The following is a 115,343-nucleotide window of genomic DNA, read 5'->3' as shown; positions in this document are numbered from 1 at the left end:
CATCCTATGGTTCTATCAATTCAGTAATTTTTCTGAAGATTGAATAAGTGCCTTAAGGGGATGCGGCAGTCAGAGAACGCCTTTAGCATAACTTGAAATGACACGCAGCACTTAAGATTCGGTCCGGAGTTGAGCGTGTCACTGTCGTAAGCTGGTGAAACCTGAAATCGTTTGCTTTATTATTAAACTGTCCGGGCAGCCTGTGGTGTTATTTCCGGTCGGTTTTCTCCTTTAATTATAGATAGTCACGCCGTTTGCCGCTCTGCGGCCGCATTACTCTGTACGGTGGCACAAAAGGTGCTGACCCGATACCCAGCCGAAGAACGTTTCGATATTGAAAATGGCGGCCTGCCGGGCAAAAGCCAGATCAGCCTGACAGGTCGCGTCCTCCAGTACGATGCCGAAATATTCAAGGAAAAAACCGTCGCGCAGGGTAGATTCCACGCAAACATTTGTGGCGATCCTGGTGAAAATAAGGTGGCGAATGCCGCGGCTGTGCAACATGCTGTCGAGCGGGGTATTGTAAAAGCCGCTGTAGCGCGATTTTTCCAGAACTATATCACCGATTCTGGGCGCAGCCTGTCAACCAGCTGGTAATCCCCTTACCTTTGGCAAGCAGTTTTCCTTCCTGCACCGGTCGGGCGTGCATTGCTTTCAGCGCGTTAGATTTGTGCCAGTTGGGTGAGCCAGGGCCACCCGCTTCAACATATTTCGAGTCCAAACCATTTTGAAACCAGACGATTTGAATTCCTGCTTCACGTGCTGCGTTGACGGCGATAGTGATTTTTTCGATGACTGGTTGGGTAGCTGAAACATCAAATCCCGCCAGATCGAGGTAGCCCCGGGAGTAGCATAGGCATTCTGCATGTCGACAACAATGAGCGCGGTTTGCTCAAGTGGAAATGTGATCGCTTCCGGTCTGGCGACTATTTTTTGTCGAGGCAGTGGTGCAAACAACAGTCTCTTTCATGCTCATAATGCCACCTCTTTTGCCATATCAATAATATCGGCACGGCACTTCATCAGCGGTTGAATACGTTTGCCAAAATGCTCAATTCCCTGCAGGAAATCGTCAAAGGTCAATAAGACGCCCTCGGTGCCCTCAACGGTGGCGACCTCATCCAGCATCCGGGCTATGCTGGCGTAAGATCCCACCAGCGTACCCATATTAATATTCACCGCTGACGTCGGATCAGCCATCTGACGAACGTTGGTGTCGCTACCGGAACGGGTGTCCTGTTGACTTTGCGTGGTCAGCCAGGCCAGCGCATCTTCATCTGCACCGGCTTTATAGTGTTCCCACTTAGCACGGGCGGCATCATCCGTTTCGTCGGCAATAATCATAAACAGGACATAGGAGCCGACGTTGCGCCCGGTCTGGTCGGCGGCATTTTTCATGCGGGCAGCGGTAGGCGCGAACGTGGTGGGGGTGTTAATACCTGCACCAAAGCAAAAGTTGTAATCTGCATGTTTTGCCGAAAAAGCAATGCCTGCATCACTTTGCCCGGCGCAAATGACCTTCATGGGTTTGTGCGGTTGCAGGCTGAGGCGGCAATCGTTCATAGTAAAAAATTCACCCTTTAGATCGGATTTACCGGTGCCCCACAAGTCGCGCAGCACGGTAACGTACTCTGCCAGATAGTCGTAACGGCAGGAAAAATAGTCATCCCCAGGCCACATGCCCATCTGATCGTATTCCGGCTTTTGCCAGCCGGTGACCAGATTGACGCCAAAGCGACCGCCAGAAATAGAATCTACCGTTGAGGCCATCCGTGCGACTATAGCCGGTGGTAAGGTGAGCGTCGCGGCTGTAGCGTATATCTCAATACGCGAGGTTACCGCCGCCAGGCCGACCATAAGGGTGAAAGATTACAGGTTATGGTCCCAGAATTCAGTTTTACCGACAAAACCGCGCAGTTTGATCATCGACAGGGCAAAATCGAAATGATAATGCTCGGCCTTAAGCACGATTGCTTTGTTCAGTTCGAACGTGGGCATATATTGCGGGGCATGGGTTGAAATCAACCAGCCGTTATTACCGATCGGGATAAATACGCCAATTTTCATAAAAGGGCCTTATTTGAAGTCAGGGTTATTATTCCCGCGCTGCGATACATACTGTCATTCCTTTGAGGCAGCGTTCATGGTGGTTTTAACAATTACCGTACCACACCAAAAAATTACTTATATTCAGTTAGTTGGGATAGCGAGGTTAAAATAATGTAGAGTGAATGGTCTGAAATAGACTGTTTGGTAAAAAATGCGTGCACAATAATCAGTCAATCGTGGCCGATTTAAGTGCGCGGCCTGAGCAGCAGTGTGAAAGAAACGGTCTGCCACTATATGGCTTCTGGCTAAACTCTCAGAAAAAACCCTGACAACCTCCACCCAACGCTCAAAGACCGTTGCTGCAACGCGAGCCGCGATTATTCAGGCTTGCACTCGCGCTGTTCTCCCTTTACGGCATGTATGGCAGCAGTCTTGATAAGGTCGCCGAAGGTCCGACGTTTCAAAAACAAATTTGCTCTATTACTTTCCGTCTAAAGAAGCGCTTTATATTGCCGTGCTGAAAGATATTTTGGATATCTGGCTACCCGCCATTATATCCGTCTGAAACTGGAAGTTTCATGAGACCATACGCAGGCTTCACGATGGTTTTGCTTGGAAATGCTGCAGGGGGCACCACTACTGAAAGGTGAACCGGAAGGCGATTTGTGTAATCTGGTTGATGAAAAGCCAGCCGCCATTGAAAGCTGGATTGCCGCAGGGAAACTGGTTGCCGTTGAACACCACCATCTGATATTTCTGCTGTGGGCGACCACACAGCATTATGCTGATTTTGCCAGCCAGGTCGAAGCGGTTACTGGGCAAATGCCCGATGATGAAGGTTTCTTTCAACAAAAGGTGGAAAATGTGCAGCGTATGGTGATTTAAGGGATCCGCATACGTGACGAAATAGCTGAAGAAAAAACGGGCCTGTAAGGCCCGTTTATGCGGTTAGAGTCCGATTTTGCGATGGCGCAGCCACCAGCCAATGCCCAGCATGATAAACCATAATGGCGTAACGATGAGTGCCTTACGGGTATCTTCTTCCAGTGAGAGCAGAACCAGTACAAAAGCAAAAAAGGCGATGCAGACCCAGCACATAAGTTTACCTAACGGCATTTTGTATTGAGATGCCTGATGTAGCTGAGGATGTTTCTTGCGGTATGCCAGATAAGAACAAACAATGATTGTCCAGACGAACATAAACAGGATCGCTGAAACGGTGGTGACCAGCGTAAACACCTCCATGACGTTTGGGATCAGATAAATCAGTGCGACACCACTCAGCAGACACAGGCAGGAAAAAAACAGGCCCGTTGTCGGGACGGCACGGGGTGACAATTTTCCAAAGCGTTTATGGGCAACACCTTGTTGAGCCATGCAGTACAACATCCGGCTGGTGGAGAAAATACCGCTATTGGCTGAAGATGCCGCCGAGGTGAGAACAACAAAATTGACGATACTGGCGGCAGCGGGCAGACCAATCAACACAAACATTTCTACGAAAGGGCTGCGACTGGCGACAACCTGGTCCCAGGGTGTTACGGCCATAATCACCAGCAGGGCAAAGACGTAAAACATGATAATGCGTAGAGGAATGGCATTGATTGCGCGGGGCAAAACGTTTTTAGGATCGTGTGTTTCAGCCGCCGTGGTGCCTACCAACTCAATGCCAACAAAAGCGAATACGGCAATCTGAAACCCTGCGAAAAAACCGCTCAGGCCTTTAGGAAACATACCGCCATGATTCCAGATATTACTCACTGCCGCTGTACTACCATCAGTTGACGGATAGTGTATGGCAACCAGCACGATGCCGGTCGCGATCAGTGCCACGATGGCAACAATTTTGATGATGGCAAACCAAAACTCCATCTCGCCAAATAGTTTAACTGTGGCAATATTCAGCGCCAGGAACACCACGATACAGAGCAGCGCACTCATCCAGATGGAGAAATCCGGGAACCACAACTGAAAATAGGAGCTTATTGCCACCACGTCCGCAATGCCGGTCGCCACCCAGCAGAACCAGTAAGTCCAGCCTGTGAAATAACCTGCCCACGGGCCAAGCAGGTCGGCGGCAAAGTCACTGAACGACTTGTACTCGAGATTGGACAGCAGTAACTCACCCATTGCCCGCATTACAAAAAAAAGCATAAAGCCAATAATCATATAAACAAAAATAATCGAAGGCCCGGCAAGACTAATGGTTTTTCCTGAACCCATAAAAAGTCCAGTGCCAATGGCTCCGCCCAGGGCAATTAGCTGAATATGTCGATTATGAAGATGACGACGCAGCTCACCTGGTGCCTCATTGCTTGACGATGTCTTGTTTAATTGGTCAATCATAACGGAATTCCTGTCCTCAAATAATATTGTTTCAGCTCTAAAGGCTGTTATTTGATCGGGTTTAAAAGATGTTTGCAGGTATAAGATAATGTAATTCAACGGTAAACAGCCAACGCTTTTTAAGGAATAAATCGATATTTTTGGTAACTTCATGAATGCTTTGCTTGATTTTGCTATTAATCACACCAGGTGAAGAGGGTGGCAAACCAATGACGAAGATTAATAGAATTGATAGAGGTACTCTCGGTTTCTGCGATATTGAGGTAATCGGCGGTACTGATGTCGATCAGCTATTTTTCCCGTATAGATCCCCTTAATTCATTGACAGATTACATCCGTTACCATTTGCATGGCACGGGTGATTTTAAACACGGGAAGCCGCCTGTGTGATTGTTTGCTATTGGGGGCATACGCAACAGTTGGGAGCATGTCAGATAGCCAGTTAATATTTTAAGTTTTTGAAAAAAATGGTTTTTATGCGTTGTTTCGCCCGTCTTTCCTGACAATTAGTCTGATAATATTTATTGATCGTGGGGTATCGTCACGAGCGATAAACTTAACGGTTTGCAGGATTGATTGCGTGCGCCATCAGGTGTGCAAAAAGTATGTTCCACTATCTTGAAAGATAAATGAGGGAACATACTCTATGCCAGAGGTACAAAACGTTCTGCTAAGGTGGCAATTATATGAAGGTTCACTCTCATAAGAAGCATGACCTTCAGACATTTATGACTGGGAATTCTGATTCGAAATGAGCAGTAATTCCTTGTTGTAAAAGGTATCTTTTTAGCGGCAATACAGCCAGATTGATGGTTTTAGTTTCATTACAGGTTTAAAGCAAATAGCTAACGATTCTGTCTGATTATTGAAAATGAAGCGCAAGGAAAATCTTAAATAACACATCAACCTTGAAAAACTTTCCTTGAACATAATAACGTTTTATCTGGTAATGAGGGCGTAAGAAAAATCATTAATAATATGCTTTCCATTTAAAGCCTTGTTAAAAATAACGGGCAATGAATTTTCTAAAAAATCTGATACAGAATAGTAGGGGAAATTTAATAATATGATAATTCCATGAATAAATAATTTCTGTAGTGATAATATCATATCTATATAACCTAACCGTTAAAATATCGTGTTAGTTAAAAGTCGATACTTTTAAAAAAGAAGTTGCACAGGAGATGGCGGTAGTTTACTGAGAAACCCGCTCGGCCATTTAACCCGCTAACGAGTTGAATATCCGTACCGAGTACCGATTGGATTTAATCATTTACACATGTGGTTAATGTCGCATGCGGTTCTTCAAAGAAAAGTAATGAGTCTGGAATAATAGCTTTACGTTTGCAGCTGCCGTGTTTCGTCAAGAAAAAATCGCTGTAATCCTCGGAATACAGTCCCCTAAGCGCTGTCAGCAAGCTGCCAGCACTAAGTCCCCGATACATCGCGGCTACGCCGCGCTAACGGGGTTAAAAGGGCTTATATCAGCATAATCATCACTATAAGCCCGCATGGCTGTTCAGGGCGGGAGGGGGATACCACTCTCTGACAGTCCTCCACCGGCCTGCGCCGGGCTTCGGCGGGTTAACTACAGAGTCATATAAAACAACGTTATGCCGCCTTACATGCGCTACGCGCATCTGAAGACAGGTATTCAGCATCGAACGGCTTTTGTGTTTTCAGAACGCCATAGCACCAGTGGACGAGTTTCCGCATCAGTGCGCCAATGGCACACATTTTTGCCTTGCCACGCAGGCATAACCGCTCATACATCGCTTTCATCACCGGGTTAAATCTCAGGCCACACAACGAAGCCAGATACAGTTTCGCGCGGATTTCCGGCGGGCCGATTTTGGATAATTTCGGTTTCCCTCTGACCGATGTGCCGGAGTATTTTTCAACACGGACCACGCCCAGAAATGCAGCAACCTGCTCTGCTGTATCGAAATGATGACCCCGCAGGATAACCAGCATATTCAGACCTAACTGATAACCCACGGATTTTATTGATGTCAGCAGGTCAAAATCCTTTTTTAATTCAGGATGCTGGTCGAGGTGGGTCAGGATCAGAGCGTCCAGATGCTCAGGCTCTGCGCTCAGGTTACGAAGCACATTTTCGATGGATTCAGTGACAGCAAGAGGTGTGTCCGTTGCCCGACATTTTTCCAGCCTGTTTTTTTCGCGGGTGCTGTCGGTGACAGGTGCATCACGTCGGCGGAGAAGTGCGCTGAGATGGCGGACATTCTCAGGCGGGGGGACCCACGGTTCCGGCACCTTAAGTGCACCGTAGCAGGCGAGCATATAAGCATCAACCTGGTCGTTTTTTGTCAGAATGTCCATGCCACGCGCAAATTCTCTGCTGCGATGTGGGTTGGCGAGCGAAACTTGAGCTCCGGCCTTGTAGAGGGCGTATGCAAGCGATTCATGATAAACCCCGGTGGCCTCCATGATGATATGGACATTGGCAGGTTCACAGTGCTGTTTACTGAGCCAGCCGATCACGGCATCGGCTGCATTGAAATCGTTTTTAAGCTTGCGGGTTTTTACCTTGCCTTTGACACCTTCCCGCAGCAGACATAAATCCAGGGTTTTCTTGCTGACATCGATACCGAACTGAAACATAGATGTTTTCTCCTTTCACTGAACCATCACGCCTATTACCCTTGTACATGCAGAGTCATCGCTCCTGGCAACCGTTGAATGTTAATGCTGGCGTGAAAGGTGAAGCGGAGGGCTTTTTCTGCCAATCAAGGTTCTCGCCATTCCGGGAGGGGACAAGCTCACTCCGCTTCATGTGATGGTAGCTAACCACCATATGTCTATTACATACAAGAGAGGAGCGATGCTGACACTGACGTGTGGCGACGAAAATTCAAATATTGATATGCAAGGCTACTGAGTCAGAGCAAGATTCTTTCAGAAACGGCCAGCATTTCCTTATGGCCCAACTCACTTTCACACTCCAATACTAAAATAGTTAAGTACGTGACTAATTTCTTCATGCTTATCAGATCAGAACAGGTTCTTAGCAAAGATAAAGGTTATAAGCATCAGGAATGGATAAGTTGACACAGGATGTTTGCCAGTGGCAAAGTAGTTTATGTTCAGATGTACTTTATCAAAAAATCAATCATTACACATAAAATAAAATTCATGAGAAAATACAACACATTGAAATATAATAAGTTATCCATTATGGACTGGCTTAATATTTTTTGCGACCTGTAATAATCAAAGTGTAAAAAATCCCCTGATTAACTTCTTAACATCCTGTAATCTCAAATTGACTATATCTCTATAAGATAATTCTTATTTTCAATGTTTTCTTTCTACCGCATTTATTATATGTATTGTCAAAGACGCTGCCTGTTGTTGATTGCGACGTTTAGTGTGGCATAGAATGATACAATATTTGACCACAACCTGAGGTTGAATATCAAAACCGTGGTGTTTTTTCTCCTGAACGTTTAGCAAGTCAGGGCATTTTGTTATGAGACCTGAACGAACGTGGAGAACTATTTTAATTGGTGTAATGAGATAAAATCGACTTTTTGTTTAGTAAAAAACTACGGATGTTATTCGTCTCTTGGAACTGCAATCCCTTGATATGGGTCTGGATTTCTATGCTCTATATATTCGTCATCTTCTTCCTTTTACTCAACCGCGAATATTCTTATACAGCAATTATCCTGACCGATGGGTGAAAATCTGGCAAAAAAGAAACTTTGCCGAACTCGATCCCGTTATCAAACACTGTATGGTTCCCGACACGCTACTGACATGGAATGATGTTGTCATCAGTAAAGGACTTCAGGTGTGCGAAGCAGCGAAAGAATATGGCATTTGTTCCGGTTTTTCCTGTTCAAAAATGATAAAAAGTTGTTCCATTTGCATATTGCCAATGGCATCAGTAAAATTCTTTGAAAATATTGTGTTAACGCAGGATGGTCAGCTTAAATATACAATATATAGCGGTTATGGTTGTGGATGCCTTACAACAAATTAAGGATATTGCCATGTCGGTGATGGACATAGCGCTGTGTCAGCGAGAACAAGAAATCCTCAAATGGATAGCTGAAGGAAAAACGTCATCAGAAATACCCTTAATCCTGTCTATTTCTGAGCACACGGTTAATTTTATACCAGAAAAATATGCAAAAAAAGTTCAATGCACCTAACAAAACGCAGGTGGCTGCCTATGCAGCCGCCATTGGATTAATTTAGTTAAGCGACTGCCAGATTTGGTAGTTTCAGATTGACAGTTAGTTGTCTGTCCTGCTTCGGGCTGGTCAATCTTCAATAAATTAAAGGATTAAATTAACGACGGAATGCTCCTGGGGACAAATAATAATGAAGATTATCTATACCAAGTTGAGAGATATGCCATCCTCTCTGTTGGCGGAGTTGGGCAGTTACCGTTATAGCGTCTTCGCTCGAGGGGATGGGTGGCCTTTGCCAGCTCGCCTGAGCACTCCCGGGCAGGAGTATGATCGTTACGATCATTCTGATGTGGTCTGGATTATCGCCTGGAATGCACAAATGGGGATCTGCGGTTGTGCGCGTTTGATGCCCTGGTCTATTCCGGTGGACACGGGATTGATGGAAGGCACCGTTCGTCCGGTAAATGAGATGGAAGGTCGCGTCTGGGAAATGTCGCGTTTCTCAGCGCGTCTCGATATTGATGCAGATTTACCGCCAGCCATTCTTTGGCACAGTGTTCAACTGGCAGAACAGGCCGGGATTGATTGCCTTTACAGCGCGGCAACGCCAATGTTGGAGCAGATGTTTGCCATGCACCACGTTGATTATCAACCGTTATCGGCAGGTTTTATTCAGTCCGAAGAAAACCTTTTTGCAGTAAAGATATCGACAAATCAGCCTCGTCTGGCTTCCCGGTTTTGTGGTGCGCGTCGTTTCAGTCCTGAAGAAGTGTTGCCAACTTTTGGTGTTTCCCCAACATGGACCGGAGGCAACCGTTGAATATGCTTCATGCATGATTTCGCTATGAGATAAATGTACCGGAAGGGAATTCCTTACCCATTAAGATTAAATGCAATAAATAAACATCAGGCAAGGTTGGAGTATTGATATAATAAATTATCTTCGTTTCATCATAAATGCCGCTGTAGCGCGTCGCGTAAAATGAGAAATTGCGCCACTTAAATTGATAAATCTGTAACAGTGTTTTTTTCTCATTATACGCGATTTTTTGATTGAAATTTAAACTGCCCGGACTGGCCAGGTGATATCCGGCACCGTCGATGTATCCACTGTCTGCACTGCTTTAATGTATTTCAGCCACACAACCAGACGTGCCTTGCCTTCGTCTCTGATAATGCCTAACTGGGGTTCAGTCTGCCACAAGCCAATTGTGACCTGCGCTTCAGCCAGTGACACCGCTTTCTGCTGCTTTCACGACCGGATTTCTTTACTGGTAGAGAAATCAGTATCACTCATGTTTTTTTCCTCTCAATGTTGATTGTTAAAGCAGATATATCTTTTGCTAAAAGTATACTATATTCCATTTTTTTAAATGAGGGATCTTCCCTGCGAGTGAGGTGGCTCTGTATTCCAGCACTATGGCGTTTTTTTCAGTGCTAAGAGGGAGGGAAAAGAGGTAGAATGACTTATTCAGATATCATCTTGAAGGTAGATGGTATCCCCCTTCTGGAGAGACCTGTTTGATAAGTGTTCTTCTTGTTGATGACCATGAACTGGTACGCGCGGGTATTCGCCGTATACTGGAAGACATTAAAGGCTTTCAGGTGGTCGGTGAAGTAAACTGTGGTGAAGATGCTGTGAAATGGTGTCGGACTAACCCTGTGAGTGTGGTGTTGATGGATATGAACATGCCTGGTATTGGCGGACTTGAAGCAACACGAAAGATTGTTCGTTACAATCCTGATGTGAAAATTATTATGTTGACTATCCATACTGAAAACCCACTGCCAGCGCGCGTTATGCAGGCTGGGGCCGCGGGCTATTTGAGTAAGGGGGCTGCGCCTCAAGAGATGGTTAACGCCATCCGTCAGGTTAATGCAGGCCAGCGTTATATTGCCACTGATATCGCGCAGCAGATGGCACTCAGTCAGATTGAACCACAAAAAGCAGATTCGCCCTTCGACAGTTTGTCAGATCGTGAATTGCAAATTATGCTGATGATAACCAAGGGGCAAAAAGTAGCGGATATCTCTGAGCAACTTAGCCTTAGTCCCAAAACAGTCAATAGTTATCGTTACAGAATGTTTAGTAAGCTCAATATCAGTGGTGACGTTGAGTTAACACACCTGGCTATCCGACATGGTCTTTTGAACGCGGAGTCGTTAATCAGCAGTGAATGACGTTTTTGATGCCAAATCCTTCCTTCAGTCCGTAACCAGTCAGCCTGGCGTTTATCGAATGTATGATGCCGAAGGTACGGTAATTTACGTTGGTAAAGCTAAAGATCTCAAAAAGCGTCTTTCAAGCTATTTTCGTGGCACTCAGGGCAGCCGTAAAACTGAAGCGCTGGTGGGCAGCATCTATCAGATTGACGTAACTGTCACACATACTGAAACAGAAGCATTGCTACTTGAGCACAATTACATCAAGCTTTACCAGCCACGCTACAACGTATTGTTGCGGGATGACAAATCCTACCCCTCTATTTTTCTTAGTGCTGATAAACATCCTCGGCTGGCCAGCCATCGCGGTGCAAAACATGCCAAAGGGGACTATTTCGGCCCCTTTCCTAACGGCTATGCGGTTCGGGAAACGCTCTCTTTACTTCAGAAAATTTTCCCTGTCCGTCAATGTGAAAACAGTGTTTACCACAATCGCTCCCGGCCCTGCTTACAGTACCAGATTGGACGGTGTCTGGGGCCTTGTGTCAAAGGTTTGGTCAGTGAGGAAGAATATGCACAGCAAACCGAATATGTCCGGTTGTTTCTTTCGGGAAAAGATGATCAGGTTTTAAAACAGTTAGTCAGGAGAATGGAAGCAGCCAGCCAGGCGTTAAAATTTGAGGAGGCGGCACGTCTGCGCGATCAAATTCAGGCCGTCAGGCGCGTAACGGAACGCCAGTTTGTATCCAACAATGGAGACGATTTGGATGTTATTGGTGTGGCTTTTGACGCCGGGATGGCTTGTATGCACGTGCTTTTCATTCGTCAGGGAAAAGTACTTGGCAGCCGCAGTTACTTTCCCAAAGTGCCAGGGGGAACTGAACTTTCAGAAGTCGTGCAGACTTTTCTGGGGCAATTTTATCTGCAAGGTAGCCAGACGCGCACTTTGCCCGGCGACATTTTGCTCGACTTTTTCCTCCCTGAGAAAGAGTTGTTGGCAGCGTCATTGACAGAAATGGTCGGACGGCGCGTCTCCATTCAGAGTAACCCCCGTGGTGACAGAGCACGTTATCTTAAACTTGCCTGCACCAATGCCAGCACGGCTTTACTCAGCCGACTCTCGCAACAATCAACTATTCATCAAAGATTACAGGCGCTGGCAGAGTTGTTGGATTTACCGACGATAAATCGCATGGAATGTTTTGATATTAGTCATACTATGGGTGAACAAACGGTAGCATCTTGTGTGGTGTTTGATAATAACGGCCCGTTGCGTTCAGAATATCGCCGCTACAACATTACTGGAATAACGCCTGGTGACGATTATGCTGCGATGAATCAGGTACTTTGCCGTCGTTATGGTAAAGATCTTATCGACAGTAAGATCCCCGATGTGATTCTGATTGATGGTGGAAAAGGGCAATTAGGTCAGGCTAAAAACGTTTTTGCTGATCTCAATGTTAACTGGGATAAAGAGCGGCCGATATTGTTAGGCTTGGCAAAGGGTACAGCTCGTAAGGCGGGTTTAGAAACGCTGTTTTTTGAGCCTGAAGGTGAGGGTTTTTCACTGCCACCAGATTCGCCAGCTTTGCATGTCATTCAGCATATTCGTGATGATTCTCACAATTATGCAATAACCGGACATCGCAACAAACGCGCTAAAGTCAAGAACACCAGCGCACTCGAATCTATTGAAGGAATTGGCCCCAAACGGCGTCAGATGCTGCTTAAATACATGGGGGGCCTGCAGCCGCTAATGAACGCTACCGTTGATGAAATTGAAAAAGTTCCTGGAATCTCAAAGCTTCTTGCGGAGAAAATATTCTATTCGCTAAAACACTAAGGATTGCAACACTGCTGGCATTGTAGGAACATAAGGACAAATTCTACTCTGCCCAGACAGTTAGCATAATTATGCATTTTAACATTCCAACGTTACTCACCCTGTTTCGTGTCGTTTTGATTCCCTTCTTTGTGCTGGCATTTTATTTGCCGTTTCAATGGGCTCCGATGGCGTGTGCCCTCATTTTTATATCAGCCGCAATAACCGACTGGTTTGATGGCTATCTGGCGCGTCGCTGGAAGCAGACGACGCGTTTTGGTGCATTTCTCGATCCTGTTGCTGACAAAGTTATGGTTGCTACAGCGTTGGTACTGGTTGCAGAATATTTTCATTCATGGTGGATTACCTTACCTGCTGCGACAATGATTGCCCGTGAAATTATCATTTCCGCTTTGCGTGAGTGGATGGCGGAGATTGGTAAACGAAGCAGTGTGGCGGTATCCTGGATTGGTAAGGTTAAAACGACAGCACAAATGCTGGCGTTGTTTGCCTTGCTCTGGCGTCCAGACAACGCTGTTCAGGGCATGGGTGTGATTGCTTTGTATATTGCGGCAGTGCTTACTTTTTGGTCAATGTTTCAGTATTTAATGGCGGCTCGCGGCGATCTGTTTGAACGGTGATCAATACGACTTAAAAAGCAGCAAACAGAAAGAAAGTGAGGATAATTGTGTTGACTCATTCATTCAGGTCAGTAGAATGCAACACATCGGAAGCAACTTGGTTGCCAGAATATAAGTAAAATCAGCATGTTCTGAAAGATTGGCTAAAGCGGGAATAGCTCAGTTGGTAGAGCACGACCTTGCCAAGGTCGGGGTCGCGAGTTCGAGTCTCGTTTCCCGCTCCAGATTTTGTTATCAGATGCACTCTGATAAGACCTGAACGTTAAGGCGCGTTGGCAGAGTGGCTATGCAGCGGATTGCAAATCCGTGGACCTCGGTTCGACTCCGGGACGCGCCTCCACTTTACACCCATGCCCGGGTGGTGAAATCGGTAGACACAAGGGATTTAAAATCCCTCGGCTTATGGTTGTGCGGGTTCAAGTCCCGCCCCGGGCACCATTAACACTTCTTCTGACGTTTTTTGAAGTCTACAAATCCAGAAAAAATCCTTTAAAAAAAGCAAGTTACCTTATTTCTTGGTCTCTTGTGGGCTACCCTCTTTTGGGGGCATAATCGGGGGCATGTCAATTCGACCAGGATTTGTGCGCCCAAAATGAAACTCAACGCTCGCCAGATAGAGACCGCAAAGCCGAAAGAGAAAGCCTATAAAATGGCTGATGGAGGCGGCTTGTATCTTGAAGTCTCCCCTAAAGGTTCCAAGTACTGGCGTATGAAATATCGTCGCCCATCCGACAAAAAGGAAGATCGGCTCGCTTTTGGTGTATACCCGACGATCACTTTGGCTGAAGCTCGGGGTAAGCGCGATGCAGCAAAGAAATTGTTGTCTCAGGGCATTGACCCCAAAGCTGAGCAAAAGGGGGCACAAGCTGAAATTGAGGGGGCATATTTATTTGAAACTATCGCAAGGCAATGGCACGCACGTAACCTAACTTGGAGCGAAGATCATAGCCGTCGCGTTCTGCTGACGCTTGAACAGTATATTTTCCCCTCGATAGGTCAAATTGATGCCAGAACGTTGAGAACCAGCCAGCTTCTTAATCCGATCAAATCTGTCGATACGGCAGGTAAACATGATGTTGCGCAGCGACTGATGCAGCGTGTAACCGCAATTATGCGTTTCGGTGTGCAGAATGACCTTCTTGAATCAAATCCTGCCAGTGATATGGCTGGAGCGCTTTTAAGCGTTAAGGCGACCCATCACCCAGAGCTACCCCCAAAAAGAATCCCTGAGTTCCTTGAAAGACTATCACGCTATAAAGGGCGACTAATGACACGGCTTGCCGTTGAATTAACGCTACTGACATTTATTCGTTCAAGTGAGATGCGTTTTGCTCGCTGGAGTGAGGTTAACTTTGAACGAAGCGAGTGGACGATACCCGGAATTCGTACACCTATTCCTGGCGTAAAACACTCTGAGCGTGGGATGAAGATGAAAACTGAACATATTTTTCCGCTTAGCAAACAGGCATTTGATATTTTTAAACGTTTACATGCATTGAGCGGTAAAGGCGAGGTTATATTTCCCAGCGATCATGATCCAAAAAAAGTAATGAGTGAAAATACAGTAAATAGGGTCTTGACGCAGATTTATTGATAATGATGAAGAGTAAGATACCAACCGATGATCTTATCATGCATTTCCTCTGACTTCGAAAAGCAAATTGTTCTGCGGGTCAGTCGTTTGATATGTGTGCGAAGATTAAGATTATGTCGTTCTGTCCGTTGGGTATATTTCTTGCTCACCATGTGGCCTGTTGCACTTAACAGAACTTTATAAACCGGCCAGGCATCTGTCATATAAAAGGCAAGGTTAAATTTGCTTAACAAGGCCAGCAATCGTCGCAGGGTCGGGGCATTTCTCGGGCCGAAGACGTGGGCCAGAGCACGTTTGCGGATACGGTCATAAGCATAGAACAACCACCGGGGATTGCTTTTACACCGCACGTAAGACCATTGTTCACCGGCTTCACAGCAGATAACAACCTCCGTTTCGGGGTCGATATTCTCAGCTACCTGCTTTGGCGAAATTTTTTTACGTGCCGCAGAACCGTATTGAGGCTGATACCGAGAACCCGTGCGGTATCGCGACATCCGTAACCATTCATGGCCATATTAACAATGGTCTGGTGTGTGTCTGGTTTGGCGCCGGAGTAGCTAAAGTTGAGCAGAAAGGTCTTTGAACAATGCTTGCAGATGTAACGTTGGGCACCGGATGCTGAATGTCCGTTACATCGTACAGCATGAGTTTCATTGCACTGAGGGCAGACGACATCAACTTTAGCCATATGTTACATCCAAAGCGCAAAGCATACGTGATCAGCAAGTCTGCGTCACGACCGTAAAACTGGTCAAATTTCGCATCAAGCGTGTCCAGCAACTGAAATGCTCGCCGCCGATATAACTGCCTCTGAAATTGGTCACGCTGACATACTGGCCTGCCGTACAACTATTTTTGAAAAAACCCCGGGCGGTTCCGTCAGTATCATACTGTCCGTAAATTTCCAGATTAATGATTTCTGTCTGGCCTGAACAGTAAAAGCGACAGAACCGGCATCACCTGTCAAAATCAGCCTGGTGGGGTTATTGTAGCCATATGCGTGATTGCCCGCGCCAGCAAGGCGAAAAAAGGCGCTTGTATGTACCACCCGAATCCCAGGATGAAACAGCAAAATTTCCTGAGGGAAACTGGACACCTGTCTTTGCCCTGTTATCTGTCTGCGTTCTGCTCCATGCCTCCATCAGTTTGATGGCCTCAATGCAGTCCGTTTCCCCGTCCGGTATTGCACCGAACATCGTTACATCAAACGTCGATGGTTCTCCAATCCGCTCCCAGTGCCAGTCTGTATTCACTACGCATGTTATGCCGCCATCCTCCGTGCCGGTAAAATTGCGGGCAACAAACTTTCCACCGCCGTATCCGGTGCCGGATGCATACTCACGCAGGGTGATCCGTTGTCCTTCGCAAGCAGGGGTGATCCCGGACAGGGTGGCATAGTTGGAACACTGGCCAATGTATTTTTCACCGTCGAATGACTGTAGATCGAGAACGTCAGGATTGACGATGTTTGCCGGAACAATCGGGTTAGGTTGCCCGGTCTGATCGTCAAAATACAGGAGACGCCCGCGCAGGCTGGCAGGTGCAGGCAGCTGATTAAACTGAAGGCCCGGGGCAAGGCGAAGCGCTCGCGTGATATCCACGCCGATGGCCTCCTCCCTCGCTGCCGCTTCCCGCGCCACCAGCAGATCAACATAGTTTTTATTCGCAGCGTCTGTCCCGTTGGTCGGCGTGGCCAGATTTTTTATGCTGTAGTTCTGCACATCATAATAGTTGTAATTGAACCACGGACGACAAAGAGCCAGTGAGTTATAAAGCGACTGACCCTGCAATGCCATCCAGATGCGGTCAAAATCAAGGTTAATGGTCTGAGCCAGCAGGTCGCCGTTGTCCTGATAGTTGGTGTCTCTGTACAGTGACATTGCCCGCAACAGCAAAACGGTGGTCCCACTCGCTGGCGGTGTCAGAAAAGTCACCTGTCCGCCGGCTGCATTACCCACCCCGCTTACCGTGTAACCTGAAGTCACCTCACCATCCACTGACACCTGCAAACCACCTGCCGCCAGGATATAAAACTGGAATGCAAAAACCGTTGTTACCCCGTTACCCTGATGCGTGTTGTAGGGTGTCTGGCTGGGTACTGACATGCAGGCGGCCTCCGTTAATAATTCACGGCGACCTCATAATTACCGTCGCCCGGTTGCCAATTCTGATGCCCGCCTCCGGTCGAAATCCTGACTATTTTTCCGATACGCACGGGCGTTTGCGATATGCCACCGGCCCCGGGGTCTATGTAGTCGTCAGGCTGGTTTTTCAGTAACGGATTAAAGTCCTGCATCTGCTCGTACATCGGGCCATCGAGCGCCTCCGTATGCGCCCACAAAAATCGGGTAGACAGTGGCGCTTCAAACGCGTCCAGGATGCGCTTTTATTTGTTCACTACGGAAAATTCTTCGGTAACGCCACAGTCGGTCCCCTTCAGCGCCTGGCGTAACAATTTCGGTGCAAATCCGCCCTGGCCGTTGACCTCGACAATGACGCGGGGGATCTGGTATTTCAGCACCAGCTCTTTAATCTCAATAACCTGCCCGCCGCTGATTTTGTCGTCGCCGTCGAACTCTGCAAGTTCTCCGGACAATTCCCGGCAGACGTGCCAGTATAAATGGCCTCGTGCGTCGGTGAGTATCAGCGAAAACGCGCTGGCGTCGCTTTTGATTTTACCCAGCGCCACGTCCCAGTAAGCCACTGCGCCCACAATCTGCACGTTGTCCAGCCACATCGTACAGACGCCGTTACCAAAGCGGATTTCAGGTTCAACGGCGTATTCCCGGATGCGTTCCGGGTTAAGTCTTGTCTGGCCAACGGGTTTACTGTGCAGCTGGTACTGCCTGTCCCAGGCATTGAACGTGCGCGTTTCCTGCCTGCGTTTCAGCAGCTCTGCGCGGTCGAATCTGTCCAGCCATGCGCAGCCTGCATAACAGTCCACCAGCGTATCCGGTGGCTCTGCAAACACGATCACATCGCCGCTTAACCGATAGTCAACGTCCTGTTGCAGTAACCTTGCGCCCTTATGGACCCCGATGAAAACGAATTCAGGGGTAAACGGCAATTCGTAGTGGGTACACGTGGCAGCGTCTTCTTCGATGCGGTGCGCTTGCGCAAACAGGGGAATGGTCAGGCAGTCCGCGCCCATACTTTCCTGCTCGTCATAAAGACTGTCCTGCGTGTGCGGCGTGCCGATAAAGAGTTTTCGCCCGCCGGGTACAAGGATATGAGTCTGTTCCTCCAGGCGATAGCGCAACTTCTCGCGAGCCTCCGGTGTGGTGATATCTTTCGGCACTTCAACGTCGTCATTCTGGCACTCATCTGCACGCGCTGACGTGACGTTAGACAGAATGCCTTTGGCGTACATGCCTGCATTTCGGAAATCTTCCGCTCCCTCCACCACTGCTCAATCGTTCCCTGTCGGTCCGGCAACATGCCCCGAGTAAGCGGGTGATTACGTATAACATTCTGCGTGTCGCGGCTGGTTTTATAAGCGGTACCGTCAGACTCTGACTGGAGCAGAATGCGGTAATCGCGGTTCTGGTGATAACGCCAGGCGTTATAAACGGCAAGAATAGTTGATTTTCCGAAGCCACGAAAGCAGCGTAGCACGGCCAGATCGCCACGGTTGGCCAGCCAGTGACAGTCTGGCACGTCCCAGCGCATACGCTCTGCCCACATATGGAAAAAGGCGGGAAAAGAGACATTCATTTTTTGCCTTTTTTCATAATCCTTTCAATAATTTCCGCCGATTCCTTCTCTGCTTTATTCACCTACTGGCCAAGCAGGAACGTTTCCTCTGAGGGGTTTTTGGCATCGACGGGCGCACCGCTGCGGCTATGCATACCGATCAGCGAATGAACTTTGATTAACAGCGTCAGCGTACCCGCCGCGTTTTTTTGCTCCAGTAGCGATCGCCACGCTCGTCCTTTGAAAGTTGTTTAACGGGTTTTTCGGCTCCGGGCCAGTTATCCGGATTGGCTTCGTTGATAACTACCTCTGTGAGTTTGTCGCTCAGCTCTGTAAGCCGGTTTTTATAATCGTCATGCATAAAAAAACCTCTTCGAATGAAGAGGCTATTTCCTGCGACCGGCAGGCTGAAATCCTGACCGTTGATTGTAGTGAGACACATTAATTATGTATATTATTGCTCACTTGAGCTACAATTTACTTTTGGTGATTTAAGGAGCTTTATTATGGCCGCAAATGCATTAGTCCGTGCGCGTATAGACGAAACATTAAAAAAAGAAGCTGCTGATGTTCTTGCAGGAATGGGCTTAACCGTGTCCGATCTGGTTCGCATCACTTTAACTAAGGTGGCCAGAGAGAAGGCGTTACCGTTTGATCTGCGCATCCCTAACGAAGTCACAGCAAACACCATCACGGCCAGTGAAAAAGGCGTTGATGTGCATCAAGCTAAAAATGCAGACGATCTCTTTGACAAACTGGGCATCTGATTATTTATGAGTCTAAAAAGGGAAATTGAATACTCGGGCTAGTTCCAAAAGGATGTTAAAAAAGCTCAGAAACGCCATAAAGATATCAGTAAGCTCAAAACTCTGATGACACTCCTGATTAATGGCAGCTTACCGCTTCCGGCAGAATACAAAGACCATCCGTTACAGGGTAATTACAAAGGTTACAGGGACGCTCATATTGAGCCTGACTGGTTACTGATTTATAAAATCACTGACAATCTGCTTCGCTTTGAACGAACAGGAACGCATTCTGACCTGTTTTAATGGTCTTTCGGCGGGTAAGAGGCTAACATCTGAATTGCCAGGTTCATGCGTTGGCCTCGGTTGATATATCAGTCAATTGGGGCTTTCGTCTTCCTGTACTCCTGCTAATGATAATCCCGGTTGTTATCTGATTCGGGAAAGTCCGATCTTAAGCAGCCTCATAGCCAGCATGTAAATCACTATCGTGATGGAAAAAACTGTGATAACTGAGACATAAAAATAGATGTCATAAATATTCTCTGCGCCTGTTTCGCCTGTACCATAAATCCAATGCCCAATACGAATTGCCAGATTATGGTTAAACCATACTTCCGGATTTCCTAAAAAGCGCCCTACCACCACAGAAAGAAGGATATAAAAGATGACTTTGCAAATCTTAGGGGCAAGCGTTCGGTTCATTAGCTACCACCTCTACCCAGCCACGCGACATCAGTGATTTCATACATGGGATCTGCATGGGTGTTGTTCTCATTAATGCGTTTCTGATCATTGCATAATCAGAGTTATGCGCGATCGTTATGCATCCTTCGGAAATCCGGCTAGGATAAAGCCTGAACAAACCACGCTGCACCCCACTAATCCAGGTATGATCATCAATACTCAAATCATCCCTGTACAAGGCAAACCATTCATCCCGACCAAATTCAGCACCGTAATAAATCTTATTGAATAAATCCTGAGATTTAGCTTTAACCCAGGAATCTAAACCGCCCGATCCCCGCTCCAGTATTTACCTGGCGGTAAAGGCCCGTCGCCAAGGATAGCCCCGCACCCACCTTTATTTCGGTAAACCTCATTACCAGAGAAAGCCATAAAAACGCCCACCCCGTAAGCTCAAAAGGCGAGTAATCTGCACCGTTAAGGCTTAACTTTTCAGACAATGCCATGAATTTTCAAACTTTTGTGTAATACATCTGATTCACGGTACCTGTTTTTTATTGGTTTCACCATATTAAATTTCTTAATATTTCCAGTTGAATACCTGGTTATTTAAGTTGCTCCTAAATCATGTTGAGGGATGGCGCGACAAAAAACAGGTTCTGGAACGGCAGCATTTTCCGTACCGCGTGTGTCTGTTTGTCGTCAAACTCGCCATTCAGCACACCATTTGCGATAGTGGCCATATCAAAGCAGGTAAGGGTTTCTTCAGCTGATGGTGTGATTGTGCTCTCCGGCTCCGCTGCAGTTGATATTGTTGTTTCTGCGGTGGTGGTTTCCGTGCTGGCGTCAGCCGGTTCAGCAGCAGGCGTGCTGCATGCTTTCTCCTGCCCGGGAACTTCTACAGGGTTTTTACGTGGTCTGCCTATTGTGTTGCCCTCGCGGTTGATGTGCTGCAAGGGTGGATGATTACAGGGTCGAAATCCTGACTATCTGGCGGGACAAACGTGCGCGTGCGAGAGGAAAAGGGGGGATGATGCATGATGCCCACAGGCAAAAACGGCAGCACTGTAGCCACCGTTTATTAGTTGTTTTTGTTTTATCTCACTGTTTTCATTTGAAACGGTTCGAATAAGCTAGGGGGAATTTATCTTTATTCAAACTGATAGTTTGCGTAATAGTTAATTCTTTCACTATAACCCTTTATCGTGCAGGCATTTTTATCAGTGTGAAAAGCAAAACTATCATATTCGTCTAAATATGCCTCCGTTATACACTCTTCACCTATAAAAGAATCCCATTGGTCTTTGGATTTTCTAAGATGCTGAACAAAATCCTTGTAGTTGTGAAAATCATCTTTGCGCAGCTCAACTTTTTTTAACAGGGATTTAAATTGATTTTCGTATTCTGTTTTTTTCTGGTCAGCAAGGTATATCATACAGTTGGGTACGGCTGCTGTTACCGGCTTACTGTAACAGCTCTCAAGAATTTCATTTTTAAAATAATCATCATCTTCAGCTGCTACAGACGAAAACAGCAGCAGGACAGGTAATGTCAAAATAATTTTCATTTTATTTATCTTTTCGAAAAAATAAACCTACCCCAACTTTTTTTGTTGGGGCGTATTTTCTAAAATTTATTTTCTCTGTAGTATTTTATTCGTTCTTCGTAATGTTTTATCAGGCAATAATTATAACTAAAAATATAAGGAGAATTACCCTCTTCATAAACAGATGCTTCAGCAAGGCATTCTTTTTCAATATACACTTCCCAATTTTCCCTTGCCTCTTTCACCAGTTTTGCTATAACCTTTTTATCGAAAGGTCTTTCTTCTTCTGTTGTAACTGTTTCGAGATAGTTTTCGTATTCTTTTTTATAATTTATCTTTTTACTTTCAGCCAGGTTAATCATGCACTCTGAAATTTCAACAGAATGTGATAACCCCATACATGGGGTTTTGTTAACTGCATCCTTACTACTAGCATACGAAGTCTCAGCCAGAGATAATAATATTATAATAAAAGAAGTTGTTTTTTTCATTTCATGTACTCCTGAATATACCTGACTCTCCTCCTGGCAGATTCATAATTCGCAAGAAACGCATTTCCGTTTATAAGCTTTATAACGTCTTGCTTTTTTTTTACCAAAAACAGAAATCATTTCATGCCTCAATGCTCCCTGAAATCTCATGTCAATAAGCACTTCCTTCAACACTTTATGTAGTTCACCCCATGAAACCGAATCCTGTTTTTTATATTTATTATAAAACCGGATGGAATCTTTAACATACCCGGCATAGACTTTTTCAAATAGCCTCAACTGTTGTTGCTCAGTTAATTCAATCGTTGAGCCTCTGTTATTCTTAACAAAGTCACTGGCGGCACAATGGCTTTTATGAGCACCGCCGGCTATTTTTTTCGCCTCATTAATGGGAACGCCTGCCAGCGTTAAATGAGAGATTATTTCTCCGGTGCTTCTGTGCTTCATGTCATAACCACGTCCGATGGTAACACCCGATCCATATGAGTTGCAGTCAGATTCCATTCCGGGCCAGTGCAGTTTTCTTGAATAATAACGACTCCCGGTAATGTTATTCCCTTCGGCTCTGAACGTCAGTAGTCCTTCTTTTGGTTCCAGCATGATAAAAACTCCTTCCCTGTTTTTTCCGCCCATCACTGGCGTGGAAAACATAGTAGCAATCTGCATGTTTCTCCACAACCGGGCCAGACAGGATTAAGACGACTGGCCTGCGTCTTACTTTTTCATCTCCTGCGGTATCGGACCGCTTCCCACCGGGTAAACGGCAGTTCATCCTGATTTTTTTTGGTGACCAGCTCCCATAGTCGAATCAGTCGCTCCCCGTCGCTGTATCGTGGCTCACTGCCGTTTTTCCAGTACATGACCGTCGATTTAGCGGCGACAAGGTGACGTGCTATGCGCTGGTGTGTGAATCCGGCGCGTTCCGGTCAGTTATGACGCGAAACCAGTCAACCTGCATTTCTGCCCCCCCAACGCGCGCGTACGCGAGGATAACGGCAAGCGGTATGGTTGGTCCACGTCGTAAAAAAATAACAAATATGAAGTCATAAATTAAAAAAAGGGCCATTTTTTCTCTCAAAACGGCACGATGATACACAGTCAGGTTGTTCAGACTTCAACGCTGATTATAGTCTGTTTCCCTTACCGTCAACAATATAGAGGCCCATCTGCCTGAGAGCCTCTATTAATTTTTACGCTGTCCTGGCCCGGTGTCCAGGGGGTATCGAATTCGTGACCTGACCCGAGGAACGTCTGGGCCATCTGAACAAATTTTGTGCCCACCAGCCGTTCAGCGACGCAGAGCGCCGCGTAGCGCCGTACAGCATCAAGCATGGTCTGGTGCGGCGTTCCCTGTCGGATATGAACCTGCTAGGCCTTGAACGCGGCGGCCTTGCCGGTGGTTCCCTGACGTTTGGGGTATTCCTGCCAGAGAGTTTCGAAATCCTCCGGGTATTTCTGGGGCTTAATGTTTCTGACCGGCGGCGGTTTTTTATCCACAGGCGATTTTTCAAAACCAGACGTATGTTTTTTGTTTTTTTCTTTTAGATCTTTATCTTGGTCGTGACGCAGATTTATTGATAATGATGAAGAGTAAGATACCAACCGATGATCTTATCATGCATTTCCCCTGACTTCGAAAAGCAAATTGTTCTGCGGGTCAGTCGTTTGATATGTGTGCGAAGATTAAGATTATGTCGTTCTGTCCGTTGGGTATATTTCTTGCTCACCATGTGGCCTGTTGCACTTAACAGAACTTTATAAACCGGCCAGGCATCTGTCATATAAAAGGCAATGTTAAATTTGCTTAACAGGGCCAGCAATCGTCGCAGGGTCGGGGCATTTCTCGGGCCGAAGACGTGGGCCAGAGCACGTTTGCGGATACGGTCATAAGCATAGAACAACCACCGGGGATTGCTTTTACACCGCACGTAAGACCATTGTTCACCGGCTTCACAGCAGATAACAACCTCCGTTTCGGGGTCGATATTCTCAGCTACCTGCTTTGGCGAAATTTTTTTACGTGCCGCAGAACCGTATTGAGGCTGATACCGAGAACCCGTGCGGTATCGCGACATCCGTAACCATTCATGGCCATATTAACAATGGTCTGGTGTGTGTCTGGTTTGGCACCGGAGTAGCTAAAGTTGAGCAGAAAGGTCTTTGAACAATGCTTGCAGATGTAACGTTGGGCACCGGATGCTGAATGTCCGTTACATCGTACAGCATGAGTTTCATTGCACTGAGGGCGCTGCTTCCGGCAACGAGCAAACCATGACCGTAATGGCCACGCCGAACAATGAGTTTAATCCGGGTGGTGATCGGCTGGCGCCCGCCTACCTCGATGGGCAAATTGCCAATGGTGGACGCATGGGAATGCTGGGCGAGCAGAGCGCCCGTGCTGTCCCTTTCAGTGTTATCGGCTATACCAGCAAAATGATTCAGGACCGACAGGCCAATACCATTAAAGATGTGGTGGCCAATGATGCCTCCGTACAGAACGTTCAGGGCTACGGCAATTTTGCGGAAACTTACCGTATACGTGGTTTTGACCTCTACGGCGATGATATGACGCTGGGGGGATTGTCCGGTGTTATGCCTCGCCAGGTGGTTTCCACGCAGATGATTGAGCGGGTTGAAGTCTTTAAAGGGGCGAATGCGCTGATCAATGGTGCGGCTTCCAGCGGCGTGGGTGGCATGATTAACCTTGAACCAAAACATGCTGATGATATTCCGCTGACGCGCATTGACCTTGATTACAGCCCGGCTTCGCAGGTGGGTATGTCGCTGGATACGGGGTGCCGTTTTGGCGATGACAACCAGTGGGGCGTGCGCGTTAACGTTCTGCATCGCGAAGGTGAGACTGCTGTGGATAACGAAAAGCGGCGGGCGACGCTGGCCTCACTGGGTCTGGATTATCGTGGTGATAAACTGCGTACTTCGCTCGATCTGGGCTACCAGAAGCAGGCATACGATGGTGGCCGCACTGGCGTTAATATTGGCAGCGTCGATTTCATTCCTACGGTGCCGCGTACCACCAGCAACTACAGCCAGAAGTGGGTTTACAGCGATCTGGAAAGCAAGTTTGGCATGGCGCGTGCTGAGTATGATTTTATTCCAGGCTGGACCGTCTGGGGTGCGTTAGGTGGGCAGCATTCCCATGAGGCCGGTGCTTATGCAGCACCCAAACTGATCGATGAGGACGGTTCTGCGACTATTAGCCGTATGGACACCGCTAAGTATGTAGATGTGTTCAGCGGAATGGGGGGTATTCGCGGCAAGTTTGCGACTGGCGTGGTGAGCCATAGCATCAATGTTAGCTATGCTGCGCAAACCCGTCGTGAAAAAACCGCTTATGGTATGGCGCTGACGTCAGAAGCGACCAATATTTATGACACCGTGGCCGTACCCGAACCGGTTAATACTTATTTTGGTGGCGATTTGAACGCCCCCCGGCCAACCAGCCGCGTGCGTACCGAAGGTGTATTGCTTGCCGATACGCTGGGTTTCCTTGATGACAAGGTGTTATTAACCGTCGGCGCGCGCCATCAAAAAGTGACGGTGCGTAACTATGCTTATGGTACGGTGGTAGAGGACACCGCTTCCCGCTTTGATCGCTCTCGCTGGACGCCGGGCTATGGACTGGTGGTGAAAGCGACGGATGCGCTGTCGGTCTATGCTAATCATATTGAAGCGCTGCAGCCGGGTTCAACGGCGTCCAGTATGGCTCTCAATGCGGGGCAGGTAACAGGTATTTTACTGTCAAAACAAAATGAAGTCGGTTTGAAGCTGGATGGTGGTCGTCTGGGCGGCATGCTTGCGCTTTTCGAAATCAAAAAGCCCATCGGCATTATCGATCCACAAACCAATATTTATGGCTTATACGGTGAGCAGCGTAACCGTGGTGTTGAGCTGAATGTCTTTGGTGAGCCGATCTACGGTGTGCGTCTGAACGGTAGCGCGACTTGGCTTGATCCGACGATGAAGCAAACGCAAAACGGCACCTATGACGGTAAACAGGCGATCGGCGTGGCGAACTTCTACACCGTATTGAGTGCCGAGTATGATATCAAACCCGTCGAGGGGCTGACGGCGGTGGTCAGGGTGACTCACTCTGGCTCGCAATATGCTGACCAGGATAACACTAAAAAGCTCGATCAGTATAGCGTGTTGGATATCGGTATGCGTTATCGGATAAGAGTTCAACAGAGTGACCTGACCTGGCGCCTGGGACTGGATAACGTGACTAACAAGAAATACTGATCGGGCGTTGAGAGCTACGGCACCTATATCACCCAGGGTGATCCGCGTACGCTAAAATTATCAATGAGTTACGATTTTTAACCTTAAGGGCTGTTTTAGCAGCCCTTAACATTTCCCACTCACAACTTGCTCACGATTTATTAGTATAATATCCTGATATTTATTACATAATTAACAAAAATTAGACGAAAAAAAGTGCTATTTTAGTCGAAAATTGCGTTTAATAATGGACTGTAACAGGTTTTTTCTCTGGTACTATGTTAGACTCCGGCCTTCTGAAATTTAATGGCATGGAGCCAGGTGACACCAGGATGATCAAATCATAATTTATTCTTGTGCTATGGTTCTGGCAGATTTCAGATTTGCTATGTTCCGTCCGGATTGGCACGGGGTTGAGTTAACTGAATAAGACTGGCAATGCTTACAGGATGTTCAGCCAGCCGATGATGGCTATCATGAGCGATTTTCCTGAAAATAAGCCCCCAGAAGAAACAGAGCATCCGCTGAATGATGCACAGTTTGCTATTATGGTATTGGCCGTTACCTCATTCACGTTAATAGCGTTTGTCCTCATCATTACCTTACTGATTACCTAGCACGCTCTTTGGGATTGTTTAGCATCAAATGGAGAAGTAAAAAGTATGGACACGAAAGACGATCGCCTTTTGGCCCTGGTGGGGCTGCTGGCTGGTGTACTGTTTACTATTGTTGTGTTGTTTCTTCTCACCTGGCTTTCCGATGTCCGACGTATGCCTGCTGATTATACCAGTCCCGAACCCTGCCAGGCGGTGAAAGCGCCGTACCCCTGACGGATATCTGTGATACGAAGCATGCAATTAAGTATGGATTAGCTATCTCGGTATAACGCCTGCGGCGGCAAGGCGGTGTACAAAAATTATTTATTGGCAATTACGCCCTTTGTTTTTCCTCCGGGCTATCAAAATTGCCGTTCCGAACCAGGTAATATTATCCTTACTCACTGAAAACGGTGATTTGCGTTGATGATGGGGGACTGTGCCTGCATAACGGACATTATTAGATTATTCAGACATTACTTAATCATGTCGGCGTTACTGAATGTAGGCCTGTCCAGAAGTCAGAATTGCCAAACTGTTCGGTACGTTTTGAGTCTTTTTGCCGCGCCAGTGTTCATCATCGGCAGAGACGCTGGCTGCATTAATAGCGATAGCTGCAGCGATAATCTATTTTTCATGTTATTGCCGTTAAGTCACTTTTCTGAAAGTATGGAATGATGACAGTTGATTGTGGCATTTAAGCAGCGGAATACTCGTGGCAGAGGCCTTTACACCGGAAACGGATGGAACGACATTAACGAGGGGGCGACTGGTGCGTGCTGTTTCTTCTCTGACTGTTCCCCACCCTGAGCACAGCGGGATTCATTCCCTGGAATAGGGGCTGGACGCTTTTGCAGCCCGCTATCTGTTGCTGCCAATGGCGGAATACTCCCTTGATATTCAATATGATATCTGGAAAAATGATCTGTCTGGTCGCCTGTTATTCAGTGCCGTCCGGGTGTTCACAGGCCAGTAATCCGTTCTGCCAGAAACGCCCGAAGACACCTGCGTCTCTCCGTTTCCGGAAGCGCCGGGGCGCAGAACCTGATGAACCTATCCCTGTGGCATTGAGTGCATTCCACTGACAGGCTGTGCTGAGGACGAAGAAAATGGCGTTCATTGCGGCCCGATTATCAGCACGTTTTCGGCGCGTACCCGGAGGATGGCGGGTTTTGTGTTCCGGGATAAGCGGAGCGATTTTGTCCCGGAGTTCATCGCTAATCTGCCCTTTACCGCCTGCCATACTTTGCCCTCAGATATGACCGGAATGCATTATACGATAACCCCTTTTGGGACAGAGTCTTAATGCTGAAATGGACTTTGTCATCGAAAGTACTCTGCTGGTCATCCGCATTCATCAGCGCTTTGTTCAGCGTCTGCTGGTGCGGCTTGTCTGGCGTCTGCCTGTTGAATGGCTGCTGTGTAATTCGACTTTGCCACCAGCGATTAGGCGGGCGGCACCGTTGAAGTGAAGATTAACGCTGGGGTTTACCTGAGAAGAGAAAGCGTAGTAGTGGTATGCGCAAATGAATTTCATAAAGAATAAACGCAATGCCAAACACAAAAAGCAGGCCCGCAAAAAAACCAAGGGCATTGTTGCTGATGTCAGGTACGAGAAAAATGCCGTACAAAATGGTCAGCGGGTGGTGCACAAGGTAGATAAACAGGGATGCATTCACCAGATAAGTCACGCGCGGTGAGTGCGTGTTAAGCAAGCGATGCCCAAGAGAGAAGACCACGTTCACCATCCACAGCCCCATCATCATCGACACCACAGCATCAATTTCGTAGAGCCAGCTTTCGTCTTTATTCCAGGTCTGGTTAGCAACATAGGCGGCGAAAGCTACGGCGGACCCGATAAATGTCCAGGGGATCGGCTTAATAAAATGCGTTTTTATTGCAGGGTACTTCCACGTCATTGCCCCAAGCACGAAGAAGGGCAGAAAAAATAGCGACTGCATGACGCCATAGTTAAAAAGTCCATTTCCCAGAAGATGAGGTGTAAATAGCACCAGCAGACGACGAAGGGCACCCCAGACAACGCTGTACACCAGAACAGCAAAGCTAAGTTTTATCCAGCCAGGGCTTGCGAAGTAGTTCTCTGAACTCTGCCGGTTATTGAGCCATTTAAAGATCCAGACTCCGGCAACGGTCAGCACCATCAGCACCAATAAAAACCATAAATGAGAAATCAGATCCCAACTAAGCGCATTTAATTTGTCGTAAAGGGACAGGCTGTGCCAGTCACCAATTTTGGTGGTCCAGGCTTGAATCATAAAAAACTGAGGCAGCGTCAGCAGAGGTATTGCAGCTAGCATGGGGATGCCTACACGCTCCAGCCGTACCTTCAGCCAGTGCCGGTGACTATAGCGTTGAAACAACATGTAAGAAAAATAACCGGAAATAACGAAGAATACCTGCATGCGAAAGGCATGAATAAAATCATTTAAAATAGTTAGCCATTCTGAAGGCGCAGGGCTGTTAACTGACCAGGATTGCGTGGAATAAATTAGCGATACGTGAAAAGGCACGCCTAAAAGCATCAGATAAGCTCTTATTGAGTCAAAAAAATACTCTCGTTGCTGTGTTTTTCTGGTCATATTTATCCAGTAATTAACATGTTACGGCACGGGCTCACCCTGAGCCGCGCGAAAGCTTAACGCTCACTGTAGTTGAGAAATCGTACTTATACTATCAGGGGAATCTGTATCCACTAATTACTTGAGAACAGAGCGCTAAAAGCCGCTCTTGTACTGAACAAAAGTGTACTTGATCTGTCCGAAAGCTAATTTATCCATTAAGATGAGTGGGTTCAATGCAGGCACGCGAAAGGGGGGGATGTGCTGATTAAAATTAAAAACAAGCCACAACTAAAGAAATTAAGCTGGCTTGGTGTTTCCATTATGTTGTCAATGCATGTCGGTTCGGTTTGGGCTTTCGGTATTGATGATGTTGCAAAACAGGCGAAAGAGTTAGCAGCTAAAGGGTACGAAGCACCCAAAGGCAATTTACCTGCCCCGCTGCGTGATATGAAATATGCTGATTATCAGCAAATTCAGTTTAATCATGATAAAGCCTGGTGGAATAAACTGAAAACCCCATTTAAGCTGGAGTTTTATCACCAGGGAATGTATTTCGACCTGCCGGTGAAAATTAATGAGGTCACGGCGTCGACCTCGCGGGAGATTAAATACTCGCCGGACTATTTTAACTTTGGCAATGTTAAGCATGACCCGGAAACGGTCAAAAACCTTGGTTTTGCCGGTTTTAAAGTGCTTTTTCCGCTGAACAACAAAAATAAAAAAGACGATGAAATCACCAGCTTTCTCGGTGCCAGCTATTTTCGCGTAATTGGTGCGGGACAGGTGTACGGTCTTTCCGCACGAGGTCTTGCTATTGATACGGCCCTGCCGTCGGGTGAAGAATTTCCGCGTTTTAAGGAATTTTGGGTTGAGCGGCCAAAACCGTCCGATAAGCATCTGGTCATCTATGCGCTGCTGGATTCTCCGCGCGCCTCGGGAGCCTACCGTTTCCTGATTACCCCGGGCAAAGAAACCACCGTAGACGTTCAGTCTAAAGTCTATCTGCGTGACAAAGTCGGTAAGCTTGGCGTGGCACCGTTAACCAGTATGTTCCTGTTCGGTGCAAACCAGCCTTCGCCCCAGGTTAATTATCGTCCGGCGCTGCATGATTCCAGCGGTCTGTCGATTCATGCTGGAAATGGCGAGTGGATCTGGCGTCCGCTGAATAATCCAAAACATCTGGCGGTCAGTACTTTTACCGTAGAGAGCCCAAAAGGCTTTGGCCTGTTGCAGCGCGGCAGAGATTTTGCGCAATATCAGGATCTGGATGACCGTTACGATTTGCGCCCCAGTGCGTGGATCGAACCTCAGGGGGACTGGGGTAAAGGTCATATCGAGCTGGTTGAAATCCCAACCACGGATGAAACCAATGACAACATTGTTGCCTTCTGGACGCCTGAAAGCCTGCCTGATGCAGGTAAAGAGATGTATTTCATCTATCGTCTGCATTTCACTCGTGATGAGAATCAACTGCATTTGCCAGAAATGGCCTATGTTAAGGATACGCTGCGTTCAACGGGTGATATTAAGCAGTCTAATCTGGTGCGTCAGTCGGATGGCACAGTCGCTTTTATTGTTGATTTCACCGGCGAGCAGATGAGCCAGCTACCCGACAATACTCCGGTTACACCACAGGTTAGCATTGGTAATAACGGAGAGCTGGTGGAAAGCAGCGTGCGTTATAATCCGGTCACTAAAGGCTGGCGATTAGTTATGCGCCTGCGCGTGAAAGACAGCAAACAGCCCACAGAAATGCGTGCTGCACTGCTTAACGGTGACAAGACGCTGACAGAAACATGGAGCTATCAGTTGCCTGCCAATGAATAAATCTACTGCAATACCCACAGAATATATTGATGCGCTTCCTCTTTCTGCCGGGCGGAAAGAGGCGCTCAACACCCAGTTGCCTGCTGAATCTGAAAACAGCTTCAGCCAGTTGCACCAGTCACTGAGCGGAGAGGAATCGCCTCTCTCCGGGCGTGTGGATGACGCACCCATGAGTTCAGTGAAAGCGCGTGTCGGGATGACCTGGCCTGACTCCATCGGCGAGGGAAAACAGTTTGGTAAAGATGCCCTGGAGCGTACCACGCTTAAAGCGATGCCCTGTCACACTCGCTCATCCATGTACCCGGAGGCCTGGCGTACTAATCCCGTGTCCCGCGCGTGGGACTCTCTGCGCGGTCGTAAGAGCAAGCCTCGATACAGCAGCAATGCTGAGGTGCAGCGTTCCGAAGAGAAGTGGCGTCATGTTGGCTCCATTCGCCGCTATATTCTGTTGCTGCTGACCATTGCCCAGACCGTTGTGGCGACCTGGTACATGAAAACCATTCTGCCTTATCAGGGCTGGGCGCTGATCGATCCGGTTGAAATGATCAATCAGAACTGGCAGCAATCGCTGCTGCAAATCCTGCCTTATGTGCTGCAAACCGGCATTCTGTTCCTTTTTGCCGTGCTGTTTTGCTGGGTATCGGCAGGGTTCTGGACTGCACTAATGGGATTCCTGCAGCTGCTGATTGGAAAGGATAAATACAGTATTTCCTATGCCTCACACGGTGATGAGCCTGTTAATCCTGAGCATCGTACTGCGCTTATCATGCCGATTTGTAACGAGGATGTGGACAGAGTGTTTGCTGGCCTGCGGGCAACCTGGGAATCGGTGGTAAGAACCGGTGAACAGCAGCACTTCGATGTTTACATTCTCAGCGACAGTTACAATCCGGACATTGCTGTTTCTGAGCAGAAGGCGTGGATGGAGCTGGTACGTGATGTCGGGGGTGAAGGCCGTATTTTCTATCGTCGTCGTCGTCGTCGTGTCAAGCGTAAGAGCGGCAACATAGATGATTTCTGCCGACGCTGGGGAAGCCAGTATAGCTATATGGTGGTGCTGGATGCCGACAGCGTGATGAGTGGTTATTGCCTCACCAGTCTGGTGCGCATGATGGAAGCTAATCCGAAAGCCGGAATTATTCAGTCGTCACCGAAAGCCTCCGGCATGGACACGCTTTATGCCCGCTGCCAGCAATTTGCTACCCGCGTGTATGGTCCACTATTTACCGCAGGCCTGCATTTCTGGCAGCTTGGCGAGTCGCATTATTGGGGACATAATGCGATTATTCGTGTTAAACCCTTTATTGAGCACTGTGCACTTGCGCCGTTGCCGGGTGAAGGTTCTTTCGCTGGCTCTATTCTCTCCCATGACTTCGTGGAAGCTGCGCTGATGCGTCGTGCGGGGTGGGGCGTGTGGATAGCCTATGATTTACCCGGTTCTTATGAGGAACTGCCGCCAAATCTGCTCGATGAACTTAAACGCGACCGCCGCTGGTGCCACGGTAACCTGATGAACTTCCGGCTGTTTTTGGTGAAGGGAATGCATCCGGTTCACCGTGCAGTGTTTCTGACCGGGGTGATGTCCTATCTGTCTGCGCCGCTGTGGTTTATGTTCCTCGCGCTTTCTACCGCGCTGCAGGTGGTGCATACGTTGATGGAGCCATCCTATTTCCTACAGCCGCGGCAGCTGTTTCCCGTCTGGCCGCAGTGGCGTCCTGAACTGGCTATCGCGCTGTTCTCCACGACGCTGGTGCTGCTGTTCCTGCCAAAGCTGCTGAGTGTGATCCTGATTTGGTGCAAAGGCGCAAAACCCTATGGTGGTGCTTTCCGTATCTTTATCTCACTCTTTTTGGAAATGCTGTTTTCAGTGTTACTGGCACCGGTCAGAATGCTGTTCCACACCGTGTTTGTGGTGAGTGCATTTCTGGGCTGGGAAGTGGTCTGGAACTCACCGCAGCGTGATGACGATGCCACGCCGTGGAGTGAGGCATTCAAACGCCATGGCTTACAGATGTTGTTAGGGATTGTCTGGGCGGCAGGAATGGGCTGGCTCGATCTGAACTTTCTCTGGTGGCTGGCACCTATCGTATTCTCGCTGATTCTGTCGCCGTTCGTCTCGGTATTCTCCAGTCGTGCCACTACGGGAATGGCCTCAAAAAGGGCGAAGTTGTTCCTGATCCCGGAAGAGTATGATCCGCCTAAGGAGCTGCTGGATACTGACAGATACAACGAGCTGAACCGGTCTCGTGCGTTGAAAGACGGATTTATGCACGCGATGTTTAACCCGTCGTTCAATGCGCTTGCCAGTGCGATGGCAACGTCACGGCACCTTAAAAGTGACATTCTTGAATTCGCCCGCGATCGTCGTGTCGAGCAGGCACTGAGGGAATCACCCACTAAACTCGATCGCGATCGCCGCCTGGCGCTGATTAGTGACCCGGTTACGCTGTCACGCATGCATTATCAGCTGTGGCAACATGCGGATAAGTACCACGACTGGTTTGACTATTATCAATCGTTAAAAATGAATCCTGAAGCGATTCAGACGGCAAAGCGCTGATATCAATTGTTAAAAACCGGGATTAACCTCCCGGTTTTTTATGCAAATTTTTTGTCGGTTTTACAGGAACTTTGCGGTTTCCCTTTTTTGCTGCAAATGCTCGCAGTAAAATGGCGCGTTTTTATTGAGAAAAAATGATGACTTTATTGTTGCGCGGAATGTTGCTGGGGCTTTCTGTCATAGCATTAAGTGGGTGCGGCAGCATTATCAGTCGTACAATGCCGGGGCAGGGGCATGGCAACCAGTTTTATCCTGGCGTGCAGTGGGATATCCGCGACACGCCCTGGCGTTTTCTGACTATTATCGATCTGCCGCTATCTCTGGTGGTGGACACGCTTTTGCTGCCGGTGGATGTTCACCACGGTCCGTATGAGTAATAATTATCAGGCATAATTGTCAGAGTCAGTATTATCGTCTTCCCATTCCGACGCGGCTGCTTTTCCTTCTTCACTGTCAGCTGGCGGCTCAAGCTGGAACTCTCCTTCATCCCATTCGTGCAGTGTATTCTCCGGTAGCCATTCCTGACGAATCTCAATTTCATCAAAGTCGCCGTCAAAAATGGCCTGAGCGGCTTCTCCGCTGCGTAATGAAAGGTACTCCCCTTCATCAGCTTCATCAGCAAAAAATTCAGCCTGCCACATAATATCGCCGTCCTGCATCACATATTTTTGCAGGTTGAACTGACTGACGAAAGCGTCGTCGTCTTCCATTTCTGGATTCGCTGCGAGGAACTCTTCCCGTGCCGCATCAATGGCTTCCTCCAGCGTTGCATAAAGGTTCATCAGGTTTCTCCGTTACAAATATTGTCGTCAGAAAAAAGGATAGTCGAAGACTGACAAGAGGAAAGGCGGCGGTTAAAAAGAACGGAAACCATATTACGTCAAGGTACCAATTGATTAGCTCAGAAAGCGTTTTCGCAGCTTTGCACGGTGAGTAAAGGTGACGGCACTACGATGCCGTCACTCCTGGCAGCCTGGGAATAGTGATCTGCTTCTGCGCAGTCCATGCAGAGCAGGGCGTGGGGGCTTTTTTCTCTAGTCTGAGTGCACTGCATATGGCCTGCGATCTTTTGCCTTTACCCCGGTCTGCCACATAGCCGTAACGGCAAAGGCAGGAGAGGCATAGCTATTTAGTGGGCTGGAACAGGCTGACCCGTTAACTTAACCCGCAGTGCAAATCGGGCCAGCTCCGCTGCCCAAAAACAAAACATATGGCCGGTAATTTCAGAGAAATGTTCATGTAGAGGCTGGTCCCAAGGGGCAGGGATTGTGCCACAAATGGGCAGTAAAACAACATGAAAAACAAACCAGATAACCAGGCCATAGATTGCGCCTTGCCATAAGGTAATGCCTGACTTGAACTCCGCCAAAATGCAATAGAGAACAGTAAAAGTGACTGAAAAGCCAAAATGCATGATAAAACTGACAATCGGGCGAGGAAAACCACTGTAGAAGTAGCTCAGATGGGTAAAATTATGTGAGAAGCCAAGCTGTTGCAGAATTTGTTGTGGTGGGTTCGTTGCATCTCTCAATGCTGTTCTGGCAGGGAAAGGTACTTCCCAGCCCAGCTTGGTTACGGCACAGATGATGCCAGCAATAATCCCCAGTAGCACAGCCAATACAATTTTGTCCCTGAGCGAATCACTTTTCATAATATGTCCTTTGTATAAAGATAGTGTTTCACGCAAGCCTGTCCCTCAATTTGCGGCGGTTGCTTATGCTGATTTCTCAAATTCAGAGAGACAGTTGCGCACGGTGAGCCAGAGGGCGGAGATTAACCAGGGTAACGAAAAAGGGATGTCATGCCCCCTCACTGCCATATCCCGGCCTGGATTAACGTCCCTGCTTTTGACCACGGATGTTTCCGCGAAACGGAAGCAAAGAGTATAGCTCATAAAGTGAACGGTTACAGAAAGACTGATAAGGGAAAACCAGCAGGCAATCTGATTGCCTGCCAGGTGGTCAGTAAACAGAACGCTCACCGGGCGGTCGGGTTTTAAAGCGGCGATGCAGCCACATATACTGCTCCGGGGCCATCAAAACACCGTGTTCAACAACTTTATTCATGCGGGTGGCGGTGGCCGTCTCATCGGTAAGCGGTATTGAGAGTTCCTCAGGCAGGATCACCATTTCATACCCTTGACCATACGGCAGCCGACGGGGAACAAAAGGAATAACGGCCGGATTGCCGCTGCGGATCAGCAAATAGCTGCCTTTTGTGGAAGCGGCCTGGTCCACGGCAAAGAGCGGAGCAAAAACGCTGCTTTTGGGGCCATAATCGTGATCCGGTGCATACCAGATAATATCGCCATTTTTAAGGGCGCGAATCATGCCCTTTAAGTCTTTACGATCCAGCATGCTTTTATTGGAACGCATTCGTCCCCAGGTTTGAAGCCAGTCCAGCAGGGCGTTGTCGTTTGGACGATAGACGCCAATTCCCGGATTATGGATGCCAAAAATACGTGCGCCCAGTTCCAGAGTGAGAAAATGCATGCCAATGAGCAGCACCCCTTTACCTTCCTGATGTGCTTTAGCGATATGTTCCAGGCCGCGGACCTCAAACCATTTGTTGATGCGCCAGTCTGGCCAGAACCAGGCCATACCGGTTTCAAAAAGTCCCATGCCAACGGATTCAAAATTACGCTTTACCATTGCCTCACGCTCTGCATCGGGCATGTTGGGAAAGCAAAGCTGCAGATTACGACGGGCCACCTGAACACGATGTTTCAGAAAATGCATAGAAATACGGCCCAGAATGTAACCCAGACGATACAGAACCGGATAGGGCAGCAGCACCAGCAGGTAAAGCAGGCCGATACCCAGCCAGGTAAACCAATAACGGGGATGCAACAGGGCACGTGTAAATTGAGGCAACGGAGTCATGTGTGTCCAGCTCGTTACAAAGGGGCACCATTATGCTGCCCGTGATGAATTATATTTATAACCTATTGTGCCATTTATTTACGCTGAACTGAAATAACACGCTGACTTTCTGCATGTTTATCGGCGTGATCGACGAAATTAATTTTGGGATTTGGACATGTTGAACGTTTCCTGCAAGCCATGATTGTGTCGGCATGGGAGACGTCGATCGCGACTTAACCGCGTGATTTACATTCTGTGATGATGATTTCGCGCGGGTCCAGATTTATGAGTTCCCTCAGCAGACCGATTCTATATTGGCCATTTACACTGCCATATTGAACAACCGTGGTTTGCGAGCGTTCGCTCTGCGTTGAGTGGTATGACTATTGACGTGTTGCAGGATAGTTAAGGGCAGCACTGCGACGGTTCTGCCCACGCGAAGAAGGTCAACAATTTTTGGCGTAATCTCTTTGTTTCAGAAAGCATTCAGGTATCATAGCGTCCGCAAAATTTTCTTATAAATGAAGGAAAGTACACCATGCCAGTGTTACATAACCTTGTTTCCAATGAAGAGCTGAAGGCTCGGATGTTGGCTGAAACTGAACCGCGCACAACGGTCTCCTTCTACAAGTATTTTACCATTGATGACCCCAAAGCTTTTCGCGATGCACTTTATGTGCAGTTCACCCAACTGAAGGTTTTTGGGCGTGTCTACGTTGCTACTGAGGGAATTAACGCGCAAATCAGTGTACCAGCCAGCCATTATGAAGCCTTGAAAACGATGCTTTACGGTTTTGATCCTGCGCTCAATAACCTGCGTATGAATATTGCCCTGGATGACGACGGGAAATCATTCTGGGTGTTGCGCCTGAAAGTGCGTGAGCGCATCGTGGCGGACGGGATTGCTGATGAAACTTTTGATGCCAGTAATGTTGGTGGCTATCTGAAGGCCAGTGAAGTCAATGTCCTGCTGGACGATCCAGATGTTGTGTTTGTTGATATGCGCAACCATTATGAATATGAAGTTGGGCGCTTTGAAAACGCGCTGGAGATACCGGCTGACACGTTCCGCGATCAGCTGCCAATGGCAGTTGATATGCTGCAGGATAATAAAGATAAAAAAATTGTGATGTACTGCACAGGTGGAATCCGCTGCGAAAAAGCCAGTGCCTGGATGCGGCACAACGGCTTTGAAAATGTCTATCACATTGAGGGCGGGATTATTGAATATGCCCGCCGTGCGCGTGAGCAGGGGTTGCCCGTCCGTTTTAAAGGCAAGAATTTTGTCTTTGATGAAAGAATGGGGGAGCGTATTTCAGAGGATGTTATAGCCCAGTGCCATCAGTGTGGTGCACCTTGCGATACGCACGTTAACTGCAAAAATGATGGTTGCCATTTGCTGTTTATTCAGTGCCCGGAATGTGCTGAAAAATATCATCATTGTTGCAGCCCGGTTTGTATGGAAGAGCTGGCACTTTCGCCGGAAGAGCAACGCGCCCGTCGCGCGGGCCGCGAAAATGGCAATAAAATCTTTAATAAGTCCCGCGGCCTGCTGAATATTACGCTCAGGATCCCTTCTGCGGATAGCTAAGGAACGGCATCAAAGCAATTCCCCACCTGCAGGCGGGGAATAATATTACTGACGAATCCCCTCAACGGAAATGATCAACTCGGCCTGCTTTGCAGCCGGTCCCAGATCCGTCGTGATATTAAAGTCCTTCAGCGTCAGCGTGGTTTCAGCTGTAAAACCAGCGCGATAGCCGCCCCAAGGATCCTTTCCTTCACCCATCTTTTTGGCTTCAAGGGTAACAGGTTTGGTTATGCCATTCAGCGTCAGGTTGCCAGCAATTGCCATTTCGTTGCCGTCTTTTTTAACTGAAGTGGAAACAAATGTGGCCAGGGGATATTTGGCAACGTTCAGAAATTCAGCGCTGCGCAAATGTTTGTCACGTTCAGCATGGTTGGTATCCACACTGGCCGTTTTAATGGTGACATCCACTTTATCTTTTGTCGGATCGGCTTCGTCATAGGTGAATTTGCCGTCGAAGTCTTTAAATGTACCGTACAGCCAGCTGTATCCCAGATGCTGAATACGGAATTGTACAAAGGCGTGTTGGCCCTGCTTGTCTATTTTGTAGTCAGCGGCGTGCACCGCACCCATACTCAGCATCAGTGTGGTTGTCACTGCCAGCAGATTTTTCTTGATCATCTTTCCTTCCTTCTTCCCTTCTTCCCTTCTTCCCTTCTTCCAGAGGTTATTCGGGTGATTTACCCAGCATCCGTTTCAGCGTACTGTCCCGGTCGATAAAGTGATGCTTCAGTGCGGCAAGCGCATGAAGAGCGGACAGAACCACCACACTCCAGGCAAGCCACAGATGAATATTCCCTGCCAAATCAGCCTGTTCGCCTAATCCGTCCAGTGTGGCAGGGACAGAAAAAAGGCCAAAGACAACAATGGGCTGGCCATCAGCGGTGGAAATCAGGTAGCCACTGATAAAAATGGCAAACAGGATGCCATATAGCAGAAGATGTACTGCCAGTGCGCCAAGTTTGGTTGCGGGTGAATAACTGGCGAGAGATTTGGGCGGTGGTGAAAAAAATCGCCAGACAACCCTGAATATCATTACAGCGAACAGAATGATACCAATGCTTTTATGTAATTCAGGAGCCGGATGGTACCAGCTGTCATAATAGCCTAAAGTGTACTAGCTCAGACCTGATCTGACAGTTACCGGTTATTTATACAGGTGTCTGTCAGATTACATCTGGTTCAGATTTTTTTCTGCCCAGACTCGTTTACCATCAAGTAACGTGGCCATTGGCGTACGCCCGCAGCACATTTTTCCCTGATGAGTTCGCTCATTATTGTAATGCCACAACCCGTTGTCCAGATCCGTTTGCAGGCTCTCCAGGTCTTCGTATAACTTCTTACGGAACGTAACCTGATAAAAATCCTGCAAAATAGTTTTATGGAAGCGCTCGCAGATGCCGTTCGTCTGCGGAGACATCGCCTTCGTTTTTGTATGGTCGATATCGTTGATGGCCAGATACAGCTGGTAATCATGCTGCTCCACCTTACCACAGTACTCCGTTCCCCTGTCGGTCAGGATCCTCAGCATCGGCAGTCCCTGAGCCTCGTAGAACGGCAGTACGCGATCATTGAGCAGGTCTGCGGCGGTGATCGGCGTTTTACTCGTATACAGCTTGCAGTGTGCCACTTTCGAGTACGTATCCACGAACGTCTGCTGGTAGATACGACCCACACCTTTCAGATTGCCCACGTAGAAGGTGTCCTGCGACCCGAGATAACCCGGGTGAGCAGTTTCGATTTCTCCGCTGGCCTCGTCATCGTGGGCCTTCTTCTCCAGCGCTGCGATTTGAGCGTCGGTAAGCACGATGCCTTCTCTGGCGACCTTTTCCTCAAGTGCCTTCAGGCGTTTACGGAAGTTCTCCAGGTCGTGCCGTTGCCAGATGGAGCGCACGCCGCTACCGGAGATAAACACGCCTTTTTTACGCAGCTCATTACTGGTCCGGTGTTGCCCGTGGGCCGGGAACTCAACGGCATATTCAACAACAGCGCGTTCAGTGGCTTCGTCGGCGCGGTTCTTCAGGTTGGGGACGCGGCGGTTCTGGTTAATCAGCGCATCGATGCCGCCTTCAGCAGCCAGTTCCTGATAACGGTAAAACGTGTCGCGTGACACGCCCATGATCTTGCAGGCTTTTGATACGTTACCGAGTTCTTCGGCGAGATTGAGCAGGCCGGCTTTGTGTTTGATGATGGGATTGTTAGTATGAATCATGAGAGTTACCTCGCGTTTTGTTTAAGGATTAGACACCCATATCAAAACCGGTAACTCTCAACCTTTCAAGGTCCAGTGTCAGATCAAGTCGCGACTAATACACCTAAAGTTACCATCCACAGGCCCAGAGTAAACATGCCATAAACAGACAGGGCTACCAGCCAGTGTAGTAGTAGGGTGATATAGCCATAGCGGCCGGGGGTGTTTTTCCACTGCATTGAGATTGTCCGGTCAGCAATTTTTGCTCAGACTGAACGTGATAAAACATAAAATCAACCACTAATTACCATCAGTAAACAAAATTATATTTTTTTCAAAAATATTGAATGATTTGTTAAAATATGAACATTTTATTCGTATGATTTCTCGGTTTATAAAAAGACGCCATAATGTCAGGGCGGAATAGTGAAATTGTCGAGTGAGTTATTTCGTGTTATTTGAGGCTTTCCCCCTGAAAAAAAGTCCTCTTAAAAATTTGGTGGCTTAAATGGCGGATGTTAACAGTACAATCGTCCTTTACAGTTATCCGCAGAAAATATTTCTAACGTGGCTATTTATGCGCCTGGTGGAATAGCGTGTTATTTTAGCTTTTTCTTTTTCCTGCGCTTTAAATTGGATCTTTTAACTTAAATTGGCGATATGTGTCACAAATTTGATGGAAATGGTTTGTCGTTTAAAGCAAGTAATTGTAAAGCATGATCCTGCGTCACTTTATTGTAATTATCTGCTGCCTTATTAGCTTTAATTCCCGTGATCTTCTTACACCCGGCAACGAAAGCTATAACACTGTTTCATTCATTCCGCTATTGAAGGGGACAGCATGGGCATTGCCTCAGAATAATCATCTACATCGAAAAAGCTCCATTTCTGGCATAAAAAACCATCACAGCTTACCGTGGACGATATCACCATTGTTGATGGTGATATGCTTAAGCACGTCTTTGCCGCTGCATTCCTGGTTCGCCCCTGGTGGGGGCTGGTGTTTGGCACTCTTGGTGACAAAATTGGCCGCCAGAAAGTATTGGCGATCAACATGATCATGATGGCGGTGGGAACTTTTTGTATTGGACTGATTCCTGATTACAACACCATCGGAATTTTCGCACCCGTACTGCTGCTGGCGCGATTGGTGCAGAGTTTTTCCACTGGCGGTGAATACGGGGCGCTGCGACCTTTATTGCGGAATATTCCACTGATAACCGCTGTGGTTTTGTGGGGAGTTTCCTGGAATTCGGAACCCTGGGTGGATACTTCCCTGGTGCCCTGCTGGTTACCGTTCTTACTGCTGCAACGCCGGAAGCCACACTGCTTGACTGGGGATGGCATATACCTTTCTTTATTGCCGCACCGCTCGGTTTGTTCGAATTGTATATCCGCCTGAAGCTAGAAGAAACGCTGGCCTTTCAGAAACACATGCAGAAAAAGGAGGCGCTGGAGCACAGCAAGCCTCGCCTGAGCCTGTTACAGATGCTCGGTAGGTATCGGGCGCAAATGCTCAAATGGCATCGTGTTGGTACTGTTATTCAATGTTTCCAATTACATGCTGATCTCTTATATGTCGAATTGCCTCACTGGCATACTGGGTTTGAGTGAGAAATGAGCAGTCTGTTGCTGATTCTGGTGATAATGTTTGTCATGATGCCACTGACGCTGCTATGGGGCCACTGGAACGATCGCCTTGGTCGTCGTCCTGGTGGCAATTCATACCTGTTTCACTGGCTCGATGCCTGCCACACAGCCGCGCTCTTTGCGACAGATATTTGTTACAGCACGCTGGCTATGGATTTTAATCTTTCCGTTTCCCTTCCCCTTTTGGGCGGGATCACGCCGCTGGTAACGGCCTGACTGGTAGAAAAAACTGGCAACCTGCTTATGCCTGCTATCTGATGGCAGCCGGTATTATCGGCGTTATTACGGCCTTTACGCTCGTGAGACTGCCGGAAAACCGCTTACGGGTTCTGCCTCTGCGATATCAAGTCAGACGAAAGCGCATCGTTTGATTAAAAAACTGCGTTTGCATCAGCAAAGAAAAACACCTGCCAGCATTGAGTTGGCCAATTAAGTTATTCTCACTCAGATTATTCCGCAATATTAAGTACTGAACTGAACGTTAATTAACTACAACTCTGAAAAGAGCCGTAGTTAATTAATCAAAATCGGGATAACGAGAACGGTGATAAATCAAAGTCGGCTGATTTCTCCTGCGCGAAATAAGCGGCAATTTCACCCAGTACGGTGGCAAATTTAAAACCGTGACCGCTCAATCCGCTAATTAACAGCCGGTCTGGCGAGCCGGGCAGTATGTCGATAATAAAATTGTTATCAGTCGTATTGTCATAGCTGCATGCTTCACCGTGCAGACAAACGCCCACGCCTGGTAGAAACTGGCGAAGGAAAGCAAACATCTCGCGACCATCTTCCGCCTCGCTGCCGAAAGGTGTGCGCTGCTGCGGAGAAGCAATAGACTGACCGCCGTCGTGTTTGCCAATCTTGATGGCGTTATTCTCTGCCGGAAATCCGTAATAATGGCTGCCATCCGGCGTTTCTACGGTAAATGCCGGAAAGCGATTGTTTTCGCTGTAGCGACCATCAGCCTGGTGCCAGGCAAAAACTTTTCTCACCGGAGCAATCGGCAACGCCGGAAGCAACGTTTTTACCCAGGTGCCGCAGCTTATCAGCAGCTTACGACCGTAGAAAGTTCCCTCTGCAGTCTCTACCTGTTGCAGTCCATCTTTTTCTGCCAGAAAATCCACGCTACAATTAAATAACTGGGCGGCACCGCTTTCCCGCGCCAGCCTAATCAGGTGACGGACGGCCAGGTCGGACCTGAGATAACCAGCGCCGGCTTCAAAAACGCCCGCGTACCCCTCCGGGATGTCAAGCTGGGGCCAACGCGTGACCATATCAGTTTGGGACATTAATTCAACGGGCAGGGAGAACGCCAAGGCGCTCTGACGAATGTTGGTAATAAATTCCGAGGTCTCAGGAGCGATATTCACCACGCCACTGCGCTGCATTATGCGTTCACCACACTGGGTTTCCAGTTCATCCCACAGTTTTTGCGCTCTCAGCACCATTGGTACGTAAGCAGCACCTTCGCCGTATGCATGGCGGATCAGGCGCGATTCGCCGTGATGGCTGCCTTCGCGATGAGGCGGATGCCCACGGTCAATCATCAGTACCTTCAGGCCTGCCCGGCTGGCATACCATCCGGCTGCTGCGCCGACAGAACCACTGCCGGCCACTATTAAGTCATACACCATCTCAGCCCGAATCCTTTTCTGTTCAATCAGGGGTGCAGGATAGCAAACTGCGTTACAATTAAAAAAGGCACTCCTGAAAGAGTGCCTTGCTAAAGGGAAATAAAAAAATCAATGTTTACGATAATCACGATCCTGGTAATCGGTTGCTTCAATCTTTGCAATGCCCGCTTCGAGGATAGAGATAAATTGTCGGGCCACATCCGTAGTTAACCAGTAGGTCTGGCCAACTTCAGCTTCATCAGCCTGCATCTCGTTGGAAGAGAGCGAGTGCAGGCGGATCATCATGGCATCGTAGCTATCTACGGTACTAATATCCCAGCCAATGAGGGGATGTGTCTGGATAACGTCTTTGTTTCTGTCCATTATAACCCCCTTTATAATTCGTATATGTAAATACAACGAAGAGATTTATCGAGGTTCAATGCGGCCTTTTTTTCAGAGCAAACTAATTATAACAGGGTTTTTTAGATTCGCGCACAGTGAAATTTTTATCGCGGGGGAATAAACTTTTAATTGCTGCTTATTTGATTAACTGCCGATAACAAGCGTCCGCGAAACGCGAACACAGTATTATTTCTGCCGTGACCATTTATTGCCTGAGTATCATAGGGCAACATTTGATGGCTATAGTGTCAGAAATAAAAAAGGCCGGACGGCGAAATCCGGCAAGCAACAGAAAAAGGTGAGAGTCAGTCGACGACGAGCCAGTCATCCGCGCTTTCCCAGGTGTCCTGCAAAATCTCGGTGACACGGTTTTTCACTACATGATTAGCTCCCATCACTGTCAGATTATTGGCGGCAGCATAGCGAACGGATACGCGGTGAATGGATTCGGGAAACTGCTGATTAATTCGCTTACTCAATGCTGCGGTCAGTACATTGATAGCACCGGTTGGAAGGGGTGAGATTTTTGCTGCAGTGGCTTCAACACGCATAAAAGCCTCCAAATAGGATACTGTAAAAATAAGGGTCTTCCCTTATTGTGGTGGCTGAGGGCATGATAATGGTGTATTTAACCGCCAGAGGTTACTGCCATCGACGAAAAGTCCCTCGACGCTCATATTGTCAACCTGTCCGCTCCGTGGCAGGTAAAGTCTCTTTCTCTCGGTGAAAATACTGGTTCTGTCACTGTTGGGATCGCTGAAAACACTCAGTTAACCTGTCCAACATGCGGTAAATCCTGTCCTGTTCACGACCACCGACACCGTAAATGGCGTCACCCTGATACCTGCCAGTTCGCCACATTAGTTGAAGCCGATGTTCCACACATTATGTGCCCGGAACATGGCTGTCAGACTCTGCCCGTTCCCCGGACAGGACCCGGAAGCCGGTACACATTACTGTTCGAGTTGTTCGTTATCTCATGGCTAAAAATCAGCACAGTGGATGCGGTCAGAAAGCAACTTAGGCTGAAATGGAAGGCTGTCGATAACACCATGCAGCGCGCGGTAAAACGCGGACTTGCCCGTCGAAAAGCGCCGCAATCGGCACGTCATCTCTGTGTTGACGAAGTTGCTTTTAAAAAGGGCCATAAGTACGTCACGGTTATCTCTGATATACAAGGACAGGCTCTGGCGATAACGGATGATCGCGGAGTTGAAAGCCTGTCGGGTTATCACAGAACCCTGGGCTATCGTCAGATAGCGTCAATCAAAACCCTGTCGATGGATATGAACCCGGCGTATATCAGCGCTGCCTGCATCCACCTGCCCAACGCAGTGGAGAAAATGGCCTTCGATCACGTCCATGTGACAAAAATGCACTGTGCCGTCGTGGATAAAACGCGGCAGGTGGGGATAAAAACCATCCTGTTACAGGCGCGAAAAAGCGCACATCGTTCTCGTTATCTATGGCTGTACGGCCGCCATAAGCGTCAGCTGGAGTCTGCACAGATGGTACTGCCTGATACCCGTCGCTGCCGGGCAATGAAAGAACTGGCGCGGGAACTCCGGAACCGGTGGTACGACAAAGACAGCAAATAGCAGACAGCTGTGGCAGGAATGGATGGCGATGGCAAAAGATGTGGGAGTTCCTCTGCTGACCAGCACCGCCCGGACGTTACACAAACGGCTTTATGGGATACTGAATGCGATGAAACATCGGGTATCAAACGGCAACACAGAATCACTGAACAGTAAGATAAGGCTGCTGAGGATCAAGCCGGGAGGACACCGGAACAAAGAGCGCTTCAAGGTGGCGGGCAGGTTCCATTACTGCAGGTTAAACATGGCGTTATGAGTCTCCCACCATGCCCGGGGAAGACCCATTTTTATACAGTTATATTTCTGGAGGTAACTTTTTTATTACCGACTGGAACCCACTCATGTGGTTATTAACGGTTTGGTTCTGCCTTATTATTTTTAGTTTTAATCCTGTAAGAACACCTTATTCAGTTTTCTCAGGTTGTGGCTGCCTCCTGAGAGGCAGCCAGCCGTGCTATACAGAGGCGGACTGTTATTCAGGCTTAACGTACTACCTGCCAGTTTAAGGTTTCACCTGCGAGAAAGGGCACGAGTGCGTCATTGCCGAATTTGATACTCTGCGGCACGGTCCACGGTTGCTTTACCAGCCTGAGTGTGCCTTCATTGAGCGGCAGACCATAAAAGCGCGGGCCGTTTAGCGAGCAGAAAGCCTCAAAATGTTGCAGTGCACCGATTTCCTCAAATACCGTGGCATAGGCGGGTAGCGACGTCGGGGCATTGAACACCCCTGCGCAGCCACAGCTTGCCTCCTTGCGATGGCGAAGATGCGGGGCGGTATCGGTACCGAGGAAGAAACGTGCATTGCCGCTGGCCACCGCATTACGCAAGGCTTCCTGATGGACATTACGTTTAAGAATGGGCAGGCAATAGAGGTGCGGGCGAATCCCCCCAACCAGCATATGATTGCGATTGAACATAAGATGTTGTGGGGTAATGGTGGCGGCGATAAAACGATTACCCTCCATCACATAAGCGGCGGCTTCTTTGGTGGTGATATGCTCAAACACCACTTTTAGTTTGGGATACTGTTTACGTAGTGGTTCCATAACCGTGTCGATAAAACGGGCTTCACGATCGAAAATATCAATATGTGCGTCAGTCATTTCACCGTGAATCAACAGCGGCATGCCGATGTTTTGCATTCGTTCAAGCACCTGAGCAATGTCAGCAATATTGGTTACGCCGTGGCTGGAGTTAGTGGTGGCATGAGCAGGATATAGCTTGGCAGCGGTAAAGACGCCTTCAGTAAACCCTTTTTCCACCTCGGCTGCACCCAGCGAATCGGTCAGATAACAGGTCATTAGTGGGGTAAAGCGGTGCCCGGCTGGCACGGCAGCCATAATTCGCTCGCGGTAGGCAATGGCCGCCGCCACACTGGTAACAGGCGGAACCAGATTTGGCATCACAATGGCGCGACCAGAGACCTCGCTGGTAAAAGGAAGCACGGTGTGCAACATGTCATCATCACGCAGATGAATATGCCAGTCATCGGGGCGACGGATCAGCAGTTCCTGGGGGGTAGCAGTCATAAACAGGCTCCGGCAGAAGGGAAACGGTGTGGCAAAGTGGGCCGGGGTCAAAGCATAAGCACAAAGCGGCAGGTTTGCACCTGCTTTATTCAGGGGGGTGTTAAAAAGTCATAAAGGCGCGCTCTGTCTGCTGTCAACGAGCGCACCTGTCACTTTTAGTCGGTAAAAGGGATCACCAGTTTACCGGGTTGAACTTCAAGACCTTTAGCGAACCGTTTAGCCAGTGACTCGGCTTTACTGCGGTCAGCGCTTAAAACATAAGCGGGCTTCTGATTAAAATACTCTTTCAGTGATTGGTTAAGGTAGGGCGTCAGGGTTTTCAGAACTCCCTGCATTTTTTCAGGTTGGACCTTTACATCAACCAGTTCCAAATCCTGTAAATAGATAGCGCCCTGTTCTTTGTTAAACACCGGCTGCGCCTTCATGGTCAGCTCCATATCGGCATCCTGTGGGCCAAACAAAGAAGTAATATTCACCTTCGCATTACCGGTCAGCGTAACTTTATTGGGTTCTTCGCGGCCAATCTGACTGTTGAGATCGCTCAACACGATATGCGCACCTACCAGCCCGGATACGCCGATCTGCTTCTCATAGTCATTGTGTTTTGCCAGCGCTTGATTGACTTCCTGTTCGCTGATCGTATATTTCGTCAGTTGATTACAGCCGCCCAATAATCCCACTAACAGCAGGGCACTCAGCCCGGCGAAAAATGTTTTCATGGTAGTCCTCATCATCTCAACAGGTCTGAACCCTCCCAGACCGAAAACAATAGCTTGCCCGATATTCTGCTAAGAGTCACCAGAATTACCACTCAGAGTAAGATCATCACGTATTTTTCAACGGTAATAATAAGTTACCGGCGCTTTCAGATGACTTTATGTCGCTGCTGCTTTGATATAACAGATTATTTCACAGGTAAGAGCAGGGCGAGTTATAATCGTTTACTGGAATCACAGGATACGGCGTGCATAACGTCGTTTTTTATATTTGCCCAAAGGATCCCGGAGAGAAGATGTTTGGCTATCGTTCCGCAGTACCGAAAGCCCGCCTGACAACCGATCGGCTGGTGGTTCGTCTGGTCTGTGAACATGATGCCTGGCGTTTAGCGGATTACTATGCTGAGAATCGTGCATTTCTGAAACAGTGGGAGCCTGTTCGGGACGACAGCCACGGCTATCCTTCTGGCTGGCAGGTCCGTCTTGGACTGATTAGCGAAATGCATAAACAAGGCAGCGCCTACTATTTTGTGTTACTGGACCCGAATGAAACTGAGATACGCGGCGTGGCGAATTTCAGCAACGTGGTGCGCGGGTCCTTCCATGCTTGCTACCTCGGCTATTCGCTGGCTGAGAAATGGCAGGGACAAGGGATGATGTTTGAAGCGCTACAGTCAGCGATCCGCTATATGCAGCGCCAGCAGCGTATGCACCGAATTATGGCAAATTACATGCCGCACAATCAGCGCAGCGGCAATCTTCTGGCCCGGCTTGGGTTTGAGAAAGAGGGCTACGCCAAAGACTATCTGTTGATTGACGGGCAATGGCAGGATCATGTGCTGACAGTGCTCACCTCGCCAGCGTGGCAACCCGAACGACGTGGATAAACATTCTGACGAAAATAGCGCTTTCTGCCCTTGATGGTTAGGAAACTCAATCGACCCTTTTTGAGTTTCCTAACCATGAACCATGGCGAAGGAATTCCCCATATGGGGATGGCTGTCGCAGGATAATGCGCAAAAACACTGTGTTTGCTGTGTTTTTCATCTAAAACCCATTTTTCAGGCGCACTTTTCCAAGTCCGGGGTCTGAAGCCATCGTTTTTTCGCCATCTGATACAGCCTGTCAGAGAGCATTTTTGTAGCGTGATCGCCCGCCACAGCGCCGGCAAAACGCAGCCGGCCCTTGCACAGGATGCACTGGTACGGGTCGGTACCCAGGAAGGCTTTCATCAGCACCGCGAAACCCGGCTTCTGCGGTTTCTCACGCGGTGTCATCTCCAGCGCTTCGTAGACCTTTGGCAGTAGCGTGCCGCGTTTCCGGTTGGCCAGAAAACCGTAGTAACGCACCATTTTAAAGTGTCGGGACGGGATGTGGCTGATGTAACGCCACAGCATCTCCTCCTGGCTTAGTTTCTGACGTTTGTGCTGCTGCGTGTTGTGGTCGTAGTACTGGTGCACCACCGAGCCGCCGCGGTAATGGCGCAACTGCGAAGCCGCGACCGGCGGCCGTTTCAGGTATCGGCCCAGGTATTTTACGCTGCGCCCGGCCCCGCGGGTCTTTTTGGCGAAGTGGACCTTCCAGTGGCGCTGATATTGCGCCTGCAGGTAGCGTTTCCACTGTTTCTCATCGCGGATATGCCCGAGGTTGGGCAGCTTGCCGGGATTGACTCGATCGTAGCTGTCACGCAGCAGGCGGATAACGGCACCGCGCCAGATAACTTCAACCTGCTGTTTTTTGAAGAACAGATCGCGCCAGACGCCGTGTCTGACGTCGAGGCCACCGCGGGTAATGGAGACGTGGATGTGCGGATGCTGATTGAGCTGGCGTCCGTAGGTGTGCAGGGCGCAGAAAATACCGACTTCAATACCCAGCTTGCGCGCGTGCCTGAGCATGGCGCGGGTGGCGCAGCGAAAAAGGTCGTTGAGCAGCGGCCAGTTGTTATTGAAGAACGGCCACAGTAAGTGCGGCATGGTGAAGGTGATGTGCTGCCAGTCGCAGTCGGGCAGGATGTGCTGCTGCCCGGCGATCCATTGCTCGGTGCCCTTGAGGCCGCAGCTGCTGCAGGCCTTGGACTTGCAGCTCTGGCAGAGAAAGCGCGAGTGGGTACAGTCAGGGGAACTGCAGCAATAGCGGCGAACGCCCATGGCGCAGGTCCCGCAGGCAAGCATGCGCTCGACAGAGAGTTTGGTCCAGTCGCTGAGCTGATGGCCATTCTTATCAAGGAAGCGCTCCCAGCCGTCATCGTGCTGGAACAGGAGCTTTGCAGGTCGCGGTATGTACATGAAAGACAGTATAAAATACGGCGATGAGGGTGGAAAGGACTTCGGCTGCGCAGCAGACGAGCTCACGCCGCAGGCGTGCTACCGTTCAGGCACGAGTTATCGGTTGCCTGCTGGAAAAGCAGGTCACCACCCCTGAACAATACCCAATGTCGCTGAACGGTGTGGTGACGGCCTGTAATCAAACAGTGGCGCGGGTAATCGGGTGATTAAATATGAACATCGCTTTTGCAATACGGAATTTGGTCAGTTAAAACTGACGTCGGGCGACCTGGCACTGGTGTGCACCCTGTTGCTACGTGGTGCACAAACGCCCGGTGAGCTGAGGATCCGTTGCGCCCGGTTACATGAATTTACGGATGTCGCTGACGTGGAACAGAGTCTGAAAAGGCTGGCAACACGGGAGGATGGTCCCTTCGTGGTGCAGCTGGCGCGTGAGCCGGGTAAGCGCGAAAGTCGCTATATGCATTTGTTTGGCAGTGAAACAACAGAAACCCTGCTTACCGACAGTATGCTCCCTGCGGATGAAAGCGACCTGGCCGCCAGGATTAACGAACTGGAGCGAGAAATGCAGACGTTAAAACAGCAGGTTGCGGCACTGCAAAGCCGGGTATCCTGAATCCTGTATAACAATATGCTCAATACTGGCGATAAAGTCAGCCGGGCTGGGCAGTGTTGTTCAAAAGCCGTAACTACCCGTCGTCACTTGAATCGACGACTGGTAGGTCGAACCTGTGTTGTTGGCCGGCGAACAGTAAACCCTTCTGATGTACGAAAGCGGCCTTATTTCCCTGCGCGACGCGTTGGCTCTCAACCGCGAGGCGGTCGTTATGCACAACGCCACCCTGTATTATTCAGTCAATACCAGAAACTGCTTACACTGACATAAGGGTAGCCCATAAGCTTCTGGCCACTCATCCGCCCGAGCTGACGCGGTACTCGTGTCGGGGGCCACAAACTGACGGTTACTGTTAACCGGTGTGTAAACTGCAACGTTAAACTACCTTGCGCAGCCTGTTTTATAACGAACAGAAGCACCGCCGCGACAGCGACGGATCGGTTTTTCACAATCAGCCGGTAAATGAATTGATATCCTGTTCTGGCTGGGCGGCGGTCGTGATGCGTCACAGAGTGGTATGGTGCTGACCAATGACCTCGGAAAAAATGTGCTTTATTGGGGCACCTTGTCCCCGCAAAACAACCAGCATGCAACCCTGTGCAAGTCCTCAGCGTGAAACGGCACACAGTGGCAGCTTGAAAAACAATATGATTTTAGCAAGCAACAGCAGAATGGCCGATTATCGGCGCGGCGGAAAACGGGCAGAAGACCCCGGAACAGTGTGGATTTGCTGTCTGCGCGGTATCAACGGCGTCAAAAATCAGACTATGCCGCAAACCCCGGGTGATGAGGCACCTGCCGCCCCACACATCGTGGAAAAACAGTGCTCCACGAGCCATCAGGAATAACACTGTAACAATCCGGATTGGTGATTTCCTGCATTATCAGTAGACTGTGCCGGTTGCCGAACGGCACCCCGGTTCAGACAATGACCCGGATTGACCCCACATTCCCGTAAAAATCAGGAAACGCATGAACCTGTTAAAATCGCTGGCAGCGGTCAGCTCAATGACCCTGTTTTCTCGCGTGCTGGGATTTGCACGTGATGCCATCGTGGCACGAGTTTTTGGCGCAGGGATGGCAACGGATGCCTTCTTTGTGGCTTTCAAACTGCCCAATTTACTGCGGCGAATTTTTGCGGAAGGCGCGTTTTCTCAGGCTTTCGTCCCCATTCTGGCAGAATACAAAAGTAAGCAGGGAGAAGAGGCGACACGGGTGTTTGTCTCCTATGTCTCCGGCCTGCTGACGCTGGTGCTGGCAGTCATCACCCTGGCAGGTATCGTCGTGGCACCATGGGTGATTATGCTGACAGCGCCGGGGTTTAGTGATACGGCTGATAAATTCGCACTGACCTCTTCACTGCTGCGGGTCACCTTTCCTTATATTTTGCTGATCTCGCTGGCGTCGCTGACCGGGGCTATTCTTAACACATGGAACCGATTCTCCGTTCCGGCTTTCGCCCCTACGTTGCTCAACATCAGCATGATTGGTTTCGCACTCTTTGCGGCACCCTACTTTCATCCTTCGGTGATGGCGCTGGCATGGGCGGTGGTGGTGGGGGGGGGACTGCAGCTGTTTTACCAGTTACCCCATTTGAAGAGAATTGGCATGCTGGTGCTACCACGTATTAACCTCAAGGATGCGGGAGTATGGCGGGTAATGCGCCAGATGGGGCCTGCGATCCTCGGTGTGTCGGTGAGTCAGATCTCGCTGATCATCAATACTATTTTTGCGTCATTCCTGGTTTCAGGTTCAGTTTCCTGGATGTACTACGCCGATCGTCTGATGGAGTTCCCCTCAGGCGTGCTGGGCGTCGCGCTGGGGACTATCCTTTTACCCGCGCTGGCCAAAAGCTTTGCCAGCGGCAATCATGCGGAATATAACCGTCTGATGGACTGGGGCCTGCGCCTGAGTTTCCTGCTGGCGCTGCCGAGCGCGGTAGCGTTGGGGATACTGTCAAAACCACTGGTAGTTTCACTGTTTCAGTACGGTAAATTTACCGCTTTTCATGCGGCGATGACACAGCGCGCGCTGGTGGCTTATTCCGTTGGACTGGTAGGACTGATTGTGGTGAAGATCCTCGCGCCGGGGTTCTATTCCCGTCAGGACATTAAAACGCCGGTCAGGATCGCTATTTTTACGCTGTTGATGACCCAGCTGATGAATCTGGTGTTTATTGGCCCGCTCAAACATGCCGGCCTGTCACTTTCTATTGGTCTGGCGGCCTGCCTGAATGCGTTGATGCTGTTCTGGCAACTTCGTAAGCAAAACATCTTCCAGCCACAGCCAGGCTGGTTCAGTTTCCTTTTGCGCCTTGGGCTTGCGGTAGCAGTAATGGCGGCAGCGCTGCTCGGGCTGTTATGGTTTATGCCGGACTGGGCGCAGGGCAGTATGCTATGGCGGTTAATGCGTCTGGCGGTCGTGTGCGCCGTGGGCGGCGCGGTATATTTCGCCGTACTGGCCCTGCTGGGATTCCGGGTACGTGACTTTTCACGCACCACGGTGGAATAGACTCTTGATTTCTGCCATAGATAAGTCGCTAAATTCCCGGTGGCGTGAGAATAAAATCACTGACCACGTTGAATGTTCTGCAGGCTGCCACAGGCAGCCCTTAGATTATTCGAGCCTGGACCGCTGTACTGCATTCTGATTCCGTAAAAAAGCTGAATGTGATTAGTGTTAAGGATTGTGGCATGGGATACACCGATAAACCTCTCAGGATCTCTGTAATTTGAAGTAATATAGCTGCCTCACCCTGGCGTTCCAAAAGCCAGTAATGTTCATCTTTCCATTCATTTTGGTGACGGAACACCTGTATGCCTCCAGGCACATTCCAGGCAATAATTTGATTATTGGCAAAGTAAATAATTTGATAAACGTTAAAGCCTTTCTCAGGAGTCCTGATGAAACGGAACTTCTGTTTGCGGTCAGTGTTGTTTTTATCTCCGACAACGAGTGTTGAGTCATATCCGGTTGCGGTTATAACTCTATCTACAGCAAATGTCGTTCTTAATTGATGGACACTCTGGTCTTGCGGCCCCCTGGTGTATTCCGGTAGAAATCGTTGAGCGTTTGTTTGACTGCGAAGATAAAGCTGTATGGCTCTTCCCTTTTGGACTTCGGAATTCGGCACATCCATAACAAAGTTTGGGTTTCTGTAATTTGCAATAACATATCCCACCTGACGCTGGTTGATGAAATACCAGTGCTGCTCATCCCGCAATTGACTTTGTTGTAAACGCACGAATGCCGAATTTCTTTCAGGGGGAACGCTGGCAACGACCTAATTAGCTTGTGCATGAACAATTTGATAAACGTCCTGCCCCTTTTCGGGTGTTTTAACCAGGCGAAACCTGTTGCTGCTATCTGCAAAATCCTTGTCCCAGAAGGCCAGGGCAGCGGGACTGGAAGGCAATCTTTTAATAACTTTATTGTCGCTAAGGTTTGTTGCTATCATTATCTTCGCTTGGTCCTGCGGCCTCTTTCGGTTCCATAGATTAATAGTATGAATAAGAGCCTGTCTCAACAGGGCTTTATTCCAGACAATAAGACCACAGGAAAAATGCAACAGGGCCCCGTCATTCTCAGACGTCTTTTCCCGTCGGGCCAGGACCCGGCGAAACCGGTTCATCCGGCTTGCCTCCTCCCGGTGACAGGCACTGAAGTTCGTGGTTTTACTGGCATCTCATTCCTCTTTACGGGGCGGGATATAAGGCTCGTCACGACTACTTAACCGGTCTGTTTTCAGCCCGGGCGCTTCGTCGCCTTTTTCCGGGCAGAGTCTGAGTTTTTGCCCCCGGACGCCCCGTCTGAAGAGCACCGGGTGTGTCCGCCACCAGTTTGATGTCATGCCTGTCTGCTGCTGCGACGACCCGTGGCAGAGGAAGCCCTCCGGTATCTGTCATCAGACTGGGCTTTACGCCCTGTTTCCCTGTGTCCGTGGTGTTGCGTCCTGTTTTTTTGTCCTGGGCAGCGGTGATGTTGTCATACCGCCATCCACCGACAACCATGAGCAGTCCGTGCCGTCCGGGTGTTCACAGGCCAGTAATCCGTTCTGCCAGAAACGCCCGAAGACACCTGCGTCTCTCCGTTCCCGGAAGCGCCGGTGCGCAGAGCCTGATGAACCTATCCCTGTGGTATTGAGTGCATTCCACTGACAGGCTGTTCTGGGGACGAAGAAAATGGCGTTCATTGCGGCCAGATTATCAACACGTTTTCGGCGCGTACCCGGAGGATGGCGGGTTTTGTGTTCCGGGATAAGCGGGGCCATTTTGTCCCGGAGTTCATCGCTAATCTTCCCTTTACCGCCTGCCATACTTTGCCCTCAGATATGACCGGGATGCATTATACGATGACGCCTTTTGGGACAGGTTCTTAGATAAAAAGAAAGGTTTTATCTTCAGTGGCCGAAAGATGCTTCGGGCGATATCGCCAGGTGTAGTGTAGTAATGTAGTGGTTTACAGGGCTCACCATTTTAGCTCAAAGATAAAGAGCTGCGCCGTGGCTGAAAATAAGAAACATTGTATAATAAGAAGATGAAGAAATAACCTGTTGTGTAAATAGCGGGGAATGAAGAGAAGGACGATCAAGCAGGACAGGTCATTATGATCGCGATGGCCGGTTTACGGGCTAAAAGACCCTGTAAATAATTCTGTGTATCTGCCACCGTATTAAAGGTGATCGCTCAGGCGGTCACCAAACTCGATAATAAAGCGACTCATTGCCAGCCGCCAGTTCTGGATCGGCATACTCCATTTTTTCGAGGCCGACTGGATTGCCAGATATATCACCTTGCGCACTGAGTCATCTGTCGGGAACACTTTGCGTTTCTTTATCGCTGCCCGGATAACGCTGTTCAGCGACTCGATGGCATTCGTGGTGTAGATAGCCTTACGTATATCTGGTGGATAACCAAAGAACGTATTGAGATTTTCCCAGTGTGCACGCCAGCTTTTGCTGATTTGCGGATATTTGTCGTCCCAGACATCAGCGAACTTATCCAGGGCCATCAGCGCTGCTGCTTCTGTCGGAGCCTGATAAACCGCTTTCAGACCGCCAGTAACGGCTTTATAGTCCTTCCATGACACGTATTTCAGGCTGTTGCGTACCATGTGAATAATGCACAACTGGATATGCGTCTGCGGGTACACGCTGTTTATCGCATCCGGAAAGCCCTTAAGGCCATCCACGCAGGCAATCAGGATATCCTGGAGACCTCGATTCTTCAGCTCAGTCAGCACGCTGAGCCAGAACTTCGCACCTTCATTTTCTGCGAGCCACATGCCCAGTAATTCTTTCTGGCCTTCGGTGTTAATACCCAGAGCAAGGAATACGGCTTTGTTAATTACAGTGCCACTGTGGCGAACTTTTACGACAATACAGTCAAGATAAACAATGGGATACAGAGCATCCAGCGGACGGTTTTGCCACTCAGATACCTGCTCTTTCACCGCATCAGTGACTTTCGATATCAGCGTGGGTGAGACGTCCGCATCGTACATTTCTTTGAAGGTGGCGACAATCTCCCGGGTGGTCATGCCTTTTGCATACAACGACAGGATCTGACTGTCCATCTGCGTAATACGTGTCTGATTTTTCTTAATAAGCTGAGGTTCGAAGGTGCTTTCACGATCACGTGGTGTACTGATTTCAATCTCACCATCGTCGCACAACAACGTTTTTGACGAATAACCATTGCGGGTATTTGAGCCTGTTTTGGGTGCGTTCTTTTCGTGTCCGATGTGGTCAGTCAGCTCAGCATTGAGCGCAGTTTCAACTGTAAGCTTCGTCAGCATGCGGGAAAACTGGTTGAGATCGGCTTCGGTTTTCAGCCCCTTAGCCAGTTCAGCCGCAAGGGCTTTGAGTCTTTTTTCGTCCATAATTACCTGTCTCCGTTATCGAAATGAAGATATCAAAAACAGGCAGATACACAATTTAAATTACAGGCTCGGCTAAAAAATTGACGATTTTCTGTCCCTGCACTGTGGTCTTACAAAGCATCATCAAATTTACTGTTTGTGTATTTATTACACACGTCAATAACGAAGGTCATGCGCATTGGTCTGTTTTTTTACAACGCTCAGGCCATTTACACTTTACGATTAATAAACGCGCTGGATGTCGCCTGGCCATCCGGGCCATAGAACTTTTGCGTATGATGAGGACGTAGCACTTCCAGCGCACCATCGGTAAAGCTGATCTGATGACTGAGCAACAAGCCATTATGTAAATTGGTATCGCGCAGTCTTATGGTCTTTTCCTGAATATCAGACCAGCGACGGGAGAGTTCAGAATGGCGGCTGTAAGGTGCGTGAAAACCCGCATCTTTCTCATTATCGCGACGCATCTGTTCAAGAAAATTGAGCGTGGCTAGAAGCGAACTTTTATCCTCGGTAATCCGTTGCAGTAAGCTGCTGTTAATCTGCCCCCCTGACAGCTGTTGCTGCTCAGAGGCCATTACGTCCGCCAGACTTGCCAGCACTTCAAGCATCTTATCGAGCGTGGTCAGCAGCTTGTTCATCTACTCAGTTACCTTCTAAAGAATCTTTTGCCTGCTGAATCAGCGCATCGGCGATTTTACCGGTGTCCATCTTCAGGCCACCATTACGGATGGCTGTTTTTAACTGCTCCACGCGCTCGGTGTTAATGTCCTGGGCGCTGGATTTGGTCAGTTGTGACTGTGCGTCGCTTAACACAACCTGAGAGGCCGTGGGGGTGCTGGTCGCTTTTGTCGTCTCAGCCTGTCGCGCTTTCGGTGCAGCCGTATCTGACGTATCACGACTCTGCACGGTACTGGCTGGGTTCAACGGTTGAGTTCTGTCAATGCTCATATCTGACTCCTGTAAGCTCAGGCAAACTGTCGGCCTGTCGAATAAGTATATTGCGTTTGTTAATTATTCTATCGGCAGAACTGGGTCTATCTTTAGACCTTTATAACGTTATAAGAATATTCCCATCCGCAGCCACTTTTCCACTGACAATCTGACCTGAACTCATACGGACCCGCACGGATTGTGTCGCCGTGGCATTGTTCATTGCACGTCCTTCACTGGAGACGTTAAAGCCGTCGCCACGGGCAATGACCGTTACGTTCTGACCCGCTTTAACCCTCCATGGCTGTCGAACCATCATGAGTGTGAGTGGCTGTCCCGGCGTAATGTCACGCAGCGTCACTGCCTCGGTCACTGCCTTTGTGCTCATCACCGTGCGTGCAGGCAGGGTATCCAGACGGCCTCGTTCAATTTTTAGATCATCGGCGGTAATGGTTGTACCGCGCGTGATCTGGCGAGCGGCTACAACATAGCTGCCGGTTACCTGCACTTCAACCTGCAGATAGCGGCGATTCTGCTCGCAGTTGGCTGCCACGCTCATGGTGCCCCATACTCGGCTATTTCCTGGCAATGAAAACCGGGGTGTTTCGCAGGTGGGCCACTGCGTCTTTGGCGTTTTCACCACCACCATAAGGGTATCGGCTGGCTGGCTGCTTTCCCCATAGCGTGCTTTAAAAAATTGATTCAGCTGTGCGGTCAGTGAGGCAGCACTGGCTGGCAGAGTAGCCAGGCACAGTAGCCCGGCGAACAGCAACGTTAACCCACTCATTGTATTAGCCCTGTTTATCAGATGACATCGATTCTACTCGCAGGGGTAAGAGGTCAAGGCGCAAATTAGCGACGCTTTTTAGCGCTATTCCTTCGATAGCCGTTTGCCTCCCGCGATTATGCTGTCAACTCAGAATATTCACTATGCGGAGGAAGCATGCTCGACAAACTCGACGCTGCACTGCGGTTCAACACCGAAGCGTTGAACCTGCGCGCCCAGCGGCAGGAGATTCTGGCGTCAAATATTGCTAATGCCGACACGCCGGGCTACCAGGCACGTGATATTGATTTCGTCAGCCAGCTCAACAAGGTGATGGAACAAGGACGGTCGCAGGGTTCGGGCCTGCAACTGGCGGTCACGTCCGATCGCCATATTCCTGCGGAGGCCTCTCAGGCGGCATCGATGGACCTGATGTACCGGGTACCCTATCAGCCGTCAGCGGACGGTAACACCGTCGATATGGACCGTGAGCGTACACAGTTTGCGGATAACAGCTTGAAATACCAGACAGACCTGACCGTTATCACCGGTCAGATCAAGAGTATGATGTCTGTGCTACAGGGGTAATAAGTTATGGCACTGATGAGTATCTTTGATATCGCTGGATCCGCGATGAACGCCCAGTCACAGCGTCTCAACGTTGCCGCCAGTAATCTGGCGAACGCTGACAGCGTGACCGGCCCGGACGGCCAGCCTTACGTGGCGAAGCAGGTGGTATTCCAGACAGCAGCAGAGTCTGGTTCGGCCACTGGCGGCGTGCGCGTTGCGCAGGTGGTGGACGATCCTACTCCGGCAAAACTGGTTTACGAGCCGGGCAATCCGATGGCAGATGCAAAAGGCTACGTAAAAATGCCTAATGTCGATGTGGTAAGCGAAACGGTCAATACCATGTCCGCTTCACGCAGTTACCAGGCCAACGTCGAGGTGTTGAACACCGTTAAACAAATGATGATGAAAACCCTGACGATGGGTCAATAAGGAGCGGCCTGATGAGCATTGCAGTAGGTGTTAATGAATCCACAGACAACACGGCGATTACCACTACGTCGTCGACCACCGACACCACGGCGGCCAATCTGCAAAGTAACTTTTTGACGCTTTTGGTCACTCAGTTAAAGAACCAGGACCCGACGAATCCGATGGATAACAGCCAGTTAACCACCCAGCTTGCGCAAATCAACACCCTCAGTGGGATTGAAAAGCTGAATACCACGCTGGGCTCCATCTCCGGCCAAATCAACAGCAGCCAGTCACTTCAGGCATCGGCGCTGGTGGGCAAGGGCGTGATGGTTGATGGGGCGCAAATTCTGGTCGGTACCAGCAGCGGCAGCACCTCAACCACGCCATTTGGCTTGAGTCTTGAGCAGGCTTCCACAGCAACCACCGCCACCATTACCGACTCGTCCGGCAAAGTAGTGCAGACCATTAACCTCGGTGCACTCAGCGCGGGCGTTCATACTTTCTCCTGGGATGGTACTGAAACTGATGGCACCACTGCACCAGACGGGAAATATACGCTGTCAATCAGTGCCAGCAATGCGACCGGGCAGTTAACCGCCCAACCGCTGAACTATGCGCTGGTTAACGGCGTCACCACCAATACCGACGGCGCTATCCTTGACCTTGGCACTATGGGTAACTCCACAGTCGCTAACGTTCGTCAGATTCTTTAATAACAAAAATTTTTCAGGAGACTACACATGGCATTTTCCCAGGCCGTCAGTGGCCTAAACGCCGCTGCCAGCAATCTTGACGTTATCGGCAACAACATTGCCAACTCCGCCACAGTTGGTTTTAAATCCGCCACAGTCTCTTTTGCGGATATGTTCGCAGACTCAAAAGTGGGGTTGGGTACTAAAGTCGCTGCGGTAACCCAGGACTTCAGCGACGGCACCACTACGTCAACCAGTCGTGGTCTTGACGTGGCGATCAGCCAGGCCGGTTTTTTCCGTTTAACGGACACCAGCGGTGCGGTTTACTACAGCCGTAACGGGCAGTTCACGCTGGATGCCAATCGTAATATCGTTAACTCTGATGGACTGAACCTGACGGGTTACCCGGCAACCGGCACCCCGCCGACCGTGCAAACCGGTGCCAACCCGGTTGCCCTGAGTATCCCTACCACGGCAATGCCAGCGAAAGCGACCACCACGGCGGCGATCACTGCTAACCTGAACTCGACGGATACGGTGCCGGCCACCACGCCATTCGATTCAACCAATACCGAGACCTATAACAGTAAGGCGTCAATGACCACTTACGACTCTTTAGGTAACGCACACACCATGAACCTGTACTTTATCAAGGGTGCCACTGATAGCACGACCGATGCCACCAACCCGACCACCACCTGGAATGTGCAGGCTGTTGACTCCAGCACCGGTACCAGCGCGGGAAGCTGGAATATGACCTTCAACAGCAGTGGTGAACTGACGTCAACCGTCACTCAGACCATAAGTATGGCAACGTTGAGTGGTTCTGCACCGAGCACTTTCTCACTGAATCTGACCGGTAGCCAGCAGCAGAACACCGGCACCGACACCTTTGGCAACCCAACGCAAAACGGCTATAAGCCGGGCGATCTGACCAGCTATCAGATTAACGATGACGGTACTGTGGTCGGCAACTATTCCAACGAGCAAACCCAGACTTTGGGGCAGATCACACTGGCTAACTTTGCTAACCCGGAAGGGCTGAAATCAGAAGGTAACAACGTCTGGTCAGCAACGGCATCATCGGGTCAGGCCCTGGTGGGACTGGCGGGAACCGGTAACCTCGGTACTCTGACCGCGGGGGCGGTTGAGTCTTCCAACGTCGACCTGAGTAAAGAGCTGGTCAACATGATCGTGGCGCAGCGTAACTATCAGTCTAACGCTCAGACCATTAAGACACAGGACCAGATCCTCAACACTTTGGTCAACCTGCGTTAACCTGGCTAACAGGGGAGTCACATGGATCACGCGATATATACCGCAATGGGGGCTGCCAGTCAGACCCTCGATCAGCAGGCAGTGACGGCAAGTAACCTTGCCAACGCTTCAACGCCGGGCTTTCGTGCGCAGCTTAATGCGCTGCGTGCGGTGCCGGTGCAGGGGCTGTCTCTGCCCACCCGTACGCTGGTGACGGCGTCGACCCCCGGTGCCGATATGACGCCGGGAGCGATGGATTACACCGAGCGCCCGCTGGATGTTGCCTTACGTCAGGATGGCTGGCTGGCGGTGCAGGCGGCGGATGGCACTGAAGCCTATACCCGCAACGGTAACATGGAGATTAACCCGGACGGACAGCTCACCATACAGGGCAACATGGTGATGGGTGACGGCGGCCCGATTGCCGTACCGGAAGGGGCGCAGATTACCATCGCGGCTGACGGGTCTATTACCGCGTTAAATCCAGGCGATGCCCCTAATGCCACCGTCCAGCTGGGTCGTCTGAAACTGGTCAAAGCCACCAGTACCGAAGTGACGCGCGGTGATGACGGTCTGTTCCGTCTCACCGCCAGCGCCCAGGCGCAGCGCGGTGCCGTTTTACAAAACGATCCCACCGTCCAGGTCATGCCCGGCGTGCTGGAAGGCAGTAACGTCAATTCAACGCAAACCATGGTTGATATGATCGCTAACGCACGCCGTTTCGAGATGCAAATGAAAGTGATCTCCAGCGTCGACGACAATGAACAACGTGCAAATCAGCTACTGTCAATGAGCTGAGTGCAGAGGAACATTCTATGATCCGCTCTTTATGGATTGCCAAAACCGGTCTTGACGCCCAGCAAACCAACATGGACGTCATTTCGAACAACCTGGCCAACGTCAGTACCAACGGCTTTAAACGCCAGCGTGCGGTATTCGAAGACCTGATGTACCAGACTATCCGCCAGCCTGGCGCGCAGTCGTCGGAGCAAACGACCCTACCTTCGGGGATGCAGCTGGGAACCGGTACGCGCCCGGTGGCCACCGAGCGCCTGCACACCCAGGGCAACCTGAACAAAACCGACTCCTCGAAAGATGTGGCGATCAGCGGTCAGGGCTACTTCCAGGTACAAATGCCTGACGGCACGACGGCCTATACCCGTGATGGTTCTTTCCAGACCGATCAGAATGGCCAGCTGGTCACCAACGCAGGCTTTCCTGTTCAGCCTGCGATTACCATTCCTGCCAACGCCCTGAGTATGACCATCGGTCGTGACGGCGTGGTCAGCGTCACTCAGCAGGGTCAGACAGCGGCGGTGCAGGTGGGGCAGCTGACGTTGAGTACCTTTATTAACGATGCGGGCCTTGAAAGCATGGGTGAGAACCTCTACCAGGAAACTCAGGCATCCGGGGCACCCACTGACAGCGCACCGGGCAATAACGGCGCGGGTCTGCTCTATCAGGGCTATGTGGAAACCTCTAACGTTAACGTGGCCGAGGAACTGGTCAGTATGATCCAGACTCAGCGTGCTTACGAGATCAACAGTAAAGCAATCAGCACCTCCGATCAGATGCTGGCCAAACTGACCCAGCTGTAACAGAAAAAGCCGGGCTTGCCCGGCGCTAATTACAAGAACTTTCTTTATTTAAGGTTGTGATTCCATGGCGAAGCAAATCTCGATGCCTGGACGTTTGTTGGTAGCAACATTGCTCCTGACGCTTAACGGTTGTGCGCTGATCCCCCGTAAGCCCCTGGTTGAAGGCTCTACAACGGCCGAGCCGTTGCCTGCTTCGCCACAGGTGGTAAACGGCTCTATTTTTCAGGGCGTGATGCCGATGAACTATGGCTACCAGCCGTTGTTTGAGGATCGTCGCCCACGTAACATTGGCGATACCCTGACTATTACCCTGCAGGAAAACGTCAGCGCCAGTAAAAGCTCCACTGCGTCAGCCGGACGCGATGCTAGTGTAACCGCAGCGCTCACCGCGGTTCCCGGTGCCATGGCCGGTCTGTTGGGGGGTGACAAGGCCACCGTGGACGGCAGCGGTAAAAACACCTTCGCAGGTAAAGGCGGCGCAACCGCCAACAATACCTTTACCGGAACAATCACCGTGACCGTTAACCAAGTTTTGCCTAACGGCAATCTGAAAGTCGTGGGTGAAAAACAAATTGAGATCAACCAGGGTACCGAATTTATCCGCTTCTCGGGTGTGGTTAACCCGCGCACCATTAGCGGTAGCAACACGGTCGTTTCGACCCAGGTGGCGGATGCCCGCATTGAATACATCGGCAACGGTTATATCAATGAGGCACAGACGATGGGCTGGCTGCAACGGTTCTTCCTGAACCTGTCACCATTCTGAGAGGTTAACATGTACAGAATTTTACAACTCACCCTGCTAATGCTGGCAATGGTCAGCAGCTATTGCCGGGCTGATCGCATTCGCGATCTGACCACGGTAGGTGGCGTACGGGATAACCAGCTTATCGGCTACGGGCTGGTGGTGGGGCTGGACGGTTCAGGGGACCAGACTACCCAGACGCCGTTCACTACTCAAAGTTTGAACAACATGCTGTCGCAGCTGGGGATCACCGTGCCTGGCGGCACCAATATGCAGCTGAAAAACGTGGCGGCGGTGATGGTTACCGCCAAACTGCCCGCCTTTGGTCGCCAGGGCCAGGTGATAGATGTGGTGGTTTCTTCAATGGGTAATGCCAAAAGCCTGCGCGGCGGCACGCTGCTGATGACGCCGCTGAAGGGCGTGGATAATCAGGTGTATGCGCTGGCACAGGGTAACATTCTGGTCGGCGGCGCGGGCGCGTCCGCTGGAGGCAGTAGCGTCACCGTTAATCAGGTTAATGGTGGGCGTATTACCGGTGGAGCAACCATTGAGCGCGAGTTACCCAATAACTTCGGTACTGGTAACGTTATCAATCTGTTTCTGAATGATGAAGACTTCAGCATGGCCCAGCGTATCGCCGATGCGATCAATGCGCGCTACGGTTCCGCTCAGGCGCTGGATGGGCGAACCGTGCAGGTGAGGGCGTCCGCCAGCGGCACTTCTCAGGTTCGTCTGTTGGCTGATATCCAGGATATCGATGTTTCCGTGCCGATTCAGGATGCCAAAGTGATTATCAACTCACGTACCGGCTCGGTAGTAATGAACCACGAAGTGATGTTGAGTAGCTGTGCTATCGCGCAGGGTAACCTTTCGGTCACCGTGAATCAGTCGCAAAACGTCAGTCAGCCCAACACGCCGTTCGGTGGTGGTCAGACGGTGGTAACGCCACAAACGCAAATTGATATGCGCCAGAGCGGCGGTTCGCTGCAGCGGGTGAACGCCAGCGCCAATCTGAACAGCGTGGTTCGCGCCCTTAACGCGCTGGGTGCTTCCCCTATCGATTTAATGTCCATATTGCAGGCCATGCAGAGTGCCGGCTGCCTGCACGCCAAACTGGAAATAATCTGATGAGTGATGCGCAATCTCTGATGGGTGCGGCTTATGACAGCCGCTCACTGAACAACTTGAAACGTCAGGCCAGCAGCGACCCTAAAGCACACGCACGGGAAGTGGCAAAGCAGGTGGAAGGAATGTTTGTACAGATGATGTTGAAAAGCATGCGTGATGCGCTGCCGCAGAATGGCCTGCTCAGTACCGAGCAAACGCGTATGTATACCTCAATGTACGATCAGCAGATAGGGCAGCAGATTGCGGCGAAGGGACTCGGTCTGGCCGACATGATGGTCAAACAGATGGAGCAGGCCACTGCGCCCGATGAAAAGACGGGCACCGTGCCGATGCTGCTGGATAAAAACTTTATCAGTACGCTGCCGCCGTTGGCGATGGAACAGCTGGTGCGCAAAGCCGTGCCGCGATTGCCCGCATCTGACGTGCCACTCAGCAGCGACAGCAGCGACTTTATTGCTCAACTTTCACAACCGGCCCAGCAGGCCAGCGCGGAAAGCGGGATTCCTCATCATCTGATCCTTGCGCAGGCGGCGCTGGAATCTGGCTGGGGGCAGCGTCAGATCCGCACGGCCGGGGGCCGACCCAGTTACAACATTTTTGGCATTAAGGCGTCGGGTGACTGGCAGGGTAAAACCACCGAAATCACCACGACGGAATATGACAATGGCGTGGCGAAAAAAGTGAAAGCGACATTCCGCGTTTATGACTCGTATTTCGAGGCGCTGAATGATTACGTCAAGCTCATTGGTAACAACCCACGCTATGCCGCAGTGACCACCGCCGCGACACCGGAGCAGGGGGCGAAAGCCTTGCAGGCGGCGGGCTATGCCACCGATCCGAACTATGCACACAAGCTGGTGGGGATGATAGCGCAGTTTAAATCCATGGGTGAGAAAGCGGTGAAGGTCTATACCAAAGACCTTGGCGACTTATTCTGATTCCTGCATTTTTCAACGCGTTAAGGACGCTCTGTAAGTACCTTTACTCTGGTCAGCAACCTGCATAAGTGCCATGACATGTCTGTACCTGGCGGCCTGTTGAGGCGCTAATTATTTGTGATTTATCACTCAAGTTTATGCCGTATGAACCGATAAAGGTTTAAGGCCGGATTTGTGTTAAAGCAGTCCGGTAACCATTGCTAATGGCGGCCCGCGCTGTCAGGGTTAAAAAGGAAGCGACATGTCTAACTTAATTAATACCGCCTTAAGCGGGATAAACGCCGCCTCGGCTGCGTTGAACACCACCAGTAATAACATCAGTAATTACAGCGTTGCGGGCTATTCACGTCAGACTACGATCCTTGCTCAGTCTAACAGCACGCTGACTGGCACTAATTATATTGGCAACGGGGTATCGGTATCCAGCGTTAACCGCGAATATGATGTCTTTATCACCAACCAGCTGCGCGCGGCCAGTACCAGCTCCAGCGCCCTGTCCACGCAATATTCCCAGCTGTCAAACATCGACAATATGTTTTCCAGTACCACCAACACATTGTCGACCAACATGCAGGGTTTCTTTTCTTCCCTGCAAACCCTGGTCAGCAACGCAGATGATTCGTCTGCGCGTCAGGCGGTGCTGGGTAAAGCCGACGGCCTGGTAAACCAGTTTCAGGTAACGGATACCTACCTGAAAAACCTCGACAGCAGCCTGAATACCTCGGTCAGCTCAATGGTTGATCAAATCAACGGTTATGCCAAACAGATTGCCAATGTTAACCAGCAAATTACCAAACTCACTGGGGCCGGTGCCGGCACGGCACCAAATGATCTGTTGGATCAGCGCGATCAGCTGGTGAGTAAACTAAACGATCTGGTGGGGGTTACCGTCAGCCAGCAGGACGGTGGCAGCTATAGCATCAGCATTGGCAACGGTATCAGCCTGGTGCAGGGTGACAGCTACAACCAGCTTGCCGCGGTGGCTTCCAGTGCCGATCCAGGTCGAACCACTATCGCTACCGTAGATGCCTCAACCGGTGCGAAAACAGAAATTCCTGAGAAACTGGTCGCTACCGGGTCGCTTGGCGGCCTGCTGGCTTTCCGCACCGATCTCGACAATACCCGCAATCAGTTGGGACAGCTTGCGTTGGGGCTTGCCAGCAGTTTTAACACCCAGCATGAAGCAGGTTATGACAGCAATGGAGATATGGGTGAGGCTTTTTTCAATTACGGCAGCCCCTCGGTGACCACCAACACCAGTAATAAAGGCACGGCGTCAATGACGGCGATGGTCGCCGACGCCAGTGCGGTTGAGGCGTCCAACTATAAAGTGAGTTATGACGGGACTAACTGGAACGTGACCCGTTTGTCTGATAACGCCTCGGTAACGACCACGTCCTCTACCGACAGTTCAGGCAACTCGACGCTCAGTTTTGATGGTTTACAGCTGACGCTGGGTGGTACGGCACATGCAAAAGACAGCTTCCTGGTCAAGCCAGTCAGCAACGTGATTAGTAGCATGAGCGTTAACATTACCGACGAGGCTAAACTCGCTGCTGCTGGCTCGGATGGTGGTGTAAGCGATAACATCAATGCGCAGTCGCTGCTCGACTTACAGACCAAAAAAGTGATTGGCGGTGACAGCACCCTGACCCAGGCCTATGCCAGCATGGTCGCGAATATCGGTAATAAAACCAGTACGCTGGAAATGACCAGCACCACCCAGACTAACGTGGTAACGCAGCTGACTAATCAGCAGCAGTCTGTTTCCGGCGTCAACCTGGATGAAGAATATGGCAACCTGACGCGTTATCAGCAGTATTACACGGCTAACGCGCAGGTTATCCAGACCGCCAGTGCCATTTTTAATGCGCTGATCACTGCGGTCAGCTAAAAGATAAGGAGTTAACGATGCGTCTCAGTACCGCAATGATTTACGATCAGCAGATGCGAGGCATCTCCACCTCTCAGGCCAGCTGGCTGAAAGTCGGTGAGCAGCTCTCATCCGGTAAACGTGTAGTCAATCCCTCGGACGATCCGGTGGCGGCCGCACAGGCGGTAGTACTGTCCCAGGCTCAGGCCGAGACCAGCCAGTATAAAATCGCCCGTAGTTTTGCCACCACGATTATCTCTGAAGAAGAGACTAATCTGCAGCAGGTGACCAGCGTCATTCAAAGTGCGCAAACGGCAGTCGTGGCGGCGGCAAACGGCACGCTGTCAGACGATGACCGTGCTTCTTATGCCCAACAGCTGACAGGCATGCGAGACCAGCTGCTTAACCTTGCCAACTCTACAGACGGTAACGGGCGCTACCTTTTTGGCGGCTATAAAACCGACTCTGCGCCTTTTACCCAGGATTCGTCCGGCAATGTAACCTATAGCGGTGGCACCACGGCAATCACGCAGAAAGTCGACTCCAGCCGGACCATGATAACCAGCCACACGGGCGATCAGGTTTTTATAGCGCTCACCAGTAACGCCAGGGCCGAGCCGGACGGTAGTACCAGCGAAGCCAACATCTTCACCACGTTAAATACGGCGATTAACGCGCTGAACACGCCGATTGCCAGCGCGGATGATGATGCCGTGCAGGCCTCTGAAGACGCACTTGACAAGGCTAACCGTGGATTGAGCAACTCGCTGAATAATGTTCTGGCGGTGCGTTCCGTGCTGGGAACGCAGTTGAACGAACTTAGCAATCTTGATTCAAAGGGCGATGATACAGCGGTGAATCAGGCTACCCAAATGAGCAATCTGGTGGATGTGGATTACACCAGTTCGATTTCTTCTTACACCATGCAACAAACCGCATTGCAGGCATCCTATAAAGTCTTTACAGATATGTCTTCAATGTCTCTCTTTAAACTGAACGGCTAAACCATCTGCGTTTTGGAGCGTGCTTAAACCGGGCATGTTCATTTTACCCGTCTTTAGCTCAAACTGTCTACTGACGGGTTTTTTTAGCTCTCATTCATGCCGATCAGCCCAGCAGTTTCCTTACTCAGCCAGCGAGATAATGACGTTTGGAAAGAGGGATCCCGGTAAGCGACCTTTTGTATTGTAGTGAATAACGCCCGATAAATTTTTCGGCCTGAGCGCAGGCTCACTTACTAATACTACCTTATTGAATTAGAAATACTGTCTTGCAGAACTGACCTTAGTATATAAATCACGACAGGCCATTTTTTGACAGTGATGCCTGACGCCATTCTTTATTATGAGAAATATGAGCAGGACGGCTCAGTGTTGGAAATAATGAGATTTTTGATACCATTAAATATTGTAATTTTTTTGATGTTTTCCATGATTAACTCTCAGGTTTTGTTTAAATTACTTGAGGAAAAATTTAATGTTGCGAATTTTTTGAGTTTAACCATGTAATTAAATATGGACCTGTCAGTAATAGATTTATATTCAGATAAGGTTTATTATTATCTGGTATTGATATTATTAATGGTGCGGTGGAATTTATAAAGAGAATTTATGTCAGGATGGCATTAATTTCCTCTTACACATCCGGCATCACCGTGCTCACTTTCGCTGAGAATACTGTCCATCGCCATCTTAAGATTTTTTTCGCACTCTTTCAGACAGTAGATATAGGTTTTTAATGCTGGGAAAGAATGTTCAATAGTGTAATTAAGCTCTGAATTAAAACAATTTTTGTTTTTATAAAACAGAACCATCGATTCACTCATTAATCCTATCGCATCGCCACTTTTAATCAGAAAGAGATAGTTATCAATGTCATCAACAATAACGACCTGAGCATTCGGGCAGGCATTCAGGATCTTCATATGCGCTGTTTTGATGTAGTGCTCGTGAAAGCCGTTTCTTGGGATGATAATAGGTATTTTCTTCATATCACTTACCTTATAACGCTCGGTACTGTTTGCCTGTAAATAACAGACCGGTTCACTGTAGAATTCCATAGCTGTGATACCGTTTTCATCAATTTCCCTGTGCGATATCACCGCCTGAACCTCACCAGAGAGCAGTGAATCCAGTGAGCGGGATGCATCGCTTGAACAGTAGGAAATGGACTCTGTTTTTTTTCTTTTCTTTATTAATATGTTGAACAGAAAATGATTAAGATTTTCAACACCGATCATCAGGCTTCGTTTGATACTCAGGCTGTTATTTTTCTGTGAAAAGCTGGCTTCGATTTCTGATATCTTCATGTAGTAAGGCATTATCTTTTCGTAGAGTTCCAGCCCTTTTTTGGTGAGGGTAAAATCATGGTCGGAGCGCGAAAAAAGTTTATATCCTAGTTCATCTTCAAAGAGTTTTATTCTTCTCGATATTGGTGATGAAGTAACAAAAAGAATTTCGGACGCTTTTTTGAGCGATTTTTCTCTCGCCAGAACAATAAAGCATTTCAAGTTAGATGAAACAAACATACTGCCTCCTGGTCGGGGTATATAGCGTCAACTTAGATCAGGTGAAATATAACACACTACAGAATTGTCTGGAGGGGAAAAATCCTAAGATTTTCTTATAATTTTCAGTGTGTTCATCATGATGCTATTTTTTAAATGACATTTTTAATTTTTAATCTTGCGTACTTTTGACCATGTGCCATATGATTTGCTCACGGTTAAACCTTATCAATGTGTAGAATTAGTACCAGTGATAAAAATAGTTCTTAATTGAAACTAAATAAAGAAAAATGATTATTAATTAAATAAAGCTGAACGCATTATCCGATTCGTGTTGGAAATAATACATATAAAAAGATATTACGACGCAGACAGGTATGTTGAGACAATAATCAATTTGTCACGATAATTTTTAACAAAAATTTAATGCGGCCAGCGTCTGGTAAAATTTCGTTCCAGCTAAAATGAATATCCTGGCTATTGAAGTGTCAACGTTTGTCATATTTTCGCTGATAAAATGTTATCGGGGAAATACATAGAAACGTACCACAGCATAATAAAGTTATATGCAATGTTAATAAATTATTATCGCTACAGAGGAAAGAATTTTTAATCGCAACTTGAGAAAATAGAAAAAATCATCATTACCTGATTTTTTCTTTTCATCATATCCAATAAGCATCCTCTCTTATTATCTTCGGTCTGCATGCGTATAAGACGTGTGGCTGGCTAAGACCTGTCTTTCCCTGATGCAGTTTGCTGACATTACTCAGGGTTTCAGCATTTTTCAGACAGGTGTTAACTCACCAAAATTTTTATATTTATTAATCATCGGTCATGCCAGGATTTATTAACACCTGTTGCCATGTGCCAGCCTCCATGGATGTATTTTTATTGTATTTGTTCTGCCGAAAACGGTTCAATTTCCCTTTCACTCAACGACTTATCAAAAAAATCATTCTGCGTTTTAATTATTGCAATTGAATGCGATTCGATGAGAGTTAAGATTAATTTCAGGAAAGCAACAGCGTAACTTAATGTTATCCAGATGCGCTGATAAACCGTCAGGGAACGCCTGGCGGACTGATATTTAACTCAATCATATTAAAATTGGAGTAATTATGTCTGTAACAGAAACGTCGACAAAAAATAGTGACAATAAAATCGTTCTGGGCTTTTGGCATAACTGGCCAGCAACGGGAGGGCAGGGATACAAGGGGGGTAATTTTGCTGAAATGACGTTATCCGAGATTCCGGTGCAATATAATGTGATTGCGGTTGCGTTTATGAAGGTTATGGATCTTAGCGATCGTATTCCCGACTTTAGACCTTACAAAGGTTCTGAAGCTGAATTCCGTCATCAGATTAATTTAGTTCATGCTCAAGGACGTAAAGTGCTTATTTCACTTGGTGGTGCTGACGCACACATCGAACTGAATAATGGAGATGAAGCAGCATTGGCAGCCCGAATAATTGAACTGACTAATCGATATAATTTTGACGGGCTGGATATTGACCTTGAACAGATAGCCATTACTGCCGCTGATAATCAGACCGTTATTCCGGCCGCGTTAAGGATGGTTAAAGATCATTTCCGCACGTTAAACAAATACTTCATCATCAGTATGGCACCGGAGTTTCCTTATCTTGCACAGGGTGGTTCTTATGGCCCCTATATAAATAACCTTGAAGGTTATTATGATTATATTGCGCCGCAGTTTTATAATCAGGGTGGCGATGGATTGTGGATCGATGGTGTAGGCTGGCTTGCACAAAATAATGATTCCAAAAAAGCCGACTTCCTCTATTATCTCACTGAAAGCCTGGTTACCGGGACACGTAACTATATCAAGATTCCGCACGATAAATTTATTATTGGTTTACCGACGAATAATGATGCTGCGGCCACAGGCTACGTTGTCAATCCTGAAGATGTTTATAGTGCGCTGGACCGTCTGGAAGCAGCAGGTTTGCCGATTCTGGGTTTAATGACCTGGTCGGTTAACTGGGATGCGGGTTTTACTGTCGATGGTCAGCCCTACGACTGGGAATTTATTAAACGTTATGGCTATCTTGCCGGAGAAGGTACGGTTCCTGAGCCAACCCCGCAGCCTGAGCCAGCCCCGCAGCCTGAGCCAGTGGCACAATGGCGTGCTGGCATCAGATACAGCGATGATGATGTGGTTCGCTGGAACTCACAGCACTATAACTGTGTAATGGAACACGATTCCAACATGTTCTGGACGCCAGATGTAGCCCATTCCCTCTGGCAGGACGCAGCGCGGCGTTATAAGCAAGAAAACACTGAAGCGGTTTCTTTCAACGTTTTTTCTGCACCTTCGCTTCGTCATGGTCATATTGGCACACCGGCCTCTCGCGCTTATTTTGCCTGGCAAAAAGGCCAGCTTAATGCAGGACAGTTGAATCAGCGTGAAGCGGGCAAATTTTTTCCACAAACCGCTCGCGGTTTGCAAGATCCCGTTGCACCTACGGATGTAACTAACGCGCTGCCACCACCGGACGGCAGGATTGCCAGTGCCAATCAGGGTGACGGTTTGTTCCTTGATGAGCCGGGAACGCATTGGGAAAAACACACTGTTTCATCGGCGTCAGTGCTGCAATTTATCTGGACTTACACGGCATTCCATGCGACCCGTCGCTACAATTATTTCATCACGCGTGAAGGATGGAATCCAAATCTGCCTCTGAGTCGCGCTCAGTTCGAAAGTGAGCCTTTCTTTAAAGTGGAACTCACCGAACAGCCTTTCTGGAGTCATGGTCCGGCACTGCGCCCGACAAACCCCACGGTACATGATGTGCCACTGCCTGTACGCAGCGGTTATCACGTTCTTCTGGCAGTATGGGAGGTAGCGGATACCGGCAATGCGTTCTACCAGGTTATTGACCTTGACTTCGTGGGAGGAGGTAATCCTGATAGCGCTACACCGGTTTCACCTGCAGGTTTGCACGCTGGAGAGGTGACCAGCAACTCTGTAGCATTGAGCTGGAACGCATCCGCCACTGCTGGGGTGACCTACCGCCTCTATCGCGATAATACTCGGATTCATCAGGGTCCAGAACTGTCGTTCACTAACACCGGGTTACAGGAGAACACCTTGTATCATTACGCAGTCAGTGCCGTTAATTCGGCGGGCGTGGAGTCGGCGAAGAGCCAGGCAGTGAAAGTTACCACCACGTCTGGTTCTGCCGGCACTGTGCTGCCTTCAGCGCCGCTTAATCTGCATTCAATGGGTGAAACTGAGAGCAGCGTTGATTTGATGTGGGGATCATCAGGCAGCAGTAATCCATTGAGTAACTATCTGATTTATCGTGACGGTTATGAAATTGCTCGCGTACCGGCTTCACAGCTCAGGTATTTGGACAGTGGGCTGAATGCTGACAGTTTCCATCGTTACTTTGTTTCGGCGCTGGATTCTCTGGGACAGCTTTCTGTGCCGAGTAATGTGCTGGCAGTGGCTACCAGCAGCTCCAGTGCTGGGGGCAATAATGACGGCGGACATAGCTATCCACAGTGGGAGCTGGGGACTTTCTATGCAACCGGGGCCAAAGTTAGCCACGTAGGCAAACACTGGATGTGTTTGCAGGGGCACACGGCCTGGGTATCGGATTGGGCACCGGGACAGAGCACGGTATTGTGGGCAGAAATCCTCTGAACCTATGTTGACAGTAAGTAAATAAATTAATGGCCAAATGGAACTGGCCATCATTACTTCCATGTCCCTTTATACAGGCATGCAAGTAATATAATCGAAATAATAATGCAGGATAAATTAACACTATCATTAAGTGTGATTTTATTAAAAACAACCATAATAATTTTTTTAATAAAAGATATCGAAAGTTCCACAGTGAATAATACCTTGCTGGAATTTTAAAAGTGGATCATGTTAGTAATTAATAGACAAATATTTTAAGTGTAAATATAACAGAGGTGACGATGGTTTCCCTGTTTGACATCATTCAGGAACATTGCGAAAAGTGGATTGTTGACTATTTGCCTACGCTATTTTCAGCATTATCGGCGCTAATAATAGCGTTCTTTATGGGAATATACGATAAAAGAAACTCAGCTGAAATTTTTGCAGGTCCATTTGTTTGCGCCATATTTACGCTTGCAATTTCTGGTTCGCTTGAATATCTCGGTTTGCCTGATAATACGATGAATATAGTGGGCGGCGTTATTGGTTTGATTGGTGTTGATAAATTACGCTATCTGGTTGAAGGGAAAATATTTAGTCGATCTGGAGTAATGACGAATGAAAATAAGTGATAACGGTATCGCATTTATAAAGAAGGAAGAGGGTGAGAGGCTTGATGCCTATCTTGGTGCAGTGGGTATTCCGACGATTGGCGTTTGTCATACTGGTGAAGTGCATGGCATGCCAATAGCAAAAAACACCCGCATTACCGCAGAGGAATCAACAGCGCTACTGAAAGAAGATTTACAAATGACTGAAAGCACGATAGCGAAAAATATCACAGCGCTGCTTTCACAGAACCAATATGATGCCCTGTGTAGTCTTATTTTCAATATTGGTTCGGGGGCGTTTGCCGGCTCATCGGTAAAACGAAAACTTAATGCGTGGGATTATAAAGGTGCAGCAGATGCTTTCCTGATGTGGAAGCGAGCGGGTAAGGATCTGGATATATTGCTGCCGCGTCGGCAAAGGGAGCGTGAGCTGTTTCTTTCCTGAACTCGAGTCCTGTGAAAAGACAAGCAGAAGAAAAAAGAAGAAGAACAAAATGAAGTTTTTCAGAAGCTATTTCGCTTCTGTTACCAGCCCCGTCACTGACGGGTTTTTTTTGCCTGATTACCAAAAATACAGGCCCTCAGTGAATTTCGCTCCTCGATTTTTCCATCACAATAACACGGTTATTTTAGAGCGGTTTCCCACTAAAGTTTATTTAATGCATAGTCGCGAGTGGCCGGGTCAGGTGATTTTTCCCGGGACTTATCGATGATGAAGTGAATATTTTTCGCCTGTGAAAAGTCCCACAGTCTCGCATGCTGGAAGAGAAGTGTTTTTAACGCATTGCAAATATAAGGTAGGGGTTGCCAGCGTTCATGAAAAAAGTCGTTGAGAAAATCCGGTCTTGACGCAGATTTATTGATAATGATGAAGAGTAAGATACCAACCGATGATCTTATCGTGCATTTCCTCTGTCTTAGAAAAGCAAATTGTTCTGCGGGTCAGTCGTTTGATATGTGTGCGAAGATTAAGATTATGTCGTTCTGTCCGTTGGGTATATTTCTTGCTCACCACGTGGCTTGTTGCACTTAACAGAACTTTATAAACCGGCCAGGCATCTGTCATATAAAAGGCAAGGTTAAATTTGCTTAACAGGGCCAGCAATCGTCGCAGGGTCGGGGCATTTCTCGGGCCGAAGACGTGGGCCAGAGCACGTTTGCGGATACGGTCATAAGCATAGAACAACCACCGGGGATTGCTTTTACACCGCACGTAAGACCATTGTTCACCGGCTTCACAGCAGATAACAACCTCCGTTTCGGGGTCGATATTCTCAGCTACCTGCTTTGGCGAAATTTTTTACGTGCTGCAGAACCGTATTGAGGCTGATACCGAGAACCCGTGCGGTATCGCGACATCCGTAACCATTCATGGCCATATTAACAATGGTCTGGTGTGTGTCTGGTTTGGCACCGGAGTAGCTAAAGTTGAGCAGAAAGGTCTTTGAACAATGCTTGCAGATGTAACGTTGGGCACCGGATGCTGAATGTCCGTTACATCGTACAGCATGAGTTTCATTGCACTGAGGGCAGACGACATCAACTTTAGCCATATGTTACATCCAAAGCGCAAAGCATACGAGATCAGCAAGTCTGCGTCACGACCGAAAATCCTGTTCGGCAAATAGGTAGCGTGACAGGTTATCCTGTGCAGCGAGCTGTTGCATCATGTTATCAAACATGTGCTGATCGGGTTTTATTACTGGATTGGCCCCTATATTTCCATACACTTTTTATCACTTAACCCATTACTGGTTCGCCGCTGCAGATATTCCCGTGGCGAACGATATCCCAGTGCGCTGTGCGGATGCCATTTGTTGTAATGTTCGAAGGCCTCCGCAAGATTCTTTACCGCTGTTAATCCGTCGGGTTTCGGCATAATGCTGATGTAGTCGCGCTTCATCGTTTTCAAGAAGCTCTCTGCCATCTCGTTGCTTTCCGGGCTGCGTACTGCCGTGTCTGATGAGACCGGCAGGCTGAACCGTTGCCTGTCAACCACTCCACAGGCGACGTCGGAAGGCTGCTGCCGAAGCGATGCTCCACCGCACCCGGCATGACGTCCTGTACGGTTTCGCTGTCATATCCACCGGTACTGGCCGTGCAGGGCTTCATGATCACAGCAGTCCAGTGCGAACGTGACCCACAGTTTTTCGCCATTATCACAGGTGAACTCGAAGCCGTCAGAGGGTTACTTTCACCGATGACCACTTTACCTGTATGCGCCCGTTTCGAGGGTGGTATTGCAGATTTACGCTCGGGCAGCAGCGCATTCTGACGCATGATGCGTATACGTGTTTGGCATTGATAATGGCCATGTCGTCAGTTTCTGATTGTCTGCGCAGCAGTGCCCACACCCGACGATAACCATACGCAGACAGATCGCTGGCAGATGCCAATTGATGGAGAGATAAGCCAGCATTCCACGCTTACAGAGAAAATAGCGCAATGTGTGCAGCGCCAGCTGAGGCAAGAATACAGGCGGCACAACACCAGACCTCGCTACCTTAATCAGACTTGCTGTAATACCGATCCCTTTCACCAGCATCCGGCCGCAATGTTTTTACCCTGTGCCATAATGCCAGTGCCGGAACCGTTGTGAAAAACTCCCGCACAAGAAGACACTGATCGCGGTGTTATATAACCATCTCCTTAAAACAGAGAACATTTGCCAGCTTATCGACAACATTGTTCAGGGTAGCCCCTTTCATCTGCAGCAAGATCAACTGGCAGGGTAGTCCCATTTCATGCTGTCTGAAACAGTACCTGCTTTTCTGCCAGCACACTTATTCCACGGTTTTCCTTGCAGAGTTAATAGTGCGCGGCCAGATTTTCATATCACACACTCAGGGGGCAAGGTGTGTTTGCACATTCGACTTAACAAAAAAGAATGGTCAGTTCCAAGGAATAATCTTAAAATTAATGGGTGTGAATCGGTTCGAAAAAGTGCGTCATCCCGCATCATTAATGCCCTGGGAGCGATTTTTTGTACGTAGGAATAATTTTTGTACAAATTTTCCACGCTAAAAATTTGCTATAAATGACAATTAGCGTAATCTCTTTTTGCTAGCGAATTTCCTGTGTAACGAATTTCATGAATATCTTTTAATACCCGGCCAAAGGCCGGGTTTTTTTATCAACACTAAACCATCTCCTGTGGAGGTGGTGATCGTTCATGTGGGGCTTTGCCCGTAGAATGCCCATGCTAAATACTGCCCCGGTTTGTTACCAGCAAATCAAGGAGTAAATAGCATGAGCAGATATGAATCCGCTTCCCACGTATTCTATCGCTGTCAGTATCATCTTGTATGGACACCGAAGTACAGATACAAAATCCTCAAAGGTAATCTCGGTAAAGAGGTTTACCGCAGCATCTACATTTACAGCAATATGAAAAAATGCACAGTAGTTGAGCTAAATGTGCAGATAGATCATATACATCTGGTGGTGAGGACGCAGCCGGGCTTGAGTGTTTCTGAGTTGATGGGATTTGTGAAAGGGCGAACGGCCATCAGGCTGTTCGAGAAGTTTCCTTATCTCAGGAAGCACAAGCTTTGGTGTAACCACTTTTGGCAAAGAGGGTATTTTGTGGATTCGGTGGGTGCAAAAGAAGAAGTAATTCGAAGGTATGTGCGGTACCAGGACAAGGTTGCCAAAGAGGAAGAAGAAAGGCAAATACAGCTCGGACTGGAAAGGTAGTGTTTAAGTGTATTAGTCGCGACTTGATCTGACACTGGACCTTGAAAGGTTGAGAGTTACCGGTTTTGATATGGGTGTCGAATCCTTATACAAAACGCGAGGTCACCCTCATGCTCCATACTCACAATCCCATCATCAAACACAAAGCCGGCCTGCTCAATCTCGCCGAATAACCCGGTAACGTCTCAACAGCCTGCAAGAGCACGGGCGTGTCACGCGACACCTTCTACCGTTATCAGGAACTGGCTGCTGAAGGCGGCATTGACGCGCTGGTTAACCAGAGCCGTCGGGGTCCCAACCTGACGAACCGCGCCGACGAAGCCACTGAACGCGCGGTTGTTGAATATGCCGTTGAGTTCCCGGCCCCCGGGCAGCACCGGACCAGTGATGAGCTGCGTAAAAAAGGCGTGTTTACCTCCGGCAGCGGCGTGCGCGCCATCTGGCAACGACACGACCTGGAGAACTTCCGTAAACGCCTGAAGGCGCCTGAGGAAAAGCTCGCCAGAGAAGGTATCGTGCTTACCGGTGCCCCAATCGCCGCGCTGGAGAAAAAGGCGCATGATGATGAGGCCAGTGGCGAAATCGAGACGGCTCATCCGGGTTATCTCGGGTCGCAGGACACCTTCTACGTTGGCAATCTGAAAGGGATGGGTCGTATCTACCAGCAGACGTTCGTGGATACGTACTCGAAAGTGGCACACTGCAAGCGGTATACGAGTAAAACACCGATCACTGCCGCCGGCCTGCTAAATGATCGGGTACTGCCGTTCTGTGAGGCTCAGGGACTGCCGATGCTGAGAATACTGACCGACAGGGGAACGGAGTACTGTGGTAAGGTGGAGCAGCATGATTACCAGTTGTATCTGGCCATCAACGATATCGACCATACGAAAACGAAGGCGATGTCTCCGCAGACGAACGGCATCTGCGAGCGCTTCCATAAAACGATTTTGCAGGATTTTTATCAGGTTACGTTCCGCAAGAAGTGATATGGGGACCTGGAGAGCCTGCAAACGGATCCGGACAACGGGTTGTGGCATGACAATAATGAGCGAACTCATCAGGGAAAAATGTGCTGCGGGCGAACGCCAATGGCCACGTTACTTGATGGAAAACGGGTCTGGGCAGAAAAGGATCTGAACCGGATGTAATCTGACAGACACCTGTATAAATAACCGGTAACTGTCAGATCAGGTCTGAGCTAGTACAGTTTAAGCCCCCTTTTAGGGGGCGGTGTCAAAGCCACCTGCTATGCAGGTGGCTTTTTACTATTGAGTTGAAAACTAGGTTTACAGGGTCGGGCTGCCTGTTCCTCCAGCGAGGCGGCGACCCTGTAAATAATTCTGTGTAACTGCCACCACGTCAAAGGTGAACGATCAGGCGGTCACCGAACTCAATAATAAAGCGGCTCATCGCCAGCCGACAGTTCTGGATCGGCATACTCCATTTTTTCGATGCCGACTGGATTGCCAGGTAAATAACCTTTCGCACTGAGTCATCCGTCGGGAATACCTTGCGTTTCTTAATGGCGGCACGGATCACGCTGTTCAGCGACTCAATGGCATTCGTGGTGTAGATAGCTTTTCGGATGTCAGACGGATAGCCGAAGAACGTATTGAGGTTTTCCCCGTGCGCACGCCAGCTTTTGCTGATTTGTGGATATTTGTCATCCCATTCTTCGGCGAACGCATCCAGCGCCATCCGTGCGGCCGCTTCTGTTGGTGCCTGATAAACGGTTTTCAGCCCGCCCGTGACCGCTTTGTAGTCCTTCCACGCCACGTATTTCAGGCGGTTACGCACCATGTGGATGATGCACAGCTGGATGTGAGTCTGTGGATAGACGCTGTTTATCGCATCCGGGAAGCCCTTCAGTCCATCCACGCAGGCAATCAGGATGTCCTGAAGGCCGCGATTTTTAAGTTGCGTCAGCACGTTCAGCCAGAACTTTGCACCTTCATTTTCAGCCAGCCACATCCCCGGAAGCTCTTTCCGGCCTTCGGTATTGATGCCCGGTGCCAGGAACACCGCTTTGTTAATCACGCTGCCATTCTGACGAACCTTAACAACAATACAGTCCAGATAAACAATGGGATAGAGCGCATACAGCTGGCGATTCTGCCATTCGGCGACCTGCTCTTTAACGGCATCCGTGACTTTTGATATCAGGGCCGGTGACACATCAGCATCGTACATCTCTTTGAACGTATCGACGATTTCCCGCGTGGTCATGCCTTTGGCATACAAGGATAAAATCTGGCTGTCCATCTGCGTGATACGCGTCTGATTCTTCTTAATCAGCTGAGGTTCAAAGGTATTTTCCCGGTCGCGCGGCGTGTTTAGCCCGATTTCACCGTCGTTGCACAGCAGCGTTTTTGAAGAGTAGCCGTTGCGGGTATTGGTGCCGGTTTTAGGGGCATTTTTCTCATGCCCGAGGTGGTCAGTCAGTTCTGCATTGAGTGCCGTTTCAACGGTCAGCTTCGTGAGCATGCGGAAAAACTGATTAAGGCCGGCCTCAGTTTTGAGGCCTTTGGCCAGTTCAGCAGCAAGGGCCTTAAGTTTCTTCTCGTCCATAATTTGCCTGTCTCCATTGTTGGAGTGAACATATCAAAAACAGGCAATTACACAATTTTAATTACAGTCTCGAGGCGGCTGCCGTAGTCGCTTCTTCTACCAGCGCGGCATTTTGCTGAGTTACATTATCCATCTCGGTTACTGCAGTGCTGACCTGCTGAATACCTTTGCTTTGTTCATCAGAGGCAGTCGCAATTTCAGCCATGATATCAGTCACGCGACGCACGGCTTCAACTATATCGGTCATGGTTTTACCTGTGTTGCTAACCTGGGACGATCCCCTGCTAATCAGTTCTGCCGGTTCAGCAATCAGCATTTCAATCTCTTTAGCAGTGTCCGCGCTGCGCAAGATTTCTCACCTCGCTGGCAACGACGGCGAAGCCACGTCCTTGCTCACCTACTCGCGCCGCTTCTACCGCTGCATTTAATGCAAGAATATTGGTTTGAAAGGCACTACTGTTGATCACCGTCGTAATCTCGGCAATTTTCTTTGAACTCCCGGAAATATTATTCATGGTAGCGATGGCATCACTAACAATCTCTCCGCCCTGATGCGCTTTACCGGAAGCATCTGCTGCAAGCTGACTTGCATGATGGGCATTGTCGGCATTTTGTTTCACTATAGCGGTCAGCTGTTCCATACTGGCGGCGGTCTGTTCCAGCGCGGAAGCCTGCTGCTCGGTCCGTGAAGAAAGGTCGGTATTTCTGCTGAACCCTGATAAATGGCCATTGCACCCTTGCGTACGGCGCTCACCGTTTTGATCGATCAGTGCCTGCTGCATTACTTGCAAGTTATTTCCTAACGTACCTATTTCACCCCGTCACCAGGTTTGAACGGGAGAGATAGAGATAAGGTCGCCCTGAGCAATATGTCCGATTCGCTCTACGACCTGATGCAGTGGGCGAATCACCACGCGACGAAGAAAAACAAAGGTGGCAAGCGTGAGCAGAAGGGCGACAGCAAACGCGCTGGCCATGAGCGCCACGCTGTGGCGCATTTCATACTGTGCTATTTATGGCATCCGAACGCTGAACACGGATAGCGATAGCTTTTTGCAGGAAGTCGCTGTAAGCATCATCCAGTTTACGACTAAAGTCTGTTTCCTGAGAGATAACGCCTTCAAAGCTGCCGTCTCGGGCGCTTTTTACCATAGGCAGCAGCCCCTGAGTAATATAGCGTTCAAAACGCATTTTCAGTTCGTCATTCAGGGCAGCGTCATCGGGCGTTTTTACCGGACTATTGAGATAGATATTAAAATTGTCTTTGGCAGCCTGAATACATTTTTCTGTTTGTTTAAGATCGTTGTCATACGTATCCATCTCTCCAATGTGGGCTGCCGTAGCGGCATGAATAATATTGAGTCGTGCGCTACGTAGTTGGCTGGAGCTGTCAGAAAGTGCCATGCGAATCTGAATTTCTTCGGTGACGTCATTTAATGAACCATTGCTTTGCATCAGAAAATAGCTGGCAAAACTAATACAGAGCGCAAAAAGTAATAAAATTTCGCCAGGAATAACGCTGAAGAGGAGTACAAGGGGCAGGTGTTGCCAGAAACTTACCCGGGACAGGTCTGCCTGGGGTTGTGATGGTTTCATGTCCTTTTGCTCTCAGTAAGGGAAGTCGAATCGACGTTCCGGCGGTTCATGAGAGCATCGGCAAAACCAGAAAAAGTATTAACATAAAAGTGCGATCTGGCTGACAAACTGTACAAAGAACAGTGAAAGGCAGCCCGTTGTACCAGAAAGATAATAGCCGGATACAACCGGCCGTTATCATGCAGACGAGTCTATCTTACATTCACGTAAATGCCGCTGGTTACATTGTCGGTAAGACGGACAACATGATAAATAACCTGTTTATTATGCGTTTTTATTTTACGTTTGATATTTCCCTTATGGGAGGACACGGTTTTAGCCTTAATTTTCATTTTATCCGATATCTGAATAGTATCGTGACCTGACATCCACATTTTTAGCATATTTGATTCAGTCTGACTTAACGTAAGTGGATTGGCATCTAATCCGGATGTATACCGTGAGGAGTTGTTAATTTCTTTCTGAAAATAACTGTCTAACAAATTATCCAATGTGGCCGGTTTTATTGATTTCGAAGTGATAATCAGATTCTTGCGAACATAGAGATATTCTTCGAAATGAATATTAGATATTGCCATAAAAATGAAAAATAATGTATCAGGGTTATGCATAATAATAGATCTTATTCGCTGACTGGCATCTCCTTCATGGATAAAACAATTTTCGTTAATAAACACGACGCCAGGCTGAATCTGTTGACATCTGGTTTGTAGCTGGTCTATGTCAGTAACGGATGTGATGTTTTTCTTCTTAAGACCTTTTGAGACCAAATAATCTGTCAACCCTATTCGGGTATAACTACACGTGTCCATTATAATTGTTGGCATTGTTACGGCCCTCACCAATTGTTATCCGCCTGAATTGACGATGAATTATACGATTATAGTATTGATAAAAGTAGGTGCTTTTATTTCATATCATTATTGACACTGCTGTGTTGAGTTAAATAGCTCTTCAAACCATGATTTCTGCACCAGTATGATGTCTGCCGTTTCAGCTTAATAATGGTGTTAATCAGACCAAACATTGAAAATATAACCTTTCTGAAATAGTTATCGACGAATTTCTGTCAGGACAGCAAAGGTCACTTTTTGTGAGTAGTGCCACTATCCCGCAAAATACAAAGAAATCTGATAGGATAATTCCTAAACAGCATTCATAAAATGAATGATTACTTGAGAAAGCTGACAATGCGGAAAGAAAACGTTCTGCGATAACAGAGGGTTATAAAGTGAACATTTCCATTTAAAACATAATGTTGTTAGTGACACCTCTGGTAACCTTTGGGAAGCATTTCGAGCCTTTTCATAATCAAAATACGCTAATCAGCATTTAATAAGAATGTTTTTCATAGTGAAGTTTCATTTATCAGAATTTCCTTAAGAGGATTCTTATAAAGAGGGGGTGAAAAATGCAAGTAAACATTCTATATACTTAACAATCGTTAAATTCACCAATCGAAATTCATTAATTTATCTGGAAGGAAGTTCACTGAGAATACTCGCGAGTAAATCAAATACTTCACTAAAGAGATGTTCACAGAAAGGGCCCAGTAGCGGCATCATCAGGCTCATAAATATGATGCCAAAGGATAAGGTAATCGGAAAGCCAATAGCAAAAACAGAGAGTTGTGGTGTCACACGGTTTAACAAACCCAGGGCCAGGTTCAACGTGAGCAGCAAGGTCACCAGGGGTAAGGCTAATCGCAAACCGTTAAGGAAAATCATCCCCGCTGCCCTGGTCAGCGCCAGATAAGCGTTGCCATTTACCGGATCGCCGCCAATCGGCAAGGTATGAAAACTGTCTGCCACCATAGAGATAAGCCAGAGATGCCCGTTAAACGTGAGAAATAACAGCATGGCAAGAATATCAAGAAAGCGTGCCAGAACTGGCATATTCAATCGGCTGGCAGGATCAAAAAAGGTGGCAAAGGACAGGCCCATTTGTAACCCGATCACTTCACCTGCGGTTCGCACCGCTGCAAAAGCAAACTGCATGGTAAAACCAATCGCCACGCCGATCAGTATTTGCTGCAGCAATAGCCAGAAGCCCCCGGCTGAAAATAGCGTGACGTTAACCTGCGGAAGGGAAGGAAGTAAAACACAGGTAATCATCAGGCCGAGGCCAATTTTGACCTTTTTACTAATAGATTTCTCGCTGAGAAGCGGGGCCGTCATTATTAACGCCATAATGCGTGCAAAGGGCCAGAATAACTGGCCCGCCCATGCCAGCATTTGGTTGCTGTCTACAGTTAACATCAGCCAATCATGTTCGGCAGGTTACTAAACAGCGTGCGTATATAATCCAGAATCAGATTTAACATCCACGGGCCTGCCACCACAATAGTAGCGATCACGGCAAGCACCTTAGGAATAAATGACAGGGTTTGTTCGTTTATTTGCGTGGCTGCCTGCAACAAACTGATCAGCAAACCGCTCACCAGCGCCGCCAGCAATAATGGTGCTGCCAGCGCCAGCGCAACCTGCATTGCATCGTGACCTATAACCATAACCGATTCGGGCGTCATCAGCGACTCCAAAGAAAAAGGTGAATTTACCAGGCGAACCACACAAAATGTTTACCGCTGTAATTAATTAGCCGCCCGTCTCATTACAGGCACGCGATTCTGCTTTTATGGAGCGTTTACAGAGCCTTAACACTACTTTATTTATGAATAGAAACTTTGGGCCAGAGAACCAATAAGTAACTGCCAGCCATCCACCAGTACGAACAGCATCAACTTAAAGGGAAGTGATATAGTGGCTGGCGGCACCATCATCATTCCCAGGGCCATCAGGACGCTGGCCACCACAAGATCAATGATCAGGAACGGAATAAAAACGGTGAATCCAATCTGAAAAGCCGTTTTCAGTTCGCTGGTGACATAGGCAGGAAGCAAGATACGCATGGGTACGGCTTCCGGTCCCTGTAAGGGGGGACTGTTAGCGAGGCGAGCAAACAGGGCCAGATCGGCTTCACGGGTCTGACGCATCATAAATTCGCGCAGAGGCTGGGCGCCCTTGTCTATTGCCACCTCCATACTGATTTTATCCTGGCTGAAGGGCAGGTAGGCATCCTGATAAATTTTGTCGAACACCGGACCCATAATAAAAAAGGTCAGAAACAGTGTCAGCCCGAGCAATACCTGGTTTGGCGGCGCGGAGGGGGTGCCCAGCGCATTGCGCAGCAGGCCAAACACAATAATGATGCGGGTGAAGCTGGTCATCATTAACAGAATTGCCGGAAGAAAGGTCAACGAGGTGATAAACACCAGTGTCTGAACCGGCAGCGACCAACTCTGTCCGCCGTTGGCTAACGGATGACTCATCAGGCCCGGTAACTGGGCATGTACTGTTGGGGCCAGCAGCATCAATAAGCCAGGCAGGATCAACGTACGCTTCATTCGGGCTTTCCGCGACGTTTAATTAATTGTTGCATGGCCTGACGGAAATCCACTCCGGCCTTTGACTCGGTCGCGCTGTCCTGTGGCGGCAGGGCGTGTAGCAGCGAAATATTGTGGCTGGTCACGCCCAGCACCAGTCGGGTATCTTCCACATCAACAATGACCACACGCTCACGTTGTCCCACCTGACAGCTGGCGCTGACTGATAAACTGTGCCCGCTACTACCGCGTTTTGGGGTGAAGCCAAGCCGTTTCGCTATCCAGGCACAGATTAGAATCAACAAAATAATAATGGCCAATACGCTGCTGACCTGAGTCAGCGTCGACGCCGTGGACATGACCGGTTGTCCCACCGCAGTTGATGGCTGAGTCTGGACGGTGTTGTTATTCATGTTAACGGCTCAAACGACGCATGCGTTCTGACGGTGTAATGATGTCAGTAATACGCACACCGTATTTATCCGCCACCACCACCACTTCTCCCTGGGCAATCAGGTAACCGTTAATCAGAATATCCAGCGGTTCGCCGGCCAGCCCATCCAGCGCCACTACCGAGCCTTGCGTCAGACGCAGCAGCTCTTTAATGGTCATTTTGGTGCGGCCCAGCTCCACGGTCAGCTTGACCGGAATATCCATAATCAGGTCGATATCCTGTAGCGACCCGGCAATTTCATTGCTTTCCAGCGATTTGAACACCCCTTCAGTTGGTGCGCTGGTTGTCGCCTGCTCATTCAGCGCGTCAGCCCACAGGTCGTCCGCGGAAATGTCGTCTTCGGACGGCTTCTTGGTGTCACTCATCGGGCTGTTCCTCGTTCATCGAATTCAAAATCGGGTTAATCAGATGTTCCACGCGCAAAGCGTATTGTCCGTTAAGGGTGCCGTACTGGCTGGTTAATACCGGTACACCATCGACATGGGCGATAATGCGCTCCGGTTTTTCGATGGGTAATACATCGCCAGGTTTCAAGGCAAGCAGCCGTGAGATACGCATCGACACATCGGCAAAATTAGCAATCAGCTCCAGTTCGGAGTGCTGAACCTGCTTCGCCAGGGTTTCACGCCAGTAGTTATCCTCCTGACGCGAGTTCTCCAGCGGTGGGTTTACCAGCGTTTCTCGCAGAGGTTCAATCATGCTGAAGGGAATGCAGATATTGAATTCACCAAGCAGGTTGCCAATTTCCACCTGGAACGGCGTGGTAATCACGATATCATTCGGTGAGGTGGTGATATTGGTGAACTTGACCTGCATCTCTGAACGGACGTACTCCACGTCCAGCGGATAAATTGGTTTCCACGCTTCACTGTAACCCTCAATGGCCAGCTTGAGCATTCTGCGGATCACGCGCTGTTCGGTAGCGGTGAATTCGCGTCCTTCAACTTTGGTCGGAAAGCGACCGTCGCCGCCAAACAGGTTATCAACGGCAATGAACACCAGACTTGGTGAAAAAACCACCAGCGCCGTACCGCGTAGCGGCTTGAGGTGGATCAGGTTGAGGTTAGTTGGCACCGGCAAGTTACGGGCAAACTCGTGATATGGCTGAATTTTAATGGCACCAACGGTAATATCCGGGCTGCGACGCAGCAGGTTAAACAGCGCCATACGATAGGAACGAGCAAAACGTTCGTTGATGATCTCCAGCGCCTGCAGGCGCTCACGCACCATACGACGCTGCGTGTTAGGATCGTAGGGACGAATATCATTGTCGCCAGACTTGCTGACATTTTCTTCTGACGCGCTGTCGCTGTCACCGTTGAGCAGTGCGTCAATTTCTGCCTGAGAAAGAATGCTGTCGCCCATGTTCTTACCTCAGAATAAAGGCAGTAAACAGAACATCATTCACTGTTTGCTGAGGTTGGCCGGGAACCAGCGGCGGAGCCAATACGGTTTTAATCTGATTGACCAGATCCTGTTTGCCCTGATCGTTGCCAAGGGTGGCGGCATTCTGACGGGACAGCAGCAGCAGCAGGCGACTGCGCACTTCCGGCAGATAATCATTCATTCTACGACGCGTATCTTCGTCGGGCAGGCGCAGCGTGAAGCCGACATACAACACGCGATCTGGATCGTTGTCAGGATTAATCAGGTTAACGGTAAAGGTGTCCAGAGCAAAAAAGACCGGCGCTGGCGGCGGTTCAGCAGGCTTTGTCGCCTGGGCCGTGTCAGTGGGAGCCTTCATCATGCGCCATACGAAATAGCCTCCCGCGCTGCCTGCTATTACTAAAACCAGCAGTATCAGCGGTATCAGAAGCTTACGTTTGCCGCTTTTGGCTTTCTTATCGGTCATATCAGCTATAACTTCCTGTGATTATTTTCGGGGAAAGCGTTACCACGTTATCCGCTTTCCCGCCGCATTATGGGCAGATTATCCCGCGTCCTGCACTAAACAATTGGCTGAAAAAGCGCGGGTTTTGCCGTTAGCTTTTTCGTTTGTTGCCGTCAGGCGAAAATATCAACAGCGCTGTTGCCGCCTGCGCGTGCCTGCAAGCTGGCGGGCACGGAAATAGCCGTTACGTCACTGTCATTTTCACTGGCGAGACTAAAAGTATTACCGCCGCTGTTATTGCGCTGCTGTTCCTGCTGACCGCTGAAACCCTGGCTCTGCTGGAAAGCATCGCTGCTGACGCTGCTCTGACCAAGACTGATGCCGCTGTCCGCCAGCGCGGTCCGTAGTTGAGGAAGTGCCGCTTCCAGCGCTGCGCGAACCTCACTGTGACCGGATATCATATTCAGCTGCACCTGGTCATTATCCAGCTTCAGACTGATCTGGATGCTGCCCAGGCCCTGCGGATGTAAATGCAGCTCTGCGGTTTGCCGGCCGTTACGGCTGAACATCACGATCTGCTGACTGAGCGCCTGCTGCCACTCCGGGCTACCTAACTGAGAACTAAGCTGGGCGGTGGCTGGCACGGTGACCGTGGTGGTTGTGGTGGGCGTCAGCGCAGCCGATGCGGCACTGGTCACACCGGTGGTTATCGCGCTGGAGGACGTGGCGCTTGCAGTTTCTTTCTCGCTATCTTTTGTCATGTGATTCAGCACCTGCTGGAAGGCAGCATTCAGCTGGCTGCTGTCTGTGCTGTTCTTCGCTGAACTGCTCACCGTGTCATTTGCCAGAGAAAGTGCAGAGGAACGCCGATCGCTTTTATCACTGCCCTTCACCGCACTGGCATCTTGCTGGGAGGTGGTGTTGACATCATGGTCTGATAACAGGGAGGAAAGTGTGGCCTGCTTATCCCCCTGCATGCCGCTGCTATCCCCTTGTGCGCTGGTGGTGTTATTGACCTGTGAGGCAACCTGCTGCTGTGCCGGAGGTAGCATGGCAAACAATGCTTGTAAAGCCTGCATATCGCCGCTGGCGGGGGGGGATGCGCTGTCAGTACTGTTATCGGTTGTAGTTCCGTCGGCGACGCTGCTCGTAGTGGTTGTTGCCGATACTAAAAGCCCGTCCGTGCTTTGCGGCTGGTTTAAGGCGGCCAGCAGTTTATTCAGCCTGGTTTTAGCCGTCTGATCACTGCCCGCTGTGCTTGCGGTGCTCTCATCGGTGGCAATCGCACTGGTGGTCGCGGTGGCGGGTAATGCCGTTTGCCCTTGCTTTGCTACCGTCAGCAATTTGCTGCCCAACAGGCGCAAAAAGCCTTGAGCACCACCCGTTCGCGTGGTGTCTCCTAAGCTGACATCGCTGTCCACATCGGTAGTGGTAGCCGCCGATCCTGACGACGTGGTGGTAACTTTGCTGGCATTGACAACAATGGGCAACGTGTTCATTCGCCTTTCCTCAATGATGCCCGTTGGGCAAATTCATCCATCCGTTTCTGATCGAGACGGTTTTCCTGTAATAGTTCGTTTGCCAGCGCACGCGCCTGTAAAGTTTCATAGGCGTGCAGCCGCTTCTGTTTGTCGCGCCAGTAATTCAGCGCTTTTTCCAGTCGACTATCCCAGTGCGCCAGCTGCTGACGGTGTTGCTCAATGGCCCCTTCCAGCGTGGCGATAAACTGGTGATAGTTGTGCCAGCGCGTACTGTTTATCCCCTCTGACATATTGCTGTTGAGGGTTCTGCGATATTCATCTTGATAATTGAGCAGCATCGATAGCTGTTCGTCAGCCTGCTTTTGCGCCTTGCGCACTTCGCCCAGCTGAGTTGCCGCATGGTCTAAATCCTTCTGCGCGAGATCGCACAGTGTTGCGATGGGTGAGGCTTGCTTGCTCATGCTCAACTCCGTCGGTTAGCCAAAAATTGCCTGTAAATGCAGGCAGGCATCGCCAAAGGTGCTGCGTTCAAACATTCCTTGTTGCAGAAATGCTTCCAGCTCTGGATAAAGTTTAATCGCTTTATCCAACATTGGATCGCTACCTGCGGCATAGGCACCGACGCTGACCAGATCGCGGTTGCGCTGATAGCTCGACAGCAGCTGCTTAAACTGGCGCACCCGCGCATAGTGCTGTTCATCGATCAGGTGTGCCATCACGCGGCTAATCGAGGCTTCAATATCAATAGCCGGATAGTGGCCGGATTCCGCCAGGCGGCGCGACAGAACAATATGTCCGTCGAGAATAGCGCGCGCCGAATCAGCAATCGGGTCCTGCTGATCGTCACCTTCCGTCAACACGGTATAAAAGGCGGTGATCGAACCGCCGCCATCAATACCGTTCCCGGCACGTTCCACCAGCGCGGGGAGCCTGGCGAAAACCGACGGTGGATAGCCTTTGGTGGCAGGAGGTTCACCGATCGCCAAGGCGATTTCACGCTGCGCCATGGCGTAGCGGGTCAGGGAATCCATAATCAGCAGAACATGTTGACCGCGATCGCGAAAATCTTCGGCAATGCGGGTGGCGTAAGCAGCACCCTGCATGCGCAGCAGGGGCGAAACGTCGGCCGGGGCGGCAATCACCACCGCGCGGGCGCGGCCTTCGCTACCAAGAATATTTTCAATAAAGTCTTTTACTTCACGCCCGCGCTCGCCAATCAGGCCGACCACGATGACATCGGCTTTGGTGTAGCGGGCCATCATTCCCAGCAGGACACTTTTACCGACACCAGAACCGGCAAACAGACCCATACGCTGGCCGCGGCCGACGGTGAGCAGGGCGTTGATTGCGCGTACGCCGGTATCCAACACGTCGGTGATTGGCGTGCGCTGCAGCGGATTAAATGGCGGCGTAATTAGCGGTGCGCGATAGCCGGTTTCCGGTGAGGGCAAACCATCCAGTGGGCGACCGCTGCCGTCCAGAACCCGTCCCAACAGCTCCGGTCCGAGCATCAACTGCTTACTGCTTTGCTGGCTGTTTCCGGCGACGCGTGCATAAACCCGTGCGCCGGGTAGAATCCCTTCTACTTCTTCCAGTGGCATCAGAAAGAGTTTTTGACCATTGAAGCCCACCACTTCGCTTTCGACTTCGGCGATGCCGCTGGCATCGGTACGTTCAATCACGCAGGTTGCCCCGAGCGGCAGCTGCAGGCCGGTGGCTTCCAGCACCAGCCCGGTAGCGCGGGTCAGTCGGCCATAGCGGCGCACCTCCGGAAGCTGACCAAGTCGCTGTTCGAAGGCGTCAAGCGTGCCTAACCAGCGTGAAAGACGGGTGGTCATTACAGTTCTCCCGGTGCCGCCAGGCGGCAAAGTTCATGCCATCGGGTGGCAATACTGGCATCCAGATCGCCATCTTCCGCGCTGACTTTGCAACCACCCGGATGGATGGTGCTGTCGGCCACCAGCCGCCAGTTGTGCAGGCTGAGTGTGGCACCCAGGCTTTGCTCAATACGTGGCAGGTCGTCGGGATGAATACGCAGCGTCGGTTTGCCGCTAAACATGGGTTCCTGTTGGATCATATTTTGAATCTGCCGTAGCAGGGCGGTACCGTCTACGTGCGGTGCCTGACCAATCACCTGGCGGGCTGCCTCCAGTGCCATCTGCATCAGGCGCGCGGCAATCACACTGTCCAGCGCTTCCAGTGTCTGGGAAAATTCAGAAACCAGCTGCTGCATTCTTGACTGCAGCGGTGCCTGCTGCTGCTGGGCATCCATCAGTCCCTGCTGGTATCCGGTCTCGTAGCCTACTTTCTGCCCTTCGCCGTAGCCTTTCTGCTGGCCCTCCGCATAGCCCAAGCCCTGCGCCTCATTACGTACCTGAGTCTGCAACTGTTCCAGTTCAAACTGCTGCTGGCTGAAAGGGTCCTCCGGTAATTCGGCAGGCTCGACCGGCAGTTCAATCAGCGGTTTGTTAAGCTGCGCCAGATCGTTAGGTTGCCAGCGCTGCCAAGGTATCGAAGCGTTATCAGACATACTGTTCCTCGCCGCCGCCAATCACCATCTCGCCGCTTTCCGCCAGGCGGCGGACGATCAGTAGAATTGCTTTCTGCTCGTTCTCTACCGCAGACATACGCATCGGGCCACGGTTTGCGAGGTCGTCGCGCAGAATATCTGCCGCACGCTGCGACATGTTGCGCAGGAACTTCTCGCGCAGTGGCTGATCGGAACCTTTCAGTGCAACCAGCAGCGATTCGGATTCCACTTCCTGCAGCAGGCGCTGGATGCTGCGATCGTCCACGTCGACCAGATTTTCGAACAGGAACATCTCGTCGATGATTTTCTGAGCCAGCTCGCCGTCGAATTCGCGAACTGCTTCGATAACGGCTTCTTCCTGCTGTGTTTTCATCAGGTTGATAATTTCTGCTGCGGTTCTCACGCCGCCCATCTTCGCCCGCTTGAGATTCTGACCATCCAACAGGCCGTTAAGCACTTCAGTCAGCTCTGCCAGCGCGGCAGGCTGAACGCCGCCGAATGTGGCGATACGCAGCATGACATCGTGACGCAGGCGCTCGTCAAACTGGGCGAGAATATCGGCCGCCTGGGCACGTTTAAGGTGTACCAGGATGGTGGCGATGATCTGCGGATGCTCGTCGCGGATCAGATCGGCCGCGGCCTGTGGTTCCATAAAGTTCAGGGTTTCCATACCGCTGGTGGTTTCGCGGGTTTCGAGAATGTCTTCCAGCAGGCTGGACGCGCGCTCTTCGCCCAGCGCTTTCACCAGCACGGTACGCAGATAATCGTTAGAGTTAACGCTTAGCGCAGCGAACTGTTCGGCGTCCACCTCGAATTCACGCAGCACTTCAGTAAGCTGCTTATGAGAAACCTGACGCATATTCGAGATGGCGGTACTCAGGTGCTGCACTTCGCGGGTACCAAGGTGCTTAAACACTTCGGCGGCGCGGTCTTCGCCAATCGTCATCATCAGGATGGCGCTTTTTTCAGTACCGTTGAGGCTCATAGTTCGTCCTTCATCCACTGGCGAATAACCAGAGCCACCACGCGTGGGTCGTTTTCCGACATTTCACGAATACGCTGGCTCATGACTTCAGCACTCATGCGGTGCTGAGATTTACGTTCCTGGTCGAGCTCGTCTTTAGAAAGCTTAACGGAGACGGCATCTTCTTCAGGGCCACGATTTTGCTGGGCAACAGCCAGTGCTTCAGCGGCGGCTTTTTCCTGTTCGGCTTTACGACGAAGCTGTGGGCGCACCAGTTTGCGGTAGAGCACCCAGGCCACAATCAGCACCAGCAGCCAGCGTCCGGCCTGCATCAGCTCATCAATAAAGGATTGCTGCTGCCAGAAGGGCAGATCGTCACCGGTTTCTGCTGCATCATTAAACGGTGAGTTGACGACATTCAGGCTGTCACCACGTTTATCGGAGAAGCCCATCGCTTCGCGGGTCAGATTTTCAATTTGTTTAATCTGCGCGTCGGTGAGGGCAATGGGTTTGCCCGCCGCGTCGGTTTTATAGTTAACCACCACCGCCACTGAAAGACGCTGAACCTCTCCCACGTTCATTTTGGTGTGAAGAATGGTGCGGTCTAATTCATAGTTGGTGGTGTTTGCGTTACTGGTATTGGACGGGACGCTGCTTTTTCCGCTGTTGTTATTCTGATTAGCGTTATTATTTGCTGCAGTGTTGTTCGTCGCATTGCCGTTCGTCTGGCTGCTGTTAGCGGCCGTAGTGACGGGGGCACTGTTAGCGGGCGCAGGCTGATTAGACAGTGCACCGGGGACACCACCCGGATACTGTCCACCAATTTGCTCGCTGCTGTTGGTCTGGCGAGAACGGATCGTCTGACTGGCAGGGTCGCTGTTAGGCTGATATTTTTCGTCGGTCTGTTCACGATTGTTGAAATCGATCTGTGCAGTAACCTGTGCATGCACATTACCGTTGCCGACGATGGGGTTGAGGATCGCTTCGATACGCTGCTGGTAACGGTTCTCAACATCGGTCGCGTATTTTAGTTGCGCATCGTTCAGGTCGCGCCCGGCATTATCAGATTGCGTGAGCAGGTGGCCCGCCTGGTCAACGACGGTCACATTGCCTGGTGGCAAACCGGCAACGCTGCTGGAAACCATATGCACGATGGCGTTGACCTGACCCTCGTCGAGCGCCCGGCCAGGTTGCAGGTTCAGCGTCACCGAGGCGGTAGGAGATTTCTGCTCGCGGACAAACAGAGTTGGCTTAGGCATCGCCAGATGGACACGAACGTTTTTAACCGGTCCCAGTGTTTCAATGGTGCGCGACAGTTCTCCTTCCAGAGCACGCTGGTAGTTCACCTGTTCACTGAACTGACTGATACCAAATTTTTCCTGGTCCAGCAGTTCGAACCCGACCGCGCCACCTTTAGGCAATCCTTGCTGGGCAAGGCGCAGACGCAGTTCATAGACCTTATCCGCAGGTACGGTAAGTGCGCCGCTCTTATCGTCGAACTGATAGGGAATGTTCATCTGGGTCAGTTGAGTGATGATTGCGCCGCCGTCCTCATTGCTGAGGTTATTGTAAAGGGCCCGGTAGTCAGGCTGTTTGGCCCACAATACCATCGCGATAACGATGGCAATGGCCGCCGCTGCCGCAACGATCATCGGAATGCGAGGATTAGCGTGAAGGCGAGCGAAAAGGTCGTTCAGGCCTTTCTTCTCTGGTTGATCCTGCGTGACAGTTGCATTCATGACTCTTTCCTGCCTGACAGTTGACAGGACTGTTTCGTGTAGTGTCGTAACAAAACTGACTCCCTGGGCGACTTACGAAAAATTTTCACTTCTGATACCTGCCATTATTTTCTTAAACAGGAAATTCGATGGGTGGATAAGCCGTGATTTTTGCTCTCATTTAGCGGCTTTGTCTGGCTGACACTGTGTTAAGTTTTGCAACAGTGAAAATCACCGCTGTGTAATAACCGGAGAAGAAAATGGCAATACAGGGCATTGAAAGTGTGATTCAGCAGTTGCAAACCGCTGCGATTCAGGCCAGTGGCAAGAGCATCGATACAAGCAGCAATGCTGACTTTGCCGGCGAGCTGAAAGCAGCCCTGGATAAAATCAGTGATACACAAAATGAAGCGCGCACTCAGGCGCAGGATTTCGAAATGGGTAAATCAGGCGTTAATCTGAACGACGTGATGGTGGATATGCAGAAGTCATCCGTCTCTATGCAAATGGGTATTCAGGTACGTAACAAATTAGTCAGCGCCTATACTGATATCATGAATATGCAGGTTTAGGGGAATTAACTATAAGATTAATATGGCTAATTTATTCAGGCGGTTTTATTGTGGGGCATACATGGGGCAAAGTCGTTCAGTTTCGAGTTCATGGTGTTCAGCTGGGCTTGGTCATTTTCCTTCATTCAGGAGCCATATACTTGGTATACCATCTGGGCGTCGGCATGCCCCATTTGGCTGGCTATAAAATTCGGGTTTGCTCCGGCTGACAGAAACCAGCAAGCGTATGTGTGCCTGGACTGGTAAGGTTTACGTTGCCTGAGACCGGCTTTGCGCATCGCCGCAGTCCAGGTCTGCGCCATGGACGTGACGGCAAAATAGTCTTCGCTCCTTTTGTTGATTGCGTTGACTTTTGGACAAAAAACGAAGGTGAGGTTTTCTTGAGCCCCAGAGGCATATTCACGGCCTAGCACATTTACGCTTGTGCTGTTCCTCATCCTGGTAAGTTCCATCTGATCACGGATAATGTCCTTTGCAGCATCTATCAGATGAACGCACCGGCGACCTGCTTCGGTCTTGGGTGGTGTGAAATCTCCCAGTTTTGTCAGATTTCTCATAACGGTTATGGTCCAACGATGCGTATCAATATCTTCCCATGTCAGAGCGCATAATTCGCCATGCTTCAGCCCCGTGTATATCGCGATGGCCCAGAAGTTTGCCAGCTGCCGTGTACTACACCCAGCGATCAATCGTTGGAATTCATCGCGTTCAATCGGATCGGGCTTTTTTCGGTCCCTCTTGAGACGTGAAAGCCCGATTAGGGTAAGTAATTTTTGACATATTTAACCTCTATAAGTGAAACAGATCGTCAGGTTATGCTTTTTTACGGACAGCCGCACCAGGCTGCTTCGCCGCCTGTCTGCCAATCCATGCATCGATAGCCTTACGGTTATACATGCATTCGCTGTTGTGCTTAGGCTCATCTACCGGGGAAAAAAGCAGATACTCGCGTCCCTCGGAACGAGATGGATGACATTGTCCATATTGACCTCAGTGTTAGTTCAGGCGAGTAACGCCCATATTGCGAATGCGATTAGGTGTATTCGTCGCGACGTAATCTGACAGCGGACCCTGCAAGGTTGAGGGTTACCGGTTTTGATATGGGTGTCGAAACCTTATACAAAACACGAGGTCACCCTGATGCTCCATACTCACAATCCCATCATCAAACACAAAGCCGGCCTGCTCAATCTCGCCGAATAACCCGGTAACGTATCAACAGCCTGCAAGAGCATGGGCGTGTCACGCGACACCTTCTACCGTTATCAGGAACTGGCTGCTGAAGGCGGCATTGACGCGCTGGTTAACCAGAACCGCCGGGTTCCCAACCTGACGAACCGCGCCGACGAAGCCACTGAACGCGCGGTTGTTGAATACGCCGTTGAGTTCCCGGCCCCCGGGCAGCACCGGACCAGTGATGAGCTGCGTAAAAAAGGCGTGTTTACCTCCGGCAGCGGCGTGCGCGCCATCTGGCAACGACACGACCTGGAGAACTTCCGTAAACGCCTGAAGGCACCTGAGGAAAAGCTCGCCAGAGAAGGTATCGTGCTTACCGGTGCCCCAATCGCCGCGCTGGAGAAAAAGGCGCATGATGATGAGGCCAGTGGCGAAATCGAGACCGCTCACCCGGGCTATCCCGGGTCGCAGGACACCTTCTGTGCTGGCAATCTGAAAGGGGGGCCGTATCTGCCCGCAGCCGTTCGTGGATACGTACCCGAAAGTGGCACACTGCAAGCGGTATACGAGTAAAACGCCGAACACCGCCGCCGGCCTGCTAAATGATCGGGTACTGCCGTTCTGTGAGGCTCAGGGGCTGCCGGTGCTGAGAAGACTGACCGACAGGGGAACGGAGTACTGTGGTAAGGTGGAGCCGCATGATTACCAGCTTTATCTGGCCATCAACGATATCGACCATACAAAAACGAAGGCGATGTCCCCACAGACCAACGGCATCAGTGAGCGCTTCCATAAAACGATTTTGCAGGACTTTTATCAGGTCACGTTCCGCAAGAAGTCATATGGGGAGCGGGAGAGCCTGCAAACGGATCCGGACAACGGATTATGGCATGACAATAATGAGCGGGCTCATCAGGGGAAAATGTGCGGCGGGGGAACGCCAGTGGCCAGGTTATCTGATGGAAAACGTGTCCGGGCAGAAAAGGAGCTGAACCGGATGTAATCCGACAGACACCTGTATAAATAACCGGTAACGGTCAGATCAGGTCTGAGCTAGTACAGGTTAGGCATTATCAGCGACGAAGACAAGGCAAGTCTGGTTGTGTGGCTGAGGTACATTAAAGCAGTGCAGGCAGTGGATACATCGAAAGTGCCGGATATCACCTGGCCAGTCCGACCAGTTTAAATTTCAATCAAAAAAAATCGCGTATAATGAGAAAAAAACCACTGTTACCGATTTATCAATTTAAGTGGCGCAATTTCTCATTTTACGCGACGCGCTCCAGTTTTCATGCCTGCAAGTGAAGGTGTAATATGATCATTGAAAGGGAAATGGTTTCTCTTTCTTCCAAAGCCCAAATTGGGTGGGAGCTTTTAATGAACGTATTAACTTTTAAAAATGATACCGTCTCTGTCGGTGATGTATTTGCATCATCCTGGGGCTATGAGCAAACCAATGTTACCGATTTAAAATACACCGTTTTAGGCGCATGTTTCACTGTCTATTATGTTTTGATTTATCAGACAAAAAGTCCTTAACGTGTGAAACCGTTCCGTTGAGCGTCAAACCCCGTTAAGAGCATAATTTAATGGTTTCTGAAAGGTAACTGATTGATTTGTCTTCATCGGCTATCGCTTTTAAGTTATTGCAATCATGGCGTCGCATTTAAGTTATCTCATTACACAGACATGCCAGCCAGGTGCCATATAGCGCGGGAGTACACCCTACCGCGATAGTTAAGCCTGTTCAAAAAATAGGCTTAACGTACAATATTTTCCGATATTCAAACGCATCCCTATCAGAGAAAACAGGCATATCAAGACCAACATATTTCCGGCTGAAACGACAGTTTACAGCTGAAAATAAAGAGGTATTATCGGTGAAGTAATATACAGGGAGAACAGAATGGACGCGGCATTACTCGATATGATGCGCTCAGGCGGGAGAAATAAAGCCTGGACTGAAACAATGGTTAACCTTGAGGCCAGAAAGCTTATCAATACAGCTAATACGCTGTCTGCTTTCCATCTCAGAGATGGTCTCACACGGATGAATTTTGTTCAGGAAATAAAAGAGGTTATTGAGCAGCAGTTTGCAGCAGCACGACGCGCAAAGTCTGATGAAGAATGCATGGACTGCGTAAAAAACCTCATGGCAGAGACCGAAAATTTTGAAGAGCAGGGTCGAATGCTGCGCACGAAATCAGCGAAACTTTACGCCAAAGTGGAGTTCGTCCGGGAAAATAACAAAATTGTGGGTTATGTGATTTCTGCTGTGAATGTAGTGGTATCAGGCGTTGTGATCTTTGGTGGGTTTGTGATGTTATCCACAATGGGTCCTATAGGAATGCTGGCTGGCGCGGTCTTAATTGTTGACGGAATGAACGGTTTATCTAAGGAAGTAATCGATTTTGCACAGCCAACGGGCTATAGATCTTCACAGGGAATCGCTGCAGAATCCGTGATGCAAACAGCCCAGTTTATGGGATTCAGTCCGAAAACAGGGCTGGTTTTTTATAACGGCATCACTCTGGGTGCCAGTGCTTACAGTATTTTCGGTCTTGCACGAAAAGCGGGAGCATGGAGATTATTCAGGTGGATGCCACGGGACTATTATCGCAAAGTCGAAACGATGAGCCGTCCAAAATTAACAATGAAGATTGTTGGTTATGGTGTAAAAGCAAAAGTGATTTTCGACCTTTTGACAACCGACAATGGCAATAGTTAACCCTTGGCGATTTTTTGGTAACGCCATGATTTATATGAAAGTATCGGGGGCTGTGCAAATGACATGATGGTGATCCCAACGATGATTGCCAGCCCTCCCGCCGTTGCTCTGATGGGTGAACTGAAAACGACTAATAATAGAAAAACAACCACACATACAGCTGTGACCCAGAGCAATGTACTGAATCGGCGAGCGAGATCATTGATCACCTCCTCAAGAGTTCCGCCATAGCTTTCCACGTTATTTTTGATTTTTTGAAGATCAGTATGGCTAAATCCTGACTTCATCAATGCAGTTTCACTCACTTTCATAGCATTCCACCTTTCATCCCTAAAACCTGCATATACATAATGGCTAGTATACACGAAAATTTAGGGCCATGTCCGCAACTGTGGTGGGTATCGGGCATTATGCGTTTACCTTGGCGGAGGATATCCTGAAAGGAGAGTTGATGACGTTAAATTTCAATTTAAACAATGAATTATCTCCTTAACGTGTTTTTTACCCAGAAATGCCAGCCAAGCGCCATATAGCGTGGGAGTACATCCTATTGCAACAGGTAAGCCTGTCCAAAAAAGTGCTTACCGTACAATAATTATCTATATGGTGTTGTACGCCGGAACCGCCGAAATTTCCGTGACGCATAAATTTGGTGTTCTCTGGCCTGTACGTAAGACAGCCGCTCAACGGACGGTAAAAAATTAAATTCGCGCTTCAGAGAAAATCACTGCTGACGTTGTCTCATATCACTGGTACGATATCAATCTCTTTAACAGCCTCTTATACGTACATATTTATGACTGAAATTCGCATTGGTTATGCCCGATGTTCAACCGACCACCAGGATCTGGCCGCACAGCAGGAAGTTCTGGTCAGCCTGGGCGTCACTCCGGGCCGAATTTATACGGATAAGGGAGTGACCGGTTCAAATCGCCAGCGGCCCGGTCTGGATCAGGCACTTGCAGCCGTTCGCCAGGGAGATACGCTGGTCGTACCAAAACTGGAGCGGCTGGCTTGTTCAGTTCCGGATGCAAGAGAAATAGCCGATGCGCTACAGACTCGTGGTGTAAAGCTGGCTCTTGGTACCAGCCTCTATGACCCGGCAGACCCGATGGGAAAAATGTTCTTCAACGTACTGGCGACCTTCGCGGAATTTGAGGGCGACTTGATACGGCTCAGAACCCGTGAAGGGATGGCAATAGCCAGAGCAAAAGGAAAACTGAAAGGCAAACAGCCAAAGCTTTCAAAGAGTCAACAACAGGAGCTGTGCCGTATGCACGGCAGGGGGGAACACTCAATCAGTGACCTGGCAGAGCTGTTTTCAGTATCGCGGCCGACCGTTTACCGGACGCTTATACGAGGCAGAGAAAAGTAGTAATTATTTTATTCATACAAGGACGAATTATGGCTCAGGATATTTTTATAAAATTTGATGGTATCGAAGGTGAATCTCAGGACTCCACTCATAAAGGAGAGATTGAGGTACTTGACTGGGACTGGTCTGTTAGTCAGGCAACGAATATGCATTCCGGTAGTGGTGGCGGTGCGGGAAAATGCACTGTTGAGGACTTCCATTTTGACCATTATATCGACAAATCCAGTCCTGGCCTTCTTCAGTATTGCCTGACTGGCAAACATATTCCTGAAGCAGTTCTGACAGTAAGAAAAGCAGGTGGCTCTCCGCTGGAGTATCTGCGTATTACGCTTCAGGAAATAGTCATTACCCGAGTTAATCCGGTTTACCTCAATACAATGAGGGTCCCGCGCGAAACAGTAAGCCTCGCTTTCTCACGGGTAAAAACGGATTACGTTTTGCAGAATGCAGAGGGAAATTCAGCGGGTACGGTTTCCATGGAATATGACATTAAAGCCAATGCCGTCATTTAAATATAGCTAATATAAGGAAGTATAACTATGTTATTCGTTGATAAAAATGGTTTAGTGGATGCGGAACGTATTATTGTTAAGCGATTCAGTACAATAGAGCGCGGTAAACTGGATAAAGTGAACGGGATCGTTGTACATCAGACGGGTGGCTCCACAGCAAAAAGTTCTTTTAATAGTTATAAAGATATAGGCGCAAACGGCGCTCATTTTCTAATAGATAAAGATGGCACTATTTATCAGACAGCCTCAGTTTTCAAAGTCACAAATCATGTCGGCAATATAAGATCCAGATGTTACATGGAAAAAAAATGCACACCTTCAGAAATTGTCACAATAAAACCATTACTGAATAAATATAAACAACTCTCTCGATTAGAAAAGAAGAAGCCATACCCGGAAAGATACCCTGCTAACTTTGACTCTCTGGGTATAGAAATTGTAGGGAAACCCGCGTCAGGCGAAGGGGAAAATGCTGTTTATGAAGAAGTAAATGAAGCACAAAATAGCTCTTTAAGATGGCTTGTAGCAGAACTTACTGATACATTGAAAGTATTAATGACTGAAATATTCAGACACCCTGAAGTATCATATAAAGTTAAGACAGAAGCAGGCACAGCCCGATGGTAAAAAAAATATTTTCTATATTGGGTGTGATGTTAACCATAAATGTGGCTTTTGCAGACCATACTGCATCCAGGACAATAGTAGAAGTAAAAATTAATGAAACAGGGAAAAGTGACGATGAATCGGTAAATGTGATTGATGGTTGTCGTGCATTTAAAATCACAGATAAAGATGTGAGAGAATACTTTTCAAAATCATATTCTGTACCTTTAAACTTCAATATCCATGAACGCTATTCACCTTGTTATGCTAAAGGTTTCATCGAATTCAGCGATAATACTCGTGGTAAATGGAAAATTTCCTCCAGTGGAGGGGCAACCCTTTTATGGGATACTGGTGATGTAGCAACATTATTTTATAATAATTATAAGTGGACAGATCCTTTTGAGGGTACATACTCTTCGGAAGATGAGTCGGATTCAAAATAAAAATCCACGTCGCTATAATCTAAAGTACGTCTGTTGAGACGTACTTTACCCCTGATCTTCACAATTATCTGGGAAGTTACTTAAAAGGTTATGATATCTAAATAAAGCGGGGATTTTTCCCGCTTTTGAGACTGTAATTAAAATTGTGTAATTGCCTGTTTTTGATATGTTCACTCCAACAATGGAGACAGGCAAATTATGGACGAGAAGAAACTTAAGGCCCTTGCGGCTGAACTGGCCAAAGGCCTCAAAACTGAGGCCGGCCTTAATCAGTTTTCCCGCATGCTCACGAAGCTGACCGCTGAAACGGCACGCAATGCAGAACTGACTGACCACCTCGGGCATGAGAAAAATGCCCCTAAAACCGGCACCAATACCCGCAGCGGCTACTCTTCGAAAACGCTGCTGTGCGACGACGGTGAAATCGGGCTAAACACGCCGCGCGACCGGGAAAATACCTTTGAACCTCAGCTGATTAAGAAGAATCAGACGCGTATCGCGCAGATGGACAGCCAGATTTTATCCTTGTATGCCAAAGGCATGACCACGCGGGAAATCGTCGATACGTTCAAAGAGATGTACGATGCTGATGTGTCACCGGCCCTGATATCAAAAGTCACGGATGCCGTTAAAGAGCAGGTCGCCGAATGGCAGCGTGATTAACAAAGCGGTGTTCCTGGCACCGGGCATCAATACCGAAGGCCGGAAAGAGCTTCCGGGGATGTGGCTGGCTGAAAATGAAGGTGCAAAGTTCTGGCTGAACGTGCTGACGCAACTTAAAAATCGCGGCCTTCAGGACATCCTGATTGCCTGCGTGGATGGCCTGAAGGGCTTCCCGGATGCGATAAACAGCGTCTATCCGCAGACTCACATCCAGCTGTGCATCATCCACATGGTGCGTAACCGCCTGAAATACGTGGCGTGGAAGGACTACAAAGCGGTCACGGGCGGGCTGAAAACCGTTTATCAGGCACCAACAGAAGCTGCCGCACGGATGGCGCTGGATGCGTTCGCCGAAGAATGGGATAATGCCGATCATTTAAGGATCGGTTGACCGATCCGGTTTATGCGGTAAAAAGGGTTCTATGTTCATCATGGAACCCTTTTTAAATGGAACTTTCCCAGGCCCTCGGCATCATCAATGCCGCCACTCCTGAGCGCGCCCGTAGTCTCGCCGACCTTATTCCTCCCGAGCTTATTCAGCAGGCGCTCACCCTGACCGATACCGTTACTTTGCGTAAACGTAAACTTTCCCTCGAATCCATGATTTGGCTTGTCGTTGGGATGTCCATTTTTTGCGATCGTCCGATGACCGAAATCGTCAATCTGATGGATATTACTGACCGGACCGGAGCTCCTTTTACCGCACGCAGCGCTGTCATTCAGCGCCGTAAGACTCTGGGTGAAAATGCAGTGCGGGAGCTTTTTGATATCACACAGCAGCACTGGAATCAGCAGGCTGCACATCCAAAATGGCACGGTCTGAATCTGTTTGCTGTCGACGGCGTGGTCTGGCGTACCGCCGATACGCCGGAAAACAGAGCCGTCTTCAGTAAACACAGCAGCCAGTACGGCGAAGGCGGCTATCCTCAGGTGCGAATGGTTTGTCTGATGGAGCTGAGCAGCCATCTGATCGCCGCCAGTGCATTCGACAGTGAAAAAGTCAGTGAAATGCGGCTGGCTGAGCACCTGACGGAGAAAACCCCGAATAACAGTACCACCCTGTTCGATAAGGGATTTTATTCGATGGGTCTGCTTCATCACTGGCAGACAGCAGGAGAACACCGTCACTGGTTGTTGCCGTTGAAAAAACACGTACAGTATCAGGTGGTTCGCCGTTTGGGGCGTGGAGATGAACTGATATGCCTGAAAACCAGTCCACGAGCCAGGAAGCAATGGCCAGGGGTCCCGGAAGAAATGGTGGCAAGACTGCTGACCCGCAGGGTAGACGGTAAAGAGAGGCAGGTGCTGACGTCACTGACAGACCCGAATCGCTATCCGGGTAAAGATATCAGCGAGCTATATCGCCACCGCTGGGAAACAGAACTGGGCTACCGGGAAGCAAAGCAGGGTATGCTGGACAGCCGGTGGACATTACGCAGTCGCCTGCCGGAGCTGGTGAGACAGGAGCTATGGGGGGTACTGCTGGCTTATAACCTGGTGCGATATCAGATGGTGCAGATGGCGTTCCATCTGAAAGGAGATTACCTGCCTTACCAGCTGAGCTTCAGTGGAGCGATAAGCGAAATAATCCGGATGCTGATAACCCTGCCCTGGGCTTCGCCGGGAAAAATGCCGGGAGAACTGAGAACCCTGTATGAACAGGCGAAATGGCTTGTGTTACCGGGTAGAAGAGAGCGAAGTTACCCGAGAGAGTTGAGGGTAAAGAGCAGGAAATATCCGGATAAAAAGGTTGCTGGTCACCTTAAGTGACCAGCATTAAAGAATGGGATGACAAATATCCACAAATCAGCAAAAGCTGGCGTGCGCACGGGGAAAACCTCAATACGTTCTTCGGCTATCCGTCTGACATCCGAAAAGCTATCTACACCACGAATGCCATTGAGTCGCTGAACAGCGTGATCCGTGCCGCCATTAAGAAACGCAAGGTATTCCCGACGGATGACTCAGTGCGAAAGGTTATTTACCTGGCAATCCAGTCGGCATCGAAAAAATGGAGTATGCCGATCCAGAACTGTCGGCTGGCGATGAGCCGCTTTATTATTGAGTTCGGTGACCGCCTGAGCGTTCACCTTTGACGTGGTGGCAGTTACACAGAATTATTTACAGGGTCCCGCTTTTTCTTTGTCCTTTTCCCTGGAATTTAACTCCCCCTGTCAAATGTCTGAAACGCAATTTCCAGGTAGGTAGTGAACCGGATTATGCACAATGAAAGATCATTGCCTGCTTCTTTTCCTGTAGTCACCATACCTGACGCAGGATTAAAAAATCCTGCAAGTATAGTGGCACACTAAACCTGTCCACCTGAAAAGAGGTGATATCATCACCTCACAGTCAGAACAGGTGACATTATGACCGGACGAACCAGAAGAACTTTCAGCCCTGAGTACCGTCCTGAAGCTGCACAGCTCGTACTCGACCAAAATTATTCTGTTGCCAATGCTGCCAGAGCTATGAACGTCGGTGTTTCCACGATGGATAAATGGGTTCGCCAGCTCAAGGACGAACGGGCAGGGAAATCGCCTGATGCAATGCCCATGACACCGGAACAACTCGAGATGCGTGAGCTAAAAAAACAGATACAACGCATTGCAATGGAAAACGATATCTTAAAAAAGGCTACCGCTCTCTTGATGTCAGACTCCCTGAAAAATTCTCGTTAGTTGAGAAACTCAGGAAGCGGTTTCCTGTTGCCATTTTATGCAACGTGTTCGGGGTTCATCGCAGCAGTTATAAATACTGGCGTAAGCCGAAAACTCCCGATGCCTCACGTGTGGCATTACTGAGTCTTGTCCGGGAAGTTCACCACGCCAGCAATGGCTCTGCGGGTGCACGTAATATCGCTGCCATGGTCACGGCGAAAGGTACGCATCTTAGCCGCTGGCGCGCAGGAAAACTGATGAAAGAACTGAATATTATCAGTTGCCAGCAGCCCGGACACCGCTATAAAAAGACATCAAAAGAACATGTTGAGATCCCGAACCACCTGCAACGTCAGTTTGCCGTGAATGAACCAAATCAGGTCTGGTGCGGCGATGTGACTTACATCTGGACGGGGACACGTTGGGCATATCTGGCCGTTGTTCCGGACTTATTTGCACGTAATCCTGTTGGCTGGGCGATGTCATCTTTCCCCGATTCATCGCTGACTGGCAAAGCATTATTAATGGCATGGGAGCGAAGAAATAAACCGGCAAACGTCATGTTCCATTCGGATCAGGGAAGCCATTATACAAGCACTCATCTCAGACAACTATTATGGCGATACCAGATTAAACAAAGTTTGAGCCGACGGGGTAGCTGCTGGGATAACAGCCCGATTGACCTGCCCCCAGTATTAGATACAACCTTCAGTTAGTAATGTCGGTTGGTTTTTCTTCATGTTTCCCGTTTCGCCAGCATGCTGCAAATTCAAGCGGCGTCTGGTAATTCAGCGATGAATGAGGTCTGGACTCGTTATAATCCTGCCGCCAGTCATTAATGATTTTCCGGGCATGAAGAATATCGCTGAACCAGTGCTCATTCAGGCATTCATCCCGAAAGCGTCCGTTAAAACTCTCAATAAATCCGTTCTGTGTTGGCTTACCCGACTGGATAAGTCGCAGTTCTACACCATGCTCAAAAGCCCACTGTTCGAGCGCACAGCAGGTAAATTCCGGGCCCTGATCGGTTCTTATCGTTGCCGGATAGCCGCGAAACAGCGCGAGGCCGTCCAGAATACGTGCGACCTGAACGCCTGAAATACCGAAAGCGGCGGTGATCGTCAGACACTCCTTCGTGAAATCATCCACGCAGGTCAGGCACTTAATCCGGCGGCCGTTGGAAAGTGCATCCATGACAAAATCCATCGACCATGTCAGGTTCGGCGCATCCGGGCGGAGAAGCGGAAGCCGCTCAGTCGCCAGACCCTTACGGCGTCGCCTGCGTTTTACACCGAGACTGTTAAGGTGATAGATGCGGTAAACCCTCTTGTGGTTGACGTGAAGGCCCTCCCGACGCAATAACTGCCAGATGCGCCGGTAACCAAATCGGCGACGTTCAAGTGCCAGCTCTGTGATACGCAGAGATAGTTGCGCGTCAGCAGCCGGACGCTGAACCGAATAACGGCAGGTTGAAAGGGACAGACCGGCCAGCCTGCAGGCACGACGTTGCGACAGACCCGTTATCTCACACATGACTTCCACGGCTTCCCGCTTCTGGTCTGTCGTCAGAACTTTCGGCCCAGAGCCACCTTAAGCGCCTCCTTATCCAGCATGGCTTCAGCGAGCAGCTTCTTGAGGCGGGCGTTCTCCTCTTCAAGTGACTTGAGCCGCTTCACTTCGGGGACTTCCATGCCGCCAAACTTCTTGCGCCCGGTGTAGAAGGTAGCGTCTGAAATAGCATGCTTGCGGCAGAGTTCCCGGGCCGAAACCCCGGCTTCGGCCTCGCGGAGAATACTGATGATCTGTTCGTCGGAAAATCGCTTCTTCATGGGGATGTCCTCATGTGACTTATGAAGACATTACTAACATCGCGCTGTATTAATCAACGGGGAGCAGGTCACGATGGAACGCTTCTTCCGCAGCCTTAAAACGGAATGGATACCAGACACCGGCTACAGTCATTCCAGTGAAGCACAACGCAGCATCACGAATTACATAACAGGTTATTACAGTCATCTCCGGCCCCATCAATATAATGGTGGAATGACACCGAACGAATCAGAACAGCGGTTCTGGAAAAACTCTAAAACTGTGGACAGCTTTTGTTGACCACTACATACAGACCTCTTTACCAACATTGTTCCTAAGGATGCGAAACCGGTACCTGGGTGTCCATACGATATGATATTGACAACACCAGAGCACATGAGATGATTTCTGGAATCTATTCATGGTTAAATCCCTGTCAGTTATGGGGACAACAGGTTCGGGTTTTCCCATGAGTAGCATGACTGGCAGAGCCAACTTATTGCTGACCACCTCCACAGGAGGTGGTGTTCATGGTTAGGAAACTGAATCATCGTTTTAAAAATTTCCTGACCATGAGCAGCAGTGTCTGTAATGCAGTAATGATGTGCCATCGGGAACGTTATGGTCATAAAATGGCATTTGCGGCGCGTTTTTAACCTGAAAGCTGTTTTTCAGACGCACTTATCCCGCAGTCTGTGCCAGAAGCCATCGTTTCCGGTCGATGTTATGCAGTCTTTCTGCCACCAACTCCGACGCGTGCCTCCCGGCCTGCGCACTGCTGAAGCGCAGTCGGTTGCCGCACAGAATGCATTTGTACGGATCCGTGCGCAGAAATTCTTTCACCAGCGCGGCGAAGCCGGGCTTCTCCGGTTTTTTCCGCGCTTCCATCTCCAGGGCTTCATACACCTTCGGCAGCAGGCTACCCCGTTTACGGTTTGATAAAAAACCGTAATAACGCACCATCTTAAAATGCTTCGCCGGGATATGGCTGATATAACGTCCGATCATATCTTCCTGCGTCAGCGTCTGCTGCCGGTACTGCTGCGTACGGTGGTCGTAATAGTGGTGCACCACCACGCCGCCGCTGTAGTGCCTCAGCTTCGCCGCCGACACGGGGGGCCGTTTCAGGTACCGGCCCAGATATTTGACGCTCCGCCAGGCCCCCCGGGTCTTCTTCGCGAAGTGGACCTTCCAGCGGCGCCCGTACTGCGCCTGCAGATAGCGCAGCCACTGTTTTTTGTCGTGGATATGCCCCAGCCCCGGCAGCCTGCCGGGGTTAATCAGGTCATAGCTGTGGCGCAGCAGCCGGATGACGGCTCCGCGCCAGATTTCCTCCACGGCATGCTTTTTAAAGAAGAGGTCGCGCCATACGCCGTGTTTAATATCAAGCCCGCCGCGGGTGACGGAGAGATGAATGTGGGGATGCTGGTTGAGCTGGCGACCGTAGGTGTGCAGGGCGCAGAAGATACCGACTTCCACACCCTGTTTTCTGGCCCAGCGGAGCATGGCGCGGGTGGCTGCGCGGAACAGGGCATTGAGCAGAGGCCAGTTATTGTTGAAAAAGGGCCACAGCAGATGGGGCATGGTGAAGGTGATATGCTGCCAGTCGCAGTCGGGCAGAATTTGCTGTTGCTCTGTAATCCACTGCTCCGTGGCCTTATGTCCGCAGGAGCTGCAGCCTTTTGATTTACAGGTCTGGCAGAAGAAGCGGGTGTGGGTGCAGTCCGGGGAGGCGCAGCAGTATCGCTTCACCCCCATGGCAGCAGTGCCGCAGGCGAGCATGCGCTCGACGCAGAGTACGGTCCAGGGGCTGAGGGTGTCCCCGTGTTTATCCATATACCGGTTCCAGGCGTCATCAGTGGTGAACAGCAGTTTTGCCGGGCGCGGGATATACATGCGGCGGATTATCGCTCTGCAGTGGCACCGGTATTATAGTGCCAGTCGTCACAGTCATCGGCCCAGTTGTCGGTGTGTTTATCCCAGGGAGCGAAGGTCACCGGCAGCATGCCGGATTCTGTGGCGATAATAAACACATCGGCTGGCATGGACTCAAGGACGACATCGCCGTCGGGTGAGTCAGGCGGCTCAAAGCCGCGGATGATGCAGACGAGAGGCGGGTCGAAGTGTGTATCGAGGAAAAACTGTGGCCCCAGGTGGACACAGTGACGAATGGCATCCTGCGGAGTGTCGTAAAAAAACTCGTCGGGGTCGTCATAATCGCTCCGGGGCGGAATGGACACCAGAAAACGCTTAGGATATCCGGGTATAGCGCGTCGGGACGAGGGCGTGGGTTTACGCTTTCTGGGGGCTTTGCTACGGGCAATGTGAATGATTTCCTGAGAAATTAACATACCGCAGAGTATAAAGCTGTGAGCCGGTCATGAACACCCTCGGAACGGCAGAGCCGTGACGCTCGCCCTGTAAGGGCGCTATGTTCATGCAGGGATAAAAATATAAATCTACTAAAAATTAGTAGATTTATAAGGTTTATTATTTTATCACTTGTCAGTGAATTCAAGATAACTTAAATTTTATACTGTACAAAAAAGGTGTTTGATTATATACAGTTTTTATGGTTATAGGGGTCTGAAGCCCAATCGTACGTTTTCGTACGATAAGTGCATTTTTTAATCAATTGGCGATTTAGATTACAGCTGTGCCCGCACTTCATATGCCTCTTTTTTGAAAGGAACATACAGAAAAAACATTATAATAGGTGGAAGCTGGCATCCTTATCACTCACTAAATCTATAATTAGGTGATCTTAATATGATTAGTTTTTTTAAAGAAAAAATAAATATTCACACTGATAATTTACAAAGTGTCATTGCTAAAAAAACAACACATCACTATCTGGTAAATTGCTGGATAAATTAGTGAGTATAGCAAATACTCAGTATGAATTTAAAAATGGAGAGGCTGATTTTATAATCAAAGGCACCCTATGCAGTACTAATGTGAATTATAAAAAAGTTTCCAAGTTAATCACGAAAATAAAAAGTTTTAAACCAGTAAAAGATGATTCAATTCTCAAATTCACTCGTGGGAAGTCAATGCGAAGGAATTGCTAAAAATAAATTACAACCCTGACGAGGTGAAACAATTATTAGGTAAGGGATCAAGAGGGACTGTATATAAAGAAGGTGAGACTGTTCTAAAGAAAACGAAAAACTTAACACCAAATGAAATTTTTCATGAAGCAAATATGTGCGATGAATACAATATAACAAAAAGGAGTTTTCAAAACGCAGCTACCATAGTAGATAACTGTATTAAAATGCCATTTGTTAACGGCGAAACTCCAAGTTTTCAAGACACATTAACAGGAGTTAATCATCTATTTAAAAAAGGATTTTTTATGGGTGACGCAAAACCATCTAACTTTTTGAAAACTCCAGAAGGCAGCGCGGGACCCATAGATTTCGGACTTGTATTTAAGTATGATACATTAGAGTATATTGATGGTTAAGTGAAAAAATAATCTCCGACTATATTAAAGGTGGGTTTAGATACATTCCAAACGAAATTAAGGAAAAATATCATTCATGCATTTTAAAATTAGATGATATTCTTGGGAAAGATAGCCCCACAATAAAGATAAATATTAAAATACTTTCAAAAGCAGGGTTTTAAATTACCACCATAAAAATGCTTATGTCTTCATCCATAAGAATTTTTCAAATTAAATATATACCCAATCATGGTATGATTATGAGGAAAAATTATTTTTTTTCAGCATCAATATATTTATAGATGGTGGGCCTTGATGGTTAGGAGATTGAATCGCCTCTTTTGAGATCGCCTGACCATGAAAAGTGGCACGATCTACTCCATTGCTGCTGATCTGTGTGGGTTTTGATGTGAAAATGCCATCTTCGCCGTATTTTTAACCTGAAACCTGTTTTTCAGGCGCACCGATCCAGCTCAGGCATCCGCAGCCATCGTTTTTTCGCCATCTGATACAGCCTGTCAGAGAGCATTTTTGTGGCGTGATCACCCGCCACGGCGCCGGCAAAACGCAGCCGGCCTTTGCAGAGGATGCACTGGTACGGATCCGTGCCCAGGAAGCCTTTCATCAGCACCGCAAACCCGGGCCGCTTCGGTTTTTCCCGTACCGTCATCTCCAGCGCTTCGTAAACCTTCGGCAGCAGCGTGCCCCGCTTGCGGTTGGCCAGAAAGCCGGAGTAGCGCACCATCTTAAAATGCCGCGCCGGAACGTGGCTGATATAGCGCCCGATCATCTCTTCCTGGCTCAGCATCTGGCGTTTATGCTTTCCCGTGCGGTGATCGAGGTAGTGGTGGACTACCGCGCCTCCGCCGTAGTGTCGCAGACGGGAAGCCGACACCGGCGGGCGCTTCAGGTAGCGGCCGAGGTATTTCACGCTGTGCCAGGCTCCCCGGGTCTTCTTCGCGAAGTGTACCTTCCAGTGCCGGCCATACTGTGCCTTCAGGTAACGCCGCCACTGCTCCCCGTCGCGGATATGTCCCAGTCCCGGCAGGGTGCCGGGACTGACCCGCTCATAGCTGCTGCGCAGCAGGCGGATAACGGCACCCCGCCAGATTTCCTCCACGGCCTTCTTTTTGAAGAAAAGGCTGCGCCAGACGCCGTGCTTTACGTCAAGTCCACCGCGGGTGACGGACACGTGGATGTGCGGATGCTGATTCAGCTGCCGGCCGTAGGTATGCAGGGCGCAGAAGATACCGACTTCTATACCCTGCCGACGCGCCCACTTCAGCATGGCGCGGGTGGCGCAGCGGAACAGGTCGTTGAGCAGGGGCCAGTTGTTGCTGAAGAAGGGCCACAGCAGGTGGGGCATGGTAAAGGTGATGTGCTGCCATTCGCAGTCGGGCAGGACGTGCTGCTGCCCGGCTATCCACTGCTCAGTTGATTTCATGCCACATGCGCTGCAGGCCTTTGACTTGCAGCTCTGGCAGAAGAAGCGGGAGTGCGTGCAGTCCGGCGAGGCACAGCAGTAGCGGCGTACGCCCATGGCGCAGGTGCCACAGGCGAGCATGCGCTCAACGGAGAGTCGGGTCCAGTCGCTGATGTTGTCGCCGTGTTTTTCGAGGTAGCGGTTCCAGCCGTCATCGACGGTGAAGAGGAGTTTGGCGGGGCGGGGGATATGCATGGTTGCAGAGTATAAAGCGGAGCGCCGGTCATGCAAACACCCGAAGCTGCGCAGCAGGGCCGCTCACGCCAAAGGCGTGCTACGTTCATGGTTAGGAAACTCAATCGACCCTTTTTGAGTTTCCTAACCATGAACCATGGCGAAGGAATTCCCCATATGGGGATGGCTGTCGCAGGATAATGCGCAAAAACACTGTGTTTGCTGTGTTTTTCATCTAAAACCCATTTTTCAGGCGCACTTTTCCAAGTCCGGGGTCTGAAGCCATCGTTTTTTCGCCATCTGATACAGCCTGTCAGAGAGCATTTTTGTAGCGTGATCGCCCGCCACAGCGCCGGCAAAACGCAGCCGGCCCTTGCACAGGATGCACTGGTACGGGTCGGTACCCAGGAAGGCTTTCATCAGCACCGCGAAACCCGGCTTCTGCGGTTTCTCACGCGGTGTCATCTCCAGCGCTTCGTAGACCTTTGGCAGTAGCGTGCCGCGTTTCCGGTTGGCCAGAAAACCGTAGTAACGCACCATTTTAAAGTGTCGGGACGGGATGTGGCTGATGTAACGCCACAGCATCTCCTCCTGGCTTAGTTTCTGACGTTTGTGCTGCTGCGTGTTGTGGTCGTAGTACTGGTGCACCACCGAGCCGCCGCGGTAATGGCGCAACTGCGAAGCCGCGACCGGCGGCCGTTTCAGGTATCGGCCCAGGTATTTTACGCTGCGCCCGGCCCCGCGGGTCTTTTTGGCGAAGTGGACCTTCCAGTGGCGCTGATATTGCGCCTGCAGGTAGCGTTTCCACTGTTTCTCATCGCGGATATGCCCGAGGTTGGGCAGCTTGCCGGGATTGACTCGATCGTAGCTGTCACGCAGCAGGCGGATAACGGCACCGCGCCAGATAACTTCAACCTGCTGTTTTTTGAAGAACAGATCGCGCCAGACGCCGTGTCTGACGTCGAGGCCACCGCGGGTAATGGAGACGTGGATGTGCGGATGCTGATTGAGCTGGCGTCCGTAGGTGTGCAGGGCGCAGAAAATACCGACTTCAATACCCAGCTTGCGCGCGTGCCTGAGCATGGCGCGGGTGGCGCAGCGAAAAAGGTCGTTGAGCAGCGGCCAGTTGTTATTGAAGAACGGCCACAGTAAGTGCGGCATGGTGAAGGTGATGTGCTGCCAGTCGCAGTCGGGCAGGATGTGCTGCTGCCCGGCGATCCATTGCTCGGTGCCCTTGAGGCCGCAGCTGCTGCAGGCCTTGGACTTGCAGCTCTGGCAGAGAAAGCGCGAGTGGGTACAGTCAGGGGAACTGCAGCAATAGCGGCGAACGCCCATGGCGCAGGTCCCGCAGGCAAGCATGCGCTCGACAGAGAGTTTGGTCCAGTCGCTGAGCTGATGGCCATTCTTATCAAGGAAGCGCTCCCAGCCGTCATCGTGCTGGAACAGGAGCTTTGCAGGTCGCGGTATGTACATGAAAGACAGTATAAAATACGGCGATGAGGGTGGAAAGGACTTCGGCTGCGCAGCAGACGAGCTCACGCCGCAGGCGTGCTACCGTTCAAATCCCCATTAGTTCACATATCTGTGCGACAGTATGTTTTCTTTCATCGTACAGCCGAACGGCCAACGCCTGTTTATCCTTATTCAGAGCCTTAGGACACCCACCTTTGCGCCCTCTTGCCCGGGCCGCTTGAAGCCCGGCCTGAGTCCTTTCACGCGTCAAGTTACGTTCAAATTCTGCCAGTGCACCAAACAGATGAAATATTAGCATCCCGGAACTGGAAGTGGTGTCGATGGATTCCTGAAGACTTTTTAAGCCGATGCTATTCGATTCGAGAAGCTTGACCATTTCAATTAGATCTTTTAGTGAACGGCTCAGTCGATCCCGACGCCAGATCACCAGTGTATCCCTGGTACGGACAAACTGAAGTACAGCATGAAGCCCTTGCCGTTCTGCTTTAGCTCCACTGATTTGGTCTTCAAATATTTTTTCGCATCCTGCCAGCTGAAGCGCATCCCTCTGTAAGTTCAGATTCTGGTCATCGGTTGAGACCCGGGCATACCCGACTAACATCATTTAACTCACACATTGTTAATATACTCGTCTGCAATGCATGAATGCTAACATTGTTTTATTTACCGGGTATATTACTAAAAATTATTCAGTCGTTCCGTTTAGAGCCGAAACGATAAATCAGAGTAAAGAAAACTACCGTTTTCTTTACTCATGCTAGGGAGGCTATTTTGCCCGTCGATTTTTTAAATGCCGATCAACGGGCCAGCTATGGTCAGTTTTCCGGCGAACCTAATGATGTTCAGCTGGCTCGCTTCTTTCTGTTGGATGAAGCGGATATGGAGTTCATTAACAACCGGCGCGGCAGGGCAAATCGTCTTGCAGTGGCGTTGCTGATTGGATGTGTTCGCTTTCTTGGCACATGGCCCCATAACCTGTCATCGATTCCGGCTAACGTACAGTTGTTTGTTGCACGACAACTGGGAATATCTGATACAGGTGTTCTTTCCGAATTTCCAGAAGAGAAACCACATTGCGCGAACATCAGGCACTGATACGACGGCAGTATGGCTATCGTGATTTTGCCTGGCCGTGGACCTTCAGGCTGAACCGTTTACTGTTCACCCGCAGCTGGCTCAACAATGAACGACTGGGGTTGCTTTTCGATCTGGCTACTGCAAAACAAAATACTGTTGCCTGGCGTAACCACACTGACCCGTCTGATATCGGAAATTCTTGAAAAATCAGCAGACAGACTCTGGTCACGTCTTTCCGGGCTGGCATCAGGAGAACAATGCTCATTACTTGAAGAACTGTTACAGGTGCCTGATGGAGTGTGTACTTCACGTTTTGATCAGTTAAGAAAAGGGCCTGTTGCCATCAGCGGCCCGGCATTTAATCAGGCCGTCTCGCGCTACCTGAAACTGAAAGCATTTGGTATCCAGGGGCTCGACTTTACCGGTATTCCTCCTCGCCCGGTATGCGGATATTATTTCAGTGTACAAAATAGCCCGTATGCTGCCCGCAAGACGAACAGCGATGCTGGTTGCCTTTGTCCGTTCTTGCGAAATATCGGCTCTGGATG

At 49.4% G+C, this 115,343-nt stretch carries 92 protein-coding genes, 3 tRNA genes and 29 pseudogenes (1 of these 124 running past the window's edge); 58 read left to right on the top strand and 66 right to left on the bottom strand.

The window, feature by feature from the left end; genetic code table 11:
* Positions 1-273: 273 nt before the first annotated feature.
* Both LU633_RS15215 and rutA read right to left on the bottom strand, forming a co-directional pair.
* Positions 274-930, bottom strand: a pseudogene (locus tag LU633_RS15215) (isochorismatase family protein).
* Between the two features lie 42 nt (positions 931-972).
* Positions 973-2,067 (bottom strand): annotated as a pseudogene (gene rutA, locus LU633_RS15210) (pyrimidine utilization protein A).
* A 283-nt stretch (positions 2,068-2,350) separates the two neighbouring features.
* Between rutA and rutR the strand changes: the two are divergent.
* Positions 2,351-2,934 (top strand): annotated as a pseudogene (rutR, locus tag LU633_RS15205) (HTH-type transcriptional regulator RutR).
* A 63-nt stretch (positions 2,935-2,997) separates the two neighbouring features.
* On the opposite strand, the gene cycA reads toward rutR, so the two are convergent.
* Positions 2,998-4,395 (bottom strand): D-serine/D-alanine/glycine transporter, encoded by a 1,398-nt coding sequence (gene cycA / locus LU633_RS15200; protein ID WP_016189590.1) that lies wholly within the window; start codon positions 4,393-4,395, stop codon positions 2,998-3,000.
* A 1,611-nt stretch (positions 4,396-6,006) separates the two neighbouring features.
* Positions 6,007-7,017, bottom strand: coding sequence for an IS110 family RNA-guided transposase (locus LU633_RS15195; RefSeq protein ID WP_046371922.1), 1,011 nt, complete (start codon positions 7,015-7,017; stop codon positions 6,007-6,009).
* Between the two features lie 885 nt (positions 7,018-7,902).
* Between LU633_RS15195 and LU633_RS26255 the strand changes: the two are divergent.
* Together LU633_RS26255 and LU633_RS15180 are read left to right on the top strand one after the other, a co-directional pair.
* Positions 7,903-8,619: pseudogene (locus LU633_RS26255) on the top strand (autoinducer binding domain-containing protein).
* A gap of 126 nt (positions 8,620-8,745) precedes the next feature.
* Positions 8,746-9,375: an acyl-homoserine-lactone synthase gene (locus LU633_RS15180; RefSeq protein ID WP_016189588.1), complete on the top strand. Its 630-nt coding sequence runs from the start codon at positions 8,746-8,748 to the stop codon at positions 9,373-9,375.
* A gap of 240 nt (positions 9,376-9,615) precedes the next feature.
* On the opposite strand, the gene LU633_RS15175 is transcribed toward LU633_RS15180, so the two are convergent.
* Complete coding sequence (locus LU633_RS15175) at positions 9,616-9,792, bottom strand: tail fiber assembly protein (protein ID WP_016189587.1); 177 nt, start codon at positions 9,790-9,792, stop codon at positions 9,616-9,618.
* Positions 9,793-10,076: 284 nt separating this feature from the next.
* On the opposite strand from LU633_RS15175, the gene uvrY reads away from it, so the two are divergent.
* From uvrY to LU633_RS15140, 7 genes and pseudogenes are all read left to right on the top strand, one after another.
* Positions 10,077-10,736 carry a UvrY/SirA/GacA family response regulator transcription factor gene (uvrY, locus tag LU633_RS15170; RefSeq protein WP_016189586.1) on the top strand — a complete coding sequence of 220 codons (660 nt, stop codon included), beginning with the start codon at positions 10,077-10,079 and terminating at the stop codon, positions 10,734-10,736.
* Positions 10,729-12,561 carry an excinuclease ABC subunit UvrC gene (gene uvrC, locus LU633_RS15165; protein WP_016189585.1) on the top strand — a complete coding sequence of 611 codons (1,833 nt, stop codon included), beginning with the start codon at positions 10,729-10,731 and terminating at the stop codon, positions 12,559-12,561. The genes uvrY and uvrC overlap by 8 nt, the downstream gene beginning before the upstream one ends.
* A gap of 71 nt (positions 12,562-12,632) precedes the next feature.
* On the top strand, positions 12,633-13,181 hold the full coding sequence (gene pgsA, locus LU633_RS15160; protein ID WP_016189584.1) for a CDP-diacylglycerol--glycerol-3-phosphate 3-phosphatidyltransferase: 549 nt from the start codon (positions 12,633-12,635) through the stop codon (positions 13,179-13,181).
* A gap of 148 nt (positions 13,182-13,329) precedes the next feature.
* Positions 13,330-13,405: transfer RNA gene (locus LU633_RS15155), tRNA-Gly, on the top strand.
* Positions 13,406-13,447: 42 nt separating this feature from the next.
* A tRNA-Cys gene (locus LU633_RS15150) sits at positions 13,448-13,521 on the top strand.
* Positions 13,522-13,533: 12 nt separating this feature from the next.
* Positions 13,534-13,619: transfer RNA gene (locus LU633_RS15145), tRNA-Leu, on the top strand.
* Positions 13,620-13,773: 154 nt separating this feature from the next.
* Positions 13,774-14,760 (top strand): annotated as a pseudogene (locus LU633_RS15140) (tyrosine-type recombinase/integrase); the annotation flags it as partial.
* An 8-nt stretch (positions 14,761-14,768) separates the two neighbouring features.
* On the opposite strand, the gene LU633_RS15135 reads toward LU633_RS15140, so the two are convergent.
* The 4 genes and pseudogenes from LU633_RS15135 to LU633_RS15115 all read right to left on the bottom strand — a co-directional run bounded on the left by LU633_RS15135 (position 14,769) and on the right by LU633_RS15115 (position 18,832).
* Positions 14,769-15,466, bottom strand: a protein-coding gene (locus LU633_RS15135; RefSeq protein WP_233481924.1) for an IS1 family transposase whose coding sequence is annotated in 2 segments (ribosomal slippage) — positions 14,769-15,217 and positions 15,217-15,466 — 699 coding nt in all. Because the reading frame shifts where the segments join, the coding sequence is not laid out codon by codon here.
* A gap of 295 nt (positions 15,467-15,761) precedes the next feature.
* Positions 15,762-16,883, bottom strand: a complete 1,122-nt coding sequence (locus tag LU633_RS15130; protein ID WP_016189581.1) for a tail fiber — start codon at positions 16,881-16,883, stop codon at positions 15,762-15,764.
* 14 nt (positions 16,884-16,897) lie between these two features.
* Positions 16,898-18,492, bottom strand: a pseudogene (gene terL, locus LU633_RS25970) (phage terminase large subunit).
* 166 nt (positions 18,493-18,658) lie between these two features.
* On the bottom strand, positions 18,659-18,832 hold the full coding sequence (locus tag LU633_RS15115; protein WP_016189580.1) for a hypothetical protein: 174 nt from the start codon (positions 18,830-18,832) through the stop codon (positions 18,659-18,661).
* 145 nt (positions 18,833-18,977) lie between these two features.
* Between LU633_RS15115 and LU633_RS15110 the strand changes: the two genes are divergently transcribed.
* Both LU633_RS15110 and LU633_RS15105 read left to right on the top strand, forming a co-directional pair.
* Positions 18,978-19,238 (top strand): type II toxin-antitoxin system RelB/DinJ family antitoxin, encoded by a 261-nt coding sequence (locus tag LU633_RS15110; protein WP_016189579.1) that lies wholly within the window; start codon positions 18,978-18,980, stop codon positions 19,236-19,238.
* Positions 19,239-19,322: 84 nt separating this feature from the next.
* A complete protein-coding gene (locus LU633_RS15105; protein ID WP_232426821.1) occupies positions 19,323-19,523 on the top strand; it encodes a type II toxin-antitoxin system YafQ family toxin in 201 nt (66 codons plus the stop codon).
* 123 nt (positions 19,524-19,646) lie between these two features.
* Here LU633_RS15105 and LU633_RS15100 read toward each other — a convergent pair whose 3' ends face one another.
* The 7 genes and pseudogenes from LU633_RS15100 to LU633_RS15070 all read right to left on the bottom strand — a co-directional run.
* A complete protein-coding gene (locus LU633_RS15100) occupies positions 19,647-19,922 on the bottom strand; it encodes a hypothetical protein (RefSeq protein WP_016189577.1) in 276 nt (91 codons plus the stop codon).
* Positions 19,900-20,410 (bottom strand): annotated as a pseudogene (locus LU633_RS15095) (DUF2778 domain-containing protein). The gene LU633_RS15100 and the pseudogene LU633_RS15095 overlap by 23 nt, the downstream one beginning before the upstream one ends.
* Positions 20,411-20,524: 114 nt before the next feature.
* Complete coding sequence (locus LU633_RS15090; RefSeq protein WP_016189574.1) at positions 20,525-20,860, bottom strand: hypothetical protein; 336 nt, start codon at positions 20,858-20,860, stop codon at positions 20,525-20,527.
* A 194-nt stretch (positions 20,861-21,054) separates the two neighbouring features.
* Complete coding sequence (locus LU633_RS15085; protein ID WP_016189573.1) at positions 21,055-21,471, bottom strand: hypothetical protein; 417 nt, start codon at positions 21,469-21,471, stop codon at positions 21,055-21,057.
* A gap of 59 nt (positions 21,472-21,530) precedes the next feature.
* On the bottom strand, positions 21,531-21,941 hold the full coding sequence (locus tag LU633_RS15080) for a lysozyme inhibitor LprI family protein (protein ID WP_016189572.1): 411 nt from the start codon (positions 21,939-21,941) through the stop codon (positions 21,531-21,533).
* Between the two features lie 42 nt (positions 21,942-21,983).
* Positions 21,984-22,607: a lysozyme family protein gene (locus LU633_RS15075; protein WP_016189571.1), complete on the bottom strand. Its 624-nt coding sequence runs from the start codon at positions 22,605-22,607 to the stop codon at positions 21,984-21,986.
* Between the two features lie 905 nt (positions 22,608-23,512).
* Positions 23,513-24,162 (bottom strand): annotated as a pseudogene (locus tag LU633_RS15070) (IS1 family transposase); the annotation flags it as partial.
* Between LU633_RS15070 and LU633_RS15065 the strand changes: the two are divergent.
* From LU633_RS15065 to LU633_RS15055, 3 genes and pseudogenes are all read left to right on the top strand, one after another.
* Positions 24,138-26,282, top strand: a pseudogene (locus tag LU633_RS15065) (TonB-dependent receptor). The pseudogenes LU633_RS15070 and LU633_RS15065 overlap by 25 nt on opposite strands.
* A 560-nt stretch (positions 26,283-26,842) precedes the next feature.
* On the top strand, positions 26,843-27,010 hold the full coding sequence (locus LU633_RS15060) for a hypothetical protein (RefSeq protein ID WP_016189566.1): 168 nt from the start codon (positions 26,843-26,845) through the stop codon (positions 27,008-27,010).
* Positions 27,011-27,545: 535 nt separating this feature from the next.
* A pseudogene (locus LU633_RS15055) lies at positions 27,546-27,731 on the top strand (phospholipase D family protein); the annotation flags it as partial.
* Here LU633_RS15055 and LU633_RS15050 read toward each other — a convergent pair.
* A pseudogene (locus LU633_RS15050) lies at positions 27,720-28,019 on the bottom strand (IS5 family transposase); the annotation flags it as partial. The pseudogenes LU633_RS15055 and LU633_RS15050 sit on opposite strands and share 12 nt — an antisense overlap.
* 70 nt (positions 28,020-28,089) lie before the next feature.
* On the opposite strand from LU633_RS15050, the gene LU633_RS15045 reads away from it, so the two are divergent.
* Positions 28,090-28,248 (top strand): hypothetical protein, encoded by a 159-nt coding sequence (locus LU633_RS15045; RefSeq protein ID WP_198292504.1) that lies wholly within the window; start codon positions 28,090-28,092, stop codon positions 28,246-28,248.
* Positions 28,249-28,251: 3 nt separating this feature from the next.
* Here the strand turns inward: LU633_RS15045 and mdoC are convergent, their stop codons facing one another.
* Entirely contained in the window at positions 28,252-29,376 is a 1,125-nt protein-coding gene (gene mdoC, locus LU633_RS15040; RefSeq protein WP_016189563.1) for a glucans biosynthesis protein MdoC, read from the bottom strand.
* Positions 29,377-29,679: 303 nt separating this feature from the next.
* Here mdoC and LU633_RS15035 point away from each other — a divergent pair, with 303 nt between their 5' ends.
* The 3 genes from LU633_RS15035 to LU633_RS15025 all read left to right on the top strand — a co-directional run bounded on the left by LU633_RS15035 (position 29,680) and on the right by LU633_RS15025 (position 34,122).
* Positions 29,680-31,185, top strand: coding sequence for a glucan biosynthesis protein G (locus LU633_RS15035; protein WP_198292509.1), 1,506 nt, complete (start codon positions 29,680-29,682; stop codon positions 31,183-31,185).
* Positions 31,178-33,745, top strand: a complete 2,568-nt coding sequence (gene mdoH, locus LU633_RS15030; RefSeq protein WP_016189561.1) for a glucans biosynthesis glucosyltransferase MdoH — start codon at positions 31,178-31,180, stop codon at positions 33,743-33,745. The genes LU633_RS15035 and mdoH overlap by 8 nt, the downstream gene beginning before the upstream one ends.
* Before the next feature lie 134 nt (positions 33,746-33,879).
* Positions 33,880-34,122: a YceK/YidQ family lipoprotein gene (locus LU633_RS15025; RefSeq protein ID WP_087949653.1), complete on the top strand. Its 243-nt coding sequence runs from the start codon at positions 33,880-33,882 to the stop codon at positions 34,120-34,122.
* A gap of 6 nt (positions 34,123-34,128) precedes the next feature.
* Here the strand turns inward: LU633_RS15025 and LU633_RS15020 are convergent, their stop codons facing one another.
* The 3 genes from LU633_RS15020 to LU633_RS15010 all read right to left on the bottom strand — a co-directional run bounded on the left by LU633_RS15020 (position 34,129) and on the right by LU633_RS15010 (position 36,627).
* A complete protein-coding gene (locus LU633_RS15020) occupies positions 34,129-34,527 on the bottom strand; it encodes a MysB family protein (protein WP_016189559.1) in 399 nt (132 codons plus the stop codon).
* Positions 34,528-34,874: 347 nt separating this feature from the next.
* Positions 34,875-35,396 (bottom strand): YagU family protein, encoded by a 522-nt coding sequence (locus LU633_RS15015; RefSeq protein ID WP_016189558.1) that lies wholly within the window; start codon positions 35,394-35,396, stop codon positions 34,875-34,877.
* A gap of 310 nt (positions 35,397-35,706) precedes the next feature.
* Positions 35,707-36,627: a Kdo(2)-lipid IV(A) acyltransferase gene (locus LU633_RS15010; protein WP_016189557.1), complete on the bottom strand. Its 921-nt coding sequence runs from the start codon at positions 36,625-36,627 to the stop codon at positions 35,707-35,709.
* Positions 36,628-37,147: 520 nt separating this feature from the next.
* On the opposite strand from LU633_RS15010, the gene trhO reads away from it, so the two are divergent.
* Entirely contained in the window at positions 37,148-38,200 is a 1,053-nt protein-coding gene (gene trhO, locus LU633_RS15005; RefSeq protein WP_016189556.1) for an oxygen-dependent tRNA uridine(34) hydroxylase TrhO, read from the top strand.
* A 45-nt stretch (positions 38,201-38,245) separates the two neighbouring features.
* On the opposite strand, the gene LU633_RS15000 is transcribed toward trhO, so the two are convergent.
* The 4 genes and pseudogenes from LU633_RS15000 to LU633_RS14985 all read right to left on the bottom strand — a co-directional run.
* Positions 38,246-38,815: a YceI family protein gene (locus LU633_RS15000; RefSeq protein WP_087949672.1), complete on the bottom strand. Its 570-nt coding sequence runs from the start codon at positions 38,813-38,815 to the stop codon at positions 38,246-38,248.
* Positions 38,816-38,864: 49 nt separating this feature from the next.
* Positions 38,865-39,311: pseudogene (locus tag LU633_RS14995) on the bottom strand (cytochrome b); the annotation flags it as partial.
* A gap of 57 nt (positions 39,312-39,368) precedes the next feature.
* Positions 39,369-40,409 carry an IS481 family transposase gene (locus LU633_RS14990; RefSeq protein ID WP_046371791.1) on the bottom strand — a complete coding sequence of 347 codons (1,041 nt, stop codon included), beginning with the start codon at positions 40,407-40,409 and terminating at the stop codon, positions 39,369-39,371.
* Between the two features lie 101 nt (positions 40,410-40,510).
* A pseudogene (locus LU633_RS14985) lies at positions 40,511-40,627 on the bottom strand (cytochrome b); the annotation flags it as partial.
* A 623-nt stretch (positions 40,628-41,250) separates the two neighbouring features.
* Here LU633_RS14985 and LU633_RS14980 point away from each other — a divergent pair.
* Positions 41,251-42,471: pseudogene (locus tag LU633_RS14980) on the top strand (MFS transporter); the annotation flags it as partial.
* Between the two features lie 88 nt (positions 42,472-42,559).
* Here the strand turns inward: LU633_RS14980 and solA are convergent.
* From solA to dinI, 3 genes are all read right to left on the bottom strand, one after another.
* Entirely contained in the window at positions 42,560-43,672 is a 1,113-nt protein-coding gene (solA, locus tag LU633_RS14975; protein ID WP_016189549.1) for an N-methyl-L-tryptophan oxidase, read from the bottom strand.
* A gap of 108 nt (positions 43,673-43,780) precedes the next feature.
* Positions 43,781-44,035, bottom strand: coding sequence for a biofilm formation regulator BssS (gene bssS, locus LU633_RS14970; RefSeq protein ID WP_016189548.1), 255 nt, complete (start codon positions 44,033-44,035; stop codon positions 43,781-43,783).
* A gap of 326 nt (positions 44,036-44,361) precedes the next feature.
* Positions 44,362-44,607 carry a DNA damage-inducible protein I gene (gene dinI, locus LU633_RS14965; protein ID WP_016189547.1) on the bottom strand — a complete coding sequence of 82 codons (246 nt, stop codon included), beginning with the start codon at positions 44,605-44,607 and terminating at the stop codon, positions 44,362-44,364.
* A 99-nt stretch (positions 44,608-44,706) separates the two neighbouring features.
* On the opposite strand from dinI, the pseudogene LU633_RS14960 reads away from it, so the two are divergent.
* Positions 44,707-45,910 (top strand): annotated as a pseudogene (locus LU633_RS14960) (ISL3 family transposase).
* 226 nt (positions 45,911-46,136) lie between these two features.
* Here LU633_RS14960 and pyrC read toward each other — a convergent pair.
* Both pyrC and LU633_RS14950 read right to left on the bottom strand, forming a co-directional pair.
* On the bottom strand, positions 46,137-47,183 hold the full coding sequence (gene pyrC / locus LU633_RS14955) for a dihydroorotase (RefSeq protein ID WP_016189544.1): 1,047 nt from the start codon (positions 47,181-47,183) through the stop codon (positions 46,137-46,139).
* 155 nt (positions 47,184-47,338) lie between these two features.
* A complete protein-coding gene (locus LU633_RS14950) occupies positions 47,339-47,902 on the bottom strand; it encodes a lipoprotein (RefSeq protein WP_016189543.1) in 564 nt (187 codons plus the stop codon).
* Positions 47,903-48,195: 293 nt separating this feature from the next.
* On the opposite strand from LU633_RS14950, the gene rimJ reads away from it, so the two are divergent.
* Positions 48,196-48,786 carry a ribosomal protein S5-alanine N-acetyltransferase gene (gene rimJ / locus LU633_RS14945; protein WP_016189542.1) on the top strand — a complete coding sequence of 197 codons (591 nt, stop codon included), beginning with the start codon at positions 48,196-48,198 and terminating at the stop codon, positions 48,784-48,786.
* Positions 48,787-48,960: 174 nt separating this feature from the next.
* Here the strand turns inward: rimJ and LU633_RS14940 are convergent, their stop codons facing one another.
* The gene (locus tag LU633_RS14940; protein ID WP_046371918.1) at positions 48,961-50,184 is read right to left on the bottom strand and encodes an IS91 family transposase; all 1,224 of its coding nucleotides are present in this window, start codon (positions 50,182-50,184) and stop codon (positions 48,961-48,963) included.
* Positions 50,185-50,207: 23 nt separating this feature from the next.
* Between LU633_RS14940 and LU633_RS14935 the strand changes: the two are divergent.
* The 3 genes and pseudogenes from LU633_RS14935 (at position 50,208) to murJ (ending at position 53,311) form a co-directional block, all read left to right on the top strand.
* A pseudogene (locus tag LU633_RS14935) lies at positions 50,208-50,800 on the top strand (DUF480 domain-containing protein).
* A 647-nt stretch (positions 50,801-51,447) separates the two neighbouring features.
* Positions 51,448-51,648, top strand: coding sequence for a hypothetical protein (locus LU633_RS14930; RefSeq protein ID WP_152664170.1), 201 nt, complete (start codon positions 51,448-51,450; stop codon positions 51,646-51,648).
* A gap of 124 nt (positions 51,649-51,772) precedes the next feature.
* Complete coding sequence (gene murJ, locus LU633_RS14925; protein ID WP_016189538.1) at positions 51,773-53,311, top strand: murein biosynthesis integral membrane protein MurJ; 1,539 nt, start codon at positions 51,773-51,775, stop codon at positions 53,309-53,311.
* Positions 53,312-53,411: 100 nt separating this feature from the next.
* Here murJ and LU633_RS14920 read toward each other — a convergent pair whose 3' ends face one another.
* The 6 genes and pseudogenes from LU633_RS14920 to flgA form a co-directional block, all read right to left on the bottom strand.
* On the bottom strand, positions 53,412-54,044 hold the full coding sequence (locus LU633_RS14920) for an RICIN domain-containing protein (RefSeq protein WP_016189537.1): 633 nt from the start codon (positions 54,042-54,044) through the stop codon (positions 53,412-53,414).
* 276 nt (positions 54,045-54,320) lie between these two features.
* Positions 54,321-55,115: pseudogene (locus LU633_RS14915) on the bottom strand (IS5 family transposase); the annotation flags it as partial.
* A gap of 356 nt (positions 55,116-55,471) precedes the next feature.
* Entirely contained in the window at positions 55,472-56,680 is a 1,209-nt protein-coding gene (locus LU633_RS14910; protein ID WP_046371917.1) for an IS256 family transposase, read from the bottom strand.
* 209 nt (positions 56,681-56,889) lie between these two features.
* Entirely contained in the window at positions 56,890-57,321 is a 432-nt protein-coding gene (gene flgN, locus LU633_RS14905) for a flagellar export chaperone FlgN (protein ID WP_016189533.1), read from the bottom strand.
* A gap of 4 nt (positions 57,322-57,325) precedes the next feature.
* A complete protein-coding gene (flgM, locus tag LU633_RS14900) occupies positions 57,326-57,631 on the bottom strand; it encodes a flagellar biosynthesis anti-sigma factor FlgM (RefSeq protein WP_016189532.1) in 306 nt (101 codons plus the stop codon).
* Positions 57,632-57,731: 100 nt separating this feature from the next.
* Positions 57,732-58,400 (bottom strand): flagellar basal body P-ring formation chaperone FlgA, encoded by a 669-nt coding sequence (gene flgA / locus LU633_RS14895; protein ID WP_016189531.1) that lies wholly within the window; start codon positions 58,398-58,400, stop codon positions 57,732-57,734.
* A gap of 156 nt (positions 58,401-58,556) precedes the next feature.
* On the opposite strand from flgA, the gene flgB reads away from it, so the two are divergent.
* The 11 genes from flgB to flgL all read left to right on the top strand — a co-directional run bounded on the left by flgB (position 58,557) and on the right by flgL (position 68,595).
* Positions 58,557-58,967: a flagellar basal body rod protein FlgB gene (gene flgB / locus LU633_RS14890; protein WP_016189530.1), complete on the top strand. Its 411-nt coding sequence runs from the start codon at positions 58,557-58,559 to the stop codon at positions 58,965-58,967.
* 6 nt (positions 58,968-58,973) lie between these two features.
* Positions 58,974-59,378 (top strand): flagellar basal body rod protein FlgC, encoded by a 405-nt coding sequence (gene flgC / locus LU633_RS14885; RefSeq protein WP_016189529.1) that lies wholly within the window; start codon positions 58,974-58,976, stop codon positions 59,376-59,378.
* Between the two features lie 11 nt (positions 59,379-59,389).
* Positions 59,390-60,073 carry a flagellar hook assembly protein FlgD gene (gene flgD / locus LU633_RS14880; protein ID WP_016189528.1) on the top strand — a complete coding sequence of 228 codons (684 nt, stop codon included), beginning with the start codon at positions 59,390-59,392 and terminating at the stop codon, positions 60,071-60,073.
* 27 nt (positions 60,074-60,100) lie between these two features.
* Positions 60,101-61,330, top strand: a complete 1,230-nt coding sequence (gene flgE, locus LU633_RS14875; protein WP_016189527.1) for a flagellar hook protein FlgE — start codon at positions 60,101-60,103, stop codon at positions 61,328-61,330.
* Between the two features lie 21 nt (positions 61,331-61,351).
* A complete protein-coding gene (locus tag LU633_RS14870) occupies positions 61,352-62,107 on the top strand; it encodes a flagellar basal body rod protein FlgF (RefSeq protein WP_016189526.1) in 756 nt (251 codons plus the stop codon).
* 17 nt (positions 62,108-62,124) lie between these two features.
* Positions 62,125-62,907 carry a flagellar basal-body rod protein FlgG gene (gene flgG, locus LU633_RS14865; RefSeq protein ID WP_016189525.1) on the top strand — a complete coding sequence of 261 codons (783 nt, stop codon included), beginning with the start codon at positions 62,125-62,127 and terminating at the stop codon, positions 62,905-62,907.
* A gap of 64 nt (positions 62,908-62,971) precedes the next feature.
* Positions 62,972-63,673 (top strand): flagellar basal body L-ring protein FlgH, encoded by a 702-nt coding sequence (locus tag LU633_RS14860; RefSeq protein ID WP_016189524.1) that lies wholly within the window; start codon positions 62,972-62,974, stop codon positions 63,671-63,673.
* Positions 63,674-63,682: 9 nt separating this feature from the next.
* On the top strand, positions 63,683-64,780 hold the full coding sequence (locus LU633_RS14855; protein WP_016189523.1) for a flagellar basal body P-ring protein FlgI: 1,098 nt from the start codon (positions 63,683-63,685) through the stop codon (positions 64,778-64,780).
* Entirely contained in the window at positions 64,780-65,718 is a 939-nt protein-coding gene (gene flgJ / locus LU633_RS14850) for a flagellar assembly peptidoglycan hydrolase FlgJ (protein WP_016189522.1), read from the top strand. The genes LU633_RS14855 and flgJ overlap by 1 nt, the downstream gene beginning before the upstream one ends.
* A 241-nt stretch (positions 65,719-65,959) precedes the next feature.
* Complete coding sequence (flgK, locus tag LU633_RS14845) at positions 65,960-67,612, top strand: flagellar hook-associated protein FlgK (RefSeq protein ID WP_016189521.1); 1,653 nt, start codon at positions 65,960-65,962, stop codon at positions 67,610-67,612.
* Positions 67,613-67,629: 17 nt separating this feature from the next.
* Positions 67,630-68,595 carry a flagellar hook-associated protein FlgL gene (gene flgL / locus LU633_RS14840; RefSeq protein ID WP_016189520.1) on the top strand — a complete coding sequence of 322 codons (966 nt, stop codon included), beginning with the start codon at positions 67,630-67,632 and terminating at the stop codon, positions 68,593-68,595.
* 620 nt (positions 68,596-69,215) lie between these two features.
* Here the strand turns inward: flgL and LU633_RS14835 are convergent.
* Complete coding sequence (locus tag LU633_RS14835; RefSeq protein ID WP_016189518.1) at positions 69,216-70,118, bottom strand: LysR family transcriptional regulator; 903 nt, start codon at positions 70,116-70,118, stop codon at positions 69,216-69,218.
* A gap of 1,100 nt (positions 70,119-71,218) precedes the next feature.
* On the opposite strand from LU633_RS14835, the gene LU633_RS14830 reads away from it, so the two are divergent.
* The 3 genes from LU633_RS14830 (at position 71,219) to LU633_RS14820 (ending at position 74,812) form a co-directional block, all read left to right on the top strand.
* The gene (locus LU633_RS14830; protein ID WP_016189517.1) at positions 71,219-73,771 is read left to right on the top strand and encodes a lytic polysaccharide monooxygenase; all 2,553 of its coding nucleotides are present in this window, start codon (positions 71,219-71,221) and stop codon (positions 73,769-73,771) included.
* Between the two features lie 284 nt (positions 73,772-74,055).
* Positions 74,056-74,388 carry a phage holin family protein gene (locus tag LU633_RS14825; RefSeq protein ID WP_016189516.1) on the top strand — a complete coding sequence of 111 codons (333 nt, stop codon included), beginning with the start codon at positions 74,056-74,058 and terminating at the stop codon, positions 74,386-74,388.
* Positions 74,375-74,812, top strand: a complete 438-nt coding sequence (locus LU633_RS14820) for a lysozyme (RefSeq protein WP_016189515.1) — start codon at positions 74,375-74,377, stop codon at positions 74,810-74,812. The genes LU633_RS14825 and LU633_RS14820 overlap by 14 nt, the downstream gene beginning before the upstream one ends.
* Positions 74,813-75,223: 411 nt before the next feature.
* On the opposite strand, the gene LU633_RS14815 is transcribed toward LU633_RS14820, so the two are convergent.
* Together LU633_RS14815 and LU633_RS14810 are read right to left on the bottom strand one after the other, a co-directional pair.
* A protein-coding gene (locus LU633_RS14815; RefSeq protein ID WP_233481923.1) for an IS1 family transposase occupies positions 75,224-75,920 on the bottom strand; the annotation gives its coding sequence in 2 pieces (ribosomal slippage) (positions 75,224-75,668 and positions 75,667-75,920; 699 coding nt in all).
* A gap of 161 nt (positions 75,921-76,081) precedes the next feature.
* Positions 76,082-76,748 (bottom strand): annotated as a pseudogene (locus LU633_RS14810) (integrase core domain-containing protein); the annotation flags it as partial.
* Between the two features lie 868 nt (positions 76,749-77,616).
* On the opposite strand from LU633_RS14810, the gene tnpA reads away from it, so the two are divergent.
* Positions 77,617-78,063, top strand: coding sequence for an IS200/IS605 family transposase (gene tnpA / locus LU633_RS14805; protein ID WP_040465270.1), 447 nt, complete (start codon positions 77,617-77,619; stop codon positions 78,061-78,063).
* 110 nt (positions 78,064-78,173) lie between these two features.
* Positions 78,174-79,214, top strand: a pseudogene (locus tag LU633_RS14800) (IS481 family transposase).
* Positions 79,215-79,425: 211 nt separating this feature from the next.
* Here LU633_RS14800 and LU633_RS14795 read toward each other — a convergent pair.
* The 16 genes and pseudogenes from LU633_RS14795 to fliF all read right to left on the bottom strand — a co-directional run bounded on the left by LU633_RS14795 (position 79,426) and on the right by fliF (position 94,611).
* Positions 79,426-80,634 carry an IS256 family transposase gene (locus LU633_RS14795; RefSeq protein WP_046371915.1) on the bottom strand — a complete coding sequence of 403 codons (1,209 nt, stop codon included), beginning with the start codon at positions 80,632-80,634 and terminating at the stop codon, positions 79,426-79,428.
* Between the two features lie 70 nt (positions 80,635-80,704).
* Positions 80,705-82,230, bottom strand: a pseudogene (locus LU633_RS25965) (methyl-accepting chemotaxis protein); the annotation flags it as partial.
* A gap of 191 nt (positions 82,231-82,421) precedes the next feature.
* Positions 82,422-83,057, bottom strand: coding sequence for a transcriptional regulator RcsA (gene rcsA, locus LU633_RS14775; protein ID WP_016189509.1), 636 nt, complete (start codon positions 83,055-83,057; stop codon positions 82,422-82,424).
* Between the two features lie 645 nt (positions 83,058-83,702).
* Positions 83,703-84,488, bottom strand: a complete 786-nt coding sequence (gene fliR, locus LU633_RS14770; protein WP_016189508.1) for a flagellar biosynthetic protein FliR — start codon at positions 84,486-84,488, stop codon at positions 83,703-83,705.
* Positions 84,488-84,757: a flagellar biosynthesis protein FliQ gene (gene fliQ, locus LU633_RS14765; protein WP_016189507.1), complete on the bottom strand. Its 270-nt coding sequence runs from the start codon at positions 84,755-84,757 to the stop codon at positions 84,488-84,490. Before fliQ ends, fliR begins: the two co-directional genes overlap by 1 nt.
* Positions 84,758-84,898: 141 nt before the next feature.
* Positions 84,899-85,633 (bottom strand): flagellar type III secretion system pore protein FliP, encoded by a 735-nt coding sequence (fliP, locus tag LU633_RS14760; protein WP_016189506.1) that lies wholly within the window; start codon positions 85,631-85,633, stop codon positions 84,899-84,901.
* Entirely contained in the window at positions 85,630-86,025 is a 396-nt protein-coding gene (gene fliO, locus LU633_RS14755) for a flagellar biosynthetic protein FliO (protein ID WP_016189505.1), read from the bottom strand. Before fliO ends, fliP begins: the two co-directional genes overlap by 4 nt.
* Before the next feature lies 1 nt (position 86,026).
* Positions 86,027-86,431, bottom strand: coding sequence for a flagellar motor switch protein FliN (gene fliN, locus LU633_RS14750; protein ID WP_016189504.1), 405 nt, complete (start codon positions 86,429-86,431; stop codon positions 86,027-86,029).
* Complete coding sequence (fliM, locus tag LU633_RS14745; protein WP_016189503.1) at positions 86,424-87,431, bottom strand: flagellar motor switch protein FliM; 1,008 nt, start codon at positions 87,429-87,431, stop codon at positions 86,424-86,426. Before fliM ends, fliN begins: the two co-directional genes overlap by 8 nt.
* 4 nt (positions 87,432-87,435) lie before the next feature.
* Positions 87,436-87,918: a flagellar basal body-associated protein FliL gene (fliL, locus tag LU633_RS14740; RefSeq protein WP_016189502.1), complete on the bottom strand. Its 483-nt coding sequence runs from the start codon at positions 87,916-87,918 to the stop codon at positions 87,436-87,438.
* A gap of 152 nt (positions 87,919-88,070) precedes the next feature.
* Positions 88,071-89,396 carry a flagellar hook-length control protein FliK gene (locus tag LU633_RS14735; RefSeq protein ID WP_016189501.1) on the bottom strand — a complete coding sequence of 442 codons (1,326 nt, stop codon included), beginning with the start codon at positions 89,394-89,396 and terminating at the stop codon, positions 88,071-88,073.
* Complete coding sequence (gene fliJ, locus LU633_RS14730) at positions 89,393-89,839, bottom strand: flagellar export protein FliJ (protein ID WP_016189500.1); 447 nt, start codon at positions 89,837-89,839, stop codon at positions 89,393-89,395. Before fliJ ends, LU633_RS14735 begins: the two co-directional genes overlap by 4 nt.
* A gap of 15 nt (positions 89,840-89,854) precedes the next feature.
* Positions 89,855-91,216, bottom strand: coding sequence for a flagellar protein export ATPase FliI (gene fliI, locus LU633_RS14725; RefSeq protein ID WP_016189499.1), 1,362 nt, complete (start codon positions 91,214-91,216; stop codon positions 89,855-89,857).
* A complete protein-coding gene (gene fliH, locus LU633_RS14720; RefSeq protein WP_016189498.1) occupies positions 91,216-91,908 on the bottom strand; it encodes a flagellar assembly protein FliH in 693 nt (230 codons plus the stop codon). Before fliH ends, fliI begins: the two co-directional genes overlap by 1 nt.
* Positions 91,901-92,893 carry a flagellar motor switch protein FliG gene (gene fliG, locus LU633_RS14715; protein WP_016189497.1) on the bottom strand — a complete coding sequence of 331 codons (993 nt, stop codon included), beginning with the start codon at positions 92,891-92,893 and terminating at the stop codon, positions 91,901-91,903. The genes fliH and fliG overlap by 8 nt, the downstream gene beginning before the upstream one ends.
* A complete protein-coding gene (gene fliF, locus LU633_RS14710; protein ID WP_016189496.1) occupies positions 92,890-94,611 on the bottom strand; it encodes a flagellar basal-body MS-ring/collar protein FliF in 1,722 nt (573 codons plus the stop codon). Before fliF ends, fliG begins: the two co-directional genes overlap by 4 nt.
* A gap of 239 nt (positions 94,612-94,850) precedes the next feature.
* On the opposite strand from fliF, the gene fliE reads away from it, so the two are divergent.
* On the top strand, positions 94,851-95,162 hold the full coding sequence (gene fliE, locus LU633_RS14705) for a flagellar hook-basal body complex protein FliE (protein WP_016189495.1): 312 nt from the start codon (positions 94,851-94,853) through the stop codon (positions 95,160-95,162).
* A 125-nt stretch (positions 95,163-95,287) separates the two neighbouring features.
* On the opposite strand, the gene LU633_RS26250 is transcribed toward fliE, so the two are convergent.
* A complete protein-coding gene (locus tag LU633_RS26250; RefSeq protein ID WP_016189494.1) occupies positions 95,288-95,851 on the bottom strand; it encodes a site-specific integrase in 564 nt (187 codons plus the stop codon).
* 124 nt (positions 95,852-95,975) lie between these two features.
* A pseudogene (gene xisR / locus LU633_RS14700) lies at positions 95,976-96,116 on the bottom strand (excisionase family protein); the annotation flags it as partial.
* Positions 96,117-96,302: 186 nt separating this feature from the next.
* Here xisR and LU633_RS14695 point away from each other — a divergent pair.
* From LU633_RS14695 to LU633_RS14680, 4 genes and pseudogenes are all read left to right on the top strand, one after another.
* Positions 96,303-97,341 (top strand): annotated as a pseudogene (locus tag LU633_RS14695) (helix-turn-helix domain-containing protein).
* 57 nt (positions 97,342-97,398) lie between these two features.
* Positions 97,399-97,524, top strand: a pseudogene (locus LU633_RS14690) (tail fiber assembly protein); the annotation flags it as partial.
* A gap of 128 nt (positions 97,525-97,652) precedes the next feature.
* A complete protein-coding gene (locus tag LU633_RS14685; RefSeq protein WP_016189493.1) occupies positions 97,653-97,877 on the top strand; it encodes a hypothetical protein in 225 nt (74 codons plus the stop codon).
* Between the two features lie 367 nt (positions 97,878-98,244).
* Complete coding sequence (locus LU633_RS14680; RefSeq protein ID WP_016189492.1) at positions 98,245-99,066, top strand: DUF4225 domain-containing protein; 822 nt, start codon at positions 98,245-98,247, stop codon at positions 99,064-99,066.
* On the opposite strand, the gene LU633_RS14675 is transcribed toward LU633_RS14680, so the two are convergent.
* Positions 99,063-99,377, bottom strand: coding sequence for a hypothetical protein (locus tag LU633_RS14675; RefSeq protein WP_016189491.1), 315 nt, complete (start codon positions 99,375-99,377; stop codon positions 99,063-99,065). The genes LU633_RS14680 and LU633_RS14675 overlap by 4 nt on opposite strands.
* Positions 99,378-99,862: 485 nt before the next feature.
* Between LU633_RS14675 and LU633_RS14670 the strand changes: the two genes are divergently transcribed.
* The 8 genes and pseudogenes from LU633_RS14670 to LU633_RS14635 form a co-directional block, all read left to right on the top strand.
* Complete coding sequence (locus tag LU633_RS14670; protein ID WP_016189490.1) at positions 99,863-100,441, top strand: recombinase family protein; 579 nt, start codon at positions 99,863-99,865, stop codon at positions 100,439-100,441.
* Positions 100,442-100,470: 29 nt separating this feature from the next.
* On the top strand, positions 100,471-100,953 hold the full coding sequence (locus tag LU633_RS14665; protein ID WP_016189489.1) for an Hcp family type VI secretion system effector: 483 nt from the start codon (positions 100,471-100,473) through the stop codon (positions 100,951-100,953).
* Between the two features lie 27 nt (positions 100,954-100,980).
* Positions 100,981-101,580, top strand: a complete 600-nt coding sequence (locus LU633_RS14660) for a peptidoglycan recognition protein family protein (protein WP_016189488.1) — start codon at positions 100,981-100,983, stop codon at positions 101,578-101,580.
* Positions 101,574-102,005 (top strand): hypothetical protein, encoded by a 432-nt coding sequence (locus LU633_RS14655; RefSeq protein WP_016189487.1) that lies wholly within the window; start codon positions 101,574-101,576, stop codon positions 102,003-102,005. The genes LU633_RS14660 and LU633_RS14655 overlap by 7 nt, the downstream gene beginning before the upstream one ends.
* A 198-nt stretch (positions 102,006-102,203) precedes the next feature.
* Positions 102,204-103,032: pseudogene (locus LU633_RS14650) on the top strand (IS256 family transposase); the annotation flags it as partial.
* An 83-nt stretch (positions 103,033-103,115) separates the two neighbouring features.
* Positions 103,116-104,438, top strand: coding sequence for an IS4 family transposase (locus LU633_RS14645; protein WP_046371912.1), 1,323 nt, complete (start codon positions 103,116-103,118; stop codon positions 104,436-104,438).
* Between the two features lie 14 nt (positions 104,439-104,452).
* A pseudogene (locus LU633_RS14640) lies at positions 104,453-104,764 on the top strand (transposase); the annotation flags it as partial.
* Positions 104,765-105,037: 273 nt separating this feature from the next.
* A pseudogene (locus LU633_RS14635) lies at positions 105,038-106,011 on the top strand (IS3 family transposase); the annotation flags it as partial.
* A 25-nt stretch (positions 106,012-106,036) separates the two neighbouring features.
* On the opposite strand, the gene LU633_RS14630 reads toward LU633_RS14635, so the two are convergent.
* Positions 106,037-107,157, bottom strand: a protein-coding gene (locus LU633_RS14630) for an IS3 family transposase (RefSeq protein ID WP_152664168.1) whose coding sequence is annotated in 2 segments (ribosomal slippage) — positions 106,037-106,899 and positions 106,899-107,157 — 1,122 coding nt in all. Because the reading frame shifts where the segments join, the coding sequence is not laid out codon by codon here.
* Positions 107,158-107,230: 73 nt separating this feature from the next.
* Between LU633_RS14630 and LU633_RS14625 the strand changes: the two are divergent.
* Positions 107,231-107,437, top strand: a pseudogene (locus tag LU633_RS14625) (integrase core domain-containing protein); the annotation flags it as partial.
* Positions 107,438-107,449: 12 nt separating this feature from the next.
* Here the strand turns inward: LU633_RS14625 and LU633_RS14620 are convergent.
* The 3 genes and pseudogenes from LU633_RS14620 to LU633_RS14610 form a co-directional block, all read right to left on the bottom strand.
* Positions 107,450-107,560, bottom strand: a pseudogene (locus LU633_RS14620) (IS200/IS605 family transposase); the annotation flags it as partial.
* A gap of 258 nt (positions 107,561-107,818) precedes the next feature.
* Positions 107,819-109,033 carry an IS91 family transposase gene (locus LU633_RS14615; RefSeq protein ID WP_046371908.1) on the bottom strand — a complete coding sequence of 405 codons (1,215 nt, stop codon included), beginning with the start codon at positions 109,031-109,033 and terminating at the stop codon, positions 107,819-107,821.
* Between the two features lie 8 nt (positions 109,034-109,041).
* Positions 109,042-109,377, bottom strand: a complete 336-nt coding sequence (locus tag LU633_RS14610) for a hypothetical protein (RefSeq protein ID WP_052734695.1) — start codon at positions 109,375-109,377, stop codon at positions 109,042-109,044.
* Between the two features lie 824 nt (positions 109,378-110,201).
* Here LU633_RS14610 and LU633_RS14605 point away from each other — a divergent pair.
* Positions 110,202-110,606, top strand: a complete 405-nt coding sequence (locus tag LU633_RS14605; protein WP_016189485.1) for a protein kinase family protein — start codon at positions 110,202-110,204, stop codon at positions 110,604-110,606.
* A gap of 436 nt (positions 110,607-111,042) precedes the next feature.
* Here the strand turns inward: LU633_RS14605 and LU633_RS14600 are convergent, their stop codons facing one another.
* The 3 genes from LU633_RS14600 to LU633_RS14590 form a co-directional block, all read right to left on the bottom strand.
* Positions 111,043-112,266, bottom strand: coding sequence for an IS91 family transposase (locus LU633_RS14600; protein ID WP_046371907.1), 1,224 nt, complete (start codon positions 112,264-112,266; stop codon positions 111,043-111,045).
* Positions 112,267-112,494: 228 nt separating this feature from the next.
* The gene (locus tag LU633_RS14595) at positions 112,495-113,718 is read right to left on the bottom strand and encodes an IS91 family transposase (protein WP_046371918.1); all 1,224 of its coding nucleotides are present in this window, start codon (positions 113,716-113,718) and stop codon (positions 112,495-112,497) included.
* 85 nt (positions 113,719-113,803) lie between these two features.
* Positions 113,804-114,319, bottom strand: coding sequence for a recombinase family protein (locus LU633_RS14590; RefSeq protein ID WP_040465354.1), 516 nt, complete (start codon positions 114,317-114,319; stop codon positions 113,804-113,806).
* Positions 114,320-114,489: 170 nt separating this feature from the next.
* Between LU633_RS14590 and LU633_RS14585 the strand changes: the two are divergent.
* Positions 114,490-115,343, top strand: a pseudogene (locus tag LU633_RS14585) (Tn3 family transposase); it runs 2,040 nt beyond the window's last position.

The sequence above is a fragment of the Erwinia tracheiphila genome (assembly GCF_021365465.1).
GTDB classification, from domain to species: domain Bacteria; phylum Pseudomonadota; class Gammaproteobacteria; order Enterobacterales; family Enterobacteriaceae; genus Erwinia; species Erwinia tracheiphila.
The sequence above is the reverse complement of the archived record's forward strand: the minus strand, read 5'-3'. Positions and strand labels throughout refer to the sequence as shown.

Bases quoted from the DNA above. Each gene is read 5' to 3' on its own strand.
- cycA (WP_016189590.1), bottom strand. From the start codon at position 4,395: ATGATTGACCAATTAAACAAGACATCGTCAAGCAATGAGGCACCAGGT.
- LU633_RS15195 (WP_046371922.1), bottom strand. From the start codon at position 7,017: ATGTTTCAGTTCGGTATCGATGTCAGCAAGAAAACCCTGGATTTATGT.
- LU633_RS15180 (WP_016189588.1), top strand. From the start codon at position 8,746: ATGAAGATTATCTATACCAAGTTGAGAGATATGCCATCCTCTCTGTTG.
- pgsA (WP_016189584.1), top strand. From the start codon at position 12,633: ATGCATTTTAACATTCCAACGTTACTCACCCTGTTTCGTGTCGTTTTG.
- LU633_RS15130 (WP_016189581.1), bottom strand. From the start codon at position 16,883: ATGTCAGTACCCAGCCAGACACCCTACAACACGCATCAGGGTAACGGG.
- LU633_RS15115 (WP_016189580.1), bottom strand. From the start codon at position 18,832: ATGCATGACGATTATAAAAACCGGCTTACAGAGCTGAGCGACAAACTC.
- LU633_RS15110 (WP_016189579.1), top strand. From the start codon at position 18,978: ATGGCCGCAAATGCATTAGTCCGTGCGCGTATAGACGAAACATTAAAA.
- LU633_RS15100 (WP_016189577.1), bottom strand. From the start codon at position 19,922: ATGAACCGAACGCTTGCCCCTAAGATTTGCAAAGTCATCTTTTATATC.
- LU633_RS15085 (WP_016189573.1), bottom strand. From the start codon at position 21,471: ATGAAAATTATTTTGACATTACCTGTCCTGCTGCTGTTTTCGTCTGTA.
- LU633_RS15080 (WP_016189572.1), bottom strand. From the start codon at position 21,941: ATGAAAAAAACAACTTCTTTTATTATAATATTATTATCTCTGGCTGAG.
- LU633_RS15075 (WP_016189571.1), bottom strand. From the start codon at position 22,607: ATGCAGATTGCTACTATGTTTTCCACGCCAGTGATGGGCGGAAAAAAC.
- LU633_RS15060 (WP_016189566.1), top strand. From the start codon at position 26,843: ATGGACACGAAAGACGATCGCCTTTTGGCCCTGGTGGGGCTGCTGGCT.
- LU633_RS15045 (WP_198292504.1), top strand. From the start codon at position 28,090: ATGGACTTTGTCATCGAAAGTACTCTGCTGGTCATCCGCATTCATCAG.
- mdoC (WP_016189563.1), bottom strand. From the start codon at position 29,376: ATGACCAGAAAAACACAGCAACGAGAGTATTTTTTTGACTCAATAAGA.
- LU633_RS15035 (WP_198292509.1), top strand. From the start codon at position 29,680: ATGTTGTCAATGCATGTCGGTTCGGTTTGGGCTTTCGGTATTGATGAT.
- mdoH (WP_016189561.1), top strand. From the start codon at position 31,178: ATGAATAAATCTACTGCAATACCCACAGAATATATTGATGCGCTTCCT.
- LU633_RS15025 (WP_087949653.1), top strand. From the start codon at position 33,880: ATGATGACTTTATTGTTGCGCGGAATGTTGCTGGGGCTTTCTGTCATA.
- LU633_RS15020 (WP_016189559.1), bottom strand. From the start codon at position 34,527: ATGAACCTTTATGCAACGCTGGAGGAAGCCATTGATGCGGCACGGGAA.
- LU633_RS15015 (WP_016189558.1), bottom strand. From the start codon at position 35,396: ATGAAAAGTGATTCGCTCAGGGACAAAATTGTATTGGCTGTGCTACTG.
- LU633_RS15010 (WP_016189557.1), bottom strand. From the start codon at position 36,627: ATGACTCCGTTGCCTCAATTTACACGTGCCCTGTTGCATCCCCGTTAT.
- trhO (WP_016189556.1), top strand. From the start codon at position 37,148: ATGCCAGTGTTACATAACCTTGTTTCCAATGAAGAGCTGAAGGCTCGG.
- LU633_RS14990 (WP_046371791.1), bottom strand. From the start codon at position 40,409: ATGATTCATACTAACAATCCCATCATCAAACACAAAGCCGGCCTGCTC.
- solA (WP_016189549.1), bottom strand. From the start codon at position 43,672: ATGGTGTATGACTTAATAGTGGCCGGCAGTGGTTCTGTCGGCGCAGCA.
- bssS (WP_016189548.1), bottom strand. From the start codon at position 44,035: ATGGACAGAAACAAAGACGTTATCCAGACACATCCCCTCATTGGCTGG.
- dinI (WP_016189547.1), bottom strand. From the start codon at position 44,607: ATGCGTGTTGAAGCCACTGCAGCAAAAATCTCACCCCTTCCAACCGGT.
- pyrC (WP_016189544.1), bottom strand. From the start codon at position 47,183: ATGACTGCTACCCCCCAGGAACTGCTGATCCGTCGCCCCGATGACTGG.
- LU633_RS14950 (WP_016189543.1), bottom strand. From the start codon at position 47,902: ATGAAAACATTTTTCGCCGGGCTGAGTGCCCTGCTGTTAGTGGGATTA.
- rimJ (WP_016189542.1), top strand. From the start codon at position 48,196: ATGTTTGGCTATCGTTCCGCAGTACCGAAAGCCCGCCTGACAACCGAT.
- LU633_RS14940 (WP_046371918.1), bottom strand. From the start codon at position 50,184: ATGTACATACCGCGACCTGCAAAGCTCCTGTTCCAGCACGATGACGGC.
- LU633_RS14930 (WP_152664170.1), top strand. From the start codon at position 51,448: ATGATTTTAGCAAGCAACAGCAGAATGGCCGATTATCGGCGCGGCGGA.
- murJ (WP_016189538.1), top strand. From the start codon at position 51,773: ATGAACCTGTTAAAATCGCTGGCAGCGGTCAGCTCAATGACCCTGTTT.
- LU633_RS14910 (WP_046371917.1), bottom strand. From the start codon at position 56,680: ATGGACGAAAAAAGACTCAAAGCCCTTGCGGCTGAACTGGCTAAGGGG.
- flgN (WP_016189533.1), bottom strand. From the start codon at position 57,321: ATGAACAAGCTGCTGACCACGCTCGATAAGATGCTTGAAGTGCTGGCA.
- flgM (WP_016189532.1), bottom strand. From the start codon at position 57,631: ATGAGCATTGACAGAACTCAACCGTTGAACCCAGCCAGTACCGTGCAG.
- flgA (WP_016189531.1), bottom strand. From the start codon at position 58,400: ATGAGTGGGTTAACGTTGCTGTTCGCCGGGCTACTGTGCCTGGCTACT.
- flgB (WP_016189530.1), top strand. From the start codon at position 58,557: ATGCTCGACAAACTCGACGCTGCACTGCGGTTCAACACCGAAGCGTTG.
- flgC (WP_016189529.1), top strand. From the start codon at position 58,974: ATGGCACTGATGAGTATCTTTGATATCGCTGGATCCGCGATGAACGCC.
- flgD (WP_016189528.1), top strand. From the start codon at position 59,390: ATGAGCATTGCAGTAGGTGTTAATGAATCCACAGACAACACGGCGATT.
- flgE (WP_016189527.1), top strand. From the start codon at position 60,101: ATGGCATTTTCCCAGGCCGTCAGTGGCCTAAACGCCGCTGCCAGCAAT.
- LU633_RS14870 (WP_016189526.1), top strand. From the start codon at position 61,352: ATGGATCACGCGATATATACCGCAATGGGGGCTGCCAGTCAGACCCTC.
- flgG (WP_016189525.1), top strand. From the start codon at position 62,125: ATGATCCGCTCTTTATGGATTGCCAAAACCGGTCTTGACGCCCAGCAA.
- LU633_RS14860 (WP_016189524.1), top strand. From the start codon at position 62,972: ATGGCGAAGCAAATCTCGATGCCTGGACGTTTGTTGGTAGCAACATTG.
- LU633_RS14855 (WP_016189523.1), top strand. From the start codon at position 63,683: ATGTACAGAATTTTACAACTCACCCTGCTAATGCTGGCAATGGTCAGC.
- flgJ (WP_016189522.1), top strand. From the start codon at position 64,780: ATGAGTGATGCGCAATCTCTGATGGGTGCGGCTTATGACAGCCGCTCA.
- flgK (WP_016189521.1), top strand. From the start codon at position 65,960: ATGTCTAACTTAATTAATACCGCCTTAAGCGGGATAAACGCCGCCTCG.
- flgL (WP_016189520.1), top strand. From the start codon at position 67,630: ATGCGTCTCAGTACCGCAATGATTTACGATCAGCAGATGCGAGGCATC.
- LU633_RS14835 (WP_016189518.1), bottom strand. From the start codon at position 70,118: ATGTTTGTTTCATCTAACTTGAAATGCTTTATTGTTCTGGCGAGAGAA.
- LU633_RS14830 (WP_016189517.1), top strand. From the start codon at position 71,219: ATGTCTGTAACAGAAACGTCGACAAAAAATAGTGACAATAAAATCGTT.
- LU633_RS14825 (WP_016189516.1), top strand. From the start codon at position 74,056: ATGGTTTCCCTGTTTGACATCATTCAGGAACATTGCGAAAAGTGGATT.
- LU633_RS14820 (WP_016189515.1), top strand. From the start codon at position 74,375: ATGAAAATAAGTGATAACGGTATCGCATTTATAAAGAAGGAAGAGGGT.
- tnpA (WP_040465270.1), top strand. From the start codon at position 77,617: ATGAGCAGATATGAATCCGCTTCCCACGTATTCTATCGCTGTCAGTAT.
- LU633_RS14795 (WP_046371915.1), bottom strand. From the start codon at position 80,634: ATGGACGAGAAGAAACTTAAGGCCCTTGCTGCTGAACTGGCCAAAGGC.
- rcsA (WP_016189509.1), bottom strand. From the start codon at position 83,057: ATGCCAACAATTATAATGGACACGTGTAGTTATACCCGAATAGGGTTG.
- fliR (WP_016189508.1), bottom strand. From the start codon at position 84,488: ATGTTAACTGTAGACAGCAACCAAATGCTGGCATGGGCGGGCCAGTTA.
- fliQ (WP_016189507.1), bottom strand. From the start codon at position 84,757: ATGACGCCCGAATCGGTTATGGTTATAGGTCACGATGCAATGCAGGTT.
- fliP (WP_016189506.1), bottom strand. From the start codon at position 85,633: ATGAAGCGTACGTTGATCCTGCCTGGCTTATTGATGCTGCTGGCCCCA.
- fliO (WP_016189505.1), bottom strand. From the start codon at position 86,025: ATGAATAACAACACCGTCCAGACTCAGCCATCAACTGCGGTGGGACAA.
- fliN (WP_016189504.1), bottom strand. From the start codon at position 86,431: ATGAGTGACACCAAGAAGCCGTCCGAAGACGACATTTCCGCGGACGAC.
- fliM (WP_016189503.1), bottom strand. From the start codon at position 87,431: ATGGGCGACAGCATTCTTTCTCAGGCAGAAATTGACGCACTGCTCAAC.
- fliL (WP_016189502.1), bottom strand. From the start codon at position 87,918: ATGACCGATAAGAAAGCCAAAAGCGGCAAACGTAAGCTTCTGATACCG.
- LU633_RS14735 (WP_016189501.1), bottom strand. From the start codon at position 89,396: ATGAACACGTTGCCCATTGTTGTCAATGCCAGCAAAGTTACCACCACG.
- fliJ (WP_016189500.1), bottom strand. From the start codon at position 89,839: ATGAGCAAGCAAGCCTCACCCATCGCAACACTGTGCGATCTCGCGCAG.
- fliI (WP_016189499.1), bottom strand. From the start codon at position 91,216: ATGACCACCCGTCTTTCACGCTGGTTAGGCACGCTTGACGCCTTCGAA.
- fliH (WP_016189498.1), bottom strand. From the start codon at position 91,908: ATGTCTGATAACGCTTCGATACCTTGGCAGCGCTGGCAACCTAACGAT.
- fliG (WP_016189497.1), bottom strand. From the start codon at position 92,893: ATGAGCCTCAACGGTACTGAAAAAAGCGCCATCCTGATGATGACGATT.
- fliF (WP_016189496.1), bottom strand. From the start codon at position 94,611: ATGAATGCAACTGTCACGCAGGATCAACCAGAGAAGAAAGGCCTGAAC.
- fliE (WP_016189495.1), top strand. From the start codon at position 94,851: ATGGCAATACAGGGCATTGAAAGTGTGATTCAGCAGTTGCAAACCGCT.
- LU633_RS14685 (WP_016189493.1), top strand. From the start codon at position 97,653: ATGATCATTGAAAGGGAAATGGTTTCTCTTTCTTCCAAAGCCCAAATT.
- LU633_RS14680 (WP_016189492.1), top strand. From the start codon at position 98,245: ATGGACGCGGCATTACTCGATATGATGCGCTCAGGCGGGAGAAATAAA.
- LU633_RS14675 (WP_016189491.1), bottom strand. From the start codon at position 99,377: ATGAAAGTGAGTGAAACTGCATTGATGAAGTCAGGATTTAGCCATACT.
- LU633_RS14670 (WP_016189490.1), top strand. From the start codon at position 99,863: ATGACTGAAATTCGCATTGGTTATGCCCGATGTTCAACCGACCACCAG.
- LU633_RS14665 (WP_016189489.1), top strand. From the start codon at position 100,471: ATGGCTCAGGATATTTTTATAAAATTTGATGGTATCGAAGGTGAATCT.
- LU633_RS14660 (WP_016189488.1), top strand. From the start codon at position 100,981: ATGTTATTCGTTGATAAAAATGGTTTAGTGGATGCGGAACGTATTATT.
- LU633_RS14655 (WP_016189487.1), top strand. From the start codon at position 101,574: ATGGTAAAAAAAATATTTTCTATATTGGGTGTGATGTTAACCATAAAT.
- LU633_RS14645 (WP_046371912.1), top strand. From the start codon at position 103,116: ATGGAACTTTCCCAGGCCCTCGGCATCATCAATGCCGCCACTCCTGAG.
- LU633_RS14615 (WP_046371908.1), bottom strand. From the start codon at position 109,033: ATGTATATCCCGCGCCCGGCAAAACTGCTGTTCACCACTGATGACGCC.
- LU633_RS14600 (WP_046371907.1), bottom strand. From the start codon at position 112,266: ATGCATATCCCCCGCCCCGCCAAACTCCTCTTCACCGTCGATGACGGC.
- LU633_RS14595 (WP_046371918.1), bottom strand. From the start codon at position 113,718: ATGTACATACCGCGACCTGCAAAGCTCCTGTTCCAGCACGATGACGGC.
- LU633_RS14590 (WP_040465354.1), bottom strand. From the start codon at position 114,319: ATGTTAGTCGGGTATGCCCGGGTCTCAACCGATGACCAGAATCTGAAC.